At 60.6% G+C, this 114,157-nt stretch carries 109 protein-coding genes and 2 pseudogenes (2 of these 111 running past the window's edge); 49 read left to right on the top strand and 62 right to left on the bottom strand.

Translation table 11 applies throughout. The features are described 5' to 3' along the window. On the top strand, positions 1-290 hold the 3' end of the coding sequence (der, locus tag K9B32_RS14520; protein ID WP_224563211.1) for a ribosome biogenesis GTPase Der. It extends 1,135 nt beyond the left edge of the window; 290 of the gene's 1,425 nt are visible here — the last part of the coding sequence; its start codon lies off the left edge, out of view; the stop codon is at positions 288-290. Between the two features lie 10 nt (positions 291-300). Here der and K9B32_RS14515 read toward each other — a convergent pair whose 3' ends face one another. After that, positions 301-738 carry a MarR family winged helix-turn-helix transcriptional regulator gene (locus tag K9B32_RS14515; protein ID WP_224563210.1) on the bottom strand — a complete coding sequence of 146 codons (438 nt, stop codon included), beginning with the start codon at positions 736-738 and terminating at the stop codon, positions 301-303. A gap of 160 nt (positions 739-898) precedes the next feature. On the opposite strand from K9B32_RS14515, the gene K9B32_RS14510 reads away from it, so the two are divergent. After that, complete coding sequence (locus K9B32_RS14510; protein WP_224563208.1) at positions 899-1,912, top strand: alpha/beta hydrolase; 1,014 nt, start codon at positions 899-901, stop codon at positions 1,910-1,912. A 5-nt stretch (positions 1,913-1,917) separates the two neighbouring features. Here K9B32_RS14510 and K9B32_RS14505 read toward each other — a convergent pair whose 3' ends face one another. Together K9B32_RS14505 and K9B32_RS14500 are read right to left on the bottom strand one after the other, a co-directional pair. Beyond that, complete coding sequence (locus tag K9B32_RS14505) at positions 1,918-3,051, bottom strand: glycosyltransferase family 4 protein (protein ID WP_224563206.1); 1,134 nt, start codon at positions 3,049-3,051, stop codon at positions 1,918-1,920. Positions 3,052-3,258: 207 nt separating this feature from the next. Next, positions 3,259-4,179, bottom strand: coding sequence for a sugar kinase (locus K9B32_RS14500; RefSeq protein ID WP_224563204.1), 921 nt, complete (start codon positions 4,177-4,179; stop codon positions 3,259-3,261). Positions 4,180-4,371: 192 nt separating this feature from the next. Between K9B32_RS14500 and K9B32_RS14495 the strand changes: the two genes are divergently transcribed. Then, a complete protein-coding gene (locus tag K9B32_RS14495) occupies positions 4,372-6,021 on the top strand; it encodes an alpha-glucosidase (protein WP_224563202.1) in 1,650 nt (549 codons plus the stop codon). 4 nt (positions 6,022-6,025) lie between these two features. On the opposite strand, the gene ade is transcribed toward K9B32_RS14495, so the two are convergent. The 9 genes from ade to K9B32_RS14450 all read right to left on the bottom strand — a co-directional run bounded on the left by ade (position 6,026) and on the right by K9B32_RS14450 (position 15,637). Continuing rightward, the gene (gene ade, locus K9B32_RS14490; protein ID WP_224563199.1) at positions 6,026-7,723 is read right to left on the bottom strand and encodes an adenine deaminase; all 1,698 of its coding nucleotides are present in this window, start codon (positions 7,721-7,723) and stop codon (positions 6,026-6,028) included. Positions 7,724-7,860: 137 nt separating this feature from the next. After that, entirely contained in the window at positions 7,861-8,964 is a 1,104-nt protein-coding gene (locus K9B32_RS14485) for a branched-chain amino acid ABC transporter substrate-binding protein (protein WP_007789853.1), read from the bottom strand. Between the two features lie 183 nt (positions 8,965-9,147). Next, a complete protein-coding gene (locus K9B32_RS14480) occupies positions 9,148-9,645 on the bottom strand; it encodes a hypothetical protein (RefSeq protein ID WP_224563198.1) in 498 nt (165 codons plus the stop codon). 274 nt (positions 9,646-9,919) lie between these two features. Next, a complete protein-coding gene (locus K9B32_RS14475) occupies positions 9,920-11,248 on the bottom strand; it encodes an aspartate aminotransferase family protein (RefSeq protein ID WP_007789855.1) in 1,329 nt (442 codons plus the stop codon). A 266-nt stretch (positions 11,249-11,514) separates the two neighbouring features. Next, the gene (locus K9B32_RS14470; RefSeq protein ID WP_007789858.1) at positions 11,515-11,832 is read right to left on the bottom strand and encodes an ArsR/SmtB family transcription factor; all 318 of its coding nucleotides are present in this window, start codon (positions 11,830-11,832) and stop codon (positions 11,515-11,517) included. A 96-nt stretch (positions 11,833-11,928) separates the two neighbouring features. Beyond that, positions 11,929-12,681 carry a HugZ family protein gene (locus K9B32_RS14465; RefSeq protein ID WP_224563195.1) on the bottom strand — a complete coding sequence of 251 codons (753 nt, stop codon included), beginning with the start codon at positions 12,679-12,681 and terminating at the stop codon, positions 11,929-11,931. 31 nt (positions 12,682-12,712) lie between these two features. Next, a complete protein-coding gene (gene choV / locus K9B32_RS14460) occupies positions 12,713-13,765 on the bottom strand; it encodes a choline ABC transporter ATP-binding protein (protein WP_007789862.1) in 1,053 nt (350 codons plus the stop codon). Further along, the gene (gene choW, locus K9B32_RS14455; protein ID WP_224563192.1) at positions 13,762-14,607 is read right to left on the bottom strand and encodes a choline ABC transporter permease subunit; all 846 of its coding nucleotides are present in this window, start codon (positions 14,605-14,607) and stop codon (positions 13,762-13,764) included. Before choW ends, choV begins: the two co-directional genes overlap by 4 nt. A gap of 76 nt (positions 14,608-14,683) precedes the next feature. Beyond that, positions 14,684-15,637, bottom strand: a complete 954-nt coding sequence (locus tag K9B32_RS14450) for a choline ABC transporter substrate-binding protein (RefSeq protein ID WP_224563189.1) — start codon at positions 15,635-15,637, stop codon at positions 14,684-14,686. 236 nt (positions 15,638-15,873) lie between these two features. Between K9B32_RS14450 and K9B32_RS14445 the strand changes: the two genes are divergently transcribed. The 3 genes from K9B32_RS14445 to K9B32_RS14435 all read left to right on the top strand — a co-directional run bounded on the left by K9B32_RS14445 (position 15,874) and on the right by K9B32_RS14435 (position 18,851). Next, a complete protein-coding gene (locus tag K9B32_RS14445; RefSeq protein ID WP_007789867.1) occupies positions 15,874-16,476 on the top strand; it encodes a thymidine kinase in 603 nt (200 codons plus the stop codon). A gap of 74 nt (positions 16,477-16,550) precedes the next feature. Continuing rightward, entirely contained in the window at positions 16,551-17,624 is a 1,074-nt protein-coding gene (locus K9B32_RS14440) for a hypothetical protein (protein WP_224563187.1), read from the top strand. Positions 17,625-17,726: 102 nt separating this feature from the next. Beyond that, complete coding sequence (locus K9B32_RS14435; RefSeq protein ID WP_224563186.1) at positions 17,727-18,851, top strand: DUF2333 family protein; 1,125 nt, start codon at positions 17,727-17,729, stop codon at positions 18,849-18,851. Between the two features lie 9 nt (positions 18,852-18,860). On the opposite strand, the gene K9B32_RS14430 is transcribed toward K9B32_RS14435, so the two are convergent. Next, positions 18,861-19,586, bottom strand: a complete 726-nt coding sequence (locus K9B32_RS14430; RefSeq protein WP_224563183.1) for a helix-turn-helix transcriptional regulator — start codon at positions 19,584-19,586, stop codon at positions 18,861-18,863. Positions 19,587-19,841: 255 nt separating this feature from the next. Next, a complete protein-coding gene (locus K9B32_RS14425; protein ID WP_224563181.1) occupies positions 19,842-20,354 on the bottom strand; it encodes a TIGR00645 family protein in 513 nt (170 codons plus the stop codon). 155 nt (positions 20,355-20,509) lie between these two features. On the opposite strand from K9B32_RS14425, the gene K9B32_RS14420 reads away from it, so the two are divergent. Then, the gene (locus K9B32_RS14420) at positions 20,510-22,189 is read left to right on the top strand and encodes a formate--tetrahydrofolate ligase (protein ID WP_224563180.1); all 1,680 of its coding nucleotides are present in this window, start codon (positions 20,510-20,512) and stop codon (positions 22,187-22,189) included. A gap of 309 nt (positions 22,190-22,498) precedes the next feature. Then, positions 22,499-22,879: a VOC family protein gene (locus tag K9B32_RS14415; RefSeq protein ID WP_224563179.1), complete on the top strand. Its 381-nt coding sequence runs from the start codon at positions 22,499-22,501 to the stop codon at positions 22,877-22,879. 7 nt (positions 22,880-22,886) lie between these two features. Here K9B32_RS14415 and K9B32_RS14410 read toward each other — a convergent pair whose 3' ends face one another. Continuing rightward, positions 22,887-23,738, bottom strand: coding sequence for an extensin family protein (locus tag K9B32_RS14410; protein WP_224563178.1), 852 nt, complete (start codon positions 23,736-23,738; stop codon positions 22,887-22,889). Between the two features lie 266 nt (positions 23,739-24,004). Between K9B32_RS14410 and K9B32_RS14405 the strand changes: the two genes are divergently transcribed. The 10 genes from K9B32_RS14405 (at position 24,005) to queF (ending at position 35,825) form a co-directional block, all read left to right on the top strand. Then, a complete protein-coding gene (locus tag K9B32_RS14405) occupies positions 24,005-26,128 on the top strand; it encodes a TonB-dependent receptor domain-containing protein (protein WP_224563177.1) in 2,124 nt (707 codons plus the stop codon). Positions 26,129-26,389: 261 nt separating this feature from the next. Next, on the top strand, positions 26,390-28,579 hold the full coding sequence (locus tag K9B32_RS14400; RefSeq protein WP_224563176.1) for an anthranilate synthase: 2,190 nt from the start codon (positions 26,390-26,392) through the stop codon (positions 28,577-28,579). A 344-nt stretch (positions 28,580-28,923) separates the two neighbouring features. After that, entirely contained in the window at positions 28,924-29,472 is a 549-nt protein-coding gene (locus tag K9B32_RS14395; RefSeq protein WP_318013343.1) for a TIGR02117 family protein, read from the top strand. A gap of 170 nt (positions 29,473-29,642) precedes the next feature. After that, the gene (locus tag K9B32_RS14390; protein WP_224563270.1) at positions 29,643-29,879 is read left to right on the top strand and encodes a hypothetical protein; all 237 of its coding nucleotides are present in this window, start codon (positions 29,643-29,645) and stop codon (positions 29,877-29,879) included. A gap of 10 nt (positions 29,880-29,889) precedes the next feature. Then, positions 29,890-30,555, top strand: coding sequence for a DUF2161 domain-containing phosphodiesterase (locus tag K9B32_RS14385; protein ID WP_224563175.1), 666 nt, complete (start codon positions 29,890-29,892; stop codon positions 30,553-30,555). A 358-nt stretch (positions 30,556-30,913) separates the two neighbouring features. Beyond that, on the top strand, positions 30,914-31,372 hold the full coding sequence (locus K9B32_RS14380) for a (2Fe-2S)-binding protein (RefSeq protein ID WP_224563174.1): 459 nt from the start codon (positions 30,914-30,916) through the stop codon (positions 31,370-31,372). 3 nt (positions 31,373-31,375) lie between these two features. Further along, positions 31,376-33,535: a xanthine dehydrogenase family protein molybdopterin-binding subunit gene (locus tag K9B32_RS14375; protein ID WP_224563173.1), complete on the top strand. Its 2,160-nt coding sequence runs from the start codon at positions 31,376-31,378 to the stop codon at positions 33,533-33,535. An 11-nt stretch (positions 33,536-33,546) separates the two neighbouring features. Continuing rightward, positions 33,547-34,200 carry an Isoquinoline 1-oxidoreductase subunit gene (locus K9B32_RS14370; protein WP_224563170.1) on the top strand — a complete coding sequence of 218 codons (654 nt, stop codon included), beginning with the start codon at positions 33,547-33,549 and terminating at the stop codon, positions 34,198-34,200. 245 nt (positions 34,201-34,445) lie between these two features. Then, the gene (emfA, locus tag K9B32_RS14365) at positions 34,446-35,360 is read left to right on the top strand and encodes a CDF family cation efflux transporter EmfA (protein WP_224563169.1); all 915 of its coding nucleotides are present in this window, start codon (positions 34,446-34,448) and stop codon (positions 35,358-35,360) included. Then, positions 35,361-35,825, top strand: coding sequence for a preQ(1) synthase (gene queF / locus K9B32_RS14360; protein WP_224563167.1), 465 nt, complete (start codon positions 35,361-35,363; stop codon positions 35,823-35,825). Between the two features lie 31 nt (positions 35,826-35,856). Here the strand turns inward: queF and K9B32_RS14355 are convergent, their stop codons facing one another. Further along, a complete protein-coding gene (locus tag K9B32_RS14355; protein ID WP_224563166.1) occupies positions 35,857-36,651 on the bottom strand; it encodes a glycosyltransferase family 25 protein in 795 nt (264 codons plus the stop codon). Between the two features lie 146 nt (positions 36,652-36,797). Further along, a complete protein-coding gene (locus tag K9B32_RS14350) occupies positions 36,798-37,604 on the bottom strand; it encodes a DUF2076 domain-containing protein (RefSeq protein ID WP_224563165.1) in 807 nt (268 codons plus the stop codon). Between the two features lie 216 nt (positions 37,605-37,820). On the opposite strand from K9B32_RS14350, the gene K9B32_RS14345 reads away from it, so the two are divergent. Both K9B32_RS14345 and K9B32_RS14340 read left to right on the top strand, forming a co-directional pair. After that, entirely contained in the window at positions 37,821-38,408 is a 588-nt protein-coding gene (locus K9B32_RS14345; protein ID WP_224563164.1) for an ATP-dependent Clp protease proteolytic subunit, read from the top strand. 85 nt (positions 38,409-38,493) lie between these two features. Further along, positions 38,494-39,225: a class I SAM-dependent DNA methyltransferase gene (locus K9B32_RS14340; RefSeq protein ID WP_224563163.1), complete on the top strand. Its 732-nt coding sequence runs from the start codon at positions 38,494-38,496 to the stop codon at positions 39,223-39,225. A gap of 152 nt (positions 39,226-39,377) precedes the next feature. On the opposite strand, the gene K9B32_RS14335 is transcribed toward K9B32_RS14340, so the two are convergent. After that, the gene (locus tag K9B32_RS14335; protein WP_224563162.1) at positions 39,378-39,581 is read right to left on the bottom strand and encodes a MerR family transcriptional regulator; all 204 of its coding nucleotides are present in this window, start codon (positions 39,579-39,581) and stop codon (positions 39,378-39,380) included. A gap of 200 nt (positions 39,582-39,781) precedes the next feature. Between K9B32_RS14335 and K9B32_RS14330 the strand changes: the two genes are divergently transcribed. Both K9B32_RS14330 and leuA read left to right on the top strand, forming a co-directional pair. Next, on the top strand, positions 39,782-40,966 hold the full coding sequence (locus K9B32_RS14330; RefSeq protein ID WP_224563161.1) for a benzoate/H(+) symporter BenE family transporter: 1,185 nt from the start codon (positions 39,782-39,784) through the stop codon (positions 40,964-40,966). A gap of 331 nt (positions 40,967-41,297) precedes the next feature. Next, entirely contained in the window at positions 41,298-43,013 is a 1,716-nt protein-coding gene (gene leuA, locus K9B32_RS14325) for a 2-isopropylmalate synthase (RefSeq protein WP_224563160.1), read from the top strand. A 107-nt stretch (positions 43,014-43,120) separates the two neighbouring features. Here leuA and K9B32_RS14320 read toward each other — a convergent pair whose 3' ends face one another. From K9B32_RS14320 to K9B32_RS14305, 4 genes are all read right to left on the bottom strand, one after another. Beyond that, positions 43,121-43,963 (bottom strand): anti-sigma factor family protein, encoded by an 843-nt coding sequence (locus K9B32_RS14320; protein WP_224563158.1) that lies wholly within the window; start codon positions 43,961-43,963, stop codon positions 43,121-43,123. Position 43,964: 1 nt separating this feature from the next. Continuing rightward, positions 43,965-44,471 carry an RNA polymerase sigma factor gene (locus K9B32_RS14315; RefSeq protein ID WP_224563155.1) on the bottom strand — a complete coding sequence of 169 codons (507 nt, stop codon included), beginning with the start codon at positions 44,469-44,471 and terminating at the stop codon, positions 43,965-43,967. A 167-nt stretch (positions 44,472-44,638) separates the two neighbouring features. Further along, on the bottom strand, positions 44,639-45,199 hold the full coding sequence (locus K9B32_RS14310) for a hypothetical protein (RefSeq protein WP_224563152.1): 561 nt from the start codon (positions 45,197-45,199) through the stop codon (positions 44,639-44,641). Positions 45,200-45,347: 148 nt separating this feature from the next. After that, the gene (locus K9B32_RS14305; protein ID WP_411969709.1) at positions 45,348-46,256 is read right to left on the bottom strand and encodes a metallophosphoesterase family protein; all 909 of its coding nucleotides are present in this window, start codon (positions 46,254-46,256) and stop codon (positions 45,348-45,350) included. Between the two features lie 113 nt (positions 46,257-46,369). Here K9B32_RS14305 and K9B32_RS14300 point away from each other — a divergent pair, with 113 nt between their 5' ends. Further along, positions 46,370-46,807 carry an NUDIX domain-containing protein gene (locus tag K9B32_RS14300; RefSeq protein ID WP_007789910.1) on the top strand — a complete coding sequence of 146 codons (438 nt, stop codon included), beginning with the start codon at positions 46,370-46,372 and terminating at the stop codon, positions 46,805-46,807. Between the two features lie 8 nt (positions 46,808-46,815). Here K9B32_RS14300 and K9B32_RS14295 read toward each other — a convergent pair whose 3' ends face one another. Further along, positions 46,816-47,802, bottom strand: a complete 987-nt coding sequence (locus tag K9B32_RS14295; RefSeq protein ID WP_224563146.1) for a glutathione S-transferase family protein — start codon at positions 47,800-47,802, stop codon at positions 46,816-46,818. Positions 47,803-48,069: 267 nt separating this feature from the next. On the opposite strand from K9B32_RS14295, the gene K9B32_RS14290 reads away from it, so the two are divergent. The 3 genes from K9B32_RS14290 to K9B32_RS14280 all read left to right on the top strand — a co-directional run bounded on the left by K9B32_RS14290 (position 48,070) and on the right by K9B32_RS14280 (position 52,080). Next, the gene (locus K9B32_RS14290; protein WP_263490867.1) at positions 48,070-48,570 is read left to right on the top strand and encodes a GNAT family N-acetyltransferase; all 501 of its coding nucleotides are present in this window, start codon (positions 48,070-48,072) and stop codon (positions 48,568-48,570) included. Between the two features lie 73 nt (positions 48,571-48,643). Further along, on the top strand, positions 48,644-49,954 hold the full coding sequence (locus K9B32_RS14285; RefSeq protein ID WP_224563141.1) for an MFS transporter: 1,311 nt from the start codon (positions 48,644-48,646) through the stop codon (positions 49,952-49,954). A gap of 134 nt (positions 49,955-50,088) precedes the next feature. Continuing rightward, positions 50,089-52,080: a PhoX family protein gene (locus K9B32_RS14280; protein ID WP_224563139.1), complete on the top strand. Its 1,992-nt coding sequence runs from the start codon at positions 50,089-50,091 to the stop codon at positions 52,078-52,080. A 48-nt stretch (positions 52,081-52,128) separates the two neighbouring features. On the opposite strand, the gene K9B32_RS14275 is transcribed toward K9B32_RS14280, so the two are convergent. Genes K9B32_RS14275 through K9B32_RS14255 form a run of 5 tightly spaced genes read right to left on the bottom strand, consistent with a single transcriptional unit; the run spans position 52,129 to position 59,374 of the window. Further along, the gene (locus K9B32_RS14275) at positions 52,129-52,545 is read right to left on the bottom strand and encodes a GNAT family N-acetyltransferase (RefSeq protein ID WP_224563137.1); all 417 of its coding nucleotides are present in this window, start codon (positions 52,543-52,545) and stop codon (positions 52,129-52,131) included. Positions 52,546-52,549: 4 nt separating this feature from the next. Next, the gene (locus K9B32_RS14270) at positions 52,550-54,619 is read right to left on the bottom strand and encodes a hypothetical protein (RefSeq protein ID WP_224563136.1); all 2,070 of its coding nucleotides are present in this window, start codon (positions 54,617-54,619) and stop codon (positions 52,550-52,552) included. A gap of 1 nt (position 54,620) precedes the next feature. Further along, positions 54,621-57,434, bottom strand: a complete 2,814-nt coding sequence (locus tag K9B32_RS14265) for a DUF4159 domain-containing protein (protein ID WP_224563134.1) — start codon at positions 57,432-57,434, stop codon at positions 54,621-54,623. Then, a complete protein-coding gene (locus tag K9B32_RS14260) occupies positions 57,431-58,351 on the bottom strand; it encodes a DUF58 domain-containing protein (RefSeq protein WP_224563132.1) in 921 nt (306 codons plus the stop codon). Before K9B32_RS14260 ends, K9B32_RS14265 begins: the two co-directional genes overlap by 4 nt. Positions 58,352-58,363: 12 nt before the next feature. After that, entirely contained in the window at positions 58,364-59,374 is a 1,011-nt protein-coding gene (locus K9B32_RS14255; RefSeq protein WP_224563130.1) for an AAA family ATPase, read from the bottom strand. A gap of 158 nt (positions 59,375-59,532) precedes the next feature. Between K9B32_RS14255 and K9B32_RS14250 the strand changes: the two genes are divergently transcribed. Genes K9B32_RS14250 through K9B32_RS14240 form a run of 3 tightly spaced genes read left to right on the top strand, consistent with a single transcriptional unit; the run spans position 59,533 to position 62,053 of the window. Continuing rightward, positions 59,533-60,156: a DUF1285 domain-containing protein gene (locus K9B32_RS14250; protein WP_224563127.1), complete on the top strand. Its 624-nt coding sequence runs from the start codon at positions 59,533-59,535 to the stop codon at positions 60,154-60,156. Then, positions 60,153-60,803, top strand: a complete 651-nt coding sequence (locus K9B32_RS14245; RefSeq protein WP_224563125.1) for a CoA pyrophosphatase — start codon at positions 60,153-60,155, stop codon at positions 60,801-60,803. Before K9B32_RS14250 ends, K9B32_RS14245 begins: the two co-directional genes overlap by 4 nt. Further along, positions 60,800-62,053, top strand: a complete 1,254-nt coding sequence (locus K9B32_RS14240) for a CCA tRNA nucleotidyltransferase (protein ID WP_224563122.1) — start codon at positions 60,800-60,802, stop codon at positions 62,051-62,053. Before K9B32_RS14245 ends, K9B32_RS14240 begins: the two co-directional genes overlap by 4 nt. 2 nt (positions 62,054-62,055) lie before the next feature. On the opposite strand, the gene K9B32_RS14235 is transcribed toward K9B32_RS14240, so the two are convergent. The 3 genes from K9B32_RS14235 to hemF form a co-directional block, all read right to left on the bottom strand. After that, the gene (locus K9B32_RS14235) at positions 62,056-62,241 is read right to left on the bottom strand and encodes a DUF1059 domain-containing protein (protein ID WP_132588793.1); all 186 of its coding nucleotides are present in this window, start codon (positions 62,239-62,241) and stop codon (positions 62,056-62,058) included. Between the two features lie 117 nt (positions 62,242-62,358). Continuing rightward, on the bottom strand, positions 62,359-62,619 hold the full coding sequence (locus K9B32_RS14230; RefSeq protein ID WP_224563120.1) for a hypothetical protein: 261 nt from the start codon (positions 62,617-62,619) through the stop codon (positions 62,359-62,361). A 91-nt stretch (positions 62,620-62,710) separates the two neighbouring features. Next, the gene (hemF, locus tag K9B32_RS14225; protein ID WP_224563118.1) at positions 62,711-63,625 is read right to left on the bottom strand and encodes an oxygen-dependent coproporphyrinogen oxidase; all 915 of its coding nucleotides are present in this window, start codon (positions 63,623-63,625) and stop codon (positions 62,711-62,713) included. Between the two features lie 168 nt (positions 63,626-63,793). On the opposite strand from hemF, the gene K9B32_RS14220 reads away from it, so the two are divergent. Then, a complete protein-coding gene (locus K9B32_RS14220; protein ID WP_007789934.1) occupies positions 63,794-64,054 on the top strand; it encodes a hypothetical protein in 261 nt (86 codons plus the stop codon). 6 nt (positions 64,055-64,060) lie between these two features. Here K9B32_RS14220 and K9B32_RS14215 read toward each other — a convergent pair whose 3' ends face one another. Further along, positions 64,061-65,707, bottom strand: coding sequence for a Na/Pi cotransporter family protein (locus tag K9B32_RS14215; protein WP_224563117.1), 1,647 nt, complete (start codon positions 65,705-65,707; stop codon positions 64,061-64,063). Positions 65,708-65,906: 199 nt separating this feature from the next. Then, positions 65,907-66,368, bottom strand: a complete 462-nt coding sequence (locus tag K9B32_RS14210) for a tRNA (cytidine(34)-2'-O)-methyltransferase (protein WP_224563116.1) — start codon at positions 66,366-66,368, stop codon at positions 65,907-65,909. A 388-nt stretch (positions 66,369-66,756) separates the two neighbouring features. Here K9B32_RS14210 and K9B32_RS14205 point away from each other — a divergent pair, with 388 nt between their 5' ends. Further along, positions 66,757-68,613, top strand: a complete 1,857-nt coding sequence (locus tag K9B32_RS14205; protein ID WP_224563115.1) for an ABC transporter ATP-binding protein — start codon at positions 66,757-66,759, stop codon at positions 68,611-68,613. 60 nt (positions 68,614-68,673) lie between these two features. Here K9B32_RS14205 and K9B32_RS14200 read toward each other — a convergent pair whose 3' ends face one another. Continuing rightward, on the bottom strand, positions 68,674-68,883 hold the full coding sequence (locus tag K9B32_RS14200) for a ribbon-helix-helix domain-containing protein (RefSeq protein WP_224563268.1): 210 nt from the start codon (positions 68,881-68,883) through the stop codon (positions 68,674-68,676). A gap of 182 nt (positions 68,884-69,065) precedes the next feature. Here K9B32_RS14200 and K9B32_RS14195 point away from each other — a divergent pair, with 182 nt between their 5' ends. Next, positions 69,066-70,985, top strand: coding sequence for an ABC transporter ATP-binding protein (locus tag K9B32_RS14195; protein ID WP_224563114.1), 1,920 nt, complete (start codon positions 69,066-69,068; stop codon positions 70,983-70,985). On the opposite strand, the pseudogene K9B32_RS14190 reads toward K9B32_RS14195, so the two are convergent. After that, a pseudogene (locus K9B32_RS14190) lies at positions 70,941-71,866 on the bottom strand (endonuclease/exonuclease/phosphatase family protein). The gene K9B32_RS14195 and the pseudogene K9B32_RS14190 overlap by 45 nt on opposite strands. Before the next feature lie 285 nt (positions 71,867-72,151). Here K9B32_RS14190 and petA point away from each other — a divergent pair. The 4 genes from petA to K9B32_RS14170 all read left to right on the top strand — a co-directional run bounded on the left by petA (position 72,152) and on the right by K9B32_RS14170 (position 75,601). After that, complete coding sequence (petA, locus tag K9B32_RS14185) at positions 72,152-72,730, top strand: ubiquinol-cytochrome c reductase iron-sulfur subunit (protein ID WP_224563112.1); 579 nt, start codon at positions 72,152-72,154, stop codon at positions 72,728-72,730. A 13-nt stretch (positions 72,731-72,743) separates the two neighbouring features. Continuing rightward, complete coding sequence (locus K9B32_RS14180; protein WP_224563111.1) at positions 72,744-74,021, top strand: cytochrome b; 1,278 nt, start codon at positions 72,744-72,746, stop codon at positions 74,019-74,021. 26 nt (positions 74,022-74,047) lie between these two features. Continuing rightward, positions 74,048-74,941 carry a cytochrome c1 gene (locus tag K9B32_RS14175; protein WP_224563110.1) on the top strand — a complete coding sequence of 298 codons (894 nt, stop codon included), beginning with the start codon at positions 74,048-74,050 and terminating at the stop codon, positions 74,939-74,941. 117 nt (positions 74,942-75,058) lie between these two features. Beyond that, complete coding sequence (locus K9B32_RS14170; protein WP_007789948.1) at positions 75,059-75,601, top strand: adenine phosphoribosyltransferase; 543 nt, start codon at positions 75,059-75,061, stop codon at positions 75,599-75,601. Between the two features lie 8 nt (positions 75,602-75,609). Here K9B32_RS14170 and K9B32_RS14165 read toward each other — a convergent pair whose 3' ends face one another. After that, a complete protein-coding gene (locus K9B32_RS14165) occupies positions 75,610-76,077 on the bottom strand; it encodes a MaoC family dehydratase (protein ID WP_224563109.1) in 468 nt (155 codons plus the stop codon). Then, positions 76,074-76,544, bottom strand: a complete 471-nt coding sequence (locus K9B32_RS14160) for a MaoC family dehydratase (RefSeq protein WP_224563107.1) — start codon at positions 76,542-76,544, stop codon at positions 76,074-76,076. Before K9B32_RS14160 ends, K9B32_RS14165 begins: the two co-directional genes overlap by 4 nt. Before the next feature lie 81 nt (positions 76,545-76,625). On the opposite strand from K9B32_RS14160, the gene K9B32_RS14155 reads away from it, so the two are divergent. After that, positions 76,626-77,702, top strand: coding sequence for a hypothetical protein (locus K9B32_RS14155; RefSeq protein WP_224563105.1), 1,077 nt, complete (start codon positions 76,626-76,628; stop codon positions 77,700-77,702). Positions 77,703-77,725: 23 nt separating this feature from the next. Here the strand turns inward: K9B32_RS14155 and ychF are convergent, their stop codons facing one another. Beyond that, the gene (gene ychF, locus K9B32_RS14150) at positions 77,726-78,829 is read right to left on the bottom strand and encodes a redox-regulated ATPase YchF (protein WP_224563103.1); all 1,104 of its coding nucleotides are present in this window, start codon (positions 78,827-78,829) and stop codon (positions 77,726-77,728) included. Between the two features lie 179 nt (positions 78,830-79,008). On the opposite strand from ychF, the gene clpS reads away from it, so the two are divergent. Then, positions 79,009-79,320, top strand: coding sequence for an ATP-dependent Clp protease adapter ClpS (gene clpS, locus K9B32_RS14145; protein ID WP_132588782.1), 312 nt, complete (start codon positions 79,009-79,011; stop codon positions 79,318-79,320). Between the two features lie 3 nt (positions 79,321-79,323). Here the strand turns inward: clpS and K9B32_RS14140 are convergent. The 5 genes and pseudogenes from K9B32_RS14140 to K9B32_RS14120 all read right to left on the bottom strand — a co-directional run bounded on the left by K9B32_RS14140 (position 79,324) and on the right by K9B32_RS14120 (position 84,479). Next, a pseudogene (locus tag K9B32_RS14140) lies at positions 79,324-79,772 on the bottom strand (N-acetyltransferase family protein). 2 nt (positions 79,773-79,774) lie between these two features. Continuing rightward, positions 79,775-80,491: an aminoacyl-tRNA hydrolase gene (gene pth / locus K9B32_RS14135; RefSeq protein ID WP_224563102.1), complete on the bottom strand. Its 717-nt coding sequence runs from the start codon at positions 80,489-80,491 to the stop codon at positions 79,775-79,777. 90 nt (positions 80,492-80,581) lie between these two features. Continuing rightward, on the bottom strand, positions 80,582-81,301 hold the full coding sequence (locus tag K9B32_RS14130) for a substrate-binding periplasmic protein (RefSeq protein WP_224563101.1): 720 nt from the start codon (positions 81,299-81,301) through the stop codon (positions 80,582-80,584). A gap of 18 nt (positions 81,302-81,319) precedes the next feature. Beyond that, a complete protein-coding gene (locus tag K9B32_RS14125; protein ID WP_224563099.1) occupies positions 81,320-83,680 on the bottom strand; it encodes an EAL domain-containing protein in 2,361 nt (786 codons plus the stop codon). A gap of 184 nt (positions 83,681-83,864) precedes the next feature. Continuing rightward, complete coding sequence (locus tag K9B32_RS14120) at positions 83,865-84,479, bottom strand: 50S ribosomal protein L25/general stress protein Ctc (RefSeq protein WP_224563097.1); 615 nt, start codon at positions 84,477-84,479, stop codon at positions 83,865-83,867. Positions 84,480-84,815: 336 nt separating this feature from the next. On the opposite strand from K9B32_RS14120, the gene K9B32_RS14115 reads away from it, so the two are divergent. The 4 genes from K9B32_RS14115 to K9B32_RS14100 all read left to right on the top strand — a co-directional run bounded on the left by K9B32_RS14115 (position 84,816) and on the right by K9B32_RS14100 (position 92,556). Beyond that, the gene (locus K9B32_RS14115; protein ID WP_224563096.1) at positions 84,816-86,894 is read left to right on the top strand and encodes a putative bifunctional diguanylate cyclase/phosphodiesterase; all 2,079 of its coding nucleotides are present in this window, start codon (positions 84,816-84,818) and stop codon (positions 86,892-86,894) included. A gap of 84 nt (positions 86,895-86,978) precedes the next feature. Beyond that, a complete protein-coding gene (locus tag K9B32_RS14110; RefSeq protein ID WP_224563095.1) occupies positions 86,979-88,433 on the top strand; it encodes a hypothetical protein in 1,455 nt (484 codons plus the stop codon). 103 nt (positions 88,434-88,536) lie between these two features. After that, complete coding sequence (locus tag K9B32_RS14105) at positions 88,537-91,791, top strand: adenylate/guanylate cyclase domain-containing protein (protein ID WP_224563094.1); 3,255 nt, start codon at positions 88,537-88,539, stop codon at positions 91,789-91,791. Between the two features lie 87 nt (positions 91,792-91,878). Next, positions 91,879-92,556, top strand: coding sequence for a peroxiredoxin-like family protein (locus tag K9B32_RS14100; RefSeq protein WP_224563093.1), 678 nt, complete (start codon positions 91,879-91,881; stop codon positions 92,554-92,556). Between the two features lie 102 nt (positions 92,557-92,658). Here K9B32_RS14100 and K9B32_RS14095 read toward each other — a convergent pair whose 3' ends face one another. The 7 genes from K9B32_RS14095 to lgt all read right to left on the bottom strand — a co-directional run bounded on the left by K9B32_RS14095 (position 92,659) and on the right by lgt (position 99,291). After that, positions 92,659-93,102 carry a Kazal-type serine protease inhibitor family protein gene (locus tag K9B32_RS14095; protein ID WP_224563092.1) on the bottom strand — a complete coding sequence of 148 codons (444 nt, stop codon included), beginning with the start codon at positions 93,100-93,102 and terminating at the stop codon, positions 92,659-92,661. Between the two features lie 100 nt (positions 93,103-93,202). Continuing rightward, positions 93,203-94,135, bottom strand: coding sequence for a ribose-phosphate pyrophosphokinase (locus K9B32_RS14090; protein WP_224563091.1), 933 nt, complete (start codon positions 94,133-94,135; stop codon positions 93,203-93,205). A 106-nt stretch (positions 94,136-94,241) separates the two neighbouring features. Then, on the bottom strand, positions 94,242-95,072 hold the full coding sequence (locus K9B32_RS14085) for a hypothetical protein (protein WP_224563090.1): 831 nt from the start codon (positions 95,070-95,072) through the stop codon (positions 94,242-94,244). 165 nt (positions 95,073-95,237) lie between these two features. After that, positions 95,238-96,389, bottom strand: a complete 1,152-nt coding sequence (locus K9B32_RS14080; RefSeq protein ID WP_224563088.1) for a M24 family metallopeptidase — start codon at positions 96,387-96,389, stop codon at positions 95,238-95,240. A gap of 5 nt (positions 96,390-96,394) precedes the next feature. After that, positions 96,395-97,189, bottom strand: coding sequence for a peptidoglycan editing factor PgeF (gene pgeF / locus K9B32_RS14075; protein ID WP_224563086.1), 795 nt, complete (start codon positions 97,187-97,189; stop codon positions 96,395-96,397). A 95-nt stretch (positions 97,190-97,284) separates the two neighbouring features. Next, positions 97,285-98,385, bottom strand: coding sequence for a class I SAM-dependent methyltransferase (locus K9B32_RS14070; protein WP_224563084.1), 1,101 nt, complete (start codon positions 98,383-98,385; stop codon positions 97,285-97,287). Between the two features lie 24 nt (positions 98,386-98,409). Continuing rightward, positions 98,410-99,291, bottom strand: a complete 882-nt coding sequence (gene lgt, locus K9B32_RS14065) for a prolipoprotein diacylglyceryl transferase (RefSeq protein WP_224563082.1) — start codon at positions 99,289-99,291, stop codon at positions 98,410-98,412. Between the two features lie 282 nt (positions 99,292-99,573). On the opposite strand from lgt, the gene K9B32_RS14060 reads away from it, so the two are divergent. The 4 genes from K9B32_RS14060 to K9B32_RS14045 all read left to right on the top strand — a co-directional run bounded on the left by K9B32_RS14060 (position 99,574) and on the right by K9B32_RS14045 (position 101,900). Further along, positions 99,574-99,834: an accessory factor UbiK family protein gene (locus K9B32_RS14060; RefSeq protein ID WP_007534115.1), complete on the top strand. Its 261-nt coding sequence runs from the start codon at positions 99,574-99,576 to the stop codon at positions 99,832-99,834. Between the two features lie 392 nt (positions 99,835-100,226). Beyond that, a complete protein-coding gene (locus K9B32_RS14055) occupies positions 100,227-100,727 on the top strand; it encodes a YbjN domain-containing protein (RefSeq protein WP_132588767.1) in 501 nt (166 codons plus the stop codon). Then, the gene (gene proC / locus K9B32_RS14050) at positions 100,728-101,546 is read left to right on the top strand and encodes a pyrroline-5-carboxylate reductase (protein WP_224563079.1); all 819 of its coding nucleotides are present in this window, start codon (positions 100,728-100,730) and stop codon (positions 101,544-101,546) included. Between the two features lie 12 nt (positions 101,547-101,558). Then, entirely contained in the window at positions 101,559-101,900 is a 342-nt protein-coding gene (locus K9B32_RS14045; RefSeq protein WP_224563076.1) for a tRNA-binding protein, read from the top strand. On the opposite strand, the gene K9B32_RS14040 is transcribed toward K9B32_RS14045, so the two are convergent. The 4 genes from K9B32_RS14040 to K9B32_RS14025 are packed head-to-tail and all read right to left on the bottom strand — an operon-like array spanning position 101,901 to position 105,098. After that, positions 101,901-102,482, bottom strand: a complete 582-nt coding sequence (locus K9B32_RS14040; protein WP_224563073.1) for a DUF1349 domain-containing protein — start codon at positions 102,480-102,482, stop codon at positions 101,901-101,903. Between the two features lie 8 nt (positions 102,483-102,490). Beyond that, the gene (locus tag K9B32_RS14035; protein ID WP_224563070.1) at positions 102,491-103,870 is read right to left on the bottom strand and encodes an ATP-binding protein; all 1,380 of its coding nucleotides are present in this window, start codon (positions 103,868-103,870) and stop codon (positions 102,491-102,493) included. Positions 103,871-103,898: 28 nt separating this feature from the next. Beyond that, positions 103,899-104,600 (bottom strand): response regulator, encoded by a 702-nt coding sequence (locus K9B32_RS14030; protein WP_007790008.1) that lies wholly within the window; start codon positions 104,598-104,600, stop codon positions 103,899-103,901. After that, entirely contained in the window at positions 104,601-105,098 is a 498-nt protein-coding gene (locus K9B32_RS14025) for a MarR family winged helix-turn-helix transcriptional regulator (RefSeq protein WP_224563068.1), read from the bottom strand. A gap of 255 nt (positions 105,099-105,353) precedes the next feature. Here K9B32_RS14025 and K9B32_RS14020 point away from each other — a divergent pair, with 255 nt between their 5' ends. After that, the gene (locus K9B32_RS14020) at positions 105,354-106,244 is read left to right on the top strand and encodes a branched-chain amino acid aminotransferase (RefSeq protein WP_224563064.1); all 891 of its coding nucleotides are present in this window, start codon (positions 105,354-105,356) and stop codon (positions 106,242-106,244) included. 62 nt (positions 106,245-106,306) lie between these two features. Here the strand turns inward: K9B32_RS14020 and K9B32_RS14015 are convergent, their stop codons facing one another. Then, entirely contained in the window at positions 106,307-106,573 is a 267-nt protein-coding gene (locus K9B32_RS14015; RefSeq protein WP_224563062.1) for a hypothetical protein, read from the bottom strand. Between the two features lie 235 nt (positions 106,574-106,808). Beyond that, positions 106,809-107,420 (bottom strand): DUF1236 domain-containing protein, encoded by a 612-nt coding sequence (locus K9B32_RS14010; RefSeq protein ID WP_224563060.1) that lies wholly within the window; start codon positions 107,418-107,420, stop codon positions 106,809-106,811. Positions 107,421-107,655: 235 nt separating this feature from the next. Here K9B32_RS14010 and K9B32_RS14005 point away from each other — a divergent pair, with 235 nt between their 5' ends. Further along, positions 107,656-108,303, top strand: coding sequence for an MBL fold metallo-hydrolase (locus K9B32_RS14005; RefSeq protein WP_224563058.1), 648 nt, complete (start codon positions 107,656-107,658; stop codon positions 108,301-108,303). Between the two features lie 60 nt (positions 108,304-108,363). On the opposite strand, the gene K9B32_RS14000 is transcribed toward K9B32_RS14005, so the two are convergent. The 3 genes from K9B32_RS14000 to K9B32_RS13990 all read right to left on the bottom strand — a co-directional run bounded on the left by K9B32_RS14000 (position 108,364) and on the right by K9B32_RS13990 (position 110,502). Beyond that, entirely contained in the window at positions 108,364-108,765 is a 402-nt protein-coding gene (locus K9B32_RS14000) for a BA14K family protein (RefSeq protein ID WP_224563056.1), read from the bottom strand. Between the two features lie 141 nt (positions 108,766-108,906). After that, entirely contained in the window at positions 108,907-109,122 is a 216-nt protein-coding gene (locus K9B32_RS13995; RefSeq protein WP_007534130.1) for a cold-shock protein, read from the bottom strand. A 465-nt stretch (positions 109,123-109,587) separates the two neighbouring features. Next, positions 109,588-110,502, bottom strand: a complete 915-nt coding sequence (locus K9B32_RS13990) for a DMT family transporter (RefSeq protein WP_224563055.1) — start codon at positions 110,500-110,502, stop codon at positions 109,588-109,590. Positions 110,503-110,612: 110 nt separating this feature from the next. Here K9B32_RS13990 and K9B32_RS13985 point away from each other — a divergent pair, with 110 nt between their 5' ends. Further along, positions 110,613-111,098, top strand: a complete 486-nt coding sequence (locus K9B32_RS13985) for a DUF3052 domain-containing protein (protein ID WP_224563053.1) — start codon at positions 110,613-110,615, stop codon at positions 111,096-111,098. A gap of 8 nt (positions 111,099-111,106) precedes the next feature. On the opposite strand, the gene K9B32_RS13980 is transcribed toward K9B32_RS13985, so the two are convergent. The 3 genes in view from K9B32_RS13980 to K9B32_RS13970 are tightly spaced (at most 56 nt apart) and all read right to left on the bottom strand, a layout consistent with a single transcriptional unit that may run on beyond the window. Next, positions 111,107-112,255, bottom strand: coding sequence for a PQQ-dependent sugar dehydrogenase (locus K9B32_RS13980; protein WP_224563051.1), 1,149 nt, complete (start codon positions 112,253-112,255; stop codon positions 111,107-111,109). Positions 112,256-112,311: 56 nt separating this feature from the next. Then, positions 112,312-113,094, bottom strand: a complete 783-nt coding sequence (locus K9B32_RS13975) for a class GN sortase (protein WP_224563049.1) — start codon at positions 113,092-113,094, stop codon at positions 112,312-112,314. Beyond that, positions 113,091-114,157: the 3' end of a marine proteobacterial sortase target protein gene (locus K9B32_RS13970; RefSeq protein ID WP_224563047.1), read on the bottom strand. The gene runs 1,267 nt beyond the window's last position; the window shows 1,067 of its 2,334 coding nt (coding positions 1,268-2,334); the start codon falls outside the window, past its right edge; its stop codon occupies positions 113,091-113,093. The genes K9B32_RS13975 and K9B32_RS13970 overlap by 4 nt, the downstream gene beginning before the upstream one ends.

The raw sequence follows: 114,157 nt of genomic DNA, 5'->3' as shown, positions 1-114,157 counted from the left end.
ACAAGCGCATTTCGACGGCGCGTCTCAATCGCTGGCTGGAACAGCAGCAGGTCCAGCACCCGCCGCCGGCCGTTTCCGGCCGCCGCATCAAGCTCAAGTATATGACGCAGGTGAAGGCGCGCCCGCCGGCCTTCATGATCTCCTGCACGCGCTCGGATGCGCTGCCGGAATCCTATACGCGTTATCTGATCAATGGCCTGCGTGCTGATTTCGACATGCCGAGCGTGCCGATCCGCATTCACTACCGCTCGCCTGACAATCCGTACGAATCAAAGAAGAAACGGACCTAGTGGAGCGAGTTCAGGTTGCGCTGCGTTCCAACGCATCGCGTAGCGCAACAACCTGCGCCCTCAGCCGCTTCAGTTCAGCGAATTCCTGGCCCGACGCGCTGACGATGCAGCCGGGGATGGAAGCTGCGCGCCTTTTAAGTTCCCGGCCTTCCTCGGTCAGCCGGATAATGACGACACGTTCGTCGTCCGTGCCGCGTTCACGCTTGACGTAGCCGTTCGCTTCCAGACGCTTGAGGAGGGGGGTGAGGGTGCTCGATTCGAGGAGCAGCTTCTCGCCAATGGCACCCACGGTCTGGCTATCTTCCCTCCAGAGCGTAACCATGACGAGGTATTGCGGATAGGTCAGGTTCAGTGCGTCCAGCATCGGCTTGTAGGTGCGGTTCATCGCGTGGTTCGCGGTGTAGAGGGCGAAACAGATGAAATCGTCGAGATTCAGATCGTCGCTCATATCGTGATCTCCAAAATCGCACGATGATATATCGCGCGATAAATAATCGCAAGCATGCTTTTTGCATGGCTGCCATGCTCAGATTTATATCGTGCAATAAATAATTTCGCGATAGTAATAATGCGTGTTCACAACGAACCGCAACCAAAAGGACAAGACGATGTCGACCATCAAGACCGCAGTCTGCGCAGCAACCATCCTGGCAGTCACCGCCTTCGGCGCCGCTGCCGATCCGGTACTGGAGCCTGCGACCCAAAAGTTCATCGACGCGCTGGCCGGCGCCAAGCCGATCTATACGCTGTCTCCGTCCGACGCCCGCGGCGTTCTTGCCGGCGCGCAGAAGGGCGACGTCAAGAAGCTCGCCGCCAAGGAAGAGAACCTAACGATCAAGGCCGGTCCGACCGGCAGCATCAAATTGCGCGTTGTTCGTCCCGAAGGCGCGAAGGGCAAGCTTCCTGTCGTCATGTATTTCCACGGCGGCGGTTGGGTTCTTGGCGACGCCGACACGCATGACCGGCTCGTCCGCGAGATTGCCAATGGCGCCAAGGCCGCCGTCGTCTTCGTCGACTACGAGCGCTCACCGGAAGCGCGTTACCCGATCGCGATCGAACAGGCCTATGCCGCCACGAAATATGTTGCCGAGCATGAGAAGGAATTCAATGTCGATGCGAGCCGCCTGGCGGTGGCCGGCGATAGTGTGGGCGGCAACATGACGGCGGCAGTCACCTTGCTTGCCAAGGAGCGCGGCGGGCCGGCAATCGACCAGCAGGTTCTCTTCTATCCGGTGACCGACGCCGACTTCGAGACCGGCTCCTACAATCAGTTCGCCGATGGCCCGTGGCTGACGAAGGAAGCGATGAAGTGGTTCTGGAACGCCTATCTGCCTGATGAAGCCAAGCGCCAGGAGCCGACGGCTTCGCCGCTGCAGGCGTCGCTCGATCAATTGAACGGTCTGCCGCCGGCACTGATCATCACCGATGAGAACGACGTGCTGCGCGATGAAGGCGAGGCCTATGGCCGGAAGCTGAGCCAGGCCGGCGTGAAGGTGACCTCGATCCGCTACAACGGCACGATCCACGACTTCGTGCTTCTCAACGCCATTGCCGAGACGCCGGCGGTGCGCAGCGCGATTTCCGTCGCCAACCAGACGCTGCGCGACGCGCTCAGGAAATAACGGGATCAGGTTCCCGACGAGATAGGCCCGGCGGTTTCGCCGGGCTTTTTCGTTCTTGGCAGCGACTTGGCGGCAAACTGCCAAGCCTTTTTCCATTTTGGCGTGATGACGCCGTTGGCGGCGCGAATGTTGTTGATGAACTGCGTGGTCGCCGCTTCCCAGGAATATTGCAGGGCAAGTTCACGGGCCTTTTCGCGCGAAGCAGACAGAGCCGCCAAGCAGGCTGTCCTCAGGTCATTGTCGAGTGCGCCGACCTCGTCGTCCTCGCCGATGATGTCGAGCGGCCCAGTCACGGGGTAGGCAGCGACGGGTACGCCGGAGGCGAGCGCCTCCAGAATCGTATTGCCGAACGTATCCGTCAGCGATGGGAAGACGAAGACGTCCGCCTGGGCATAGGTCTTTGCCAGTTCCTCGCCGACTTTCAGACCGGTGAAAAGTACATCCGGGTAGCGCTTCTCGAGTTCGGCGCGGGCCGGTCCGTCACCCACGACGACTTTCGATCCGGGCAGGTCGAGATCCAGAAAGGCCGGGAGGTTCTTCTCCAATGCTACCCGGCCAACCGTCATGAAGATCGGGCGGGGCAGTCCGAACGGTGCATCTTCCAGCGGTGTCGGGTGGAACTGGCCGGCGTCGATGCCGCGGCTCCATGGCATCAGGTTGCGGATACCCTTCTCGGAGAGCTCACGCGCAAGACTTGGCGTTGCGACCATGCAGCCCGCACCCGAATTGTGGAACCAGCGGACGAAAGCGTAGAGCCAGCTTTTCGGTACAGGCAGGCGCGCCGAGACATATTCCGGAAAGCGGGTGTGATAGCTGGTGGAAAACGGCATGCGGTTCCTCAGGCACCAGCGCCGCGCCGTGAGACCCAAAGGCCCTTCGGTCGCGATGTGAACGTAGGACGGCATGTGCTGCTCTATCTCGCGCGCGACGCGGCGATAATTGGCGATCGAAAGGCGAATTTCAGGATAGGTGGGGCAGGGGATGCTGTGAAAGCCCTGCGGCGTCACCATCGCCACCTCGATGCCCATCTTCGCCAGTTCGCGATTGGTATTCTCGATCGAGCGAACGACGCCGTTGACCTGAGGATGCCAGGCATCACTGACAATAACCAGCCGTTCCGCCACGCCCTGCCGAGACATAGCCCGGCTTTCGTCGCTTCCAACATCCGACATATGTTACAGCACGCCCCAATTCCATCCACGCCGCGCCGCGGGGGCGCCGGCTCAATTCCGGGTAGGCCCGGAGACTCGATTCCCGCGCTTCCTATTCTGGCGGCCGTCGATGATGGAAATATTACAGTCGCGTTACGCCGACAGATGAGTGGTCTTTAGCGGGCTCGGTGCTGCTCAGGCCTTCTTCAGGCCGAGCTTTTCCCGTGCGACGAGGGCGCCGTGTTCGCTGACGACGCGGGCAGCGACCTTTGAGGCAAATGCGGCTGCGGCCGGCGCGTTCCTGGTCTCGAGATAGCGTGCGAGAAATGCGCCATTGAAACTGTCACCGGCGCTTGTCGTGTCGACGACCTGCTCGACCTTTTCAGCCGGGACGAAGTTCTCCACGCCATCGAAACTCGTCGTAGCGCCTTCCGCGCCATTCTTGACGACGACATCGGCCGCCCCAAGTGTGCGATACCGCTGGATCGTTGCCGCTATCGAGACGTCGCCGAAGTGAGTTGCCTCGTCATCAAAACTCGGCAGCACCAGGGAAGAGGCGCGCGCGCCTTCGCTGATTGTCGCATGCATCACGTCATAGCCCGACCAGAGCCGCGGGCGAATGTTGGGGTCGAAGGCAACAATCTTGCCAACCGCCTTGGCACGGCGAACCTCGGCCAGCAACGTGTCGGCGTCATTGCGCGACAGGATCGCAAGCGTGATGCCGGAGAAATAGATGACGTCGCAGGCCTCGATCGCCTCACGCAATAGTTCTGCGTCCGTCGCAAGCTGGCGAGCCGCGGAGTTGTCGCGCCAGTAACTGAAGGAGCGTTCACCATCCTTCAGGCTGATCATGTAGAGACCGGGCGCCTTGCCCTTGATGCGCCTGATAAACTCGGTGCCGATGCCGGCTTCCTTGAAGAAGGCGATCATCTCATCGGACATAGGTTCGTCGCCGAGCGCGGTAAAATACTCCACCGACCAATCGGCCGGCAGGCAGGCGCGAGCATACCAGGCGGTGTTCAGCGTATCGCCGGCAAAGCCCTTGCGCAGCAAGCCGGCGCCAGCCTGCGAAAGCTCCACCATACATTCACCGATCGATAGAAAACGCCCGCTCACAGAAAGCCTCCCAAAAATTCCCGTTTCGCTGATACGCGCAGAGCACCCTCCTGACAAGCTACGAACTGGCGGCTTTGGGTCTGATTATCGGTTGGATTGGCGGGGCGCATGGCGACGCTTCCGGCTGAAGGTTGTTTTTTGTCCCACCCGCTTTAGTGTGCAACGTCATTGCATGAATGCAGGAGATGAACGGTGGCGGTTGCGGACAAGACGGCGGACTGGTGGCGGGGTGCAGTCATTTATCAGGTCTATCCACGTTCCTTTCAGGATACGAACGGAGATGGCCTCGGCGATCTCAAGGGCATTACTCGGCGATTGCCCTATATCGCCAGCCTCGGTGTCGATGCCATCTGGCTGTCGCCGTTCTTCAAATCGCCCATGGCCGATATGGGCTACGATGTTTCGGACTATTGCGATGTCGATCCGATTTTCGGCACGCTTGCCGATTTCGACGAGATGATGACCGCCGCTCACGGGCTCGGCATCAAGGTCGTCATCGACCAGGTGATCTCGCATACGTCGGACGTTCATCCCTGGTTCGTCGAGAGCCGCTCGAGCCGGACCAATTCGAAGGCGGACTGGTATGTCTGGGCCGACCCGAAACCGGACGGCACTGCGCCCAACAACTGGCTCTCGATCTTCGGCGGACCCGGATGGGAATGGGACGGCGTGCGCCGGCAGTACTACCAGCACAACTTCCTGACCTCGCAGCCGGATCTCAACTTCCACAGCCCGCAGGTTCAGGATGCCGTGCTTGCCACGGTGAAGTTCTGGCTCGACCGCGGCGTCGACGGTTTCCGCCTCGATACCGTCAACTATTACTTCTGCGACAAGCTGCTTCGCGACAACCCTGCGCACGCGCCTGACGAGAGTGACGCCGGCCTCGATGCGCCGGATACGAACCCCTACGGCATGCAGAATCACCTCTATGACAAGACGCAGCCGGAGAATATCGGCTTCCTGCAGCGGTTCCGGGCTCTGCTCGATCGCTACGAGGCACGCACGACGGTCGGCGAGGTCGGTGACGGCGCCCGCTCGCTGAAGACCGTGGCCGCCTATACGACCGGCGGCGACAAGCTGCACATGTGCTACACCTTCGATCTGCTTGGGCCGGATTTCACCGCCACGCATATCCGCAGTTGCGTCGACGCCTTCCAGAAGTCGGTCGCAGATGGATGGGTCTGCTGGGCCTTCTCGAACCACGACGTCAACCGCCATGTCAGCCGCTTTGCCAAGACGGAAGCGGAGCGACCTGTTATCGCCAAGCTCGCCATGTCGGTGCTGGCGGCGCTGCGGGGCTCGATCTGCCTCTATCAGGGTGAAGAGCTTGGCCTTCCGGAGGCAGAGCTTGCCTTCGAGGACCTGCGCGACCCCTACGGCATTCGCTTCTGGCCGGCCTTCAAGGGGCGTGACGGGTGTCGCACGCCGATGCCCTGGGAGGCGGCCAAAGCGCATGCCGGCTTCACGAGTGCGGAGAAATCCTGGCTGCCGGTGCCTTACGAGCAGGCAGCACTTTCGATCGATACGCAGGAGAGTGATCCGCATTCCGTCCTGCATCACTACCGGCAGACGCTCGAATTCCGCAAACGCCACCCGGCACTGCTCGACGGCGCCATGGAGTTCATTGGGACCAATCAGGATCTTCTGGCCTTCACGCGTTCGAAGGGAAGCGAAAAGCTGCTCTTCGTCTTCAACCTGACGCGCAAGCCCGCACAGTTTATTCCGCCGGCGGGAATGGTGATCGGAGAGCGGCTGGCGATCCCTGGCTTCGAGGCGGTGACCGGAACCGGGCCGATCAAGCTGGCGGCGCTGGATGCGTTCTGCGCGCGGGTGGCGGGCTAGGCGCTCACACGATCAACGCGAACTTGTCGACATCCACCATCCCGCGGTCTGAGATCTTCAGGTGCGGGATGACAGGCAGCGGCAGGAAGGCGACCTGCAGGAAGGGTTCTTCCAACGTCGTGCCAAGCCCATAGGCGGCTTGGCGAAGGTGGTGGAGCGTGTCGCGCACCGTCTCGTAGGGCTCGAGGCTCATCAGCCCTGCAACCGGCAGGGCGATCTCGCCGGTGACCCTGCCATCCTCGACGACCACGAAGCCGCCGTTGATTTCGCTAAGGCGATTGGCGGCGAGCGCCATGTCGTCCTCGCTGACGCCGACGACGCAGATGTTATGGCTGTCATGGCCGACGGTTGAGGCGATCGCACCCTTCTTCAGGCCGAACCCCTGAACGAAGCCGTTGGCATGGTTGCCGTTCTTGCCGTGCCGCTCGATGACGGCGACCTTGATGATGTCGTTGCCGAGGTCGACGTCGGTCTGGTTGCCTTTCACGGGAAGCCGGTAGCGGCGATGTTCGGTGATGATCTTGCCGGGGGTGACGCCGATGACGGGCGTTTCTCCATCGGCGACCGGCACGCCGAAATGAGCGGCGTTGACGGGCCTGGCCTTCACACTGTCGAGGCCGACGGGCTCCACCGATTTGCGGGTGGCAAAGAGTTCGGCGGTTACCTCGCGTCCGGCCACAAAAACGATATCGGCGCGGCAGTTTTCCAGGCTGTCGATCACCACGAGGTCCGCGCGCCAGCCGGGGGCGACGAGGCCGCGATCTCTCAGTCCGAAGGCCCGCGCAGCCGAAATCGATGCAGCGCGGTAGATAGCCAGCGGCTCGACGCCGTTCTTGATCGCGGTGCGGATCATGTAGTCAAGGTGGCCGTGCTCGGCGATGTCGAGTGGATTGCGGTCGTCGGTGCAGAGCGCGAGGTGCGGCGACAGGCGTTCGGTGATAATGGGCATCAGGGCCGCGAGATCTTTCGACACTGAACCCTCGCGCACGAGGATGTGCATCCCCTTGCGGATCTTTTCCAGCGCTTCTGCAGCACTCGTGCATTCGTGCTCGGTGCGGATGCCGGCGGCGAGATAGCCGTTCAGGTCGTTGCCTGAGAGCAGGGGCGCGTGGCCATCGATATGCTCGCCCTGGAAGGCGTCGAGTTTGGCCATGCAGACGGGATCCTTGTGGATCACGCCGGGGAAATTCATGAACTCTGCAAGGCCGATGACTTTCGGATGATGGCGGAAGGGCAACAACCGCTCGATCGGCAGATCTGCGCCCGACGTCTCCAGGTGCGTGGCGGGCACGCAGGAAGAAAGCTGGACGCGGATGTCCATGATCGTCTCGAGGGACGAATCCAGGAAATACTGAATGCCTTCGGTGCCAAGGACATTGGCGATCTCATGCGGATCGCAGATGACAGTTGTGACGCCATAGGGAAGGACGCAGCGGTCGAACTCGTGCGGTGTCACCAGCGAGGATTCGATGTGGAGATGCGTGTCGATGAAGCCAGGCACGACGATCTTGCCTGAAATATCGATCTCGGTTTCGCCATCGTAGTTGCCGCATGTGCCGACGATACGGTCTTGGGCGATAGCGATATCCGATGCCACAAGTTCGCCAGTAACGAGATCGAAGAAGCGCCCGCCTTTCAGCACGATATCGGCAGGCAATCTGCCCGTTCCCTGGTCGATGAAGCGTTCGAGCTTGGCGGTCATGGGCATCCTCGTGCTGGCGTTTGTCCAGTTATAGCCCATATGTCAGACAAAGCGAGATCGGCTTGCCGGCCGGTCCACAAACGAAAACCGGGCGCCCCAAAGGGACGCCCGGCGATCCATCCGCGAGATCGAAAGGCTTACTCGGCCGGAACGATCTTGCCACCTTCCCACTTGTAGAGCGCGAAGCTCTGCGAGGTCAGGTCACCGGTTTCGCCGTAGGTCAGCTTGCCGATGGTGGTCGAGATCGGCTCACCGCCCTTCAGCGCCTTGGCGACTGCTTCGGAATCTTCGGCGCTGCCGGCCTTCTCGATGCCTGCCTTCAGGACTTCGACTGCGGCGTAGGCGTTGAGCGTGAAGGCTTCGGCCGGGATGCCCTTGGCCTTCAGCGCATCGGCTGCCGCCTTGGAATCCGGGCTCTTGGTCGCGTCGACCGCGTTGGTGAAGATCGTGCCCCCGGCGGCATCGGTGCCGATGTTCCAGAACTCGCTGTTGGAGAGGCCATCGCCGCCGATGATGACGGCATTGACGGAGAGATCATGCAGCTGGCGCGCCAGCAGGCCGCCTTCCGGGTGATAGCCGCCGAAATAGACGACGTCGACCTTCTCGGCCTTGAGGCGGGTTGTCAGCGCGCTGAAGTCCTTGTCGCCAGGGGTCAGCGAGTCGTCGAGCACCTCCTTGATGCCGCCGGCGTTGAGCGTTGCCTTGAAGGAATCGGCCAGACCCTTGCCGTAGGCGCCCTTGTCGTTGATGATTGCGACGCGCTTGTCCTTGAAGTTCTTCAGGACGTAGTTGGCAGCGACTTCGGCCTGCTGGTCGTCACGACCGCAGGTGCGCAGGACGTTGGTGAGGCCGCGCTTGGTCAGGTCCGGGGCGGTTGCGGTCGGAGTTACCATCAACACGCCGTTCTCGGCGAGAACGTCGGATGCCGGGATCGCGACGCCCGAGGTGACCGGGCCGACGACGAAGCGGATGCCGTCGCCGACGATCTGGTTGGCAGCGGAAACGCCCTGCTTGGGTTCGCCGGCGTCGTCGGCGTATTTGAGGATGACTTTCTCGCCGAGGATGCCACCCTTCTTGTTGATCTCGTCAACAGCGGCCTGCGCGCCATTCTTCACCTGATCGCCATAGGCGGCGACCGGACCGGTCAGCGGCGCGATGAGGCCGATGGTGATGTCTGCATGGGCAAGCGGCGCAAAGGCGAGCGAGGCGACAAGGGCCGCCGACAAAGTCTTCAGACTCATTTTCTTTCTCCTTGGGTGGGTTTTAAAACCCGCGATTTGAGTACCGCGGCGGCGAGCCCAGATCGTTAAACAGCCCTTGCGGGATGCGCCAAGAGACGATGAGCAGCCGCCCGGCCGAGACACCCGCCTTCCATGTTTGGCTTCGGAGGGTGCACAGCAAGTTTCTTAGGAATTTCACAGCGATTAAGCAAGAAGATAGCAAATCGATCGCCACTTTTGACGAATTCTGTAACGAGCTACGCCGGAATCGCGGTTTTCACAAGAAAATCCGCGATTCCGGCTGTTTCCGCCGCACCATCTATTTTGCGGGAAGTGCCTTGGCCAGAAAGCAAGAGAAATGTCGCTGACCTGCCTGTGGATCGATTGTCGTTTGGCGCCGGCCGCATCCCGGCAGACGACGCTTTCGCCAGGCGTCTCTTCCTCGATCAGTTCGGCTGCGCTCGGCTTGCAGAGTTGCATGAAGCTGAAGTACAGTCGCCAGCAACCAGAACAAATTGCGTCGTCGCCGAAGGTGGATGCCCGGCCAGATGGAACGAGCTCCTTGTTGGTCGCCGCGATGAATGCTCTCTGCGCCGTCTGCGTATCAATGTTTTGGCCGGCGCCGAGGACAAGCACGGGTATCTGCACTGCAGCGAGGCTCTGTGAGGTAAAACCGCGCCCAGGGCCGAGGTCGAGGGTCACGATCGGGCCGATCCTGCTGTCGCTGAGATCCGCGCCGAGTGCTGACGTGGCTGCCCGATCGCGGCCAACGCCGAGTGCGGCGAAGATCTTGCAATGGATGGCGCCGAACTGGCGGAGAAATGCGGTGGCGGAGGCCTGCAACGCGATTCAGGTCTTGGCCTTATACAGATTTGTCATTCGGTGGATGCCGAGCAAGGCGGTGCTCATCGCGCTTGATGCCTCTCCCTCTGGAAGGGGAGAGGCTTGAAAGGCGGGCACTCTGCCGTCGCCGATATCAGATGTTGCTTTGCAGAATTTCGCGCAGTTTTCCGAAGAGTTCGTCGATGTGGTGCTTCTCGATGATCAGCGGCGGCGAGAGCGCGATGATGTCACCGGTGGTGCGGATCAGCAGGCCTTTCTCATAAGCTCTCAGGAAGGCGGTGAAGGCACGCTTGGTCGGCTCGCCGGCGATCGGATCGAGCTCGATGGCGCCGATAAGGCCGGTGTTCCTGATGTCGATGACGTTCGGGCAATCCTTCAGGGAGTGCAGCGCGTCGGCCCAATAGTCGGAGAGTTCCGCAGCGCGGGTCAGGAGGCCCTCTTCCTTGTAGGTGTCGAGCGTGCCGAGCGCGGCGGCGCAGGCGATCGGGTTGCCCGAATAGGTGTAGCCGTGGAAGAACTCGATCATGTGTTCCGGGCCGCTCATGAACGCGTCATGGATCTCCGCGGTCACGAAGACCGCGCCCATCGGGATGACGCCGTTCGTCAGGCCCTTCGCGGTGGTGATCATATCAGGCTTGACGTCGTAGTACTGGGCGGCGAACGGGGCGCCGAGGCGGCCGAAGCCGGTGATGACTTCGTCGAAGATCAACAGGATGCCATGCTTGGTGCAGAGCTCGCGGAGCTTCTGCAGATAACCCTTCGGCGGGATCAGCACGCCGGTTGAACCGGCGATCGGCTCGACGATGACGGCCGCGATCGTCGAGGCGTCGTGTAGCGTGACGATGCGTTCGAGCTCGGTCGCAAGATCGCCGCCATGCTCGGGCTGGCCGCGGGTAAAGGCGTTCTTGCCGGGCTGATGGGTGTGCGGCATGTGATCGACGCCGGTCAGCAGGGTGCCGAACATCTTGCGGTTGGAGACAATGCCGCCGACGGAGATTCCGCCGAAGTTGACGCCGTGATAGCCGCGCTCGCGGCCGATCAGACGGAAGCGCGAGCCATTGCCCTTCACGCGATGATAGGCGAGAGCGACCTTCAGCGCCGTTTCGACCGATTCAGACCCGGAATTGGTGTAGAGAACGTGATCCATGCCTTCGGGCGCGATATCGACGAGGCGGTTCGCCAGTTCGAAGGCCTTGGGATGGCCGAGCTGGAAGGCCGGCGCATAGTCGAGCTCGCCCGCCTGTTCGCGGATCGCCTCGGTGATCTTCGGCCGGCAGTGCCCTGCATTCACGCACCAGAGGCCGGCGGTGCCGTCGAGCACCTGGCGGCCGTCATGGGTCTGGTAGTACATGTCCTTGGCGCTGACGAAGAGACGCGGCTCCTTCTTGAACTGACGGTTCGCAGTGAAGGGCATCCAAAAGGCCCGCAGGTCATTTGGCGTGGTATTGAGGCGGTTGGACATGCTGTTCTCCATGGCCGTTTCGGAGGCCGTTCCCGGTATTGGCTGATGCCGTTTTTTACTGCCCGGTCAAATTATCAGCGCTTCTCCGGGCGTCAAGCCGCGGACGTTGCCGTCTGGACGCCGCAGCGGCGAACAGCATGCAAAAAATAGACCGGCATTCCTGCCGGTCTAAGAGTATGCAGACGTGCTAAAATAAGGTTGCCACACTATTCCGGATGCATCCCTCGGCAGTGCGGCTTATAGGCTGACGTTATGTCAGCGCATCTTCACGCCGCAGACTTGGTGCGGCTTTGAACAGCATAGATGTCAGTGAGGGCTTCGAGGATCTTGAGAACCTGCTCGGAATTGCTCGAGTAGTAGATCGTCTGGGCGTCGCGGCGCGTTTTTACCAGTTTCTGGGCGCGCAGCTTGGACAGGTGCTGCGACAGAGCCGACTGGCTCAATCCGACCTCCTGCGCCAACGCACCGACCGGAATTTCACCCCTCACGAGGTTGCAGAGAATGAGAAGTCTCTTAGGGTTTGCCATAGCCGACAACAGGGCAGCGGCAACGTTTGCATTGGCGGTTAAATCGATTGTATCCATATCTTGTTCCCGATGTGAAACTAATTTCAAAAACGCACGTTCCCGCTCAATGCCGGACGGCGAAAACTATCAATACAGCGTCAAGATTGTATATAGCTAAATTTCAGGTATTGCGTATTTTATGTTAGATATATGTGAATAAACGTCCTCAACACCCTGCGCAACGGCATCGAACTCGTAACGCAGGAGCAAATCACCCGAAATGAGATCGAAACCGGCGCAATCCACTCCACAAATGCGCCAATCACCGTTGCCGGCCTCCCGGCCCGCCGCAGCCGTAGCCGCGAGATCCGGGCGCCTGGCTAGCAATTCTTGCACTATCGCGTCGGCTTGCGCTGCCACGGCTTCGTTGCCGGGGGATCGAATCGTCAGATCTTCGCCCTCCAGCAGATAGGCGCGACCGAAACCGCCATTGAGGCTTGCGGACTGCGCCACAAGCCGGAAGAAACGGAAGTCCGGGAAATCGATGTAGAGCTTTGCCTTGGCATGGCGGTTGAGGAAGCGGCTACGAATCCGGGCGTGGATGTCGCTGTCGCGCTCGACCGGTTCGGCAAGGCATTGGGTCGTTAGGCGCGGATAGGCAAGCGGATCGCCCTTGCCGGGCTCGCCCGTCAAAAGCGAGGCGCGGCGGTCGGCGTCGAGCGCGCGCGTATGCGTCGACAGGCCCGAGACGAGAATGACGGGAACGCCATCAATATCGGTGCCGAGCAGGACGCGGCTCGCAAAGGGAAAGCCGGTCACGGGATCGAGAACGGCAATTGCGGCATAGCGGGCGGAGCGGAGAAGCGTGCGAGCGAGCTTGCGGGCTTCTCCGTCCGTTTCCCTGAGAACGGAAGCTTGATCTTTCATGTCCACTTTTTGACGGAAGCGGACGGCGGGATCAAGCCTGTTCTTTGCGCCGGTGCTGGGTCAGGCCTTCGACGATATCCTGCGCCGAGATAGTCCCGACGATCGCGCCGTTTTCCACGACACCGATACTGCCCGGCTGGCGCGACAGCGCATCGAGAATGTCGATCAGCGGCGTCTCGGCGCGCGCCGTGCCGCTGACGCTCGCGCCAGCGGCCGCGTGTCCGAGACCGCGCTGCATCACGTCCTGCGCCGTCAGCATGCTGATCGGGTTCATGTGCTGGACGAAATCGGCGACGTACTGGTCGGCCGGGTTCTTGACGATTTCCTGCGGCGTGCCGCACTGGATGATGCGCCCACCCTCCATGATGGCGATGCGGTTGCCGATGCGAAACGCCTCGTCGAGGTCGTGGCTGACGAAGAGGATCGTCTTCTTCAGCCGCCGCTGGAACTCGAGAAGCTCATCCTGCAGACGCGTGCGGATCAGCGGATCGAGCGCCGAGAACGGCTCGTCCATCAGCAGGATCGGTGCACCAGTCGCAAAGGCACGCGCTAGGCCGACACGCTGCTGCATGCCGCCGGAGAGTTCGTTGACCTTGCGATCGGCCCATTTCGTCAGGTTGACGAGCTCAAGTTGTTCGCCCACGCGCTTCTTGCGCTCGGCTTCCGGCATGCCCGCGAGCTCGAGGCCGAAGCCGACATTCTCCGCCACCGTGCGCCACGGCAGCAGCGCGAACTGCTGGAAGACCATCGAGACGGTGTGCATGCGCAGGTCGCGCAAGCCCTTGGCAGTGGTCTTGTAGGGATTACACAGGCCGTTTTGCGTTGCCACAGACACCTCGCCACGTACGACAGGTGCCAGCCCGTTCACGGCACGCAGCAAGGTCGATTTGCCGGAGCCCGAAAGGCCCATGAGGACGAGGATCTCGCCTTCCTGTACGGAGAGCGAGGCATCCGCCACGCCGAGAACGAGACCGGTCGCGGCGCCGATCTCGTCGCGATTCTTGCCCTGATCGGCCAAGGCGAGGGCGTTTTCCGGCTTGTCGCCGAAGACGATGCTGACGTTGTCGAAGCGGACCGCGGTCATACGCCTTCTCCTTCACCTGTCGCACGGAACATGCGGTCGAGAATAATCGCGAGGATGACGATACAGAGACCCGCCTGGAAGCCCATGGCGACATTGACCGTATTGAGCGCGCGCACCACCGGTTTTCCGAGACCATCGGCACCGACAAGCGCCGCGATAACCACCATCGAGAGGGAAAGCATGATGGTCTGCGTGAGGCCGGCCATGATCTGAGGCATGGCGAAGGGGAGCTCGACCTTACGCAGCACCTGCATTGGCGTCGCGCCAAAAGATTCGGCTGCTTCCACGAGGGACGGAGGCGTCGAGATGATGCCGAGACGCGTCAGGCGGATCGGGGCGGGGATCGCGAAGATGACGGTCGCGATCAGACCCGGAACCATGCCGAGACCGAAGAGGATGAGCGCGGGGATGAGATAGACGAAGGTCGGGATCGTCTGCATCAGATCGAGAACCGGCCGCATGATGGAAAACACCCAGGCGCGCCGCGCACCGGCGATACCGAGTGGAATGCCGACCGCCATGCTGACAAATGTCGATGCCAGGACGAGCGCCAGCGTTTCCGTCGTTTCCTTCCAATAGCCCTGGTTCATGATCAGCAACAAGCCGAGCAGGGTGAAAACCGCGACGCCGATCGAGCGGCGTAGCCAATAAGCGATCCCAACGATCGCAGCCAGCACGATCAACGGATGCGGAGCCTGCAGAACGAAAAGCAACGCATTGATAACGTGCGACAAAACGAAAGCAAGCTGGTCGAAAAACCACTCACCGCTCGACGTCAGCCAGTCGACGGTCGATTTGGCGAAAGGGCCAATAGGAATTTTGTAGTCGGTGATCCAGTTCAAGGAGCGCGCCTATCCGAAAGAGCAAAGATCGAGATGAAACAAAAAGGGGCGGCGAGGGCCGCCCCGTTCATCAGTTTCAAAGGCCGAGGCCCGACTTCACGGCGGCAGCGGCGTCCTTACCGTCCTTCGTCGTGACGCCTGCGAGCCACGGATCAACTGCGTTCGGATTTGCCTTCAGCCACTCGGTCGCAGCGACCTGCGGATCCTCACCATCGTTGAGGATCTTGCCCATGATCTGGTTTTCCATTTCCAGATTGAACTTCAGGTTCGAGATGAACTTGCCGACGTTGGGGCATTCGGTGGTGTAGCCGGCGCGGGTGTTGGTGTAGACCGTCGCGCCGCCGAAATTCGGACCGAAGCTGCTGTCACCGCCCGTCAGGTAGGTCATCTTGAAGTTCTCGTTCATGGGGTGGGGTGCCCAACCCAGGAACACGACCGGCTTGCCTTCCTTCTCGGCGCGGGCGACCTGTGCCAGCATGCCTTGTTCGGAGGACTCGACGAGCTCAAGGCCGCCCATTCCCATCTCGTTCTTTTCGATCAGGGTCATCACGAGGCGGTTGCCGTCGTTGCCGGGTTCGATCCCGAAGATCTTGCCGTCGAGTTCGTCCTTGTGCTTGCCGATATCGCTGAAATCCTTGATCCCGAGTTCAGCGCCCTTGGCATTGGTCGCGAGCGTGTATTTGGCGCCCTCGAGGTTGACGCCGAGGGAATCGACCGTCTTCTCATCGAGGTAGGGCTGGACATCCTTCGCCTGAGCCGGCATCCAGTTGCCGAGGAACACGTCAATGTCCTTGTTCTTCAGCGACTGATAGGTGACAGGAACCGAAAGAACCTTGATATCAGGCTCGTAGCCGAGGTTCTTCAAAATGACTGCGGCGGTGGCGGTGGTTGCGGTGATATCAGTCCAGCCAACGTCGGAAAGACGGACGGCGGAGCAGCTATCGGGGTCTGCGGCAAATGCTGCTGTTGCGACGGAGAGAGCGGCAACTGCGGTGGCGGTGGTCAGTTTGAATGCGCTTGTCGTTTTCATTTTTAGACTCCCAGTCTTGCGTTCCCAAGCCAATCACCAATAGCCGAGTTTGACAAGCGATCTGAGCGCGTTTGCGCCGCATTGCAGTACCCGATTGCGACGTCGGGCATTTTTCGCGGAGTGCCGGGTTTTCAAGGCTTTTGGCGGTTTTTGGCCGCGATTTTCCTGTGATTATCAAAATGAGGGACTTTTCTTCGCAGTTTCGAGCTTCCAAGAAGCGAAAGACGGAGAAAACGATGGCAAAACTCTATTTCAACTACTCGACCATGAACGCCGGCAAGTCGACGATGCTGCTGCAAGCCTCCTATAATTACGAGGAGCGCGGCATGCGTGTCGTTTTGCTGATCGCGGCCTTCGATGAGCGCGCCGGAAAAGGGATTATCGGCTCCAGGATCGGGCTGCAGGCGAGCGCCGTGGCCTTCGAACCGGAAGCAGACTTGCAGGCCTTGATTGGCGAACTCAGCAAGGAGGGGGAGCCAATCGCTTGCGTCTTCGTCGACGAAGCTCACTTCATGACGCGCGAGCATGTCTGGCAGCTTGCCCGGATCGTCGACCGGATGAACATTCCGGTCATGGTCTATGGCCTCAGGACCGACTTCCAGGGGAAGCTGTTTCCTGCGTCTGAGGAGCTTCTCGCGATCGCAGACGAGATGCGTGAGGTGCGCACCATCTGCCATTGCGGACGCAAGGCGACGATGGTGGTGCGCCTCGACGCAGAAGGAAAGGTGCTGCGCGAAGGCGCGCAGATCGATGTCGGGGGCAACGAAAAGTACGTATCGCTCTGCCGGCGGCATTGGGATGATGCCATGAACGGGCAATGGCTCGCCGAAGCGGTGTGAGTGTTCCTCAAATCGATTCCGGTTTGTCGGCTTATGCGCTAGGTTTGCGCTAACCGATTCATGGAGGCGTTCCGGTGCGCAAGCCTTTCTCCTTCGACACGCAGCTGGAAGCCGCGCGAGCGCTCGTGGAACAGCTGCGTCTTGAAGCCAGGGTCTGCGTCGATTTCGTCAGCGAGTTTGCGCGCCAAGGGGCCGCCGTCGATGATGAGCGCTTCCTTGTCGAGAACGGGCGCTTCCAGGCGTTTGTCACAAACGGCGCGAGCCTGGCCAATCTCCTGGCGGAACTCGTATCCGTCCTCGACACGCTGACGGTCAAGGTTTCAGCGGATCTCGACAGTTTCCGCGGCCTGACGACAGGCGAGAAATTCATCGGTCGCTTTTCGCGTCAGCGGATGTGGCGTCGCCATAGCCAGCGGGTGCGCGCCGCCCCGGTTGTGGAGCGGCTGCGCGACCTGCTGGTGAAGTCGAACGAAACCGCTGCTGTCATTGCGAGCTACCGCGCGATTGCGATCGACTTTCACAAGTTGGGGGAGCATGGGTTGATCGGCATCGTCGAGCAGCGCCGTCGGCTTGTCGACAAGATCGATATCGCGCGCCTCCGCATTCGGGAATTGAATGCCAAGGCGCTGACGACGCAGGGCAGGATCGGTCTTTATGGAAGCAAGGCCGAATGGGAACGTATGGAAGAGGAGCGACGCGCCCTGAAGAGCCAAGCCGACCGCGTTGCCGAGGAAGAACGCGGGATGCGCGAGGATAGCCAGCGCCGCGAACGCTTCATCAATCTCTTCCAGGTTTTCGTCGATGCGCTGAATAGCCAGGTCGGCCAGTGCAACGCCCTCACGCGCAAGATGGTGATCGACACCGAAGAGCGGCTGCTGATCTATCAGGCACAGGTGGACACGGACATTCCCGGATCGAAGGTCCAGATTTCGGCGGAACTCTTTCCCGCCATTGCCGGTCCGATTGAACTGTTTGAGCGCAATATGCTGGTGCCGCAGGAACTGGAACATCGCAAGCGGACCGCCGATGCCGTCTTCGCGAGTAAGTTCGAGACCTTCCAGCGGGAGCCGGAGGAGGGTTCCGGAAGGCCGATCATCGATACGACGAAAATCTCCAAGCGCCTTCGCTTCCGCCTCCTGCGCCCCTAGCTCCCGAAGAAACAATAATATCAGCACGATATTGTCCTTCCCCGAGCGAGCGCATATGTCAGTGCGCAGACACTGTCTGTCCATCACGGCAAGGAGACGAGGATGCTCGACCGGATCGCCGGTTTTTTCAGGCTGATCGGCCGGACCATCGCACGCTGGGCGCGGATCTTCTTCGCCTGGGCTTTCTGGCCATTTATCGCCGCCCGTGGCTGGTACGTTCAGCGGACCTGGATGGTCCGGTTGCCGATCCTTGGCTTTATCGGGCTGCTTACCGTTCTCTATTGCTATTTCATCTGGCAGACGCAGGTCTGGTCCGGCTTCAACCCGTCCTTCGTGAATGAGTACCGGCTTTCCGAACGCAAGGTGCCTGCTGGGCAGGAACTGCCGGCAACCGACGACGCGGCGGCGACGAAGACCTGCCAGCGCTCGGCCATCGTCGATGTCGCGGCCGATCTGACGGACTTCAACGTCAATCAGAATGCGTGGATCTCCTCCATGCTCCTTTATCGTCTCGGCTTCTTCGGCATCGACTGGGATCACACGCCGTTCCTCGACAACAAGGCGTCGTTCCAGCGTGGCGTGAACCAGGCGGTTCGTCGCACCTCGGTCGAACTCGTCGATACGCTTGGCCGCGTGCGGGGCACGTCGGGGATCAACAACGATCTGCAAAAGGCACGCGGCAATCTGCAGTTCGATGAGTATAGCTGGTATTTCGGACTTGATCCGTTCGGGCCGAAGACGCCGACGCCAAGCTATTATCGCTCCGCTCTCGAAAGCCTGCGCAAATTCAATGCCGACTTGGCCGCTTGCAACGCGATCTTCGATGGACGCGCGGATAACCTGATCCAGTTCATCGACCGCATCGCCAACGATCTCGGCAGCACCTCGGATGTGCTCGCGGACCGCTCGCAGAACCATCATCGCGGCTGGTTCGATACGCGCGCCGACGACCGCTTCTGGTTCGCCTATGGGCAGCTCTATGCCTACTACGCGATCCTTGCCGCCGCGCAGTCCGACTTTTCCCAGGTCGTCGCGGAACGCAATCTGGGCGCCATACTCGGCGCAACCATGAGGCAGTTCCAGGCTGCCTTGCAGATCCAGCCCGCAATCATTTCCAATGGTCGGGAAGACGGCTGGATCATGCCGAGCCATCTGGCGACGATGGGCTTCTACATTCTTCGCGTCCGGTCGAATCTCGTCGAGATTCGCTCCGTGCTCGATCGCTGAGCGTCTTGCTCAGTTGATCAGCTTCATCCGGATCGCCTTGGCGACAAGCTGCGTCCGGTTCACGCAGTCGAGCTTTTTGATGGCGCTCGTCATATAGGCGTTCACGGTGTGATCCGACAACGAGAGGATCTGGCCGATCTCGATCGACGTTTTTCCCTGTGCCGTCCAGCGGACGACCTCCCGTTCGCGGGCAGAAAGGGGCGTGTGCTCCCAAACCTTCGATTGCTTCGTGCGGTTATAGGCGTCGAGCAGATGGAGGGCCACCATCGCGAGTTCGTTGAGCTCGGTTTGTCCGAGCACCGGGCGATCGCCGGCCAGCCAGAACAGGATTCGCTCACCGTCGCGTGTATATGCGGGGACAGCAACGCCTGTCGGTATGCCGAAGTCCTGCAGAAGTTTGCTCAACTCATGCGGGAAAACGTCAGCGGAGGAGTTGTCGGAAAGGCTCCACGAGCGCGGCAGGGCCGAGTCGCCCATTCCGGTCGACAGCAAGGGAAAACGCATGATGCGGGCGCGGTCGAATTGGTTGAGGTATGCGGACGGAAGCGACGTTTCAATGAGGAGGGATTTGAGAAGAACGCTTTCAGGAGCGGGAGCAAGCATCAGCGTGACATGCCGGAAGCCATAGGCGCGCGCTACCCTGACGAGAATTTGCGCGAATTCGGCCTTGGTATGGACAGTTGAAATCTCTGTGGCCAGAGACAGCTGCCTTTCCGAGGTAGTCATGTAAGACATTAATGCGTCCCTGCTTACCTTCATTTCAGCACCATAGAATATGCAAACTGATATATTTGCTAGTGCGAAACAGCGGGGTCTGCAGCGATTAATTTCAAATGTATTACTTTAACCACAGGATCATCCTATGGTTGCGCCATCACCTATTCAAAACGCAACCCAAGGAGACGGAAGTGGCTTTCGGCGTAGCGCTCCAGGAAAATATGCAGGTTCATCGGGGAGCGCCTGCGCCTGCGCCTGCGAATCACGTCACGATCAGATCTTGTCCGTCGCCTTTGCCTTTTTCGTTAGCTGCTCGAGGAAGCCGAGCATGACCGCGGAGACGACAAATGCCAGGTGCATCGCCGTCAGCCACATGATCTTGCCGTCGGTGTATTGCTCTGCATTGAGGAAGACCTGCAGCAGATGGATCGATGAAATTGCCACGATCGACGAGGCGACCTTAATCTTGAGGCTGCCGGCATCGAGCTTGCCGATGAACGAGACATCGTCCTCGCTCTCGTCGAAGCGGCTGACAAAGTTCTCGTAACCGGAGATCATCACCATGACGATGAGGCTGGCGACCAGAGCCGCGTCAATCAGGCCAAGCATGGCCAAGATCATTTCACCCTCGTCTAGGACGAAAACGCCGCCCGCGACCTTCAGGAACTTGTAGCCGAAGGAAACAGCATAAACAGCGAGCGCGAGGGAAAGGCCGATATAGAAGGCCACGAGTATCCAACGGCTCGAAAGGATGATGCGCTCGACAATGAGTTCGAGTGATTTCATGTCTTGTCCTGCCACGTCTAGAATCGATGTCCGACTGATAACGGCTTGGATGAGCGTTGGGCAACCAGCGCACTATTCACAGTCGCGGCATATTTCGCTATCCCGTTGAAATAAACGTGGCGCCGATCGAGCGCACAGGCCAGTGGGGAAACGGGATGGCAGCCTACAAATCCGACATCGAGATTGCGCGCGCGGCGGAGAAAAGACCGATCTTCGAGATCGGTGCAAAGCTCGGCATTCCGGCCGAGCAACTGGCGCCTTACGGGCATGACAAGGCCAAGCTCAGCGCGCAATTCATTGCGGCACAGGCAGAGAGGCCTGATGGCAGGTTAATCCTCGTCACGGCAATCAATCCGACACCCGCAGGCGAGGGCAAGACGACGACGACCGTCGGCCTCGGCGATGGGTTGAACCGGATCGGCAAGAAGGCGATCGTCTGCATCCGTGAGGCTTCGCTCGGACCATGCTTCGGGGTCAAGGGCGGCGCTGCCGGTGGCGGCTATGCGCAAGTCATTCCGATGGAAGACATCAACCTGCATTTCACCGGCGATTTCCATGCAATCACCTCGGCCCACAATCTGCTCGCGGCGATGATCGACAATCACATCTATTGGGGCAACGAGCAGGATATCGATCTCAGGCGCGTCACGTGGCGGCGCGTGATGGACATGAACGACAGGGCGCTGCGCGAGATGGTCTCCTCGCTGGGCGGGGTCGCCAACGGCTTTCCCAGGCAGAACGGCTTCGACATCACGGTCGCCTCCGAGGTGATGGCCATTCTTTGCCTCGCCACGGACCTCAAGGATCTGGAGGAGCGCCTCGGCAACATCATCGTCGGCTACCGGCGTGACAAGACGGCCGTCTATGCCCGCGACCTGAAGGCCGATGGGGCTATGGCGGTTCTCCTGAAGGATGCCTTGCAGCCGAACCTTGTCCAGACGCTGGAAAACAATCCGGCCTTCGTCCATGGCGGCCCGTTCGCCAATATCGCGCATGGCTGCAACTCGGTGATCGCCACGAAGACGGCGCTGAAGCTCGGCGACTATGTCGTGACGGAAGCGGGTTTCGGCGCCGATCTCGGGGCCGAAAAATTCTTCGACATCAAATGCCGAAAGGCGGGACTGAAACCGGATGCCGCCGTTATTGTCGCGACGGTGCGCGCACTCAAGATGAATGGCGGCGTGAAGAAGAACGATCTCGGAACGGAGAATGTCGCCGCGCTGAAGAAGGGCTGCTCCAACCTCGGCCGCCATGTCGCCAACGTTCGCAAATTCGGCGTTCCCGTCGTCGTCGCCATCAATCATTTTGTCTCGGATACGGATGCGGAAATCGCAGCCGTGAAAGAGTATGTCTCGCGCCTCGGGGCCGAGGCGATCCTCTGCCGGCACTGGGCCGAGGGGTCTGCCGGCATCGAGGAACTCGCCTATAAGGTGGTCGAGCTTGCGGAATCGGGACAGTCGAGATTCGAGCCGCTCTATGCCGACGATGTCTCCCTGTTCGAGAAGATCGAGATCGTGGCCTCGAAGATTTACCACGCAGGCGAGGTGACCGCTGACAAGGCGGTGAGGGACCAGTTGCTTGCCTGGGAGGAGCAGGGCTACGGGCACCTGCCGGTCTGCATGGCCAAGACGCAATACTCCTTTTCGACCGATCCGAACCTGCGGGGCGCGCCGGAAGGACATATCGTGTCGGTCCGCGAAGTCCGCCTCTCGGCAGGCGCCGGCTTCGTGGTGGCCATCACCGGCGAGATCATGACCATGCCTGGTTTGCCAAGATCGCCCTCTGCGGAGCGGATTTACCTCAATGATCAGGGCTATATCGAGGGCTTGTTCTGATCGGGCGTTGAGAAACCAAATCAAAGGGCTCGGATCTTGATCGAGCGCTGGTGTCTGGGCCCCCGACTTTGTGGCATTTGCCAGGCAGGGGGCTTGCTGTCGCTACCGCTCAGGTGTTAAGTCCAAGGCGTCGAAAAAGGCAGGGCCGGATATGGTAAGCACGGCCCCTTCCGCAAGGAAGCTCTGATCCGCACCACTCTTCCAGTGCATGTGAGAACCCGCGACGAGAAACGGCGCATCCCGCGCCGCTCTCGGCGGATTCAATGCGCGTTATACGTCGTTCCGCCGGGCAACCCGAAGGAATGAACAATGCGAATGAACCATATTGATATCCACGTGCCCGATGTCGCTGCCACTGCCGCATTTCTCGTCCGGCATTTCGGCTTGTATCTGCTCGAGATGCGAGGTGCGAGCGGCCTTGCGATCCTTGGCGACGATGCCGGCCTTGAAATCGTGGTCAGCCACCCGAACGAAAAGTTCGGTAGCGGCCATCAGCAGGCGCTTTACCTCGTCACCTATCACCTCGGCTTCATCCAGACCGAGCAAAGCAACGTTGACCGGCTTTATAGCGCGTTGAAGGAAAGCGACGCCGAACTCGTCGGTGAGCCGCGCGAGATGCGCGGTGGATATTTCTTTTATTGCATGGCGCCGGGGCGCGTGCTGATCGAGGTCGGATGGCGCGCGGAATGACCCGCCGCTAGTGACAGTAGCGATATCCTCCGTTCCGCTCCAACACGTCGAGGTGGAAGTGCGTTTCGTGGGCTGCGTCACTTTCGGGGTCCAGCACCGTCGTGAAGTAGAGGCAGCCGGCGGCGCTGATCGTCCGCTGGAAGGCTCCGATCAGCGTTGAATCCTCCCTGCGCGGCTGAACGGCGATGTCCTTGCCTTTTTCGAAACTGAAGCTTGCAATGTCGATCGCATTGCCGCGCGCGTGCTCGGAAACCTTGCCGGTGTCCGCGCCGTTGCGCAGGCGGCAGATATAGGACGAAGCCTGATTGACGGCGACGATGCGGCCCTGATCCATCGCGGCGGCGCTTGCCGCCGGGATGACGCTCTCCTTGATCCAGCGGGCGAGGGCTAGGGCGACAGGACAGCGAAACACCGCCTCGGGCTTCAATTTTATTCCCGGCAAAGCCTCGGAAACCTTGATCGGTTTGTCGATTCCGCAGCCGTTGCCATCATCGATACGCGGGATGTCCTTGAAGACAACGCCGAGGACCTGAAGCTCCCGCTCACATTCCGAATGCTCGGCGTCGCTCTCTGCGGCAATCGTCAGATGCTGCTCCTCCAGCGTCTGCTGCGACGGAAGTTTCGGTCCCTGCTTTTCCGGTACGCCAGAAGAGTTGGGAGGCCCCTGCTTGACCGGCGGCACCTCGGTCTTGCCGCTTTCGGGTTTCGGTTCAGGTATCGGGGGAAGTTGCGGGATGGGCGCCGCCGTATTGGATTCACCTGGACGGGCCGCCGGGAAAGGGCCCGTGTCCGGCAGGCGTGCGCTGGTCAAAAGCCCAATGCAGCTCAGTGCCGCTAAAATTACGATGATATTCTTCACGCATCCACCCGTTGTATGTTGAACCGGGGAGGAGAACGTACGGATGCGGTTTTCGTTGCAATTTCGCAACGTTGATCTCTATGGTGAAAATATGATTTATTAAATCAAGATAACCGCCTCTCGATATATTGACAATTAAACTCATGTTTTTTATGCGGCAGAAAGAAGGCGAAAACCTTCGCCAGAAAGCCTAGCCAGCCCATCGAAAACGCAGCCGCGTCACGACCAGCCAGCCCGGTGGATATTTTTCTCAAGGGGTTGATTTCATGATCGTCCGGCACTTTCGCTCGGTTCTACTCGCCTGCACGGCACTTGCTTTTGTTTTGCCTTCCGCCATTGCTTTTGCGCAAAGCGCGCCTTCGACTGCCCAGACGGCCGAAGAGCAGCAGGCCAAGAGCGAGGGCGATACCTTCCTCTCGCCAATCATCGTGAAGGGTAGCCGGCAGGCGGCCAATGATCCCTATACCAAGCCGGGTCCTTCAAGCACGGTCACCGCGGACCAGATCAACCTCCAGGCGGGGCAAGGTACGGATGATCTGCTGCGCAGCGTTCCGGGAACGTCGACGGCCAACAATCCCCAGAACCCCGGCGTAGCCGTAAACATTCGCGGCTTCGAGGGCTCCGGCCGCGTCAACATGTCGATCGACGGCGTTCGCCAGAATTTCCGCTTCACCGGTCATGAGGCGCAAGGATTTACCTACGTGGATCCGGCGTTCCTGGCAGGCATCGACGTGACCCGCGGTGCCGTCATCGGTATCGGCGGCGGTGCGCTGGCCGGGACAGTCAATTTCCGAACCTACGAGATCGATGATCTGATCCAGGGCGACAAGAACTACGGTGGCATCGTCTCCGCGACGGTTGGAACCAACGAACTTGGTTGGTCCGAGTCGGCCATTGGCGCCTATCGGTTCAACGATGTCTTTGCCGTCCTCGGCGGTATCAGCAAGAGCGATCCGGGCAACTACGAAAACGGCGACGGCGTTACCGTGCCTTTCACCGAGCAGGATCTGCTTTCCGGCATGCTGAAGGCGGAGATTACGCCGAACGCGGAAAACACGATCAAACTCGGCGGCATCACCTACGACAACGACTTCTTCGCCAATTCCTATTTCCAGAACGTGAAGAACAAGACGTTTGCCGCGAGCTACGCCTATACGCCCGGCGACAACGAGCTGATCGATTTCAAGACGGACTTTTATTACAACCGCCTTGAGATGAAATATGACACGAACGCCACGGGCGGCGGTGCGGCCGCCGGTCGCCGGATTACCGATACCGGGATTGGCTTCGACGTCTCCAACACCTCCAGGTTCGACATCGGCGACGTTGCTGTCGTCACCAACTATGGTGTCGAGTACTTCCACGACGATTACGATGTGGTCAACAGCCGGACGCAGCCCTCGGGTGGCGTCAACGGCGACGGCAAGAGCGGCATCCTTGGTGTCTTCGACACGACGACATTCACCTACGGCATGGCGGACCTGACGCTTGGCCTGCGCTACGATCATTTCAATATTGACGGTTCGGGGTCGGTTGTCGCAGGCAACCCGCTCGGTATGACGGCCGGCGCATATACCGTCGACAAGTCCGATGGACGCCTGAACCCCAGTGTCACCTTTGCGCTCAATCCGACTGATTGGTTCCAGCCGTATGTGACATATGCACAAACCCAGCGGGCGCCGACCATCAACGAAACCTTTGCTGGCGGATCGCATCCAGGCGCTACCGGCCAGAACTTCTTCCCCAACCCCTTCCTCGAGCCGGAAACCTCCAAGGGCTGGGAAATCGGCGCCAACGTCAAGTTTGATGGCATACTGGATGCGGGCGACAGCTTCCGCCTCAAGGCCAACTATTTCAACGACCGTATCGACAACTACATCACGGGTGCGTTTGCAGGGGGCGGCAGGCAGACCTTCTTCATCAACAATCCCGGTACGTCGAAAGTCGACGGCATAGAAATCCAGGCCGCGTATGACGCGGGCTTCGTCTTCGGGGAGCTTGCCTATACCCATACCAATACGGACCTGCCTGCGCAGATCAATGGCTTCGGTGTGCAGAGCTACCTGCCTGAAAACATCTTCAGCGCCACTCTCGGCGGCCGCTTCCTTGAAGATCAGCGGCTGACTGTCGGTACGCGCCTCTTTGCTGCCGGACAGGCCGACATCGGGCAAATCAACGCAACGAATGCCGGACGCCCGCGGTTCATGAGCGGCTATGGCGTCGTCGACCTCTTTGCGAATTACCAGTGGGAGAACGGCCTGGAGCTGACGGCGAGCGTGACAAACGTCTTCGACAAGACCTACACGCCGGCTTCCAGCACGATCCAGACCACGACAATCGACACCGGTCGCGGTCGTACCTTCATGGTGACAGCGAAAGCCAAATTCTGAACGATGGCTTAATGATGCGTAGGGCGGCCATGTGCCGCCCTTCTTCATTCGCCGGATTCGGCTCTTGCGCTTGGTCCGATCTCACGCTAACAATTTCGCCCATGAACATGTCCTTGAACATTGCAGTTTGGTGGTGGGCTCGCTGAGGCGGCCTCGACCAATCGTGTCCAAAGACGACGAGTGAGCCGCCCGGAAAACGCCAGGCGGCTTTTTTGCTTTTTAAGGCTGCCTGTCATCCGGGCCCGATAACGGAGTGGAACAATGATAACGATCCTTCGGGATGACGGAGCGGAAATTTACGAGACGCGGGGCGGCATCACCGTCACCCGGCAGCGGCGGGCGATCCCTTATGCCGATGCAGTCTCTTCCTATGTCGACAAGCTCGACGAGCGACGTGGCGCCGTCTTCTCCTCGAACTACGAATATCCGGGCCGCTATACCCGTTGGGACACTGCTGTCGTCGACCCGCCGCTGGGGATTTCCTGCCATGGCCGTGAGGTCTGGATCGAGGCCTACAATGAGCGCGGCGAGGTGATCCTCTCCTTTATCACGGAGCGCCTCAAGACGATCTCAGATCTCGTGCTCGGCGCCAACACCGCGCGCCGCCTCGACTTGACGGTGAAGACGCCGGAGCGCGCCTTTACTGAGGAGGAGCGCTCGAAGATCCCGACCGTGTTCACCGTGCTGCGCGCCATCACCGATCTCTTCTATTCGCAGGCGGATGCCAACCTCGGCTTTTATGGCGCCTTCGGCTACGACCTTGCTTTCCAGTTCGACGCGATCAATCTGAAGCTGACGCGTCCGAGCGACCAGCGCGACATGGTGCTCTACCTGCCGGACGAAATCCTCGTCGTCGACAACTACTCGGCCAAGGCCTGGATCGACCGCTACGACTTCGAAAAGGGCGGGCTTTCGACCGAGGGCAAGGCTGGCGACATTCCGGCTGAACCGTTCCAGCGCACGGACGCCATTCCGCCGAAGAGTGACCATCGCCCCGGCGAGTATGCCGACCTCGTCGTCAAGGCCAAGGAAAGCTTCCGCAAGGGCGATCTCTTCGAAGTGGTGCCCGGCCAAAAGTTCATGGAGCGCTGCGACAGCAAGCCCTCCGACATTTCCAAGCGGCTGAAGGCGATCAATCCGTCGCCCTACTCCTTCTTCATCAATCTCGGCAACCAGGAATATCTGGTCGGCGCCTCGCCTGAAATGTTCGTGCGTGTGTCCGGCCGCCGCATCGAGACCTGCCCGATATCGGGCACGATCAAGCGCGGCGACGATCCGATCGCCGACAGCGAACAGATCCTGAAGCTGTTGAATTCCAAGAAAGACGAGTCGGAGCTCACCATGTGCTCGGACGTCGACCGCAACGACAAGAGCCGTGTCTGCGAGCCGGGTTCGGTGAAGGTCATCGGCCGCCGTCAGATCGAGATGTATTCGCGTCTGATCCACACTGTCGACCACATCGAGGGCCGGCTGCGCGACGACATGGATGCCTTTGACGGCTTTCTGTCTCACGCCTGGGCCGTGACGGTCACCGGCGCACCGAAGCTGTGGGCGATGCGCTTCATCGAAAGCCATGAGAAGAGCCCGCGCGCCTGGTACGGCGGCGCTATCGGCATGGTCGGCTTCAACGGCGACATGAACACCGGCCTGACGCTGCGCACCGTGCGCATCAAGGACGGGATTGCCGAAGTCAGGGCAGGGGCGACCTTGCTCAACGATTCCGATCCACGCGAAGAAGAAGCCGAAACCGAACTGAAGGCCTCCGCCATGCTTTCCGCCATCCGCGATGCCAAGGCCGGCAACTCCGGCAAGGTCAGCCGCGACGTCGCTGCCGTCGGCAAGGGCGTCAAGATCCTGCTCGTTGATCACGAGGACAGTTTTGTCCACACGCTTGCCAACTACTTCCGCCAGACAGGCGCCACCGTTTCGACGGTGCGCACGCCAGTGCCGGACGAAATCTTCGATAGGCTGGATCCGGATCTGGTCGTCTTGTCGCCAGGTCCAGGCAATCCGAAGGATTTCGACTGCAAGGCGACGATCAAGAAGGCGCGGGCGCGCAACCTGCCGATCTTCGGCGTCTGCCTCGGATTGCAGGCGCTGGCAGAAGCCTATGGCGGCGAACTGCGGCATCTGGCGCTGCCGATGCATGGCAAACCGTCGCGCATCCGCGTGCTGGAGCCGGGCATCGTGTTCTCGGGCCTCGGCAAGGAGGTGACGGTCGGGCGCTATCACTCGATCTTTGCCGATCCATCGACGCTGCCGCGTGATTTCATCATCACGGCGGAAAGCGAAGACGGCACGATCATGGGCATCGAGCACGAGAAGGAACCGATTGCGGCCGTGCAGTTCCACCCGGAATCGATCATGACGCTTGGCGGCGATGCCGGCATGCGGATGATCGAGAACGTCGTCGCGCATCTGTCCCGCAAGGCAAAGACCAAGGCGGCCTGAGATGAGGCGTCAGGCGAGGCCGTCTCGGCCTCCTTCGAGATAATCGAAGGCATGGCCCCTGTTGTGGGCCATGCCTTCGGACCTGCGGAAAATTCCCGTGCGATCTCAAGAGTTTCTACTCCAAATTGCCACAATGGCTGTTAAGCATCCATTGCTCTCTCAGTGATGGATGGCTGCGTGCTCCTGAAGATCCTGAAGTCATTCGCGATCGTCATCGTGCCAATCGCTACGGCAACTGCGGCCGGCATCGTTTTGCCAAGGCCGATCTGGCGTGACGATCCGACGCCGGGAGACGTCCGCCCCGCATCCTCGTTCTCAGCAATCCGATCCACACCGACATCGCCGTGCCGGCTGACGCCGATATTCTTGCGCGGTTCGGCTTCCTTCGTGACGGCGCGCTTGATCTGGACGACCCGAACCTTCGCTACATCATCTTCGGATGGGGAGGCCGGTCATTTTATACGGAAACACCGACCTGGGCAGACCTGAAGGCGATGCCGGTCTTCAAGAGCTTCAGCCTCGACAATTCCGTGATGCATGTTTCGCTGGCCGGCGACATTCCGCTCGACCACCCGAGCGTCATGGCGGTCGATGTCGGCGAGGAAGGGTACAGGCGCCTGCTCGCCTTCGTTCTCGGCAGTTTCACGGAGCAGGTCGACAAGCCGATGCCGCTGGCCGGATTCTCGTATGGCAAGAACGATGCCTTCTTTGAAGCTGAGGGCTATTTCAATGCCTTCTTGGGGTGCAACACCTGGACTGCCGCGGCGTTGCGTCAGGCTGGTCTCGTGTCCGGATGGTGGACAGCGCTGCCGTGGATGCTCAGAGCTTCCCTGTGGCTCCACAATGATCAGGCCGTATTTGCTGACGAAGCCGCCTCCGGCAATCTGGCGTGAACTGCGATCTTGCGTGGCCGCCGCATTGGCAGCTTTCGTCGCCGCCCTCTTGGTCTCGCATCGGTTTGGCAGGGTGCAGTTCGGACACCAGCGACAAGGACCGGCAGAGTCTGATTGACATCCTGCAACAAATCAGAACATTTCCGGAACGATGAATGAGGAATAACGTCGTGGCCAATGCTGAGAAGTTTATCGTGCTCCCGTACCGCAAGAACCGGAGCAATCTGGTGCCGGGCGAGATGCGCCAGGCATCGAACGCTGTCAGCGCCGAGAAGATTGCGACCTCCATGGCCTCGCGTTTCGTCGGTGTTGCGGCCTATGCCGTGATGGTCGACGAGGAGACCGGCGATATGTCGTCGCCGCGGCTGCTTGTCAAGCACGGCGAGATTGCCGACATCAATTCCTGAAACAGTCTCGATGGAAACCTCGCTCTATCTGCCGGTCAAAGGCTTTCTGGAAGCGGCGGGCTATGTCGTTAAAGGTGAGATCGGCGGATGCGATCTCGTCGGCCTGAGCGAGGGAGAGCCGTCCGTCGTCGTGGTGTGTGAGCTGAAACTCAGCTTCAATCTCGAGCTTGTGCTGCAGGCAGTCGATCGAGCGGCAATGAGCGATGAAGTGTGGATCGCCGCCCGCGTTTCCGCCAAGGGGCGAGGGCGCGAGGCCGACAAGCGCTATCGCGATCTGTGCCGCCGGCTGGGGATCGGCATGCTCGGCGTCTCCGATGCCGGCGAGGTCAGCGTTATCGTCAGCTCCGTCTCGCCGATGCCCCGCACCAATCCGAAGCGCCGGTCGCGGCTCGTCAAGGAACATCAGCGCCGGCGCGGCGATCCGGTCGTCGGCGGTGGCTCGCGTGCACCGATCATGACGGCCTATCGCCAGCGTGCCCTGATCTGCGCCGCGGCACTCCAGCAGGGGCTCGTGCGGCCACGCGACATGAAGGCGCTGGCGCCGGATGCTGGCAAGATCCTGCTCGGCAATGTCTACGGCTGGTTCGAGCGTCGGGAGAAGGGCATCTATGCGTTGACGCCAACGGGCGAAGCCGCGCTCCTTCGCTGGCCGCAAGCCATCAGTGTGGTAGCTTAAAGCCGTTGCGCATCGGCGCCTCGATCATTGCGAGCCCTGCAAACTGACGCTTGACCAGCCACGGTCAGCCCAAATTAGGGTCGCCGCTTGGCCGCGGCGACACGCGTTTCGTCGTCGCGCATCTACGCAAGACAAAGAACAAGCGACCTAAAAGGCCGAACAATCGGAGCCGCGGTTGCCCCGCATACGGCGCCCTATTCTTGCCTAAAGAGATAAACGAGATCGGAACCCAGTAACGCAACCTTTATCGGTAGGGGCGTGGTCAAGCGTCCGTGATCGCCCTAGCTTAGCCGTCGTGAAGAATGCTGCGCAGCTCGCTGGGGCCGCAATGGGTCCAGCCAACCCCCGAGGCTCGACGATGGTTACGTTCACGCTCAATGGACAGACGAAGACTTTCGACGGCGATCCGGACACGCCGCTACTTTGGGTTATCCGCGATTTCGAGAGGCTCACAGGCACGAAATACGGCTGCGGCGTTGCCCAGTGCGGTGCCTGTACGGTGCATATGGACGGCTTCACGCGCCGCTCCTGCATCACGCCGATCTCGACGGCGGAAGGCTCCGAGATTTTCACGATCGAAGGGGTCGAGGGCAAGGAAGCGGAGGCTGTGAAAGCGGCCTGGATCGCGATCGACGTGCCGCAATGCGGATACTGTCAATCGGGCCAGATCATGTCGGCCGTCTCGCTCTTGCAGAACACCCCGAAGCCCACCGACGACGATATCGACGGTGCGATGACCGGAAATATCTGTCGATGCGCCACCTACCATCGCATACGGGCGGCAATCCACAGCGCCGCCGCTTCGATGGAGGGTTGAGACATGACCATCCAGGAGATTTCAACCACGCGCCGTGCTTTCCTCGCCGGAAGCGCCGGTCTCGTCATCGGATTTGCGCTGGCGCCGAGGATTGCCGCCTTTGCCGCCGACAAAGGCGAGCAGGCTGGCGGTTCGGACGCGCTCGTGACACTCAACACTTTCGTGAAGGTCGGGACCGACGACACGGTGACGATCCTGTCGAAGCATATCGAGTTCGGGCAGGGGCCGTTCACCGGTCTCGCGACGCTGATCGCGGAGGAACTCGATGCCGATTGGGGGCAGATGCGTGCCGTGCATTCGCCCGCCGATGACAAGATCTACGCCAACCTTGCTTTCGGGCTTCAGGGTACCGGTGGCTCCACGTCGATTGCCAATTCCTACGAGCAATTCCGCAAGGCAGGAGCGACGGTACGCGCCATGCTGGTTGCAGCCGCGGCCGATGAGTGGAAGGTTCCGGCGAGCGAGATCACCGTCGAAAAAGGCCGTGTCAAGCATCCCGGTTCCGGCAAGGAGAGCGGCTTCGGCGCCCTGGCAACGAGGGCCGCCGCCATCAAGCCGCCGGCCGACATCGAGCTGAAGGATCCTGCAAAGTTCACTCTGATTGGGCAGGAACTGCCAAAGCTCGACACCGTCTCCAAGACCAACGGCCAGGCAATATTTACGCTGGACATCGTGCCGGACAATCTGCTGGTCGCGGTGGTCGCCCACCCGAACCACTTCGGAGCAACGGTCAAATCGTTCGACGATCGCGAAACGCGCAAGGTGAAGGGTGTTGTCGACGTCAAGCAATTGCCGCAGGGTGTCGCCGTCTATGCCGACAACACATTTGCTGCGTTGAAGGGCCGTTCGGTCCTGAAGGTCGATTGGGATCTTTCCAATGCGGAGACGCGCTCCAGTGACCAGCTTGCAGCCGACTATGCGAAGGCGCTGACGGACAAGGGCGTCACTGCCGCCGAGAAGGGCGATGTCGAGAAGGCCTTCGGCGACAAGGGGCTGAAGACCCTGGAAGCGCAGATCATCTTCCCGTTCCTTGCTCATGCGCCCATGGAGCCGCTTGACGCCGTTTTCATTAAGGCGGCGGATGGCAGCCTCGACGTCTATAACGGGGCCCAGTTCCCTGGCGCGGACAAGAATACTGCGGCAAAGATCGTCGGGCTCGATCCGTCAAAGGTCCGGCTGAACACACAGATCACCGGTGGCAGCTTCGGACGCAAGGCGCAGTTCGGCTCGCCCTATATGCAGGAGGCGGCCGCCGCCTTTGCTGCGACCGACCAGTCGCGCCCGGTCAAGCACATGTGGACGCGCGAGGACGATATCCGCGGCGGCTATTACCGGCCGATGTATCTTCACAAGATGCGCGGCGCCATTAACGCGGATGGCCGCATCGTCGCCTGGGACCAGGCGATCGTCGGCCAGTCGATCCTGGGCAAGGCGGATCTCGACAGCACATCGGTCGAGGGGGCTTCGGACCTGCCTTACGACGTGCCGAACCTCAGGGTGATCTCGCATAATGTGAAGCTTGCCGTGCCGCCGCTCTGGTGGCGATCTGTCGGACATACACATACCGGCTTTGCGGTCGAGACCTTCCTTGACGAGCTCTTCCAGATGGCCGGCAAGGATCCGGTGGAAGGGCGGCTCGAGCAGATGAAGGAAGACCCGCGTTACGCGGGCGTGTTGAAGAAGGCGGCGGAGCTTGCTGATTGGGGCGGGAAGGTAGAGGAAGGCAGACAGCGCGGCGTGGCCGTCGTCAAAAGCTTCAACACCTATGTCGGCCAGGTGGCGGAGGTGTCGGCCGGGGCCGACGGAGCACCGCGCGTGCACAAAGTCTGGTGCGCGGTCGATTGCGGCGTGGCGATCAATCCGAACGTCATCAAGGCGCAGATGGAGGGCGGCATCGGCTACGGTCTTGGTGCGGTTCTGTTCGACGCCGTGACACTCGGCGAGGGCGGCGCGATCATGCAGTCGAACTTCCATGATTACCGGTCGATCCGGATCAACGAGATGCCGGATGTCGAGGTGGCTGTCATCAAATCCGGCGAGCCGCCCACCGGTGTCGGGGAGCCCGGCGTGCCGCCAGTCGGTCCGGCGACCGCCAATGCCTGGCGGCGGCTGACCGGCACACCCGTTCGTAGCCTGCCAATCGTTGCCGTGACGACAAGCTGAGGGAGGCGGACATGAAAAGCAGACTGGCACTCGCCTGCGCGGCAGGCGGCCTCTCCCTTATTGCGGCCTTGCCCGCCTCGTTCATGGCGCTGGCGCAGACGGCGCCCGTGTCCGACAGGTCGACACTCAAGCCCGTGGCATCCTTCTCGTCGATCGCCGATCAGAAAGCACGCTCGGTCGCGCTCTTCAAAGAAGCGGGCAAAGTGATCGAGCATCCTCGATGTCTGAACTGCCATCCGGCGGGCGACAAGCCGCTTCAGACGATAGCCATGCATCCGCATCAGCCGCCAGTCACCCGCGGCGACGGCGGCATGGGCGTGCCTGGCATGATGTGCAACACCTGTCACGGTGCGGAGAATGCAACCATCGTCGGTCAGTCGCCGACGTTGAAGAGCGTTCCCGGCAATCCGGCGTGGCATCTGGCGCCGATCGAAATGGCATGGGTGGGCAAGTCGCTCGGCGAAATCTGTCAGCAGCTCAAGGACCCGACGCGCAACGGCGGCAGGGACCTGAGCAAGATCGTCGAGCACATGTCCCATGACAACCTCGTCGGCTGGGGCTGGAACCCGGGCGAGGGCCGCGAGCCTGCACCCGGCACCCAGGCGGAGTTCGGTGAACTGATCAAGGCCTGGGTGGATACAGGAGCCGCCTGCCCGGCAGGCTGATGAGAATAGCGCCAAGCGCTGGTCAGTCCTGGCGCTTGGCCACACCGAGGTTCATCTTCGAAGTCAGATTTGCAGAGCGAAATTACGTCGGTATTTCTCGCCGCGCCGTTTGACAAAATATGCATTATCACCATATGAGCTTCATGGGCCGCCTGCGCGATTTTCGCGCGGGCGGTTTTGCGTTTGAATGGTCTGGTTTGTGCAATTCATTCGCATCCGCACCGATGCCTGCGCAGGGGATGAAAATGGACGAAAAGGGCAATCTCACGGTTCGGCGGCTGGCGCTCTGGGGTATCCCGATGTCGCTCGGGGTCATGGGCCTGAAGATGGTCGCATGGCGAGTGACAGGCTCGGTGGCATTGCTGTCGGACGGGCTGGAATCGACGGTGAACGTCGTTGCCGCCTTCATCGCCTTCTTCGTCATCCGCTATGCACAGAAGCCGGCCGATCACGATCATCCGTTCGGACATCACAAGGCGGAATATCTTTCGGCCGTGACCGAAGGCGCGCTGATCGTCGTGGCGGCGCTGTTGATCGTGAATGAAGCGATTGGGCATCTCTCCGATCCGCGGATGTTGGATGCGCCGGCGCTTGGTCTTGCGATCAACTTTGTCGCCGGCGTGATCAATGCCGTCTGGGCGCAGATCCTGATCAGGACCGGACGCAAGTATCGCTCGGCAGCGCTGACAGCGGATGGCCATCACATCATGTCCGATGTCGTCACCTCGGTCGGCGTCCTGGTCGGCCTGCTGCTGGCGCTGGCCACCGGCTATGCCATCTTCGACCCGGTGCTCGCCATCCTGGTTGCCGTCAACATTCTCTATCAGGGCTGGAAGGTGATCTCGCATTCGATCGGCGGCTTGATGGATCAGGCGGTCACGCCCGAGGAGGAGGAGGCGATCAAGCAGGCGATTGCCACCCATGCGGCAGGCTCGATCGGCGTACATGACCTGAAGACACGCCGCGCCGGAACGGTCACCTTTGTCGATTTTCATCTTGTCGTGCCGGCCGCCATGTCTGTAAGGCAGGCGCACGATATCTGCGATCGCCTTGAAGATGCCATCCGTGCAGCGCATCGGGGTTCCAGCATCGCCATACACGTGGAGCCAGAGGGCGAGAAGGCCCACGGCATTCGCGTCAAAGTCATCAAGGAGGCTTGAATGCCCACAACAGATGTATCCAACCTGTCCATGCTGGGCAGCCAGACGGAATCTCCGAAATCACCCGAGGAAGCGGTGCTAGAGCGAGTGCCGTCGAGCCATGCCGGCACCGACTACGTCGTCCGCTTCACGGCACCAGAATTCACGTCGCTTTGCCCGATGACGGGTCAGCCAGACTTCGCCCACATCGTGATCGATTACATCCCCAACGAATGGCTGGTGGAATCGAAATCGCTGAAGCTGTTCCTGCATGCCTTCCGCAATCACGGTGCCTTCCATGAGGATTGCTCGATTTATATTGCCAAGCGGCTGGTCGAACTGCTCGACCCGAAGTGGCTCAGGATCGGCGCCTACTGGTATCCGCGCGGCGGCATTCCGATCGACGTTTTCTGGCAGACCGGCAAGCCGCCCGAGGGCGTTTGGCTGCCCGATCAAGGCGTCGCCACCTATCGCGGTCGCGGCTGAGCCCTGGCGATTTGGTTGAGAGGCCTGGAATTCAAACGTTGTCGCGGTCGAGTGTAAACTTGGCAATATCCATTTGGATCTGGCGCTTCTCGCTGAAAAGGCCGGCTCTCAGAAGATTGCGCGCCTTCACGAGTTCGAGACGCAAGCGCATCAAATGCTTGCCCAGCTTGCTCTTTGGCCTGAACGTATCGTCCTCGGATGCCCGAAGGAAGGGCGCCTTGTTTGCGCTGTCTTCGAGAAAGCGCAATTGGACCACGGGGGCCGGTTCGATCTGAAAGGCCGTAATCCACGATCTATGCCAGAAATATGCATCGACCAATGCATAGTTCTTCGTGTCTTGAAGCATTTTCGCCGCTGCGCGTGGCCCTATGACATAACCCGCCAAGCCGAGCCGGTTTTGAAAGACGCGCGTCGCCCGGTGGCCGCTGTGATCATCGGTCCAAAGCGGTGACTTCGCCATGATATGGGGCAGGGGTACGAATTCCAGATCGTAGACGCAGTTCCAGTCGTCGTCACGGTCGCGGATAGTCCTTATCACTTCGGCAATATCGCTCGAAAGGACGGCATCGTCCTCCAGGATGATGGTCCTTTCATTTCGCTCCACGACGGCGTTCCATGCCATTCGATGCGAGGTGAAACAGGCGATGTCCTGGCGAAGCGTCGGACTTGGCCAGTTGTTGGCCGCTTCCTGGCAGGCCTCGAGAGATAGGTCGCTCGCCTCGAACGCGTCGAGAAAACGATATTCCAATCCGAGTCTCGCCATCTGCCGAGATTGATAATGCCTTCTCTCGTTCTCGGACTTGCGACTGATGATAAGGATATTCAACAGATCTTGCCTAGTAGATGGCCATAGCGTCCAAATCTTATTGAGAACTCTGTCTCTATCGTCAAGGTTGATCGTCGATGCCTCACGACGTCCGTGCGTGGACGCGGCGACGATCAGGCGGTCTCCGGCAAGGCCGCCAGATCGCGTCAGACATTGAAGCTGTCGTCATTGCCGAAGTCGGATTGATCGTCATCGGCGGAATCGTCATCGTTGGTGTCGTAGTCGGCTTGCTGAACACTGGCAGTGTCGTCGTTGTCGTCCTTATCGTTTTTCGTGTTGTCGGCTGCCTGCTGCTTGTCACCATCGTTACTGAAATAGTTGTTGATGACCGTCTCTTCTGTCGGCGCGTTGGCGAAGGGATTGTTACCGGCAAGCGGTGAACCCAAGCCAAGCGACGACATGTGGCTCCCGAAGATACCGCTCAGCGAATTGGCAAGCAGCATGCCGCCTGCGACGCCTGCCGCCGTGCCGAGCGCGCCTTGCAGGAAGCTGCCACCTGCCGAAGGCGCCGCCGCCTGCGGGCTCCATGGCCCGGTTGGCTGCTGTGGCATGGCGCGGGGGGTGTCGAAACCGCGATCCTGCTGGATCTGCTGGCGCGGCGCGCTTCCCCATGGACCGGAGGAGGGCGGCGGCGCCGCCGGCTGCTGGGGCGGTGTCTGGCTGGTGCCGAAGATCGAACTGAGGAAACCGCCGCCTTGTTCGGCCTTGTGATATTCGCTCTGGTCGGCCTCGAGCACACGAATGCGCTCCTCCAGCTGCTTGATATGATTGGCGGCCGCTTCCAGCCCCTTTTCCTGCACGATAACGGCCTGCGCAAGATAATAGGTGGCATAGGGCTGCTCGCTCGTTCCCTGGTCGATCAGCGCTTCGGCGTCATGGTCACGCGGCGTTGCCGATGCGGTGCGGACACGCTCGAAAAGGGCGGTCAACAATTGGCGTTCTTCAGGTGACATGGCCGGTCTCCTTTGTTGCTGGCGATCTCGCGCCTAGGGATGACGTAGGAACGGATTTCGACTTTTCAAAGCCGTGCCAAGTTACATTTCGGTAAGCCGCGCCGTCTGCCTAACCATATCTTCATCCGTTCCGTGGCTTGTCTTTTTCCCGCATTGTTTTACGCATGGAGTCGCACTATGTGCGAGGAACCCGAATTCGACGCAAGAGAGGTTCGAATGTACGAAGAAGAAGAACAGGACGACAAGACGAAGGAACTGCCGCTCGGCAAGGAAACGGAGGCGAACCTTTTCAAGTCGCGTTCGATCTTCATCTACGGGCCGATCACGCAAGAACTCGCGCAGAAGGTCTGCACGCAGCTCGTGGCGCTTGCCGCGGCCAATGACGACGATATCCGCATCTACGTCAACTCACCCGGCGGCCATGTCGAATCCGGCGATTCGATCCATGATATGATCAAGTTCATCAAGCCGAAGGTCTGGATGATTGGAACGGGCTGGGTCGCGTCGGCCGGCGCGCTGATCTATGTCGCAGCGCCGAAGGAGCGGCGCATTTGCCTGCCGAACACGCGCTTCCTGCTTCACCAACCGTCCGGCGGCACGCGCGGCATGGCTTCCGACATTGAAATCCAGGCTCGCGAGATCATCAAGATGAACGAGCGTCTGAACAAGATCATGGCTGAAGCAACCGGTCAGCCCTACGAGAAGATCGCTGCCGATACCGACCGCGACTATTGGCTGTCTGCGGAAGAAGCCAAGGCCTACGGCCTCGTTTCGCGCATTATCACGTCGCAGTCCGAGATCTGATTTCATGCTATGAAAAGCGCCCTTGCTTGCCGGCTGGCAGGCGAGGGCGCTTTTTCGTTTTCGTACCGAGCCGCGGAGTTCCAACATGCCCGATCTGCATTACGAGAATCCGCGTCTGGCAGCCCTTTATGATCTTGCTTGCGGCTGGTCCGAGGACCGGGATTTCTACCTCTCGCTGGTAGACGGCGGGCCGAAGTCAATCCTCGATCTTGGCTGCGGCACCGGGCTGATCTGCGATGCCTATGCGGCACGCGGTCATGACGTGACCGGCGCCGACCCCTCGGCACCGATGCTCGATATCGCCAAGCGCAAGCCGCATGGCGACAGGATCGAATGGGTCGAGTGTTACTCCCAGGATTTTCGATCCGAAAAGCGCTTCGATTTGATCATCATGACCGGTCATGCCTTTCAGGTATTGCTCGACGAGAGCTCCATTCTCGCCACCTTTGCCGCCATGCGCGAGCATCTGGCGGATGGCGGCTGCATCGTCTTTGAGACTCGCAATCCTGAAATAGACTGGAAAGCCTGCTGGGACGGCGGTGCGGTCGAGATCGTTCACGACGGGCTTGTCGTTCGCAAGACGCGCGACGTGGTCTCTTACGGGAAGGGGCGGATTCATTTCGAAACTCGCTATCAGTTCCCCGAAGAGACGCTTGTCTCAGAAAGCGAGCTACTGTTTCTGCCGCGCAGCGATATCGAACGGCACCTCGGGGCTTGCGGGCTGCGCGCCGAAGCCCTCTATGGCGATTGGGACCGTCAGCCTTTCGACCAGCGGACCTCCGAGGAGATGATCTTCGTCGTCCGGCGCACGTCGTGAGTCAGGCAGCAAGGCACACTCTCAAGCAACGTTGGGCCGCCAGGCGATCACGCCTTCGGTGCGTGCACGGACATCCGGCGACGCCAGGCAGGTTGCAACCGCCTCATAGCCGGGCGCGGGCGGCCGCGATCACCCTTCAGGACCTGCGCAATCTATGTGAGGCTGAGGCCGAGCGCGCGAAATGCGACAATCTCGCCAGCGCGGGCCATCTCATCCGGCCCGTATGCGCGCCAGCCGGAAGATGTGCGCAAGGGGGCGAGGAGGCCGCCTTGCTCATAGATCCGCAAGGCCTTGATGGAGATACCGAGCCGCGCTGCCGCCTCGGAAGGGCTCAAAAAGTGTGCGGAATGACTCACGACTCACCTCGTTGGCTGTTTGTCGCCCCGCTTGTCGGGGCAGCCCCAGGGGACAGGTCAACAGGTATTTCGAACATTGGGGGCGCTTCTTTGCAGGACGGTTCGATGGTGCAGGAGAACGAAACTTGGCCGTCGCGGACTTGTGTTCTTTGCGCGTGTAATGCTCCATGCGGCAGTTGCATTCAGTTCGAGTCCCGCCCATGCTCAAAGACTTCTCCGTTCAAAGCCTGTTTATGGGCATCCTCACGACGTTCGTGGGGTTTGCCAGCTCCTTTGCGGTCGTGCTGCACGGCCTGCAGAGTGTCGGCGCGACGGATGCGCAGGCGGCATCGGGCCTCATGGCGCTATCAATCGCGCTGGGGCTCTGCGCGATCGTGCTGAGCTCCGTGACGCGGCTGCCCATCAGCATTGCATGGTCCACGCCCGGCGGGGCGCTGCTTGCAAGTACCGGTGTGGTCGAGGGCGGGTTCAATGCGGCGGTCGGCGCGTTTCTTATCTGCGCGGTGCTGATCGTGATCGCCGGCCTGTTCAAGCCGCTCGGCCGGGCGGTTGCGGCCATTCCCGCGCCGCTCGCCAATGCGATGCTCGCTGGTGTGCTGATCGGGTTGTGCTTTGCGCCGGTCAGGGCGATCGGCTTCAATCCGTTGCTCGGCTTGCCGATCGTGTTGGCGTGGATCGCCGTTGGCGCGGTCAAGCGACTCTGGGCGGTGCCGGCGGCTCTAGCGGCCTTCGTGCTTGTGGTTGCCTTCGGCGTTGACATTCCCGAGGGGGCGTTTGGCTCGATCCAACAGGCGCTGCGGCCGCCGGTCGAGTTCGTTATGCCCGTCTTCAACCTGCCGGCTTTCGTCTCCATCGCCCTGCCGCTTTTCATCGTGACCATGGCGTCGCAGAACATCCCCGGCATCGCCGTCCTGAAGGTGAACGGCTACGAGCCGAAACCCGGGCCGCTCTTCTCGGTGACGGGCCTCTTTTCGATCCTATCAGCGCCGTTCGGGGGGCATGCGGTGAATCTGGCTGCCATCACAGCTGCAATGTGCGCCGGCCAGGACGCGCATCCCGATCCCGCCCGACGGTATTGGGCCGTCCTCGTCTCAGGCATCTCCTATGTCATTCTCGGACTACTGGCAGGCGCGGTGACGACCTTCGTGGCCCTGGCGCCGCCAGTCCTGATCCAGGCGGTGGCTGGACTGGCACTGGTCGGCGCTTTCTCCGGCTCGGCCATGGCAGCGTTCCAGGCACCGGAATCGCGAGAGGCGGCGGCCATAACGTTTCTGGTGACGGCATCCGGCGTGTCCTTTGCGGGAATCTCCGGCGCATTCTGGGGATTGCTCGCCGGAGGGTCGATGCTGGCCCTGTCACGTTTTGTGCAGGCGGCGAAAAACTAGACGGAGGGATTGCCAGTTTTTTGTACCCCGGCTATAAGCGCGACCATGAAGAACACGGGCATCATGATTTTTGAGCAGATTGCACGCGGGCGTATCGCCCTGCGCGACAATACGCGCGCCCTGACTTCGCTTCTTCTCCTCGGCCTTACGCGCGGTTGCCGGGTCCGTTGAGGAGCGCCCGGCGGCCGAAAGCCCGCCCAGGCCATCGCTCCTCGTGACCAATCCCGAAAACTGATCAACCGGATGCTTTCGCGCCGGATTCGTCATCGCCAAGCCAGACCCGATACGCTATGACGCGGCTGGCCAGATGACGGGAAGAGGAAGAGAAGACATGGACACGAACACCCGCTCCCAAACCAAAGGCATGCCCGAGGCGGCGATCAAGTATCGCGCCTATCCGCAGGTGAACATCCCTGACCGTACATGGCCGTCCAAGACGCTGACCAAGGCGCCGATCTGGTGCTCGGTCGATCTGCGCGACGGCAACCAGGCGCTGGTCGACCCGATGGGCCACGACCGCAAGGCCCGGATGTTCCAGTTGCTGCTCGACATGGGTTTTAAGGAAATCGAGATCGGTTTCCCATCGGCATCGCAGACGGATTTCGACTTCGCGCGCTGGTGCGTGGAGCAGGCCAACGTACCTGATGACGTGTCGCTGCAGGTGTTGGTGCAGTGCCGTCCGGAGCTAATTACCCGTACGTTCGAGGCGTTGGAAGGGGCGAACCGCCCGATCGTTCACTTCTACAACTCCACTAGCGAATTGCAGCGTCGTGTCGTGTTCGCCAAGGATGTCCAGGGCATCAAGCAGATCGCAGTCGATGCGGCGAAGATGATCTCCGACATGGCTGCCAAGGCTGGCGGTGGCTACCGCTTCGAATATTCGCCGGAGAGCTTCACCGGGACCGAACTTGAGGTGGCTTTGGATATCTGCAACGCCGTCATCGAGGTGATGAAGCCGACGCCTGACAATAAGCTGATCGTCAACCTGCCGTCCACGGTCGAGATGGCGACGCCGAACGTCTATGCCGACCAGATCGAGTGGATGTGCCGCAATCTCGACAATCGCGAAAACCTGATCATTTCGCTGCATCCACATAACGACCGCGGCACCGGTATCGCTGCTGCCGAGTTGGCCTTGCTGGCGGGTGCAGATCGCGTCGAAGGCACGCTGTTTGGCAATGGTGAGCGCACCGGCAACGTCGACGTCGTCACCATGGCGCTGAACATGTTCACTCAGGGAGTCGATCCGGAGATCGACTGCTCCAATATCGTGCGCATGAAGGAAGTGTTCGAATATTCGAACCAGATGCCGATCGGCGAGCGCCACCCTTATGTCGGCGAACTGGTCTACACGGCTTTCTCCGGCTCGCACCAGGACGCGATCAACAAGGGCATGAGGGCGATCAAGGTTGCCAACCACCCGGTTTGGGAAGTGCCTTACCTGCCGATCGATCCGCAGGATGTCGGCCGTACCTACGAGGCGATCATCCGCATCAACTCGCAGTCCGGCAAGGGCGGCATCGCCTACATCCTGCAGCAGGATTACGGGCTGAACCTGCCGCGCAACCTGCAGGTCGAATTCCGCGAAGACATCCAGCGGATCACCGACGAAGAGGGCAAGGAATTGCCGTCGAAGCGCATCTACGACCGTTTCATCGAGCGCTACGTGACGCAGCCGCAAGGCCGCATCAAGTTCGTCGATCACCACACCTATGCCGATCCGGAGCACAAGGGGCAGCGCATCGTCGCCGCCGAGATCACCGACAACGGCGAGACGAAGCGCATCGAAGGCAAGGGCAATGGCCCGGTCGACGGCTTCGTCAACGCGCTCTCGCACTATCTCGGCATCGACATGTCGGTCGAGGACTATTCGGAGCACTCGCTGCAGCATGGCTCGAACGCCGCGGCCATCTCCTACGTCGAGACCTCTTATCCGGGCGGCAAGCTCTTTGGCGCCGGCATCAGCACGAACATCGTCGGTGCATCCCTGGAGGCGATCGTCTCTGCCGCAAACCGCGTGCTCGAGGTCAAGGCTGGAAAGGCCTGACGCGCTCTGGTGCAGCGGACCATTCCGCTGCACTCCTTCCTGGACAGTGCTGAGAATTTCCAGGCGTCGTCATTCGCGCGGCCGCATCGTTGCGGCCGACCCGAACATCAGATCGATGCCGCAACCTGCATGGCGAGCTGGCCGAGCGACGCTTCCGACGAGGGGCCAACGAGAACATAGGACGTGCCGGCATTGTGCCAGGCAACCACCCCGATCTCGTCCTTGATCGTTTCTTTGAAATCGTCGGTCTCGGAGGGCAAGCTGTCCTTGCGGAAGCAGATGGAAGCCAGATCGCCATCGGAGCTCGTGTAGACCAGCTGGCCGACCGGCCGGCCGTCGCCGATGAAGACGCGTGCACCCTGGAAGGTCCAGCCCTGATCCGACAGGTCAGGCACGCGGAATGCAACGCCAACCGTTGAGGTCAGCCAGGTGGAAATTTCCTCCGCCTGCGTCGACGGCACCTCGAAAATATGACGCGGCTGGCGAGCGATCAGGCGTTGGTTGGCGATGACGTCTGTCAACCATTCGCTGGAATCCGCGGCGGCTTCGATCGTTGTCGGGGGCGCCGATTGCATGGTGCTGGTGCTGCCGGCGGCGAAAAAACCGATGCCGCAGCCGGCGATGAAGAGGATGATTGCTGCCGCAAGAGCCTGTGGCCCGGTCGGCGCAAGCTTAAACGAGGCCCGCGAAACGCGCGAGGCAACCGGAGCCTTCGGTGGCTGTGCGCTCTTGATCGACCGAACAAGGGCGAGGGGAACCGGTTCCTTGAGAACCTCGTCGAGGCGGTGCTTTCCGAAGTCGGCGCCGTGTCGCAGCTTATCATAGAGCCGCTTGGCACCCTCATCGTTGGCCAGGCGCTGCTCCAGCTCCTGCTTCTGTTCGGGCGTCGTCTCGCCATCCAGCAGGGCGGTTAGCTGAGCATCGAGCGGAAGTTTTTTGAAATCGAGCAATTCAGTACCTGTGAGAATAATTGTCCGCGATGCTGGCGAAATGCAGTCTAGCCGCGGCAAGCTGTGATACGACGATATTGATCGTGACACCCATAATATCGGCCGTCTGTTGATAGCTATGCCCCTCGACGATGACCAGCAGAAACGCGCTAGAGGTGCCTTCGGGCATCTCGGAAAACATGCGGTGGATGACATCAGGATCGACGAGGGAGGCACGGTCGCGGCTCGCCTCGCGGATATCGGTGATATTGGTTTTCGAAACGGCTTGCGGCTTGCGCCGGCGATGGTCGTCACTCCATTGCTGGCGGGCGAGGGTGTAGACCCAGCTCTCCAGACGGCCTTCGCCATTCCATTGGTTGCTCTTGGCGATGGCGCGCTCACACGCCGCTTGCGCGAGTTCGTCCGCACTCGCTGCATCACCTGCAAGGGTCATCGCGAAACGCCGCAGCCGGGGCAGAAGGCCCACCAGGTCGCGTCTGATATCGATGGTCGTCACGGGTTGACGCATGGTCTTTCCAAGTAATGCATGGGCGTTCGGGCAGAACGCCCAGCAGGAGATCGATTTATATCGCTTCTGTGTCCTTTATGAAACAAGTACCTGATGCTTCGCAAGCATCCGGCGGCGTATCCCACGGGTTCTCAAAGCTTTTCTTCGCTGGCACCGGTGCTGCAACCTCAATACGTGCGGTAGCCGTTTAATGCTTGCAGTAGCGAGCGGTAGGCCCAAGTCTGCTCGCCGCCCCGATCCCGGATCTCGACGAGCTGGACGCGCGCTCCTTGTACATCACCCTGTTCCATCAAAGCTTGGCCCATATATGACCGTGCCAGAACATAATTCTCGTCGGCCTGCAGTGCCTTGCGATAATACGACATCCCCAGTTCCATTCTGCCCGCCTTGCGGTTGGCATAGCCGAGGTAGTTCAGGATGCGCGGATCGTTCTGGTTGTTGGCAAGCTGAAGCACGGTCAGGGCGTTGTCATATTGACCGGCATAGGCAAATTCACGGGCTGCCTTGTAAAGGTCGTCATCGTTGAACGAATTCTTCTTCGGAACCACGCATTCCTTGCGCTTTGCGTCCCAGACCTTGCCTTCAGTGCATTTTGTCGTCGTTTCGGTCTTTGGCGGCGGCTTGGTTTCGTCGCTCTCATCACCGATCGCAAGGGCGGATGAAGAGACAGCAACGGCAAGCGAGCCGGCCAAAGCCAGACCGCGAAGACTGATGAACGCCATGGGCATGCAATGACTCCGTGAATTGATGCTGCAAAGACAACAAGTTTACGTGGCAATCGCCAATTGCCAAGGCCTCGGATGCTTTCCGAATTCAAGATACCGTCATCTTCAGTTTCTGAATCAACTTGGCGAGACGATGATTCCGAAGGTCGCGCTAACCCTTGAAAATATCAACACTTTCACTGCATACGCCGTCGCCCATGGAGTTGATGCTGAAGCGTTCCCCGGTCAGTTCCCAGGCGCCCGGAGAGCCATCGATCGAGAACAGATTGTAGGCGGCGCGGGGCTTTAGTCCTCCTGGTCCCTGCGATGCCGAGGCGATGCCGACCACCGGGACGGGGCCAGTCTGGCCGCGCAGCCAGTGGAGCGTGTTCAAATGGGTATGGCCGTGGAGCACCAGTTCGGCGCCGCCGGTGGAGATCACGGCGCCGAAGCGGCGAATGCCGATCATCCGCTTGTAGAAGGACGTTGCGCCACGAATAGGTGGATGGTGGATCATCACGACCCGAAACAAGCCGGCTTCGCCAGCCGCGCGCAGCATGTTCACGGTGTCTCGCGCCTGGCGCTCACCAAAGAAGCCGCTGGCCGCGAAAGGGGGCGTTGCGACGGCTGTCGAGCAACCGACGATGGCGACCTTGCCGCGAACGCGGAGATAGGGAAAGACGTGGCGATCTTCCTGCCATTCGGGCGGCGCGAGGTCGCCGCGCACGTTGTCGTACCATGCGCGCACCGATTTTTCGTAGGCGCCGGGCACGTAAGCATCATGGTTTCCGGGCACGACGGAATTGTCCTCGGGGTCACCGAGTTCTTTCAGCCATGCGGCGGCAGCGCGAATCTCCAAGCCGCTTGCGAGGTTCACCAGGTCGCCGGTGACCGCCAGATGATCGGCCTGCTGTGCGCGTATGTCGTCGAGCAGCAGATCCAGCGTGCTGCCGAAAAGGTGCTTGCGCCGGTTGCGATGCCAGTTCACAAAGCCGGTAATGCGTTTGGAGAAGAGCTCGCGGACGGAAAGGCGAGGGAGCGGGCCGAGATGGATATCGGAGATGTGCGCGAGCTTGAACATGCGAGCAGACATAGCCCAGTAAGTCTGCAATTCAAACACATCTGCTTGAACGGATTAATGGAATTGGAAAAAGCGTGACCGGAACCATCCGCCCCTGGCAATCACGAGTCTTGATGCGCATCGTGCATGTCTATTTCGCGATCGCGCGCGGAATGACGATGGGAGTGCGAGCCGCCTGCTTCGATTCGGCGGGGCGCATCTTCCTCGTGCGGCACAGCTACGTGCCAGGCTGGCATATGCCGGGCGGAGGGCTTGAGCGCAATGAGACTGCCGAGGAGGCCCTGATCAAGGAACTTCGCGAGGAAGGGAATCTGCGTATTCTCGGCCGGCCTCAGCTCTTCCACATCTATTTCAACACGGCGGCCAGCCGACGCGACCATGTTCTCTTCTATAAGACCCAGGTGGAGCAGACGGCACCCCGGCCACCGGACCGGGAAATCGTCGAGTGCGGCTTCTTCGAGGTCGATGATCTGCCAGTGGGCACAACTGAAGCGACGCGCCGTCGCCTGGCTGAACTCGCGGGCGAGCAGGAGCCCGCCCACGTCTGGTAGAACAGAGGCTAGGCCGCTGCCAATCGGGCACGGCCATGCGGGTGGTCGAGATCGAGCGCCGGGCCGACGGGCACGATCCCCGTCGGATTGATCGTCTTGTGGCTGCGGTAATAGTGGTCCTTGATATGGCGGAAGTTCACCGTCTCCTTGACGCCCGGCGTCTGGTAGAGATCGCGCAGATAGGCCGAGAGATTGGGGTAGTCGTCTATGCGGCGGATATTGCACTTGAAGTGACCGACATAGACGGCATCGAAACGAACTAATGTCGTGAACAGTCGCCAATCGGCCTCGGTCAGCCGATCGCGGAAGAGATAACGCCCCTTGCCGAGACGCTCGTCCAGCATATCAAGCGTCTCGAAGAGCCTGACGACATTTTCGCCATAGGCCTCCTGCGTGGTCGCGAAGCCGGCCTTGTAGACGCCGTTGTTGACGGTGTCGTAGACGACGGTATTGAGCTCATCGATGTCAGCGCGCAAATCCTGCGGGTAGAAATCAACGGCCGAGCCGGTCAGATGATCAAAGGCGCTGTTGAACATCCTGATGATCTCGGAAGACTCGTTGTTCACGATCGTATTGGTCTTCTTGTCCCACAAGACCGGGACAGTCACGCGGCCGGAATAGTGCGGATCGGCCTTCACGTAGACCTCCGACAGCGTCTTGGCACCGAAGAGATGATCGCCGGTCGCCCCGTCGCCGACCTTGAACTCCCAGCCGTTTGACAGCATGAGCGGATCGACGACCGAAACGCCGATCAGATCCTCGAGCTTCTTGAGCTTGCGCAAGATCAGCGTGCGATGCGCCCAGGGGCACGCCAGCGAAACATAGAGATGGTAGCGGTCAGCCTCGGCCTTGAAGCCACCCGTACCGGACGGCCCGGCTGCGCCATCGGCAGTAATCCAGTTGCGAAACTGGGAAGCGGCGCGCTTGAAGTGCCCCTTGGTTTCTTTCGTATCGTACCAGACGTCATGCCAGACGCCGTCAACCAGCATACCCATGTTGTCATCCTTCAGATTGTGTTGGGTCAGAACATATCGCAGCTTTTGCTTGTTTGCAGGCGGTAAAGATTGAACACTGCGTCACGCCGTGCGGTCTCTTTCCAAATTCCATTGGACGACCGAATTTTTTCCTGCTATCGGCCATTTCACATTTTGGAACCCGATTTGATGTTTGCACCGAGAAACCTGCGACGACGTTGATGCTCCCGAACGCCGAAGGGCGTGCTCGAGATCCATCAATTCTGTCTATCCGGTTTCCGTCTCATCATGCACAAGCACGATCTGGTCTACCTCACTGAGGACGCGTCACACGACGCTGCAATCGAACACATCAACGAAGAAGCATTCGGCCCCGGCCGGCATACGCGCGCGGCAGCCCGCATCCGCGAGCAGGGACCGCACGATCTTTCACTTTCCTTCATTTGCGCCGATGACGGCGAGACAATCGCATCGGTACGAATGACGCCCGTCCAAGCCGGCTCGGTGAATGGGCACCTGCTTGGACCACTTGCGGTGCGGCCGTCTCACAAGGGCCGCGGCATCGGCCGGGAACTCGTGCGGATTGCCATCGACGCCGCACGCCGCAAGGGTTCGGAGGCGGTCATTCTCATCGGCGATCCACCCTACTACTGCCCGCTCGGTTTCGAGAAGGTTGCTCATAACGCGCTGACGTTTCCGGGGCCGGTCGATCCGGCGCGCGTTCTTGTTGTACCGCTTGCGGGGGACGCGCATGCGCGTCTGAAGGGAACTATCGGCTGGCGGAAATAGGGCGCATGCGGTATTGAGCCCTATGTCAAAGACGCGCTTTGCGTGATCTTTCAGTGGCTTGAAGGGCTTGTTCATGAGCGGCATTTCCATAGATGAGGCGCTGGATCGCGCCGGGACGGGTGCCTTCCAGCGCCGTCTGATCGGCATCTTCGGGCTTGTTTGGGCGGCGGATGCAATGCAGGTGCTCGCCGTCGGTTTCACGGCGGCATCGATCGCCGCCACCTTCGGACTGACGGTTCCGCAAGCCCTGCAGACCGGCACGCTCTTCTTTCTCGGCATGCTGATCGGTGCCGTTGCCTTCGGTCGCCTGGCGGACAAGGTGGGGCGCCGGCAGGTGCTGATCGTCACGGTTGCCTGTGACGCACTCTTCGGCACGCTTTCAATTTTCGCTCCGGATTTCACCAGCCTGCTGGTGTTGCGCTTCCTGACCGGCATGGCGGTCGGCGGGACGTTGCCGGTCGACTATGCGATGATGGCCGAGTTCCTGCCCGCCAGAAGCCGTGGTCGGTGGCTGGTGGCACTGGAAGGCTTCTGGGCGATCGGAACGTTGATCGTCGCGCTGGCCGCTTGGGCCGCGAGCCTTGCCGGGGTGGCAGATCCTTGGCGCTATATTTTCGCGGTCACGGCGCTGCCGGCAGTGTTGGGCCTGACGCTGCGCTTCTTCGTTCCTGAATCACCGCTCTACCTGTTGCGGATCGGACGGGCAGGCGAGGCCAAGGCCATTGTCGACAAGATGCTGGCGCTGCACCAAAAAGCGCCCCTGCCGTCCGACGACGAGATCGTCGCGACGCCGCAGGTGGCGGAAGGGATATTCTCCGAAGAGCTTCGTCGCCGAAGTGCATTGATCCTGGTAATCTGGTTCCTGGTTTCCGTTTCCTACTACGGCGTCTTCACCTGGATGCCGGCGAAGCTGGCCGGCGACGGGTTCGGTTTCGTCCGCGGATACGGCTTCCTGGTGTTCGTCGCACTTGCGCAGGTGCCAGGCTATGGGCTTGCCGCCTATGGCGTCGAGGCTTGGGGGCGCAGGCCGACGCTGATCGGTTTCTGCCTGCTCTCCGCGCTTGGGTGCCTGCTCTTCGTGGTTTCTCCTGATGACATGCTGGTCGGCGCGTCACTGCTGATCATGAGCTTCGCGCTGCTCGGGACGTGGGGCGCGCTGTACGCCTATACTCCAGAGCTCTACCCCACCGCATTGCGGGCGACTGGCATGGGATCGGCAGGTGCGATGGCGCGCCTTGGCGGGCTGCTTGCTCCGTCCCTAATGGCATTCGTCGTCTCAGGTGGATTGGGTTTGGCCATCGGCCTCTTTTCGGGCCTGCTGGTCGTGGCGGCCTTTGCCGCGAGGGCGATCGATACCGAAACGCGGCAGGCAGCGCTCAGCTGATTCCTGCACTAGCGGGCGCCCCATCCATCGCTATCCCCACTTCAAATTCAGTTGATCACAGGACTGTCATGCGCCGTCCCTAGACTTTGGAAGCGCTCTAAAGCGGATGACGTCAATATTATGGGGGTAGTTCGATGACCGAACATATTTCGCAGAAGGAAATCTTTCCGACCAGCCAGCTCGAGGATGCGGATGGCGAGGGCCATAACCGCAGCGACAATCCCACGATGGGGGAAATCATTGGGCGGCGCTTTTCACGTCGCGGCTTCCTGCAAGGGTCGCTCGCCGTGTCCGCCATTGCCGCGACCGTCAGCCCAATTGCGCTGTTGAGCGCAGAAGAGGCTCGCGCGGCAAGCGGTTCGGCCTTCTCCTTCACGGAAGTCGAGGCCGGCGTCGACGCCAATCACCATGTCGCCGAAGGATACAACGCCGATATCCTCCTGCGCTGGGGCGATGCGCTGTTTTCCGATTCGCCGGCCTTTGACCCCAAGAAACAGTCGGCGGAGGCGCAGAGCCGGCAGTTCGGCTACAACAACGACTATGTCGGCTATATTCCGATCGAAGGTTCGTCGGAGCACGGCATCCTCGTCGTCAATCACGAATACACAAATCCGCACCTGATGTTCCCCGGCCTGGTGACGATCGCCGAAGGTAAGATCAAGCAGGCGCCACTTGCCAAGGAGCAGGTGGATATCGAGATGGCGGCTCACGGCGGCACGATCGTCGAGATCCAAAAAGTGGACGGCAAGTGGCAGGTCGTGCCTGATGGTAAGTACAATCGCCGCGTAACTTCGACGACCGAGATGGAGCTGACCGGTCCTGTGGCCGGCCATGAGCGTGTCAAGACGTCTGCCGATGCCACCGGCACCAAGGTCATCGGCACGTTCAACAACTGCGCTGGCGGCGTAACGCCCTGGGGCACCTACATTATGGCCGAGGAAAATTTCCATGGCTATTTCTCCGGCGAACTGCCTGCCGATCACAAGGAAACAGCGAACTACAAGCGCTACGGCGTGCCGGAAGGCGCCTATGAGTGGGCAAATTTCTATGACCGCTTCAATGTGGCAAAGGAGCCGAATGAACCTAATCGCTTCGGCTGGATCGTAGAGGTCGATGTCCTCGATCCGACGTCGACCCCGAAGAAGCGCAGCGCGCTTGGACGCACGAAGCACGAAGGCGCAGCCTCGATCGTCGACAAGGATGGCCGTGTCGTCTTCTACCTCGGCGACGACGAACGCTTCGACTATGTCTACAAGTTCGTGACGGCGGGCACCTATAACGCCAACGATCGCACTGCCAACATGAACCTGCTCGACGAGGGGACGCTTTATGTCGCCAAGTTCGCCGAGGACGGCACACTGCAGTGGCTGCCTGTCGTTTACGGCCAGGGCTCGCTGACCGCTGAAAACGGCTTTGCCAGCCAAGCCGACGTGCTGATCGAGACCCGCCGCGCCGCGGACCTGCTCGGCGCGACGAAGATGGACCGGCCGGAAGACATCGAACCCAATGCCGTCAACGGCAAGGTCTATGTGATGCTCACCAACAACACGAAACGCAAGGCCGACCAGGTGGACGCCGCCAATCCGCGCGCCGAGAACGCCTTTGGCCATGTCATCGAGATCAGCGAGGATGGCGGTGCCTTCGGGGCAACCTCGGGCAAGTGGGAAGTGCTGTTGAAGTGTGGCGATCCTGCTGTCGCCGATGTCGGGGCGTCCTTCTCGAGCGAAACGACGAAGAACGGCTGGTTCGGTATGCCGGACAACTGTTCCATCGATGCCGCCGGCCGCCTCTGGGTCGCGACCGACGGCAACAACAACAAGGCGACAGGCCGCACCGACGGCCTCTGGGCCGTCGACACCGAGGGCGAGGCGCGCGCAACGTCCAAGCTCTTCTTCCGTGTTCCTGTGGGTGCCGAGCTCTGTGGCCCGCTCTTCCTGCCCGACGACCAGACGGCATTCGTTGCCGTGCAGCATCCCGGCGACGGCGGCGACGACTGGTCCGGCCATGGCCGCCCGTCCTACTACGAAGATCTCTCCACCCGTTGGCCGGATTTCAAGGACGACATGCCGGTTCGTCCGGCTGTCGTCGCAATCACCAAGATCGGCGGTGGAAAGATTGCCGTCTGAGTGGTGAATGACTTCCGCTTCGCCGTCTTCGGACGGCGAAGCATCTATCTACAGGCGCTTGCGCAGGAATGTGCGTGTGCGGCCTTTAGGGAATTCCGGCACCTCGCCGAATATTTCGTAACCCTGCCGCTGATAGGCTCGAAGTGCCTGCGGATTAAAGGTATCGATCCAGGCGCCGTGGCAGCCACGGGCCGCAGCCTCTTTCTCGGCCAAGGCAAGAATCTTGCCGGCGATGCCCTTGCCGCGTTCGTTCTCGGGAACATACAGCAATTGGGTGAAAAGCCAGCCCCAGGCAGTGTAGCCCGAGAGGCCGCCGGTGACGTTTCCATCGGCATCGCGAATGAGAACGGCGAGCGGCTGGCGTTCGGAAGGGCCGACGTCATGGCGATTGAAGGCCGAGAGCGCGTCGCCGATCGTCGCAAGGTCATCGGCAGAGGGCGAGCCAGTCACCTCAAACCCGGCCATGCGGCTAACGTCCTTCTCGCCACCACATGGCGCCAAAGGCGAGCAGCAGGATGCCGACACCGGCGAAACCGGCAAACAGCGGCAGGGTGTTGATGCCCTTCAGCACCGTTTCGTTGGTGAGGTGGATTTGCATGCGATCGTCGTCTGCAACGCGGATCTGGCCACGAACTGGCAGGATCGGCGGAATGCTGATCGCGCCGCTGGTATCGGACACGCGGACGACGAGGCCCTTTGACTTGTCGGCAACAGGCTTCAGCGCTTCGGTCGTCGATATCATTGCCTTGAATTCAGGAGCATCGACCGCGCCGACATGCGCGAGTGTCGTCATGTCGCCATTTCGGATTTCGAAAAGGCCGATCTCGTCCATCTTCTTCTCGGCCTTGAAGAGGCCAGGCTCGGCTTGCGTCAGGGGAAGAGTTTCGGTCCTTCCCGAGGGATAGCGTACCGTTGCGTTGCCCGGGGCGGCGCCAATGGTTTGGCGCGTGATCTCCAGCGTGCGGCCGGATGCGCGCGCTGTCAGGGCCTCCTCCTCCAGGGCAGGCTCCTTCATCAGCCAATGGGCAACGCGGCGGTAGAGCGACACATGCGGACCGCCGCCCTCGAAGCCACGAGCCCACAGCCAGCCTTGATCGGACAGCAGCATGGCGACGCGGCCCTGTCCGGCGCGATTGAGAACAAGCAGCGGATGATTGTCGGCGCCAACCATTACCGTCTGGCCCTGCGGCGGCTCGACGTCGACGCTGCGGAACCAGCGACCCCAATGCGGCGGCTCGTCGGCGGAACCATCGAGGCCGCGGGTAACCGGGTGCTTGCGACCTTCTTCCGAAAGCCTGGGATAGAAGGCTTTCTCGATCATCTGGCCGGTCGGAGCGGCCGGCAGAACGGACGACAGGGGCGTCAGCGCAATCGAATCCTGGCCGGCATGTTCGGGGCCGGCTGCGATCAGCAGGGCGCCGCCATTTTCCACATACTGGGCGATGTAGTCGTAGTAAAGGATCGGCAGCACGCCACGATGCTGGTAGCGGTCGAAGATGATGAGGTCGAAGTCCTTGATCTTGTCGACGAATAGCTCGCGGGTCGGAAAGGCGATCAGCGACAGCTCATTGATCGGCGTGCCGTCCTGCTTTTCGGGCGGGCGCAGAATGGTAAAATGGACGAGATCTACCGACGCATCCGACTTGAGGAGGTTGCGCCACGCGCGTTCGCCAGCATGCGGTTCGCCGGAGACGAGCAGAACACGCAGGTTCTCGCGGATGCCGTCAATCAAGTGGACTGCGCGGTTGTTCGCGTCCGTGACTTCGCCTGGAAGGTTCGCGACCGAAAACTCCAGAACGTTGCTGCCGCCGCGCTCGACCTTGAACGAAAACGGTGTGTCGCGGCCCGGCGTGGCCTGAAGCGTCGCGATCTCGTTGCCGTTGAGCTTCACCGTGACGTTGGCCGTGCCGCCGGGGCTCGGCCCATCGTCGAAGACGCGCAGCATCAACTGCTGCTCCTCGTTGACGATCCCGAAACGCGGCGCCTTGACGACTTCGATGCGGCGGTCGAATTCGCTGGCTTTGCCCGTGATCAGGCCGTGGATCGGGGCGTCGAAGCCGAGTGCCTGATTGACGCCGGGAACGTCGTGGACTTCGCCGTCCGTCAGCATGATCGCGCCGCCGATGCGGGCCGGCGGCACGTCCGCAACAGCGACGGAAAGCGCATTGAACAGTCGCGTCGAGGGAGCGTCGGAATCGTCCGGTTCCGTCGCATCCACGTAGCGCGGTTCGATATTGGTGAAGCGAGCGAGGCGATCCTTCAGCTGCGCCAGCGCATCGTCGGTCATCTTGATGCGTTCAGGCGTCTGCTGGCTCTGGCTGCGGTCCACGATGACGGGCACGACGGTCGACAGCTGTTCGCGATCTTCCTGCAGCAAGAGTGGGTTGGCAAGGGCGGCCAGCAAAGCAAGGGCTGCGATCGAGCGGATCCAGGCGCCCCGCACGCCGCGCCAGATGGCGAAGGCGGCGGTCAGGAGCACAATGAGCGCCAGCCCCGCCAGGAGCGGCCAAGGGACGAAGGGCGAAAAATCAATCGTCATGTCACTGCCCCAACCGTTCCAGGAGGGCAGGGACGTGGACCTGATCGGTCTTGTAGTTGCCGGTGAGCATATACATCATGATGTTGACGCCGCTGCGGTAGGCATATTCGCGCTGCATTTCATCCGGCGGGACCGTCGGCAACATGGGCACGCCGTTGTCATCGACCGCCCAGGCGCCGGCAAAGTCGTTGCCGGTGATGAGGATTGGGGAAACGCCGTCGGCCGTCGCCGCCGACTTGGCGTTCTCAGCACGATTTTCCTGGCGGGCTTCAATCCAGAGCGGGCTGCCGGTGTAGCGACCGGGGAAGCTCGACAGGAGGTAGAAAGACTTCGTCAGCACGTGGTCGGATGGCACCGGTTCCAGCGGCGGAATGTCGAGATTCGCGAGGATCTGGCGCAGCCGCTCGCCGTTGGCGCTGACCGAGCTGCCATTGTTGTCGAGTGCGCTGAACTGGTCGCGGGTGTCGAACAGCACCGTTCCACCGGCGCGCATATAGGCATCAATCTTGTTGATCGCTGCCGTTGAAGGCATGGGCGCCGTCGCCGAGATCGGCCAATAGATGATCGGGTAGAAGGCGAGTTCGTCCTTGGTGAGATCCAGGCCAACGGGCGGCGAGGGCTCCAGCGTGGTGCGGAAGGTCAGGAATTCCGTCAGACCCTCGAGACCCCGCTCGGAAATCCGGTCGACGTCCTGTTCACCAGTGACGACATAGGCGAGATGCGTATTGTCGAGCCGCTGGAAGATCTGGTCATCACCGGGTTTGGCGTCATCGGCATGCGATTGACCAGGCTGCAGCAAGAAAGCCGCGCTGAACGCAACGGCGACAAGTACCGCCGTGCGCGCCGCAGGGCGCAGCCGCGAGAACGCGCCGCTCATGAACATCACGACCAGGCTGTCGGCAAGCAGGAGCAGGAAGGCGATCAGGAACAGCGCAGGCTTTGCCGACCAGGTCTCGCCGCCGATCAACCCTTCACGCACGACGGTGGTACCCGAAGCATCAAGCGGCTTCAGTTCGGCATTTTTCGGCAGCACGTTCAGCGCGGTAAATCCTTCTTCGGATCCGTAGAGGCCAGGCGGGTTATCGAAGCTGGCAACCGGCGTGACCTTGGCGTTGGGTATTAGCGGGCGTGCCGTACCGGTTTCGGTCGTCAGTGCGCCCTTGGCGGTCAATAATCGGAATGGCGGTAGCGCGTCAGCGGTCGAAGCGCCGTCGGTTTCCGCGGTCACGCCGCCAGAGCGTGACAACTGCACGAGGCGACGCAGCATCTCGACGAAATTTCCCGATATCGGAAGGTCGGACCATGTTGCCTCCGCACTCACATGGAAGAGCACAATTCGGCCAGCATTGATCGGCTTCGTCGTCACCAGCGGCGTTCCATCGGCGAGGCTCGCCCAGGTGCGCTCGGCAAGATCCGGCGTTGGCTCTGCGAGAACCTGACGTTTGACAGTAATATCCGTCGGCTTCGGCATTCCGGCGAACGGGCCGAAAGCGGGAAACTCTGCAAGCGGCTGTGGTTCGGCCCAGGATAGCGCACCACCGAGGGCGCGCTCACCCTGGCGCAACGTGACCGGCACCAGCGGGTCGTCGGCGGGTGCGGCAGCAAGGCGTGGCCCTGCAAAACGGACCAACGTTCCGCCGTTGCCGATCCAGCGCTGCAGCGGCTCGTAGGTTTGCTGGGGAAGGCGGCCGATATCGGCCATGATGATGACGGACGGATTCTGCGACAGGAGATCCGGGATCGAGGTGGCGAGATCGGGCGTGTTCGGCTCGATCAAGTCGGCATAAGGCTGTAGGGCGCGCTGGATGTAATAGAGCGGCGAAAGCAGTGGCTGGAACGTATCGCCGACTTCGCCCGACAGCAGGACGACGCGGCGACGCTTGAAGCCGTCGTCAAGCAGATGCACGGCGCCAGCCGTAGCGTGGTTATCGATGCTGACGCGCGCAAAATCGTTGCGCATTTCAAACGGTGCGGCGATTGATCCGGTCGCGACGCTCTGCCCTGGTTGGAAGTCGATCGAGCCGGCCGCGATCGCGCGTCCCTGAGTGTCCTGCGCAGTGATAGGGCGCGAAGCGGCGCTGGTGCTGTCGAGGCGTGTGGCGGTAACCGTCATCGCATCCGCGGCATTGCTGGCCGACGTGATCGCGATCGTCTCGGCCGCGTCGCCGGAGATCAAGCGCAGTTGGGCAGGCGAGAGATCTAAGAGCTGGCGGACGGTTGCGTCGTTGTCGGTTGCGGCGGCGCCATCGGTCAGGAAGGCGAGAGTGCCAGGATGGACGCCGTTCAACGCGGTGCGCAGAGCCTCGAAAGCGCGCTGCCGGTCGGGCACCAGCGGCTTCGGTTCTGCGGCGCGTAGCTTGTCGCGGGCAACGGACGCCGTTCCCGGAACCGCATCGTTGGTCGGATCGGCGGTGAAGGCGATGGCAACAGGGGTCCCGGCGGCTTGCGCGTCATCGATCAGTGCGTCGGCCGTCTTCACGCGGCGATCCCAATCCGGCGACGTTGCCCAGCCGTTGTCAACAAAGAGCACGAGCGGGCCGCCGGAAGCAATTGAATTCGTGCGCGGATTGAAGACTGGGTCGGCGATAGCCAGGATGACGGCGGTGGCAAGCAGCATGCGCAGCAGCGTCAGCCACCAGGGGCTCTGGGCCGGGGTTTCCTCCCGCTTCAGGACCGTTGCGAGAATCTTCAGTGGCGGGAAGACTTCCGTCTTCGGGCGCGGCGGCGTCAATCGCAGCAGCCACCAGATGATCGGCAGGGCCACGAGGGCGCCGAGGATCGCGGGGTAGGCGAAAGCGAAAGGAAGAGCGTTCACGTGCGTTCTCCCTGCGTCATCCTTGCGGGCATTCCCGAGAGGTACATGTGAACGGCGACCAGCGCTTCAGAGGCGAGATGGTCGGTGCGGTGACTGACAAAGGTCCAGCCCATGTGGCGCAGCGCCTGACCGAGATCATCCCTGCGGTCGAGATAGGCGCGGGTGTAGGCTTCGCGAACATGCTCGGCCCGGCCTGATGTCAGCTTCGAACCCGTCTCGGGATCGGTGAATTCGGTGCGGCCATCATAGGGGAAGAGCTCTTCGGCCGGGTCGGCGATCTCGATCACGTGGCCGCGCAGACCGCGCCGCGCCAAGGGACCGATGCGCGCCATGACCGCACGCGCATCATCGAGAAAATCGCCGATCAGTACGAGTTCGCTCCAGCCGCGGATCATGGCTGTGTCGGGCAGTCCCCCGCTCAGCGGCGCATGCATCAATGCGGTTGCAAGCCGTTCCGCAGCGTTTCGTGCGGCGATCGGCTCCATCACGCCGGGGCATCCGATGCGCTCACCGGAGCGCGCAAGGATTTCGGCAAGCGCCAGCATGATGACGAGTGCCCGGCCTTCCTTGGAAGCGTTTCCGAAGGTCGATTTGTACATCATTGAGGCAGACATGTCGGCCCAGAGCCAGATCGTATGGGCTGCCTCCCACTCGCGGTCGCGGATGTAGGTGTGGTCGTCGCGGGCGGATCGGCGCCAATCGATGCGGGATAGGCTTTCGCCCTCGGTGTAGGGGCGGAATTGCCAGAAGTTCTCGCCGATGCCGCGCTTGCGGCGGCCATGCCAGCCGGCGATGACGGTATTGGCAATCCGCTTGGCCTCGACCAGACAATCCGGGACAAGGCTCGCCCGCTGCCTAGCGCGAGCGAGCGCATCATTGCCCGAGGTCGGATTGACGATCTGTCCGATGGGTGCCACGCAGACGCTTCCTTATCCCTTGGCCTGCTTGACCAGTCCGTCAATGACATCGCGAACCGACATGCCTTCCGCACGCGCCGCGAATGTCAGCGCCATGCGGTGCTGCAGCACGGGTTCAGCCAACGCGTGCACGTCGTCGATGGATGGAGCGAGGCGGCCTTCGTAGAGCGCGCGGGCACGGGCGCAGAGCATCATGGCCTGGCCGGCGCGAGGGCCGGGGCCCCAGGCGACGTTCTTGTCGGTGGACGTATTGCCCTGGCCGGGGCGGGCGGAGCGGACAAGCGCCAGGATGGCATCGACGACCTTGTCGCTCACTGGCATCTGGCGCACGAGCGTCTGGATTTCGACCAGCCGCTCGGCGTTCAAGACTGCTTGTGGCTTCGTCTCGCTAAGGCCCGTCGTCTCGAGCAGGATCTGTCGCTCGGCCGCAAGCTCGGGATAGTGGACATCGACCTGCAGCAGGAAGCGGTCCAGCTGTGCCTCGGGAAGAGGGTAGGTGCCTTCCTGCTCCAGCGGGTTCTGGGTGGCGAGGACGTGGAACGGAACCGGCAGATCGTAGCGATGGCCGGCAACCGTGATATGGTATTCCTGCATGGACTGCAGCAGAGCCGACTGCGTGCGCGGCGATGCGCGGTTGATTTCGTCGGCCATCAGAAGCTGGGCGAACACCGGGCCCTTGACGAAACGGAAGGAGCGGCGGCCGCTCTCGTCCTGGTCCATCACTTCCGAGCCCAGAATGTCCGAGGGCATCAGGTCCGGGGTGAACTGAATGCGGTTGGAGGCGAGCCCAAGCACTTCGCCGAGCGTCGTGACGAGCTTGGTCTTGGCGAGGCCAGGTACGCCGACGAGCAGGGCATGTCCACCGGAGAGAACCGCCAGAAGCGTATTCTCCACGACGCTTTCCTGGCCGAAGATCACCTTAGAGACTTCGCCCCGGACGACGGCGATATCTGCTAGTGCCTTCTCGGCCGCGGCGATGATCGCCTTTTCATCAAGGGGGGCTTCGGTCTTCATCATACCCATAAGGCATCTCCAGCGGCTGATATCATTCGTCGCGAATCGGCAGACTTACACGCAAGCCTCATACCAGATAGAGTTATGGAGATGTTGCGGGCTGACAAGTTCGTTCCAAATGACTATCTCGTGACCTTCTGGAGTTAAAGACAAACCGGGACAGAAGAATGGCAGCCGAAGAGATCAAGGCGACAACGGATGCGGCCGGTCTTGCCGCGCTGATTTCGCGCGCCGCCGGCGACGCAGGCGCCAAACCCCGAGGCCTTCCGCCCGTCGACAAATGGAATCCGCCCTTCTGCGGCGATATCGACATGGAAATCCGGGCTGATGGCACATGGTTCTATATGGGAACACCGATCGGCCGAGCGCCTCTCGTCAGACTGTTTTCAACGGTCCTCCGCAAGGATGAGGATGGCAAGACATATCTCGTAACGCCTGTGGAGAGGGTCGGTATCCGTGTCGTAGACGCGCCGTTCTTGGCCGTTGAAATGAATGCCGGCGAAAGGGATGGCGAGCCGTTGCTGACGTTCCGGACCAATGTCGGCGATGTGGTGGAGGCCGGGGCGGCACATCCCCTTCGCTTTGCAATTCACGGCGAATGCAGCGAGTTGAAGCCCTATCTTCATGTTCGCGGGCGGTTGGAAGCGCTGGTCTCCCGGCCCATCATGTACGAACTCGTCGAGCTCGGCGAACGCCTTGAGGTCGATGGCGAGACGATGTTCTGTCTCCGCTCCGGCGGAGTGACCTTTCCTGTCATGCCGGCGGCCGAACTGGATGCACTTTCCCGATGACGAATGTTTTGACCGACCACCGTTCGCTCTATTCAGCGGCCGAATTCCGTCACCGCGCACTTCACCAGAGCGGCGGCCCGGTCGACCGCTCCTGGCGTGATCACGGCGACCATATTCTGAACCCCGATATCGTTACGCAGGTGGAGACCTTCAAACTTCGTGATGCTGCGGTTCTGGTGCCTGTCGTCGACGACGGTGACGATGCGCATGTGATCTTCACGCAGCGCACCGCGACGCTGCGAAAACATTCCGGACAGATCGCGTTTCCCGGCGGCAAGATCGACGCCGTCGACGGCTCGGCCGAGAGGGCGGCAATCCGGGAAACCGAAGAGGAAATCGGTATCGACGGGTCGTTTGTCGAGACCGTGGCGCGGCTTCCGAACTATCTTGCATCGACCGGTTTCCGTATTACGCCGGTGCTTGCCGTCGTCCGGCGCGGCTTCGAATTGAAGCTCAATCCAACCGAGGTGGACGACGTCTTCGAAGTGCCGCTGTCCTTTCTCATGAATCCGGCAAATCACAGCCGTGACAGGCGTGTCCTCGACGGTCTCGAACGACATTTCTACCGGATGCCCTATGAAAGCCGGATGATCTGGGGCATTACCGCGGGCATCGTCCGCACCCTTTATGAAAGGCTTTATGCATGATCAACCTTGGCCACGAAACATGGTTCAAGGATCCGGCGCTGAGGCGCGTATTCACGCTGCTCAACGCCGATGGAGGAGAGGGGCGTGTCGTCGGCGGAGCGGTCCGCAACAGCCTCATGGAGCTCCCGGTCAGCGATATCGATGTTGCCACCACGCTCGCGCCGGAACAGGTCATCGAGCGGGCGGCTGCCTCTGGCATCAAGGCCGTTCCGACCGGCGTGGCGCACGGCACGGTGACCCTCGTCATTGACGGCAAGCCCTTCGAAGTCACGACGCTGAGGGCCGATGTCGAGACCGACGGACGCCGGGCCAAGGTGGCATTCAGTTCGGATTGGCAGACCGATGCGGAACGCCGCGACCTGACGATCAACGCGCTTTATGTCGACTCCAAGGGCGATGTGATCGACCTGGTCGGTGGTCTTGCCGATATCGAGAAGCGCAACATCCGCTTCATCGGTGATGCGGCGACGCGCGTCGCCGAGGATTATCTGCGTATCCTGCGGTTTTTCCGGTTCTTCGCCTATTATGGTTCCGGCCGTCCGGATGCCGATGGGCTCCGGGCGTGCGCATCGGCTCGCGCCAAGCTAAAGACGCTTTCGGCCGAAAGGCTATGGTCGGAACTGCGCAAATTGCTCAGCGCGGAGGATCCTGGACGGGCGCTCTTGTGGATGCGGCAGGTCGGTGTGCTCAGTGAAATCCTTCCGGAGACAGAAAAGTGGGGCATTGACACCGTTCCGGCGTTGATCAGCACGGAGAAGACGCTCGGCTGGAAGCCGGAGCCGCTTCTGCGTCTCGCCGCCATCATTCCACCCGATGCCGATCGGCTGGCGAAGATGGCCGCACGCCTCAAGCTTGCCAATGCCGAACTCGCCTGGTTCAAAGCATGGGCCAAGGCGCCTGTTATCAATGATGAATTGTCTTCGGTTGCCTTTGCACGATTGCTCTACCGGCACGGCGCGGATGGGATACAGACACGCTTGAAACTTGCGTTGGTAACGGCGCGCGGCAAGGCGGAAGGCGACATGCAGGAGATGGCGCGCTCAGCAAGGCTTGGCAAGCTGCTCGAACTGGCTGAAAACTGGAAGAAACCACAGTTCCCGATCAATGGCACCGACGTCATGGGCGCGGGGGTATCCGCCGGAAAGCAGGTCGGCGAAACGCTGTCGGCACTCGAGAATTTCTGGATCGAGGAAAATTTCTCTCCGGACCGGGCGGCGCTGCTCGCCCGGCTGAACGACCTGACAAAATAACTTCAAGCCGCCGTGGCCTCGTTGCGGATGCGCGCCTTGATGTTGTCGATCATGTTTTCGCGGATCACGGTCTCGCCGTGGACGCTGCGCATGTGCTCAACGACACGGCGCACGATTTCAGCGTCGTCGTTCGCCCTGGTGTGCCATTCACATCCGGGGACAAGCGTTCCACATTCGAAGAGTCTCATTTTTTCCTCCTTCTTTCGGATTTCAATGACATTGCGCGGTCCTGCAATGCCTGAATGTTCGAAGCGGCAAGAAGGTTCCGGCCGGCGCGAAGGACCGGCCGGTTGGTCATTTTCTCGTTATTCGGGCATGGCCCAGGATCTGAAGCAATCGACGGCCGCTTTGTTGTCGTGAGCCTTGGCCGGGTGGTCGAGTTCCTCAGGTGTCTTGCCGCCGGCCAGTTGAAGCTTCACTTGTTCGATGAAGCAGGAAAGTGGGAGGTCGGATCCGCTTTCTGCCCGGAGCCTTTGCGCAACGCGGCTCAAGAAATCGGGTGTATCCATGGGCGGGGGACGCTCTTGGGCACCCGCCGATGCCGCAGAGCTACTTTGTATCGTCATGACAATCCTCCTCCGATTGTTACGCGTACATGCCTAGACTAAGTGATCCGGCCTCCGAATTTAACCCCTCCCGGCATCTTTATTTGTCAGGTCAAGGCCAACGGACAAGAGGAGGCAGGGACGAGAGAATGGATTCGACGTTTCCTCCTGTCTTGAGGCCGAAGATCGTGCCTCTGTCATAGAGAAGATTGAACTCAACGTAGCGTCCACGGCGAATCAATTGTTCGTCACGATCCGCCTCTGTCCACTGTTTATTAAAGTTGGCGCGAACTATCCGTGGATAAACCATGGCAAACGCCCGTCCAACATCGCGGGTGAAGGCGAAATCGGCGTCCCAGCCGCCGGCCTCCTCGCTGGAATGCAGCCAGTCATAGAAGATGCCGCCGATGCCGCGGGCCTCGTTCCTGTGCTTGAGGAAGAAATACTCGTCGCACCATTTCTTGTAGGCAGCGTAGTCGGCGACACCGGAATGGCTGCGACAGGCGATTTCCATGGCCTTATGGAACAACTGGCTGTCCTCATCTTCCTGCGTGCGACGGCGATCAAGCACCGGCGTCAAGTCGGCGCCGCCGCCGAACCAGCGGCTCGAGGTGACCACCATCCGCGTGTTCATGTGTACGGCAGGCACGTTGGGATTGACCGGATGGGCGATCAGCGAAATGCCCGAGGCCCAGAAGCGAGGATCCTCCTTGGCGCCGGGCATCTGGGCGCGGATATCAGGCGCGAACTCTCCGTACACGGTGGAGGTGTGCACCCCGACCTTCTCGAAGACGCGGCCGTGCATGATCGACATGCGGCCACCACCACCTGCACCATTTTCGCGCGACCAGTCCTTCGCCACGAAGCGGCCCGGCTCCCTATCGGAGAGCGGGCCCGAGAGTTCGTCTTCCAGCGTTTCGAAGGAGGCGCAGATCGTGTCGCGAAGACTTTCGAACCATGCCCGGGCAGTCGACTTCTTCTCTTCGATATCGTCAGGCAGGCCGATCGGAAGTTCGGGTCTTTCCATTCTATCTCTCTCCGAGCGGGTCGCCAGTCGACTCGCGCTTTCGTCTTTGCTGCTCTGATAGCAGTTAGGGCAGGGTCCTGCCAGCAGAGGGCGATGACTGAGGCTTCCTCAGATTCGACTCGCAAAAAGCAATTTTCGATATTACCTTTTTCCTACAGAGGTAGGCTCATGACGAAAATTCCTGGACCTCCGTCGTTCGACGGTCTCAAACGACGGATTGCCACCCATCGGGCAGAAGGCACGCCCCGGAAGAACGATCGTTTCGTCCGACAAACCTATTGCCTCAATCTCCTCGATGCCCGCGCCAAGGCACGCGAATGGTTCGACGAATATCCTAAGGCAGCCTATTGGACGGAAGTCGAGAGCTGGCGCCAGCTGGAAGGCGACCAGATCGAATTCACGATGCGGCGGCTGCCGTCTGCCGATTGAACGGCTTTACTCGGCGGCGCCTTTCAGCCTGCTTTCGATGAGCAGCCCGCTTTCGTCGAGGATCGGGTGTGCGACCGAAACAATGTGGGCGTTGATCCGCTTCAGGTCGCGCAGCATGTCCAGATGCAATGAGCTTGTCTGCAGGCTGTCGGCGCGGCCATCGCGCAGGCGCTCCAGATGCCGTTCCGAGGACTGCTTCTCCATCCGGCGAACCTCGACTTTCACCTCCATCAGCTGCTTGGCGAGATTGAAGTCGCGGGTGACGAGGATCGTCTGGGCAATGCGCAGGTTGTCGATCGTCAGGTGGAAAAGCTTCTGCAGTTCCTCGTAGCCTTCCTGGGAGAACTTCAGTCCCAGCGAAACCTTCTTGGTCACCTGCGGCATCAGACCCTTCTCTATAATGTCGCCCATATGTTCGAGGTTGATCGCGTAGTCGATGATAACGATGGAACGGCGAGCGTCCTCTTCGCTCAGGCCACCATGCCCAAGCTTGGAAAGATAGATCTTCACCTCCTGCTGCAGGCTGTCGACCCGCTTTTCCAGCGACGGGATTTCCTTGAGTTTCGCCAGGTCATTGCTCTCGAAAGCGCTTGAGGCGCGCAGCAGCATCCGTTCGATCAGATCGCCGACGCCGAGCACCTCTCGTGTGGCGCTTGCGAGGGCGACAACAGGCGTCGAAAGTTCCTGCGGGTCGAGGTATCTCGGTCCGCTGTCCGGCTGCGTGTCGTCCGGCACCAATCTCAGCATCAGCCGCGAAAGGGGGCGCGAGAAGGGCCAGGCGAGGGCTGCAAGGATCAGGTTGAAGCCGAGATGGGCATCGACCGGCAGTTTTGCCGGCGTCAGCGGCAACGTTCCCAGCAACTCGGCGCCGTAGCCGGCGAGCGGCAATGCAATCAGGCAGCCGATTGCCCGCACAATCAAATTGCCGAGCGTAACACGCCTGGCGGCCGCCGGCCCGGCGAGCGAAGCTATCACAGGCGGAATGGCGCCGCCGAGATTGGCGCCGAGCACCAGCACGATGACCAGTCCGGCCGACAGGATGCCCGTTGAGGCGAGCGAGAGAATGAGGACGACGGCGGCTAGGCTCGACGACGAGATGAAGGCGATGCCGGCGGAAAAGGCCAGTGCGACCGGCCAGGCATTGTCCAGCAGGGCGATGAAGGCGCCAAGGGCCGGCGACTGCCGCATCGGTTCGGTGGCGCTGCTCAGCAGATGCAGCGACAAAAGCATCAGGCCGATGCCGATCAACGCCGTGCCGCCGCCCTGGCGTGACGACGAGCCGCTGCGATGGAGGATCATTCCGGCAAGGATCACCAGGGGAGACAGCCACGCGATGCCGGTGGCGACGATCCAGGCGGTCACCGCGGTTCCGACATTGGCGCCGAGCAGGACGATTTGCGCCATGCGCGGCTTCACCAGTTCGCGCTCGACGAAGGAGGCGACCATCAGAGCCGTCGCGGTGGAGCTTTGCAGCGCGATCGTGGCGACGAAGCCGGACAGGAAAGAGCGCAAGCCACCGCGGGTGCCGGTCGCAAGGCCAGTGCGCAATCGGGCACCAAACGCTCGGGAAACGCCGTCCTTCACCTGTGCCAAGCCAAACAGTAGCAGGGCTACCGCGCCGAACAGGTTGATCATGACGATCGTCGATTCCATTCTGCCGTTTCTTTTGTCTCTTACGCGAACAGGCACCTTCCTGTTCGAATCTCTCTTTGCCAAGTAATTGAAAACATGGCTTTCTGGACATTTTTTTAATTGTCCGGCTAAAAACTATACGCCGCTCAGGAAAATTCACAACGCCGTTGGCGACATATTCCGAGGCTGGAAGGGGCATTTGCGTCACCGGGGCCGGAAATCAACCCCAGACGGTCTGCCGCATGGCTTCTCCGATAATCATCGCGGCCGAGACGGCAACATTGATCGAGCGTTGGCCTTCAACCATCGGAACAAGGATCCGGGCGTCGGCCGCCGCGTGCACATGATCTGGAACGCCGGCGCTCTCGCGGCCGAAAAGCAATATGTCGTCGGCACGGAATGCGAAGTCTGTGTAGCGGCAGGACGACTTGGTGGATGCCAGCACCAGGCGTCGGCCGGTGCTCTTTCGCCAATCGTCGAAGCGATCCCAATTGACATGGCGGGTGAGGGCGGCTGCGGCGATGTAATCCATGCCGGCTCGCTTGAGATTGCGATCCGATATGTCAAAGCCTGCGGGCTCGATGATGTCGATGGCAAAACCGAGGCAGGCAGCAAGACGCAGGATGGTACCGGTATTACCCGGAATGTCAGGCTGATAGAGGGCTAGTCTGAGGTCTGCCATCGTGGAATGTCGTCTTTTCCGCTTTTTCGTCGAAAGACACCTATTGCAACTGTGATTTTGACGCAACAGGACGCATTTTGGCCGACAATTGTTCAATTTCCGGCCGGCCGGGTCTGGAAATTCAGCTTAATTCGCGTTAAGGATGCACATCTTTTAATCGCCAGAAGGGAGCGCCAAGATGGAAATATTGCCGCGTATGCGCTCTCGACGCGTGAACTCACGAGTGGCGATCTGGCACGCCTAGTGCCATTTCTTTCCTGAATTCCCATTTCTAATCCATTGCGCGGCTGTCGTGGCCTCGCCCCGTGAACGTCCGGTTCCCATATGAGCTCAAGCGCCGTTTTGCGCGAGCCGGGAGGCCGGAGCGATCAAGTTTCGGAGCATTTTCATGTTTGGCTGGTTCGAACAGCGACTCAATCCCTTCCCCAGCGAGGAGCCGATGGCTCCTCCGAAGGGCCTTTTTGCATTTTGCTGGCACTATACGAAGCCGGCAGCGCCGTGGCTCGCCATCATGGCGGTCCTGACGGCGCTGATTGCCGTCGGTGAGGTGGCGCTCTTCCAGTTCCTCGGTGACATCGTGGACTGGCTGACCAAGGCGGACAAGGCCACATTCCTTCAGACGGAGTGGCCGAGGCTTGCCTGGATGGGAGCGTTGATCCTCGTCGGCCTGCCCCTGGCGGCGGGGCTGGATTCGCTCATCATGCATCAGGTGCTTCTCGGCAATTACCCGATGATCGCACGCTGGCAGATGCACCGGTTCCTGCTGCGTCACAGCATGACCTTCTTCGCCAACGAGTTCGCCGGACGCGTTGCGACGAAAGTGATGCAGACCTCGCTTGCGGTTCGCGAGACGACGATGAAGATCCTCGATGTCTTCGTCTATGTCGTCACGTACTTCCTGTCGATGATCATCGTCATTGCTGCTGCCGACTGGCGGCTGATGATACCGATCCTCGTCTGGCTCGCGATCTACATCGGCATCGTCTCCTATTTCGTGCCGCGGCTTCGCAAGATCGCGGCGCAACAGGCGGATGCACGCTCGATGATGACCGGGCGGGTAGTCGACAGCTACACGAATATCGCGACGGTCAAGCTGTTTTCGCATGCCGGCCGCGAGGAGACCTATGCACGTAGCGGTATGGAGGAATTCCTCGGAACCGTTCACGCGCAGATGCGCCGCGTCACGTTGTTTCACGTCGCTGTCTACATGAACAACTGCATCGCGCTCTTCGTGGTGTCGGGCCTGTCCATCTGGTTCTGGCTGAACGGACAGATCTCCGTCGGCGCCATCGCCATCGCGATCGGTCTTGCCATGCGTGTCAACGGCATGTCGCAATGGATCATGTGGGAGGTCTCGGCGCTCTTCGAGAACATCGGCACGGTCTATGACGGCATGGAGATGATGACCAAGAAGCACGACATCGTCGACAAGCCGGGCGCGCCGCAGCTGTCTGCGAAGAAGGGTGCAATCCACTACGAGCGCATCCGCTTTCATTATGGCAAGGGCAAAGGCGTCATCGACAATCTCTCGCTTGACATCAAGGCGGGCGAGAAAGTCGGTCTGGTCGGCCGCTCCGGCGCCGGCAAGACTACGTTGATGAACCTGCTGCTGCGTTTCTACGATCTGGAGGCTGGCCGCATCACCATCGATGGCCAGGACATCTCGGCCGTGTCGCAGGAGAGCCTGCGTGAACTGATCGGCGTCGTGACGCAGGATACGTCCCTGCTGCACCGTTCGATCCGCGACAACATCGCCTATGGCCGCCCCGAGGCGACCGATGCTCAGGTGATCGAAGCGGCCAGGCGGGCCAATGCCTGGGAGTTCATCGAAGGGCTTGTCGACATGCAGGGCCGCAAGGGGCTCGACGCGCAGGTCGGCGAGCGTGGCGTGAAGCTCTCCGGCGGCCAGCGCCAGCGCGTCGCGATCGCCCGCGTCTTCTTGAAGGATGCGCCGATCCTGGTGCTCGACGAGGCGACATCGGCGCTCGACTCCGAGGTCGAAGCAGCGATCCAGGAGAACCTGTTTGCGCTGATGGAAGGCAAGACGGTGATTGCCATCGCGCACCGCCTGTCGACCCTGACCGAGATGGACCGCTTGATCGTGCTCGATAAAGGCAGGATTGTCGAAGCCGGTGCCCATGCCGAGCTTGTCGACCAAGGCGGCATCTATGCCGACCTCTGGAACCGGCAATCGGGCGGCTTCCTGGCCGACCATTCCGAAGAAGCGGAAGAGGCGGCCGAATAAGCCAGAAGCCCTCCCTGTGGATGCGGAGAGGGCTTCTCATTTACGTTCTTGGATCTCGGCTCAGAGGCTGTCTGCCCAGTCTTTCACGCGGTTCCCTTCGACAAGCATGCTGTTGGTCGAAACAAGCGTACGCAAGGCGAACAGGCGCCGCTCTTCCTCACGATCGATCCACGCAGAGATCGCCTCTGCGACAGCCTGGTCGTAGGAAATATCCAACTGTTCAACGATTGCATCAAGTCGTTCCGCAAGGGGCAGCGGAATACTCGACATGACTGCCTTTCTTGCTTGCATCGCGGCCATCTCCCGTAAGCATCCATTGTACCCCGAGATTGTGACGAGGTCAGTCTCATTCAACGGCGATGCCGTTGTTGTTACCGATTGTTACGAAAATATAAGGTTGCGCCCTGGGGCCGTTGCTTTCCCGCTCCGGCTATTAAGCCTATATCGCAAATATGCTGATAAAACGACTCTTTCGTGCTTTCGAAAACTGGATTGATCCCTTTGCGCCGCGGGAAAACATTCAACCACCGCGCTCAACGCTTGGATTCATCTGGTTCTATATTGGTCAAGCGAAGGCGCCGTTCGTGGCGATGCTGGCGCTCGGGGGCATGTCGGCGGCGATCGAGGCGGCCTTGTTCTGGTTCGTTGGGCGGCTCGTGGATATTCTCGCGACGATCACGCCGGCGGCAGGCTGGAGCGGTCTCCTCGCCGCGCACGGCGCCGAGTTGTTCAGCATGCTCGTTCTCATCGGCATTGTCCGCTTTGTCGTCGCGCTGTTGATCGCACTCGTCGATCAGCAGGTGATCACACCCGGTTTTTACAACCTGGCGCGCTGGCAATCCTACCTGCATGTTTCGCGGCAATCGCTCTCCTTCTTCCAAAGCGATTTTTCGGGTCGCGTCGTCACCAAGGTCTGGTCGGCCGGCCAGGCCACCGGCGACTTGGTGACGACACTGATGGAGAGTGTCTGGTTCGTCGGCATCTATGCGGCGACGACGCTGGTGCTCGTCGCAGGGCTCGATTTCTCGCTTGCCGTCGTCGTGCTCTGCTGGCTGTGCGCCTTTGGCGTTCTGGCGCGTTATTTCGTGCCACGCATCCGGTTTCATTCCCGCGAAACAGCCGAAGCCGCCTCGATGATCAACGGGCGCATGGTGGACGCCTACAGCAATATCCAGACCCTGAAGCTATTTGCGCGCGATGAGGAAAGCGACCGCTATATGCGGCAAGGCTTCGACTTTTATCAGGAGACGGTGCTGCGGTTCACGCGCTTCATCACCGGCGTGCGCGCCTCGATGGCGCTGCTCTCGGGCATCATGATCGTCAGCATGGCGGCTCTTAGCGTTCACCTGTGGTTGGCCGGCCTCGTCAGTTCCGGCGCGGTGGCCTTCTCGCTGGCGCTCGTGCTGCGCCTGAACTTTCTTCTGGGCCGGTTGATGACCCAGTTCAACGGCATCATGCGCAACCTTGGCACGATCCAGAATGCCGCGGAGTTGATCTCGCAGCCGCTTGGACTGGTCGATCGCCCCGGTGCCGGTGATCTTGTCATCCGACGGCCTGGCATCCGCTTCGAGAACGTCTCTTTTCACTACGGGCGACCAAATGGCGTCATCGACAATTTTTCGCTCACGATCGAGCCAGGCGAGAAGGTCGGCATCGTCGGGCGCTCCGGTGCGGGCAAGTCGACGCTGGTGAACCTGCTGCTACGGCTCTACGACCTCGAAGGGGGGCAGATATTGATCGACGGCCAGAATATTGCGGCGGTCAGGCAGGAGTCACTGCGCACGCAGATCGGGGTCGTCAGCCAGGATACGTCGCTGCTGCATCGCTCGGTCCGGGACAATATCCTGTTCGGCCGCCCGGATGCGGGGGAGGCGCGGCTGGTTGAGGCGGCACGGCGCGCAGAAGCGCTTGGCTTCATCGAACGCCTGCAGGACCAAAATGGCCGCAAGGGTTTCGATGCACATGTCGGGGAACGTGGCGTGAAACTCTCCGGCGGTCAGCGCCAGCGCATTGCGATCGCACGCATCATGCTGAAGGATGCGCCGATCCTGGTTCTCGACGAAGCCACCTCGGCGCTCGATTCCGAGGTGGAAGAGGCAATCCAATCCAATCTGATCGGCCTGATGGAAGGCAAGACCGTGCTCGCCATCGCGCATCGGCTCTCGACCATTGCTGCCCTCGATAGATTGATCGTCGTCGACGAGGGGGGGATCATAGAAGAGGGGACGCACGAGACCCTGCTGAAGCGTGGCGGTCTCTATGCCGAACTCTGGGCGCGCCAGTCAGGCGGGTTCCTCGCCACCGATTTCGACGTGTCGCAGTCTGCGTCAAGAGTCGAGGGCAAACTCGGCCATGAGGCCAAAGTGGTTTGATCCCATATTGTCCTCGATCCGTTCGACCGATTTCAGCCGCAGTGGCACACGGGCGAGCACGTGATCGATACTGATACCGAAGTCGCGCGCCTTGATCGGCCAGGTCGCCGGCTCCGGAAAGACCGTATGAAAGCCGGTCGTGCGCATGAAGCGCTGGATACGCGGGTCGAGGATCGCGGAATTGAAGTCTCCCGTGAGGACAAGCGGCGCATCGATAGCGTCCGTCGCAGACCCGAGATCAACGAGTTCGTCCGCCTGGAAGTCATCGAAGTAAGGCTTGGCGAGATGGGCTACGAGAAAGCTGATCTTCGTTCCGTCGAAGTCGATGGCTGAATAGGTCAGCCGATTTTGCCACAGCTTGCCAAGGCTGCTGACTTTCTTTTCGATGAACGGCCGCTTCGAGAGGACGAGCGTGTCGCACTGCTTGATCTCTTCGCCGCAGCCTATGTGTATGTGCTGGACAGGCGTGCGATGTAAGGGCGAAGCGGAGCAGCCTCCAGGATGTTCACGACATCGGCATTCGAGGCGATGACGAAATCCGCAATTCGCCCAGCATTGGAGACGTTCTCGTGTTCGATGTTGAAGGACATCACCCTGAAAAGCGGTGGCGTATTGGCACGCGCTGGAGTGGCGGCGAATTCCCTCAGCATGATAAAGCCATGCCCCACGAGCATCACTGCGATGGTCAAAAGCAGATAGGCATACCAGTGCCGCTTGAGGAGCAGAAGCACCAGGCACCCTGCGATCGCGGCCAGGGCGAAATGAATCTGAAAGCTGTAGACGAAGGCGAGAAGCCAGACGTGTGTGATATAGCGCAAAGACATCAGCGCCAGTAACAGCGAGAGGAGGACACTCCCTATGCAGTATAAAGTGTCTTTCATCGGCGGGCGCGGGGATAGGGAGAGGTTTGCGGCGCTCGCCTAGCACGAGGTTCGAATTGGTGCAATGCACAACTGTGGCAAGCATGTGATTGTCTTCGAAAATCATCTGAAAATTCCCGCGACATTGTGCCCACATGGCCTTGCCAAGGCTGGACATAATTTGCGATCAAGCTTAGAACGCGCCGGATTGGTGGGGAATCTTTGGTCGAATTGTGTCGCGACAGATTCGCCGCCGCGAGGGGAAGGCGGAGTTCCGCAAAGATTGCGTAGAGGATGGTTTAAGCCGTGAGCGAACACGAAACGACAAGCGAGATCACGGGCGAGCCTACTCGCCGTGATTTCCTTTATCTCACCACTGGTATGGCGGGCGCTGTCGGCGCCGTTTCGGTCGCTTGGCCGTTTATCGATCAGATGCGTCCGGATGCCTCGACGTTGGCTCTGGCATCCATCGAAGTCGACGTTTCCAGCCTCGAGCCTGGAATGTCGCTGACCGCCAAGTGGCGCGGCAAGCCGATCTTCATCCGCAATCGTACGCCCGAGGAAGTGAAGGCTGCCGATGAAGTTCCGCTCTCTGATCTGAAGGATCCGATTGCGCGCAACGCCAACCTGCCTTCGGACGCACAGGCGACCGGCGTTGACCGGTCGGCCGGCAAGGACAAGGAAAACTGGATCGTCATGATCGGCTCGTGCACGCATCTCGGCTGCATTCCGCTCGGCCAGGCCGGCGAATATAATGGTTGGTTCTGTCCCTGCCATGGCTCGGTCTACGATACGGCCGGCCGCATCCGCAAAGGTCCGGCGCCCACGAACCTGGCGATTCCGGCCTATTCGTTTGTTTCCGATAAAGTAATCAAGATCGGTTGAGGGGGACTGATTTATGAGTGGCCATTCCAGCTACGAGCCATCAACCGGCCTCGAGAAGTGGATCGATTCGCGCCTGCCTTTGCCGCGGATGGTCTACGATAGTTTCGTCGCATACCCGGTTCCGCGGAACCTGAACTATGCCTACACCTTCGGCGCCATGCTTGCGGTCATGCTCGTCGTGCAGATCCTCACCGGCGTCGTGCTCGCCATGCACTATGCCGCGGAAACGACGGTTGCCTTCAACTCCGTCGAAAAGATCATGCGTGACGTCAACCACGGCTGGCTGCTGCGCTACATGCACGCAAACGGCGCGTCCTTCTTCTTCGTTGCGGTCTATCTGCACATTGCCCGCGGTCTTTACTACGGCTCCTACAAGGCGCCGCGCGAGATCCTCTGGATCCTCGGCGTCCTCATCTACCTCCTGATGATGGCGACCGGCTTCATGGGCTACGTTCTGCCCTGGGGTCAGATGTCCTTCTGGGGCGCGACCGTTATCACCGGCTTCTTCTCGGCATTCCCACTGGTCGGCGAGTGGATCCAGCAGTTCCTTCTCGGTGGTTTCGCCGTCGAGAACCCGACGCTGAACCGCTTCTTCTCGCTGCACTACCTGCTGCCCTTCGTCATTGCGGGCGTTGTCGTCCTGCATATCTGGGCGCTGCATGTGGTGGGCCAGACGAACCCGACCGGCGTCGAGGTCAAGACCAAGACGGACACCGTTCGCTTCACGCCATATGCAACCCTCAAGGATGCGCTTGGCGTTTCGATTTTCCTGCTGGTCTACGCCTACTTCGTCTTCTACATGCCGAATTTCCTTGGCCACCCGGACAATTACATCCCGGCTGATCCGTTGAAGACGCCCGCCCACATCGTTCCGGAATGGTACTTCTTGCCTTTCTACGCGATGCTGCGCTCGATCACCTTCAACATCGGACCGATCGACTCGAAGCTCGCAGGCGTTCTGGTCATGTTCGGCGCGATCATCGTGCTGTTCTTCGTGCCCTGGCTCGATACCTCGAAGGTTCGCTCCGCTGCCTACCGCCCATGGTACAAGGTGTTCTTCTGGCTGTTCGTTGCCAATTCCATTGTTCTTGGTTGGCTCGGCTCGCGTCCTGCCGAGGGTACCTATGTGATCATGTCGCAGCTCGGCACTCTCTTCTACTTCGCCTTCTTCCTGGTGATCATGCCGGTTCTCGGCCTCGTCGAGACGCCGCGCCGCTTGCCAAATTCGATTACGGAAGCGGTTCTGGAAAAGCGCAACAAGGCGGCGGCTGCTGAGCCGGTCAGAGCCTGAGCGTGCGACGGGAAGGGAAGAGAAACATGAAAAAGCTTGTTACAAGCATCCTGTCGCTTGCTGTCGTCGCGGGTCTGAGCGGTGCGGTATTCGCCCAGGAAGCCACCTCGGGCGGAGCCGAGCCGGCCAAGCACGCCGAAAGCGAAACGCCGCACTTTCCGCTGCTTCATCCGAAGCACGAACACTGGAGCTTTGCCGGGCCGACCGGTCACTATGACAAGGGTCAGCTGCAGCGCGGTCTGAAGGTCTACGCGGAAGTCTGCGCGGCCTGTCATTCGATGAGCCTTGTACCGTTCCGCACGCTTGGGGCTCTTGGCTACTCCGAGGCTCAGGTGAAGGCTTTTGCCGCCAACTACGAGGTTCAGGACGGTCCGAACGCCAGCGGTGACATGTTCACCCGCAAGGCTATTCCATCGGACTACTTCCCGTCGCCGTTCCCGAACCACGAGGCGGCGGCAGCGGCTAACAATGGCGCGGCTCCTCCGGATTTCTCGCTGATCGCCAAGGCGCGCGGCATTGAACGTGGTTTCCCGCAGTTCCTGATCGACATGATCCCGTTCGTCGGTGGTTATCAGGAAGGCGGTCCTGACTACATCTATTCGCTGCTGACCGGCTACGACGAGCAGCCACCGGCAGGCGTCCAGGTTGCCCAAGGCACCCATTATAACCCGTACTTCGCCGGCGCTGCCGCACTTGCAATGCCGAAGCCGCTTTCCGACGGCCAGGTGACCTATGACGACGGCGCGCCGGCGACGGTCGATCAGTATGCCAAGGACGTCTCGGCTTTCCTGATGTGGGCTGCCGAGCCGCATCTCGAAGACCGCAAGCGCACCGGCTTCATGGTCATGATCTTCCTGCTGATCTTCTCGGGACTGATCTACCTGACGAAGCGTTCGGTCTACGCGAACAAGGAACACTGAGAGCTTCGCTCCAGACTCCAGGGAAAGGCGGTCTTCGGGCCGCCTTTTTTGTTGGTTCCGACAGTGGCAATTGATAGGGTGCAGCCGAACTGAAGCCTTGCAGAATATGGATACTCCATGAGTGAAACGATTTCGGAGCTTGCAGCGAGCATCCGCTCCATCCCGGACTACCCAAAGCCCGGCATTATCTTCCGTGACATCACGACGCTTCTCGGCAACCCTCGCGCGTTCCGCCGTGCCGTCGACGAACTGGTGCAGCCCTATGCCGGCCTGAAGATCGACAAGATTGCCGGAACCGAAGCGCGGGGCTTCATTCTGGGCGGTGCGGTCGCGCATCAGCTTTCGGCCGGGTTCGTACCGATCCGCAAGAAGGGCAAGCTGCCTCGCGATACCGTGCGTGTCGCCTATAGCCTGGAGTATGGTGTCGACGAGATGGAGATGCATCGCGATGCCGTCCAGCCCGGCGAGAAGGTTATTCTCGTCGACGATCTGATCGCAACCGGCGGGACGGCAGTGGCCGCCACGCAACTCCTGCGGCAGATGGGGGCGGAGGTGGTTTCCGCCTGCTTCGTCATCGACCTGCCGGACCTCGGCGGTCGCAAGAAGCTGGAAGAGCTTGGCGTCGACGTCCGTACCCTGGTGGAGTTCGCGGGCCACTAGGCCCGAGACTACTCGAATTCGATGACGGTGCTTTCGAACCGGATGACCGGCGTGCCGTCAGCGATCGTTCCCTCGCACAGGATCGTGTTCAGCCGACGTCCCGGACGCGACGCCAGGGGGCGACTTGAAAGAAGCGTGACGAAGTAGGTCACTTCCTCGCCGGCGAAGACCGGCCGCAGCCATTGAAGCTCTTGGAATCCCGGGGAGGGGCCGAGTTTCGGCGGCCTGATGCCTTCGCTCGCCAGTCGCGCGCACTCTGCGCTCCAATAAGCGACGAAGGTCTTCATCCATGCCGCGCAAGTGTGCCATCCCGAAGCGCAGAGACCGCCAAAGAGCGTAGCCTTTGCAGCTTCCGCGTCCAAGTGGAACAGTTGAGGGTCGAAGCGCTCGGCAAAGTGAACGATCCGTTCGGCCGTGAATACGTAGCTGCCGATTTTGGTCTTCTCGCCGCTGGCGTAGTGTTCCGTCATGATCATGCGGTCTTCTCCAGCGCTTCGCGCAGGACGAACATGATCGAATTCTCGGCCAAGCAGACGAGTTCGCCTTTCTGATTCTCAACCTCGTGGCGGAACTTCACCATGCCGATGCCGGGCCTTGAGCGCAGCGCACGGGTCTCCATGACCGTCGAATGACCGGAAAGCGTGTCTCCGGCAAGGACCGGCTTTCGCCATTCCATGAAATCGACGCCGGGCGCACCTTGCGAAAACGAGCTGACGAGGAAGCTTTCCGCCATCATGCGCATGAACAGCGCCGATGTATGCCAGCCGGATGCCGCCAGGCCACCGAGGATGCTTGCGCGACCGGCCGCCTCATTAAGATGCATCGGCTGCGGGTCAAACTCGCGGGCGAACTCGATGATCTCCGCTGCCGTTACCGGCCTCGGGCCGAGCGCAAAACGTCGCCCCGGCTGGAAATCTTCAAAGGCAAGTTTCTGATCGGACAAATTCTTCTTCCCCTCGTAGGAGTTTCAGAACGACTACAATAGCATTCGACGCGACTCAACGATTCCCGCGAGATTTTGAATATGCCAGAATTGAAGTTGATCCTCGATGAGGCCACCCGAAAGGGTATCATTCCTCTCCATGCTGCTGAGCGGCTTTTGCCGTTTCTGATCGAACGCGGCGTGAAGGCGGATGGCCAGCCGGTGGAGCGTCGCGCCGAGGCAACTCCTTTTTCGGACACAGAGACGCCGAGCTTCGTGCGCGGCTTTCATGATGTGCTGATAACGATCGGCATCATCGTGGCGCTGGCAGGGCTGTGGGGCATCGCTTCGGTCTTCGCGGTGTTGCCGGCAATCGTCGTTCTTGCGGAGATCCTTGTTCGACGCCAGAGGCTGGCATTGCCTGCCGTCGTCCTGACGCTCACGCTTGCGCTCTGGACTGCAATCGTGGCTGCGCGCTGGCTGGAAGGCTCTGCCGTCATGGCGATAGGCGGCGACGTGGCACTAAAGTACACGCTCGCCTTTCCGGTTGTGCTCGGGCTCTTCTATCTGCTCTATCGCATACCGCTTGCCCTTGCCCTGACGATCATGGGGGCGGCGGTGGTTGTTCTGCAGCTGGTTTTGCGCGCGCTCGGCTGGCTGACCGGCGATCCCCTCTTCGAAGTCAATCATCCCGTCTTGTTGTCGATCACCGCGATCGCATGCGCGGTCGGCCTTTTCGCACTCGCCATGAAATTCGATCTGCGCGACCCGCTTCGTCGTACAGTCAATTCCGATATTGCCTTCTGGCTTCATCTGGGCGCAGCACCGGCTTTGCTCTACAGCATCATATCGCTTGCCGGTCTGAGCGGCGGCACGCTCGCTGCGCTGCAGACCGTATCGTTTCGTACGCCGGTGGTGGTTGCGACCGTCGTCGCGCTCATGCTGATCGGCCTGATCATCGACCGGCGCGCATTCGTGACGTCAGGATTGCTGTCGCTGGGCTTTGCGCTCTACGGCATCTTCCGCCAGGGGGACGCGCGTGTCGATACCTACATCTACATCACGCTTCTGACCGTCGGCGCGATCGTGCTCGTCATCGGCACCGGATGGATGCCACTTCGGCGCCTCGTCATGCGACAGCTGCCGGTTGCCATGCAGGAGAAACTGCCGCCGGCATAGGCGGCAGTCGCTCCGGTTCCGTCTCAGGTGTTGAAGCGGAAGTGAATGACGTCGCCGTCCTGGACGACATATTCCTTGCCTTCGTCGCGACCCTTGCCTGCTTCCTTGGCGCCGACTTCACCCTTGAAGTTGATGTAGTCGTCATAGGCGATGGTGAAGGCGCGGATGAAGCCGCGTTCGAAGTCGGTGTGGATCACGCCGGCGGCGGCAGGCGCCTTGGTGCCGCGCACGATCGTCCAGGCACGGGTTTCCTTGGGGCCGACGGTGAAATAGGTGATCAGGTCGAGCAGGTGGTAACCGGCGCGGATCAGCCGGTCGAGACCGGCTTCCTCGAGGCCGAGCGCCGCGAGGAACTCCGCCGCTTCCTCTTCGGGAAGTTGGGCCACTTCGGATTCGATCGCGGCCGAGATGATGACGCATTCGGCGCCTTGCTTCTCAGCCATGGCGGCCACTGCCTTGGTGTGCTCGTTGCCGGTCGAAGCGTCGGCTTCCGCGACGTTGCAAACGTAGAGCACCGGATGCGAGGTCAGGAGGTTGAGGCCCTTGAGGATCTCGATCTCCTCAAGCGCCAGCGTCTTGAGAAGCAGGCGTGCAGGCTTGCCCTCGTTCAGCAGCTTGATCACGGCTTCCATGACGGGGAGCTGCGTCAGCGAATCCTTGTCCTTGCTGGCGGCGCGCTTTCGGGTCTGCTCGACGCGGCGCTCAAGGCTCTCGAGGTCGGCGAGCATCAGCTCGGTCTCGATCGTGTCGGCATCGCCGACCGGGTTGATGCGGCCCTCGACGTGGGTGATATCGTCGTCCTCGAAGCAGCGCAGCACATGCACGACGGCATCGACTTCGCGGATGTTGGCGAGGAACTTGTTGCCGAGGCCTTCACCCTTCGACGCGCCGCGCACCAGGCCGGCAATATCGACGAAGGAGATGCGGGTCGGGATGATTTCCTTGGAGCCGGCGATCGTTGCGAGCTTCTGCATGCGCGGATCGGGGACGGCGACTTCGCCGGTGTTCGGTTCGATCGTGCAGAAGGGATAGTTCGCCGCCTGCGCCTGCGCCGTCTTGGTGAGCGCGTTGAAGAGTGTCGATTTGCCGACGTTCGGCAGACCGACGATACCGCATTTAAAGCCCATGGCCTGAAACCTGCTGTTCTTGAATTCGTCGGTGCTGGCTATGGGGTAAAACGCGCCTTGCGGTCAAGCTTTTCGCGCAAGTCTCTTGCATTCTGAGGGTTGAACGCCTGCCTTTGCGGCGCAATATAGATATTGCGAACTGTTCTCGCCTTTCCATGTCATCAACGGGTGGGTTTCCGATGAGTGACAACGATATTGCCCTTAAACCGAAGACAAAGTCGAAACCGAAGCTGGATCGGCCGAAGCTCTATAAGGTCATCCTTTTCAATGACGACTACACGCCGCGCGAATTCGTGGTGATGATCTTGAAGGCTGTCTTCCGTATGAGCGAGGAGACTGGCTACCGCGTCATGATGACCGCGCACAAGCTCGGATCGAGCGTCGTTGTGGTCTGCGCGAAGGACATCGCCGAGACCAAGGTCAAGGAGGCGATGGACTACGCCAAGGACGCCGGCTTTCCTCTGATGTTGACGGCGGAGCCGGAGGAATAGTCGTCAGCGCCGGATCTGGTAGCCGGTCTTGTCCTGCGTGAAGCCGCAATTCTCGTAGAAACGTAGCGTTGCCGGATCCTTCGAGCCGGTCAGGAGCATCACCTTTGTAGCAGCCGGCCTTCCAGGCGGCTTCGATGGCGCACTGGATCAACCTTCGTCCGTAGCCGCGCTGCCTGTGATCGGCAGCCGTGACGACGTTTTCGATCAGCGCATAAGACGCGCCATTCCGGGTCAGATCGGGGACGATGCCAGCGTCACCGACGCCGCGGCAGCCTGACCGCAACGCCGACGAAAATCGTCATGCCGGGCTGTGCGAGGATCGCTTGAAACCGTTCTTCTGCATGCGCGCGGTCCATGACTGGATCAGTTGGGTTGAGCTCATGGTAGAGGGCAAGCAGGCGCGGCAGATCACCAATCTCGGCAGCGCGGATGACGAGGTCGCCGGCAGACATGCTCAATCGTCCTTGTTGCCGAACATCTTCTTCAGCATTTCGGCCATCGGCCCAGTTGCAGGCAGCTTTGGCTGATTGTGATTGCGGGCCTGGTGAATATGGGACTTGGCCGCGGGCTTCTTCTCCTGCTTCGGCTTTTCCTCCTCGGCCTTTGCGCCAAGCGCCAGCGCCAGCTTGTTCATCAGCTGAGAGTCTTCCTTGCGGACCAGCATGTCAGCGTTATCGGCAAGGGCATCAAGAAGTGGCTCAAGCCACGCCTGATCGGCCTTGGCGAAGTCGCCGAGGACGTGATGCTGCACGAGTTCCTTGATGCCGGGGTGTCCGATGCCAAGCCGCAGCCGGCGATAGTCCTTGCCGCAATGCGCGTCCAGCGACTTGATACCGTTATGGCCTCCATGACCACCGCCCGTCTTGAGGCGCGCCTTGCCGGACGGCAGGTCGAGTTCGTCATAGATCGCAACGAGGTCGGCAGGCTGCAGTTTGTAAAAGCGCATGGCCTCGCCGACGGCTTCACCTGAGAGGTTCATGTAGGTCTGCGGCTTGATGAGCAGCACCTTCTCGCCTGATATCTCGCCCTCGGCGATCTCGGCCTTGAACTTCTTCGACCAAGGCGAAAAATTATGGCGGCGATAGATCGCGTCTACGGCCATGAAGCCGATATTGTGGCGGTTTGCGACGTACTTGCCGCCGGGATTGCCGAGGCCCGCGATGATCAGCATGGCTCGTTCGTTCCTTGCAATGTGCTTTATGCGTTCACCACCGCGAAACGGCGTCAAAGTCAAGGCGGAGAGGCCATAACCGCAGAAAAATCAGTCTGCGGAGTTGAGGCCATACCTGGTGAAGATGGTTTTCTGCGTGCCATCGGCAATCAGCTTGTCCAGCGCAGCTTGCATCTTGGCCAGCAGGTCGCTTGGGAAGTTCTTTTCGCAGGCTATCCCCATCGGCTGGGTGGAGAGCACCGTGACCTTCTCCAAAGGCTGCTCCGTCTTGAGTTTGGTGAAGTAGATCTCGGAGATAGGCATCATGTCGATGCGGCCGTTGAGCAGCTTGCGCAGTGTGGCGTTGAAGTCGGTGGCGACGTCGAGCTTGGTGAAACCGTTCTCCTTCAGCGTCACCTCTGTATAATCTTCGCGCTGTGTTCCAACGGTATATTGCCTCGCTTCCTCAAGATTCTTCGCTGTCACGCCTGACCCGGACCTGGTGATGAGAATGTTGCGATCGACAAGCAAGGGCTCGACCCACTTGAACATAGGGTCGCGCGTTTCGCTGTGAGCGGTCGTAAAGACGCAGCTCATAGGCGTGGTCTGGGCGAGATTATAGGCCCTGGCCCAAGGCATCATCGCGATCTGGTAGTCGATACCGGCGTCTTTCATCACCTTTTCGACCTGCTCGACCGAGGCGCCCTTGATTGCCTTTCCATCACGATAGCTGAAGGGAGGGTATTCCTCGGTGGCGAGTATAACGCCGGCTGCAATGGCTTGGGTGGAGGCGGAGATGCTCAAAAGAGTGACAAGCAGCAGCCTTTTCATCGTGTTGCCTTTCTGTGTTCAAGAGGCCCGCGCAGTAAGTTGCTCAGGTGCAGACAGACGCTCGATCAGAGCTGCGGCTTGCTGCGGGCGATGGAACAGGTATCCCTGGCCGAAGTCGAGGCCCATTTCGTGCAAGGTCTGGCATTCGTCCTCGGTCTCGATGCCCTCGGCAATGACGATGCAGCCCATCTTGTGGGAGAGCGTGGTGATGCTTTCCACCAGCGTGCGGCTTTTCTCGCGGACGTCGTCGCTGGCGTCGTTGATCGACTGCGTGAATGACTGGTCGATCTTGATGATGTCGACCGGGAAGCGGTTGAGATAGCTCAGCGACGAGTAGCCCGTGCCGAAGTCGTCGAGGGCGATCCGGCAGCCGAAGCGGCGCATCTCGGCGACAACAGTGCGGATTTGCGGATTGTTGTGCATCAGCACCGCCTCTGTGATTTCCACGACGATGCGCTGAGGGCGGATGCCGTGGCGGCCGAGCAATGCGGCAAGCCGCGCGGGCAGAGCGGCTTCGAATTGCAGTGGCGAGAAGTTGATGGCGAGATAGCTGTCCTGCAAGCCGGGGAGGCGGGAGATGGCCGCAAGATGGGCGATCGCCTTTTCCATGATGACGTTGCCGACGCGCACGATCTTCGCGGTTTCCTCCGCGACATTGATGATTTTTGCCGGTGCCATCAGACCCTTTTGCGGATGGTTGAGGCGCATGAGGGCCTCAAAGCCGGCAACGCCGCGGCCGTTCAGGTTGACGATCGGCTGCAGGTAGGCGTCGAACCAATCATCGGCGAGACCGGCTTCGATGCAGCTTTCGATTTCGGCGCGTGCCCTTGTGTGGTCCACCATGCTGGCGTCGAAGAGTTGCGCGCCGTTCTTGCCATCACGCTTCTTGGCATACATGGCCATGTCGGATTTCTGCAGCAGTTCGGCGGCGTTCGCGGCATGGCGTGGGTAAATGGCAATGCCAACGCTGGCACTCAGATGCAGGTCCGGGCCGAACGGCTCGATGAAGATGGAGGCGATCTGCTCAGCCATCGCGCTCGCCCTCCGGGCCGCATCCTTTGCCGGCAGAAGGATCGCGAATTCGTCACCACCGAGGCGGGCCGCCTGATCCGATGGCGCCAGATGCGTCTTCAACCGGTCAACAAACTCGCGGAGCGCCTTGTCGCCCTCGGCGTGGCCGAGATTGTCGTTGATCCACTTGAAGCGATCGAGATCGACGAACAGGCAGGCCAGTTCCTGGCCGACCGCATCCGCTTCACGGATCTTGGTGTCGAGCACCGACTCGAATCCCTGACGGTTCAGCAGGCCGGTCAGATGATCCCGGATCGCTTGCTGGTGATTGCGCGCCTCGGATGCCTTCAGCTCTGTGACATCGGTCATGACCGATAGCGAAAGTCGGTCATACCCCGTCGTGGCTGCCGTCGATTCCAGGATGAGAACATCCATGAGGCGGCGGTCGGCGCATATGAACTTTACCGTCACGTCGACTGCGGCGCCGCCGTCGAGGTCGTTCTGGCGCTTCAGGAAGGCTTCGCGCGTATCTGATGTCACGAGGTCTGCGAACCTGCAGCCGATCACGCGCGGCCGGTCGTAGCCGGTCGCGACGAGCCAGTAGTCGCTAACAGCCGTTATGCGATCATCCTCATCGAGCGAGAACAGCATGGCCGGCGTCAGGTCGTAGATGTCCACAGCGCGGCGATGCGCGAGCTTCAGTTCGCGTTCCTCGCTTTCGAGCTTCGATTGCATTTCGTTGAAGCCGCGCGCCAGGCGGCCCATCTCGTCGTTTGACTGCCAGTTGACGTGATGGCGCGAGCCGAGCTGGCGGGTGGCCTCGACGGCTGCCGTAAGGCGCATCAGCGGCCGGATAATGAAGATGCGATTGCCGATCAGTGCCGCGCTGAAGACCGCAAGCACCGCGAAGATGAAGATCGACATGAAGACGATCTCTTCGTGCTTGAGGCCGGAGAACAGGCCAAGCGCCGGATAAAAGACGGAGATGCTGCCCAGATTCTTCGGGCCGTCGATGGTGTTGTATATGATCGCGCGCGATACCTGGACGAGATTGCCATTGAACGATTTCGGTATTGTCGACTGCGTCACGTCGAGCTGACCGGATTGATCCCGGACCTGAACCTTGACGATGGCGCCCTGCGAAACGATGGTCGCGCTGATCTGGGTTACGCTGTCATCATCGAGGTCCCAGAGCGGCTTTGCGAGCGCCTGAGAATTGGCGACAAGAAGAACCGAGATGTGGTCGCGTATTTCCTTGTCTGCGCGCTCGGAAGAAAGAAAAAGGAAAAGGACGAACAGTGGAGCAACGAACAGGAGCAAAGCTCCGCAAATGATTGCTAAAAAACGATTTTCAACGGAATTGTTCATTGTTCCGTTTGCCCCCAGCCGCACTTTGCGTTCACGGTTTTCTACGCCCGTCGGTCTTTAAAAACCTACCGGCATGCTTCCATGAAATGTATTAAATGTTGCTGAAACAGGCTCCTCGCGTGCAAATGAAAAGGCCCGCTTTCGCGAGAAAGCGGGCCCTATGCTTTACAAATTATGGAAGCGATCAGGCTTCGGCTTCGCCTTCTTCTTCGACCGTTTCGTCAACGCCGCCAGCCGGGGCGATGATCGTTGCGATCGTGAAGTCGCGGTCGGCGATAACCGGCGCTACACCCTTCGGCAGGGTGAGGTCGGAGATGTGGATGCTGTCGCCGATCTTCTTGCCGCTCAGGTCAACATTGAAGAATTCCGGGATCGCATCGGCCGGGCACTGCACTTCGATTTCGTGACGAACGATGTTCAAAACGCCGCCAGCCTTGAGCCCCTGGGACTTTTCTTCGTTGACGAAGTGAACCGGGATTTCAACGGTAACCTGGGTGTTGCCGGAAACGCGCAGGAAGTCCACGTGCATCGTGAAGTCGCGGACCGGATCGAGCTGATAGTCCTTCGGCAGAACCTTGTACGTCTTGCCGTCGACTTCGATGGTCGCGATGGTGGTCATGAAGCCACCTGCGTGAATGCGCTTCGTCACCTCATTGGTGCTGAGCGCGATAGAAATGGGGGCCTGCTTGTCACCATAGATGACAGCGGGAATCAAACCGTTGCGGCGAAGTTCACGGGCGGACCCCTTACCAACCCGTTCGCGCGCCTCGGCCTTGAGCTCGTAGCTTTCGTGGCTCATGACTTTTCCTTCCGAGGTTATTTGGAGAGCCCCGCGGAGGCCTATGCTTGCCGCGGAACTGGAGGCGGGTTACCCCATCCTCATCCGCGTTGCCTCCAAGGGTGTCTGCGCGGACGCGTGCGCTATAGTATAGATGCGACGGAAAGGCAAGCTGGTGCCTTGCCAGCGGCAGCAGCAACGATTTCCAACAAGCTCTGGCGAATGGTGTCGTTCGAGCGATTCCAGAAGTTGAAGCGGATCGCGAAAGCTTAACCATATAGCCGGATTTCCCGCGAGATTAAGGAATACAGAATGTCACGGCGGCTATGAAGGCCAAAACGTAACCTGGTCCCTCCGATGCCTCGTCTCCTTACCTGCATTGTTGCCGAACACAGCTGGCCACATCTGATCTTCGCAACCGTTATCTGCCTGCTTGGGTCCTTGCTGACGGTGCGGCTTTTTTCGCGGGTTCGGCGCACGCAAGGACTGCAGAGATTCAATTGGCTCTTCCTGTCGGGCTTCGTAGGCGGTGCGACGATTTGGACGACCCATTTCATTGCCATGCTTGGCTTTCGCGCGCCGGCGCTCAGCGGCTACGAGCCCGATTTGACGATGCTGTCGCTTTTCATCGGCATCGCCTCCACGATGATCGGCTTTACCGTGGCCTCGATGCGAAGCCGGGACGCGCTTGTCGAGGCCGGCGGCGCCATCGTTGGACTTGGCGTGGCAGCCATGCACTATGTCGGCATCGCCGGCTACAGGGTGGCCGGGGATATCCAGTGGAGCAGCGTCTATGTCATCTGCTCGCTGATTGCATCAGCCGGGTTCGGCGCCTTCGTGACGAGCCGGGTTGCTCGCCCGACGACACGTTTCAGCCCGGTCGCCGCCGCCCTGCCGCTGATCCTTGCAATCGTTTCGACGCATTTCCTCGGCATGGCAGGCATGACGATCGTCCCCGACGCGACCATGTCCGTTCCCCGCGAGATTCTCTCCGTAGGCGTGATGACCAGCCTCGTTGGCGCAGTCATGATCATCATCCTGCTTCTCGGCGCCTCCACCTACATCATCGACATGCAGTCGACGGAAGCGGCTGTGGCCCGCTACCGCCATCTGTCGCTTCACGATCCGCTCACGAACCTCGCAAACCGCTCCGCGCTGAACGAACATCTGGCGACCGCGACCAAAAACACCCATGAAATCGGCAGGAACGTCGCGGTCCTCTGCTTCGACCTTGATCGGTTCAAGGAAATCAACGACGTCCACGGTCATGCGGCTGGCGACGCCGTGCTCCGGGCGATCGGCGAGCGGCTGGCGAAGGTCATGCAGAAGGGACAGTTTGCAGCCCGCGTCGGCGGTGATGAATTTGTGGTCGTGATGCGCGATCACGCTGGCCGTTCGGAGGCCAGGAGCATAGCACAACGCCTGCTCGACGAGATCGAGCGACCTGTGGAGTGGAACGGCCAATCGCTCAGCGTCGGATCCAGCATCGGCATTTCCAGTTTCCCTGACAGGGCGCGCACCGTCGATGACCTGCTTTCGCAGGCCGATGTCGCCATGTACCGCGCGAAGGCGACGGCGGGAAGCAGCATCTGCTTCTACGACCCCTCGATGGACGAGGCGGCGCGGGAACGAAGTGCGCTGGCGATCGAGATGCGCGAAGGACTGAAGAAGGGTGAATTCGAACTGTTTTATCAACAACAGAACGATACCGTGACGCGCGAGGTGCTGGGTTTCGAAGCGCTGCTGCGCTGGAAGCATCCGACGCGCGGCTATATCTCGCCGGCGGAATTCATCCCGATCGCCGAGAAGACGGGGTTCATCATGGAACTCGGCGAATGGGTGCTGCGCAGTGCTTGCGTCGAAGCGGCCAGCTGGAAGAACCCGTTGACTATAGCGGTCAACGTGGCGGCCCAGCAGCTCGCCGATAGCCGTCTGCCGCAGATCGTGCATCAGATCCTGATGGAAACGGGGCTGGCGGCAGCGCGCCTCGAGCTCGAGATTACGGAATCCGGCATCATTGCCGACCATGGGCATGCGCTGAATGCGATCCGGCGGCTCAAGGCGCTTGGCGTCAAGGTGGCAATGGACGACTACGGCACCGGTTACTCCTCGCTGTCGACGTTGCAGAGTTTCCCGTTCGACAAGATCAAGATCGATCGTGCCTTCGTCGATGGCGTCGTCACCAACAAACAGTCAGCTGCGATTGTCCGCTCGACGCTTATTCTAGCGCAGAGCCTTGATATTCCGGTTCTTGCCGAGGGCGTGGAACGAGAGGAGCATGTCGATTTCCTTCGCCGCGAAGGTTGCCTGCAGGTGCAGGGCTTCCTTTTCGGAAAGCCGATGCCGCGTCCCGACATCGAGGCCTTCGTCAATGCCGACAATACAGTCGCAGCAGGTGGTCCGGCAGTCGCCGCCAAGACCGACGCCGCGGCCTGACCGCGGCGCTGCAACACAGCTTGACATCCGCCGCCCGGAAACCTCACATGCTGGCAAAACGACAAGCGGCGGAGGAATTCAGGTATGCGGCTCAATCTCATTGCGGCAACGAGCACGATCGCGATCGTTCTGGCATCCGGAGCCTACGCCGCCGACATCAACCAGGCAGGGGCGAAACAGGTCGAAGAAAGCCTGACGAAGCTGCTGCCGAGGAGCGTGGCGAAAGACGGTTTCGTGACCGTGAACCCGGCAGGAACCCGCTACGAGATCATCTATGATTTTGCGAAGCTCCTGAAGAAGGTCGATCCGGGCAGCTTTTCGATCACCGGCTTGGCGCCCTGGTCGATGTTCGCGACACCGCAGGATGCCGGCCTTTGGAGCGTCGAAGGGCACAATTCCCTCAATGTTTCCGGCAACTTCAAGGCGCCGGGACAGCCGAAAGCGGATTTCACCTACGCCATCGATGCCTTCGCGTTCAGCGGCATTTTCGACCCGGCGATCAGCTATTTCCGCTCGGGTGACTTCTCCACGAAGGCCGTCAACTTTTCGTCGAAGACCGAAGCCGAGGAGGTCAGTGCCAGCTTTGACGGCATGAAGTACAAGGTGACGTCGTCGGAGGGCGCCACGGCTGGGACGACGAACTTTGCCACAAGCGGCTCCGCCACGGGATTCATCGAGAAGATCAGCAGCCGCGAGGTGCCTCCGGTCGAAATTCGCGCCGACGCATTTGATTTCGCGGCGGCGGTGAACGGCCTGCCGGCGAACAAGGTTCGCGACATCATCATGTTCGCGATCGACCACGCTGATGAAAAGAAGCTTGCCAGCGCGGACAGCGACAAGTTGAAGGCGATGCTTCGCGATGCGTTCCCGTTGCTCACGAGCTTCAACGAAACGATTGGCTTTAATAATCTAACGGTCTCGAGTGCTGCAGGGAACGGTGGTGCCAAGAACGTCGGTTACGAGGTCACGCTCGACGGTCCAGCCGATGCCACGCGTTTCGGGGTCGGTGTGACTGCGGAGCAGATCAGCTTTGCGAGCCCCATCGTTCCTGCAGCCTATTCGGCTTTCGTGCCACAGGAATTGCAGCTGCGATTCGCCATTGCCGACATGGATTTCGCAGCCTTCGGCGACGAGTTTCTCAAAGTTGATTTCACCGGCGGCCCCGCATCGCAAGACAGCGGCAAGAAGGCGGCCGAGCGGCTCTTCAAGGGCGGCGAGCTGGTGATGGATTTTCCGAAGATCAGCGCGGTCTCAAGTGTTTACGATGCCGAGATTTCCGGAAAAATTCGGGGGCGGATCGACTCGTCCAAAGATTATTCCATGGACGCGACGGTTCTGGCCCGTGACCTCGACAAGACGATCGCCGCCGTTCAGGAGCTTGCAAAGACCAATGCCGATCTCAATCAGGTTTCGTTTGGCTTGATGATGGCCAAGGGTTTTGCAAAGACGGATCCCGATGGACGCCAGCGCTGGGATATCAGTGTTGCGCGAAACGGATCCGTCACGATCAACGGCCAAGTCATCAAGGGCGCGGACTGAGCTCTCGGCGCGGATGGCGCTTGCGGGTCACCCCAGGCAGGTTCATGCTGTCTTCTAGCGTCGGCTCCAGGTGAGGGGCGGTACGCGGGCGAGAGGCAGGCCGATGAATTGTGCCGCCTGTGGCTGTGTGATCGAAAGCAGTTTTGCGTTCTGCCCCAAGTGCGGCGCAAGACAGCCTGTCGTGTGCGCCGCCTGCGGCGAGGCCTGCCAGCCCGGTTTCGCCTTTTGCCCGAAGTGCGGAACGGCCGTTGGTCGGCCCGAGAACCCCACTGCTAAAACAGAGGTGCCGCGGCCCCTCGCGCCGGTGTCATCACTCGACGATGTCGCCGACCGGCGTCCGCTGACCGTTCTGTTTGCCGATCTCTGCGGCTTCACTGCTCTTAGCGAGAGAACCGACCCCGAACTGATGCGCTCCCTGCAAAACGAGCTGTTCGAAGAATTGACGCGCGCGGTGGAAGCTTACGGTGGCTTTGTCGACAAGTTCGTCGGCGACGCGCTGCTTGCTTTGTTCGGTGCGCCGACGGCCCACGAGGATGATCCCGATCGTGCGCTTTGCGCAGCGCTCGACATGATTGCGGGGGCCGACCATCTTGGCGCCAAATGGCTGGATCTGGCTGGTGGTGACCCGCTGCAGTTGCATGTCGGCATCAACACCGGACCGGTGGTCAGCGGCGGCTTCGGGGCGGCGGCAGCGCGTTCCTATTCAGTGACCGGCGACACGGTGAACACGGCCCAGCGACTGCAAACCATGGCAGGCCCGGGCGAGATTCTGGTCGGGCCGGTGACCTGGCGCCTGACGCGGCATGCGTTTGCCTTCGAAAATCTCGGCTCTCTGGCGCTTCGCGGGAAGACGGGCGATGTGCAGGTGCATCGTCTCATCGGGCGGATGGAGACGCCCCATGCAGCGCGGGGACTAGAGAGCCTGGGACTACACGCCGAACTTATCGGGCGTGACGCGGAACTGTCGCGGATGTCCGATTGTTTGGGTTCTGCCTGTGGCGGAAATGCGCAGCTTGTCCAGCTCATCGGCGAGGCCGGCATCGGCAAGTCAAGGCTGGTCAAGGAGTTCCTTGCGGCCGTGGCTGAGGAAGAGCGATTTCGTCACGTTGTCGTGCGCCGCGCCGTCTGTTCGCCACTCGGCGAGCAGTCCTACGGCACGCTCGCATCCGTCCTGCGCAGCGCTTACGGGATAGCCGAGCGGGAAACGGCAGCCCGGACTGCGGAACTGCTGGCATCAGGATTGATCGACCTCGGCTTTAGCGAGAGCGAGGTCGCCGGTCTGACACCGCTCTTATCTTACGTCCTTGGCCTAGGAGATCCCGATGGAGCGCTGCGCCATGTCGAGCCGGAGCAGCTACGGCGGCAGATCTTTTACGCAACGCGCACGCTCTTCGAGCGACGCCTGTCGCTCAGCCCGCTGTTGCTGGTCGTGGAGGATCTTCACTGGGCGGATGCTGCTTCCATCGAGGCGCTTCGCTTCGTGCTGGACAAGCTGGAGCGAACGCGCCTGATGATGCTGACGACAGGGCGGTCGGTTGCTGAAGGCGAGGGCCTGGAGTCGAGCCGGATCAACCGTACGCTCATGCGCCTGGCGCCGCTCTCGGTTGCGGACGGCGAGGCACTGCTGGCCCAGCTATTCGGCATAGGCAGTTCGGTGCCTGCAAAAATGCGCTCACGAATTCTCGCGAGAGCGGGCGGCAATCCGCTGTTCATCGAGGAGATCGTCCGGGCCTTGATCGAGACGGGCGTACTGCATTCCGAAGGTGGAGCTTGGCGTGTCGCCGGCGCTGAAATGGGAACCGAGATACCGATGAGCCTGCAGGCGATGCTGCTTGCGCGCGTCGACCGTCTGCCGCCCGAAATCAAGCGCTTGGCGCAGGAAGCCGCTGTCATCGGTCCGCGCTTCGATCTCGCGCTACTTCGCGCCGTCGCATCGGATACAGCGCGCGTCGAGCATGGGTTGGACTATCTCTGCCAGGCTGAGATCGTGGAGGAGACGCCTGGCGCTGTTGCGACCAAGGCAACGTCCTATCGCTTTCCACAACAGCTATTGCACGATGCCATCTATGGCAATCTCTTGCTACAGCGTCGCAAGCAGTTGCACGCGCGCATCGGCGCTGCGATCAAGCGGATGCATCATGGGACACCAGATCGGCTCGAGGACATTGCACAGCTCGGCCGTCACTACTGCCGGGCGGGCGAGACGAGCGAGGGCGTGCAGTATCTCATGGCGGCGGGCGATCTGGCCCGCAAGATTTACGCCAATGACGATGCGATGCGTCTCTACCGCGAAGCGCTCGCGGCGATTTCGCAAGATCCGCAGGCCAGTTCGCAATTGCTTGCCCTTTCTGAGCGGTTCGCCGATCTATGCGGCCCGGCGGGAGAGCGCGACACAGCACGTGAACACTATGGGCGCGTACTGGCGACCTTAAGGAAGGCTGGTGATCGGCCTGGTGCGGCACGGATCCTTCGAAAGCTTGGCCGTCTCAATCTCGCCGCCGGCAGAGGGGATCTTGCCGATGCCGACTATGCCCAGGCAGCCTCGCTGCTAGGCGAGAGCAATGCGCCGATTGAGCTTGCCCATCTTCTCCAGGAGCGGGGGCATCTTGCCTTCCGAATGGGCGATCAAAGCGCGGCAGCACGCTGGGCCGATGATGCGCTATCGTGCCTCGACACAGCGGCGATCGATGAGGCAGGTCCCGCTGCCTCGGAAGCCGCGCAGGTGCGCGCGGAGGCGCTGAATACCAAGGGTGTGGCATTGGCGCGGCTGGGGCGGCACCGCGAGGCCGTGCGCGAGGTCGAGCGAAGCCTGGAGGTCGCCGAGGCGGCCGGCTTGTTCAGCGCTGCGTGCCGCGCCTATTCCAATCTGGGAGTGCTCTACACGATCGTCGATCCGGCGCGCGCCATCGATGTGTGCCGCCAAGGCCTGGAGGTCGCCACGCGGATTTCCGATCTCGGCTTTCAGGCTCGTCTCTTTGCCAATCTCGCTGTCGCTTGCTGCACCTTCACGGACAACTGCGCCAAGGAGGGAGTTCCGGCGGCCGAAAGGGCGATCGAGATCGACCGGGCGCTGGACCAGCGCGATCATCTGGCGGTGCCGCTCATCGTGCTCGGACAGATCCATCAATGTCACGGCAAACCGGATCTTGCCTGGAACTATTATGAGGAAGCGCTTCAGCTCGCGCGCGAAATCGGCGAACCGCAGCTCCTCTTTCCATGCTATGATGGGCTCGCGACGTTGAACCTTGAAAAGGACGACATGGCCGAGGCCGAGCGTTACTTTTCACTCGCCCAGGATGTTTGCGTCAGGCATGGGCTGGATCCCGACGCACTGGTCGTACTGCCCTTCCTGGATTGATTCAATGCCGGCAGGTAAAGTGCTGAGTTTTCGCTATTTTGTTCTTCTGCTCGGCGTTCCGCCGATGCGCAAGCGAGGGAGGGTGTCATGCCCGAAAGTCAAAGCGAAAGACCGCTGCAGCCCGGAGACCGCGCGCCAAACGTCGTTCTCGATGCGATCACGCGTCAGGGAAAAATTTCGATCGATGACTTCCGCGGGCAGAAGCCCGTGCTGGTCGGTCTGTTTCGCGGGCTCCACTGTCCGTTCTGCCGGCGGCAAATCGCCTCGATGGCGAGCCTCGCCGGCGATCTCCAGCAAAAGGGCGTCGAGAGCCTGACGATCGTCAACACCCCCATCGATCGGGCGCGCCTCTATTTCCATTATCACCCCTTGCCCAATCTGGTGGCGGCGTCCGATCCTGACCGAATATCGCATCGCGCCTTCGGGCTTCCGAATCTCGAATTCACACAATCGGAGACAGTATGGCCTTACAAGGTCAGCCTCGACACGCTCACCTCGATGCGCGTCAACATGCCCGATCTGCCCGGGCCGATGGCTCCGATGGCGGCTGTCGAATACCTCGACAATGCCGATGGCTACGAATTCACCGACGACGATAAGCGCATGATCGCAACGGGCGAGGGCCAATTGGTCGGCGAATTCCTGCTCGACCGCGATGGCGTCATCAGATGGTGCTTCACCGAGGTTGCCGACGAGGGGCGTCACATGTTCGGCGTACCGGCGCCCGAAGAAGTCATGTCGGCAGCATCGAACGTTGCCGCCTAACGCGCGCCGCGAGCTTTCAGGTCCGCGTGTCACGCCCTCGTCCATCTCGAGAGATGCGCTTCGGCTCCCGCGCACACAAAAGCCGCCGTCAGGGTTGCTGCTTCACCGCCGGCACGTCCCTTGGCTTATGATGCGGAAACCGCTGTTGCCAGCTTCGCAGGCATTCGGGAAGGTCCGCATCTGCGCTCCACGCTGGCCGCAGACCGGCCGGTATTCGCGGGTGCAGATGCCACCGGGTCGCGGCGGTGCGGGAGGCTGCGGGCGGATTGTTATGCCGGGCTGTCGGCGGCACTGGCCGCGGCTGATGACCGTGAAGTTGGCGGCGCGGGCCTGGCACGCATTGGAGAATGTCTGGACACGCGCCCCACGCTGGCCGCAGACCGGAGCAAATTCCATGGTGCACATCTGCGGCCCGGCCGGGCGAAGAGGAGGCGGCGGAGGCGGACGCGAATAACTCGGCCCGACGTCGACGGTGCAGGCGGAAAGAAGCGGGATGAGTGCAAGCAGAGCGAGCTGTCGCAGCGACAGGAATCCGGCGAGCGTCATTATTCTTCCCCTCACAGCTGGATTTCTTTCTAAATCCTAGCGCAAGTTGCATTTCCGGGGAAGTTCAAACCTCAGCGGTCGTTAAGAATTTTGTGGCGGTTCAGTCGAATAGGCTGGAGACCGACTCTTCCTGGCTGGTTCGGTTGATGGCTTCGCCGATCAGGCTTGCCGTGCTCACAACGCGGATGTTGTGGGCCGATTGAACGGCAGTCGTCGGCTGGATGGAGTCAGTGATGACAAGTTCGCGCAGCTTCGAAGAGGTGATGCGGGTAACCGCGCCGCCGGAGAGAACGCCGTGGGTGATATAGGCGGTGACGCTTGCAGCACCCTTTGCAAGAAGCGCATCGGCGGCATTGCAGAGCGTGCCGCCGGAATCGACGATGTCGTCGATCAGCAGGCAGTCCTTGCCTTCAACTTCGCCGATGATGTTCATGACTTCGGATTCACCCGGGCGGTCGCGGCGCTTGTCCACGATCGCCAGCAGACAGTCGAGGCGTTTGGCGAGCGCGCGGGCACGAACGACGCCGCCGACGTCCGGCGAAACGACCATGACGTTGCTGATGTCGTGGTTCGCCTTGATATCGCGGGTCAGGACCGGGATAGCGTAGAGGTTGTCCGTCGGAATATCGAAGAAGCCCTGAATCTGGCCCGCATGCAAATCGAGGGTCAGCACACGATCGGCGCCGGCTTCCGTAATGAGGTTGGCCACGAGCTTGGCCGAGATCGGCGTACGCCCCGAGGCGCGGCGATCCTGACGGGCATAGCCGAAATAGGGAAGGACGGCGGTGATACGGCGCGCGGACGAGCGGCGCATCGCATCGATCATGATAAGCAGTTCCATGAGATGATCGTTCGTCGGGAAAGACGTCGACTGAACGACGAACACGTCCTCGCCACGGACGTTTTCCTGGATTTCGACGAAGATTTCCTGGTCGGCAAATCTTCTGACGCTGGCTTTGCCCAAGGGCACATTGAGATAGTTGCAGATCGCTTCGGCGAGATGCCGGTTCGAATTGCCTGCGAAAACCTTCATCTTGGTCCGCCTATTACCTGCTGATAGCCGCGCTTTTTAGTCAGCTTGCTCCTGAATGCAAGGGCTAACGCGTCATCTTGGCTCATATTTCTAAAAAGCTTGTGGCTTAACCGCCACGAGCGTCGCGCCACGTTGAAAATTCGGTGATGGTTTTCGAGGCGATTTGCTGCATGACAGAGGCGGGAACGCCGGCCCAGGGATCCTGCGCTTCCGAGGGCACGCTTTCCTGTCCCTGGATACGGTGCAGGCGTGCGCCCCCGCCATCGAGAATGTCCCAGACGTAGACCACGGTCACCTTGCCGCTGTCGGAAAAGGCGGAGAGATATCCTTTCAGAATGTAGGCGCTGGAGCTGTCGTTCGAGCTTTTGATCGAAAACCCGTGCGACCGCGCCTCGGCTCCGAGTTGGCGCGAAAGCGGCGTGACGGCTTGAACCGGTGCGCCGATGATCGGCAGGAAGCGGACGGTCGTGGCGCGTGTCGAAGGCGAACTGGCATTCAGCATGGCAGTCTGGGTCTGCTGCCGTGGCGGCTCACGCGGGGGCGTTTCCACCATGTCTTCTTCTTCGGCCTGGGCGTTGGACACCGGCTCAGGCAGCGCCTCGGCTTTTGTCGGAGCGGAGGCGGCGGGCGAGCGCGTGTCGCTTTCGAGCGCCATAGCCTGGGCTTCCATCGTGGTCGGCGGTGCGCCCGAACCCTGCCGATAGCCCGTCTGGCTGTAGGCAGGGTGATATCCGTTCGATCGCTGTTCGGAGGCAAAAGCCTGCTGGCGCGGCGGCGATCCTGCCATGCGTTCCACGTCGCCCTGTGTTACCGGCGATGAACGCATGCTTGCGGAGGAGGAGCCGATGTCGACCAGGGGGACGAGGGCGTCGGTCGTGTTGCAGGCGGATAGGACAAAGCAGGCAAGGAGCATCGGCGCAGTCGCAACTCGCGTCATCCTTCGTTCCATCCTTCCCAGTGCCGCCCCGTGCACTTTATGAAGGCCGGCGCCGGCATGTGTCAATTCCGGATTCTTGCCCGCAATGGTTTGCGTCCTGATCTGCCTCTAATGGATAGAGCGGGATTTCAGCCGAAAACCGCTGACACTCTTCGGCGTCCCGCTCTAGACGCTGATGAAGTCCAGAGAGTGAAGGGAAAGCGCGCGCGGCGCATCGTCAGTCGTCAGATAGGTCTGTCCGAGGGTCATTGCCGTTCCCGTGTCGGAGTCCATGATGATCATGTGCACGAAGAGCGACATGTTCGGCTCGATCGGCTGCTGATTGCCGACATGGAACATCTGATGCTCCATCCAGGACGGCGAGAAACGGGCACCCAGCGAGTAGCCGCAGGCATTGAGACGGTGGCGGGACAGGCCGCGCTCATCCATGATTTTCGCATGCATGTCGAACACGTCCCCGAAGGTGTGGCCCGGCTTCAACACCGTTTCGATCGCCTGGATCGTCTCGAGGCAGGCATTGTAGAGTTCACGGTGGCGATAGGTCGGTTCACCGATGACGATGGTCCGCATCATTGCCGCATGGTAGTGCGCGTAGGTGCCGGCCCATTCGAGTGTCAACTGATCGTTCGGATCGAGTTTGCGGCGGCCGGCCTTGTAGCGGCAGAGCAGGGCGTCCTCGGCGGAGCCAATGATGAATTCGTTCGCGGGGTAGTCGCCGCCGCCGGCAAAGACGGCGCCCTGCATCGCGGCCAGAATGTCCGCTTCGTCCGCACCGGGCTTGGTCAGCGCGAGTGCCGCATCGAGTGCATCGTCGGCCAAAACAGCCGCACGTTCGACATATGCGACTTCGGCCGGGCTCTTAATCAGCCTCAGGCGGCTGACGAGATAGGAGGCGTCGACAATCTGTCCGAACGATGTCAACTGCGCATCGAGCATCCGGGCAACGCGGCCGGTCATGCCATGCGTATCGTATTCGACGCCGATCCTGGCGCCGAGCAGGTCCATCTCGACCAGCAGGTTCCTGAGATCGACGGTCGGGTCGGCATTCACCCGGTCGACCCAGATTTGGACATTTTCCAGGATAGAGGTGTGCTTGGCCTGGCGCAGGTCGGCCGAGCGCGTGATCAGGGCCATCGTCCCGTCGGCCTTGACGACAAGGGTCTGGAAGAAGCAGTAGCCGAAGGTGTCGTAGCCGGTCAGCCAGTACATGCTTTCTTGCGCGAAGAGCAGCAGGGCATCCAGCTTTTCTTCCCGCATCTTATCGGTCAGACGCGCAAGGCGGACGGCGAATTCGGGTCTGTCGAAGTGCAAGGCCATGCCGCTCAAGTCTCCCTGATTGCGATTGCAGAAATCTGCCGGCCGTAATCCGGCTCCTTGTTATGTGTGGTCCGGCGATAAGAGAAGAAACGCTCGGCGTCGGGATAAGTGCAGAGCCCCAGGCTTTCCGCCCGGACACCCGCGGCGCGAAGCCGATCGACTGTCAGCGCCTGCAGGTCGAACATCGCGTGCCCGGGTTTTTCAGAAATCACGAAATAACGCTCGTAGGATGGATCCTGTGTGACAAAGCGCTCCACGAATTCCGGGCCGACCTCGTAGCTCGCCTGGCTGATCGATGGCCCGAGACAGGTAACGATTGCCTCCCGCTTCGCGCCAAGTCGGACCATGGCGTCGATCGTGTTCTCCAGCACGCCGGTAAGGGCGCCTTTCCAACCGGCATGCGCGGCGCCGATCACACCAATCTCCGGGTCGGCGAACAGGATTGGTCCGCAATCGGCTGCCAGCACGCCAAGCGCTATTCCGGGGGTCGCCGTTACCATCGCATCCGCTGCAGGACGGGAGCCATCATAGTCTTTGTCTACGATCACCACATCAGGGGAGTGGACCTGGTGCACGGTAGCGAGACGCTCGACGGGCAACTCAAACCAGCTTGCCACGCGGCGGCGGTTTTCGTGAACCTTCTCGCGCTCGTCGTTCGAGCCGAGGCCAACGTTCAGGCCGCGATAGATGCCGTTTGAAACGCCGCCTTGCCGGGTGAAATAGCCATGGAGAATCGCCTCACCGGTTGCCTCTTTTAGCAGCGCGCTTTGGATCGGTGCCGGAGATGCTGCTTGTGTCATTAAAACTTCCGAGATTGCTTGAATTGCTTCGCCCGATTTCGCATGGCCAAGCCTTGTCGATTGCCGTGGATGTTGGCCCAGCGGTGCTCGGCCTGTCAATCCACTGAACGGAAGGGCATCAAATCCAGGTCCGGGTGCGAGACCGCCAAGACCTTGAAGAGTTCGCCCATGCGCCCTTCACCTTCGCCGGCCAGCCGATCGACTGCCGTCTGGATAATGTGCCGCGTATGTGGTTCGCGATCCCGGCCAAGAACGGCGGCGCGGTCGAGAATGCCGAGGCCGACAAGAAAATCGCCTTGGTGAAGCATGCCGTTGACGTAGACGCCGGCCGAAGTCGCAGCCTGTGCCAGCGCCTGGAAATCGACGTGGCTCGTCAGGTCCGCTTCGCCCGGATGCGCCAGCGGCGGGTCGTACTCATGCATACGCACCGCCTGTAGCGTATCGCCGTAGCCGCTCACGAGATGCCCGTAGTCGATGGCGACAGCCGTGCCGCCACATTCCTTCAGCCGATCGCAGATCGCGAGCATGACTGACTGGCGTGCCGGCGAGACTTCAAACACCGTTCCCGGGAGCACGTCCTCTTCCGGCCAGGGGAGAAGGCCTGAATCGATCCCTGCCACGCCGGCACCGAAAGTCAGTTCGCCCCCTGCGTCGACGCCGACCATACGTTCACGGAAGCCTGCCGGCGTCTTCACGAACTGACGGATCGGAATGGCATCGAACAACTCATTCGCCGCGACGAGCGAAAATCCTGGCGGCACTTCATCGAAACCGTGATGCCAGCTGACCTTGTCGCCATATGAAGCAAGCGTCTCCTGCTGGATGTCGCGCAAGCGTCCGCTGGTTTCGACGAGGTGCACCGTCATGTCCTCAAAAAGGGGCGGCGCGATACGGGAAATGACACGCAGCATATCCGACATCATGGTGCCGCGGCCGGGGCCGATCTCGACGAGGCGGACGCCTGCGGGTGTTCCGTGCCGCTGCCAGGCGTGCACGACGAAGACGGCGATCATCTCGCCAAAGAGCTGGCTGACCTCGGGCGCCGTCACGAAGTCTCCCGAGCGCCCGAACGGCTCGCGCGTCCTGTAGTAGCCGTGTTCCGGATCGGCCAGGCACAGCGAGAAAAAGTCCGTGACGCTGATCGGGCCGTTCGCCTGAATGATAGCCTTGATCTTCTCACCGAGCGCGGTGCTCATGGATCCCCTCCTGTCCAGCTGCGGTCAGTGCTGCAGAGCAGCCTGACGGCGGGCTCGAAGCATGGCCCAGATTCCCAGCAGAACCATCGGCGTGGAAAGCACCATGCCCATGGTGAGCCAATCGGTACCCAGCAGGTAGCCCAGCTGCGCATCCGGTTCGCGGAAGAATTCAACGAAGATACGAGAGAGCGCATAGCCGCAGGCAAAGACGCCGGTGACGAAACCGGGAACCTTCAACGCGCGGAAGCCGTAGATCAGAAGGGCGAGAACCAGGAGCAGCACGACGCCCTCCAGGCCTGCCTCATAAAGCTGGCTGGGGTGGCGAACAAAGTCGCCGCCGGGGCAATAGCCGTTGGTCTTCTCGATGTATTGGTTGCAGAAAACCATGCCCCAAGGCGCATCCGTCAAGCGGCCCCACAGTTCGCCATTGATGAAGTTCGCGATGCGGCCGCAAAACAGGCCGATCGGGACGACTGCCGAGACGACATCGAACAGGCTCCAGATCGGTATGCCGTTGCGACGTGCGAAGATCATCATCGCGATAACAGTGCCCGTCAGTCCGCCATGAAACGACATCCCGCCGTTCCATATCTGGATGGCCCGGATTGGGTTCTCGATCACCGACGGAAGATCATAAAAGAGGATGTAGCCGATGCGGCCGCCGAGAACGATGCCGAGCGCAACCCAGATGATGAAATCGTCGAGTTGCACCTTGGTGATTGGTGAAACATCGCCCGGCCACAGCTTGTCGTTACCGGCGATCTGACGCGCATAGTACCAGCCGAGCATGATGCCGGCGACATAAGCAAGTCCGTACCAGTGAATTGAGAGTGGACCGAGCGAAAAGGCGATCGGGTCGATCTCGGGGAAGGGCATGATCGCCATGAGATTGGCTACTGTCGGCAAGGTTTTCCCATTCGCTGGCGTGAGCCCTCTGGAGTGACCGGTCGGACGTCAACGCGCTTCAGTTCAAGGCGTCCTTTGCGACTTTCTGAAGGCGCGCCAAGCTCGATGTGGGCGGAAGATGGCGCCGGGATCAAGAGCGGTCAAGTCGATTGTTGGCGATCGGAAGCCTACGAGCAGGCTTATCCAGAGCAAAGCGCTTGCATCCTTGGTGGCGAAGCCCTACCTCATTCTTGAGGGGCTAAAAAAGCCCTAAGTGGTAAGTTGCAAAGGGAGAAAACCGCCATGACGACTGGAGCAAACCGCATCATGGACGAGTTCGCCAAGCTGATGACGGATGCCGCCGGCGCTGCCCAGGGTGTGCGTAAGGAAATCGAGACAGCCTTCAATGCGCAGGCGGAGCGCTGGCTCAATACGCTCGATATCGTCAAGCGCGAGGAATTCGAGGTCGTACGCGAAATGGCGATCAAGGCGCGCGATGAAAACGACGCGCTGCTTGCCCGCATCGCGGCTCTTGAAGAAAAGCTTGCCGCCAAAGGCAAGTAATTCCCGTTGTGACACAGGCCGTGGTGTGACCTTTATGAGACACGCCGCGGCTGCGACCTAAAAACCAGGTGCCGTTGTCCACCTGTGGACACTGCCAAAAAGATCAATGGGCAGAGTCAGTTAAACCCTCCTTCTGAATCTAAAACCGAAAAGCTTTCCACAGTGCCGTTCCCTAAAACGGCTGCGAGGGGCTGGCGTGTCGCCTAGCCCGTTATACACTGATTTTAAATGATGATTCGAAGCGGTTGGTAAGCTCCAGGCAGGTTTGACTGCGTTAAGTCTGGTAGCGGTTCAACGGTCATCAGGGTTGGTGGTTCCGGCTGTTGCGTGTGTTCTCCTTGTGTCTCGTTGACGAAGTTGGTTCGCATTCACTCCGGTCAAGAAGGTGCTGCATGAGCCTCATGGAATTGGAAGTCGAGCGTCAGTCGAACCCGGTCGATATGATCGAGTACGTCGCCGCCAATAACGACTGGTCTTTCGAGCGGTCGGGCGATGACGAGATTGCGATGACGGTTGAAGGGAAGTGGACCGACTACCACGTTTCCTTTTCCTGGATGGAAGAGTTCGAGGCGCTGCACCTGGGCTGCGCCTTCGACGTCAAGGTTCCCGAACAGCGTGTCAACGAAGTCACCAAGCTCCTGGCCGCGATCAACGGTCAGGTGCTGATGGGACACTTCGATCTCTGGCGCCAGGAAGACGTCATTATCTTCCGCCAATCGCTGCTGCTCGCCGGTGGTGCCGAGCCGACCAATCGGCAGGTCGAGGTTCTGCTCGCTAGTGCGCTCGACACCTGCGAGGCGTATTATCAGGCGTTCCAATTCGTGATCTGGTCCGGCATGGAGGCGAACCGCGCGATGGAAGCGGTACTCTTCGAAACGGTCGGCGAGGCGTAAATGTCATCCGCATCTTCAGGTCCTGTTGTTCTCATCGGTGCCGGCAACATGGGGGGCGCAATGCTCTCCGGCTGGCTGAAGAGCGGCGTGGCTGGCTCCTCCATCGTGGTTGTCGATCCCGGTCCGTCTGACCAGATGATGAAGACCATCAACGATGCCGGCGTGGCCCACGTTACCTCCGCTCCAGCCGGATTGACGGCAGGTGTCCTCTTCCTCGCGGTCAAGCCGCAGGTGATGGAAGCCGTGCTGCCGCCGGTGAAGGGCACGGTCGGGCCTGAGACGGTGGTCGTTTCCGTCGCAGCCGGCAAGACGCTGTCGTTCCTTGAGGGGCATCTCGGCGAGGCTGCGATGGTGCGCGCTATGCCCAATACGCCGGCCATGGTCGGTCGTGGCGTCACGGGCGCGTTTGCCAATCCGCGCGTCACGGCCGCGCAGCGCGAGCAAGTCCATTCTCTCTTGCGTGTATCCGGTCCCGTCGAGTGGGTTCCAACCGAAGCCGATATTGATGCCGTTACGGCGCTGTCGGGAAGCGGACCGGCCTATGTGTTCTATCTCGTCGAGTGTATGGCAGAGGCAGGCCGTAAACTTGGCTTGCAGGCGGACCTTGCCATGCGCCTTGCACGGGAAACTGTCGCGGGGGCTGGTGAGCTTTTGCACCAGTCCCCCGACGACGCCTCGCGGCTGCGCCAGAACGTGACCTCGCCGGGCGGCACGACGGCTGCTGCGCTTTCCGTCCTCATGGCCGAGGACGCGATGCAGCCGCTTTTCGACAAGGCCCTTGCCGCAGCACGCAAGCGCGCCGAAGAGCTTGCCGGCTGAGGACATCCGAACATGGCTGACGAAATCACCTATGCCGACTTCGAGCGTGTCGACATCCGCGTCGGTACGATTGTCGAAGCGAGCCCGTTCCCGCAAGCACGCAAGCCGGCCTTCAAGCTGTTGATCGACTTCGGGGCGGAAATCGGCCTCAAGAAATCATCGGCCCAGATCACCGTTCACTATACGCCCGAGAGCCTGATCGGTCGGCAGGTTCTCGGTGTGGTCAACTTTCCGCCGCGACAGATCGGTCCGGTCCGCTCGGAAGTCCTGACGCTCGGCTTCGAGGATGAAGCCGGCGCCATCGTTCTTGCGGCAGCGGACAAGCCAGTGTTGAACGGCAAGAAGCTGATGTGATCAGTGGATCTCGCGCGACAGTGGGTCAGTCAGCGAGAAAGCATGGAATACGGCTTCAAAGCCGGCGCGTTGCGGCGAGCAGAATGCCGGGCCGACGGCAACCTCCACAAATGCCGGATCAAACCAAGCAAGCCGCGCCATGCGCCAGTCCTCCATGCGATCTGTTCTGTATTGAATGAACAGAGCATCGCCAGTTCGCGTTACGCGCACGCCCATGCGGTCGAATGCGTGGTCGAGCCGAAAGGCCGACCAGTCGGAGTTGCCGTTGGTGACGACGACGCTGAAGTGCATTGCTCCATCGGTATATTCGATCCCGCATTTCATCCAATGCTTCGCATCGGCCCGAACCATGATGCCGGCCTGGTCGTAGAGTTCCTCATAGCGCGCGGAGAAGGATACGTCGGCCGTGAAGTCGCCCTGCCGCGGCCGATGCAGGAAATGCGCGTCGTCGCGGTGAAAGCCGTAGTAGGTTCCTTGCCAGAAGTCCGTCTTCGGTCCGGACCAGACATGCAGGTCGCCGTTGCGCTCTTCAAAGCGAGGCGGTGGGTTCAACCATGTCATTCGCGCCGTATCGATCGTCATCTGTTTTTTCACGCGGGTAGGCGGACGGTCGCCCGCAGACCGCCCAGAGGGCCGTCGCCAAGCGTGACGTTGCCGCCGTGGCTTCGGGCGATGTCGCGGGCAATGGCAAGGCCAAGGCCGGTGCCCGAGGCATCGAGATTGCGCGCTTCATCGAGCCGGAAGAATGGCTTGAAGACATCCTCGCGGTTCTTCTCGGGAATACCCGGACCATCGTCGTCAAAGGTGATCGTCAGCCACTTGGCGCTGTGTTTGGCGTTGACGTCGAGGGTGCTGGCGTAGCGGCGAGCATTCGAGGCGAGGTTCGTCACAAGGCGCGTGAAGGCGTTTGGACGCACCGAGATGCCGTCCGCTCCCTCGATAGAGTAAGTCAGCGTCTTACCTTCGTGGAGTTCGAAGTCGGCCTCCAGCCTTGCAAAGATATCGCTGAGCTTCATCTGGCCGACGTCTTCTTCAACTTCGCTTCGTGCGAAAGCCATGTAGGCCTCGAGCATCGACTGCATGTCGTTGACGTCTTCGTTCATGCCCTGCAGGTCGGGATTTTCGCCGGCCAGCGCCAGCTGCAGCTTGAAGCGGGTCAGGATCGTGCGCAGATCGTGGCTTACGCCAGTCAGCATTGCCGTGCGCTGCTCCATCTGCCGCTCGATGCGCTCGCGCATCAAAATGAAGGCGAGGCCTGCGCGGCGAACCTCGTCTGCACCGCGTGGGTGGAAGTTGTCAGCCTTCTGGCCCTTGCCGAAGCTTTCTGCTGCGTTTGCGAGGGCAAGGATGGGCCGGATCTGTCCCCGCAGGAAGAGGATCGAGATACCGATCAGCACCAGCGAAGCGCCGACCATCCAGACGATGAAGATGTGGGTGTTGGAGGCGTAGGTCGAGCTGCGTCTTGCCAGCACGCGAAGGATCTTGTCTTCGAGCTTGATGCGGATCTCGACGAGATTGGAATCGCCCAGTGTGTCGATCCAGAAGGGGCGCTTGACCTGGTCGCTGATCTCGTCACTCAGGATGCCGTCAAGGATCGAGAAAAAGGGCTTGGTTCGTGGCGGCGGCAGATCGCCGTCCGGTTCGATTGATATCTGCAGGTTCATCTGGTCGCGTGCTATGCGCGTGACTTCGCTGTAGTCCGTATCCTGGGGATAGGTCTCGATGATCTGGATGATCGCTGCAATATCGCGCGTGACGGCCGCAGAAAGGCGTTGCGTCACCATCTGCCAGTGGCGTTCCATGAAGACGGCGGCGACGACGGACTGCAGCAGCACCATCGGGATGATGATGATGAGAAGCGACCGGACGTAGAGGCCGGTCGGCAGATAGAGCCGCAATCTGCGCAACATCCACCGCCAGCCGCGGGCGGGCGAGCGGTCGTCGCGCCGAAGGGAGTCGAATGTCACCATCTGGTCGCTGGTCCTGGGGTTGCGACTATCAATCGATGCTCAAGCGGTATCCTATACCACGAACCGTCTGGAGCCAGACCGGATTTGCGGGATCGTCCTCGATCTTGCGTCGCAAGCGATTGATCTGCACATCGATGGTACGCTCGCCGACATCGACGTCGTTGCCGATGAGCTCATGCCGCGGAATGGTATCGCCGGCGCGCTTGGCAAACAGCAGCATGATTTCCTGCTCGCGATCCGTCAACCGGACCACTTCGGAGGCCTTCTTCAGCTCCTTGCGCGTCAGGGAGAAGGTATATGGTCCGAACATCACCTGTTCGATCTTCGGCGCATCGTTCGAGACATTGCGGCGCAGGATGTTGTTGACGCGCAGCACCAGTTCGCGCGGATCAAAGGGCTTGGCCAGATAATCATCGGCGCCCGCCTCCAGTCCGGCGATGCGGCTGCCCGATTCCGCCAGTGCCGTTAGCATGATAATCGGCACGTTCTTGATCGTGCGCAGGCCCCTGGTCACGTCGATCCCGGAATCGCCCGGCATCATGACGTCCATGATGATGAGGTCGAAATCCAGTCCGGCGAGCTTGCGTTGCGCCTCAGCGCCGTCCGCAGCCACCGTCACCCTGAACCCGTTCTCGGTCAAATAGCGGTTGAGCAGAGCGCGGATACGCGTGTCGTCATCCACAACAAGCAAGTGCGCAGCGTCGTCCGAAATCACTGTCTTTGTTGCCATTCAGTCTGCTTTCGCGTTTTGTCTGTTACGCATACCCCTCAGGAAGGCCTTTATGCCCTCCCGTACCTCCGGAGAAGCCCCGTCGAATGCTCTCTCAATACGGCGCGATTGCGGCTCCGCCAGAGCAAGAGCAAGCTCGCGCCCCATCTCGGTAGGATAGAGCTTGCGCTGCCGCCTGTCTTCAGGCCCCGCAATCTGACGAATATACCCCGAATCGATGAGTTGTTTGAGCACTCTTGCAAGACTCTGCTTGGTAATCTTCAATGTATCCAGCAGATCGGCAACCGTCATGCCGGGGTTGCGGTTAACAAAGTGAACGACACGGTGGTGCGCCCGCCCGAAACCGATCTCGGCAAGAATGGCGTCGGGATCGGAAACGAAGTCACGATAGGAAAAGAACAGAAGCTCGATGATCTCGAAATCGATGGTTTCCGTGTTTTCCATCGGCATCTTCAGCGGTTCTGGCTTGCCCGCCTTCGGGCTCGTCTGGCGTGCCAATTTGGCATTTCCTTTCTTGTTGCGCACCTCGGGGCAAGTTCTCGTAAAAATATGTCAGCATTGTTGACGTATCTCTGCGCCGTTGCTAGCTTCCCCAAGCGTTGCGAAGCCGGAAGAGGACGCCATTTCCAATGGAAATTTGGCCCGACTTCGCAAACTTCACTACAATGCGTAATTTTCCCCTGCGTGAGTGGATAAAACGTATTGGGGACAACAATCAACAGCAATGGCGTGCGGGCGCCGGAGGAGTGAGAAATGGCTTCAGTTCCCTTTGATCAATTGGATGGCGAAATCTGGTTCAACGGGGCATTCGTGCCGTGGAAAGACGCAAAGATCCACGTGCTGACCCATGGGCTCCACTACGCAAGCGCAGTATTCGAGGGGGAGCGCGCCTATGGCGGCCGGGTCTTCAAGCTGACGGAACATAACCAGCGCCTACACAAGTCGGCTGAGATTCTCGGCTTCAAGGTACCGTACCCGGTTTCTGAGCTGGATGCGGCGACGATCGAGCTCCTGAAGCGTCAGGGCTTTTCCGATGCCTATGTCCGCCCAATTGCCTGGCGCGGCAGCGAGATGATGGGTGTGTCGGCGCAAGCAAGCCGGATCAATGTCGCGATCGCCATTTGGCAGTGGGGGAGCTACTTCAATCCGGCCGAGAAGCTGAAGGGCATCCGGCTCGACATTGCCGAGTATCGCCGGCCCGATCCGAAGACGGCGCCCTGCGCATCGAAGGCTGCCGGCCTCTACATGATCTGCACGATTTCAAAGCATGCGGCCGAAGCCAAGGGATATGCCGACGCCATGATGCTCGATTATCGCGGCCAGGTGGCGGAAGCGACCGGGGCAAACATCTTTTTCGTCAAGGATGGTGTCATCCACACACCAACGCCGGATTGCTTCTTGAACGGCATTACGCGACAGACGGTGATCGAGCTCGCGAAGCGCCGCGGGATCGAGGTGGTTGAACGTGCCATCATGCCGGAGGAGCTTTCGGGTTTCAGCGAGTGCTTCCTGACGGGCTCGGCAGCCGAGGTGACGCCAGTCGCGGAAATCGGTCCCTATAAGTTCACGCCCGCGACAATCAGCGAGACGCTGCTGAACGACTACATGAAAGAGGTCTATCCGTCTGCTGCAGCAGCAGCGTAACCTTGCTTCCGGGTGCGGCCGGGCTTGCTAAGAGCGCCCGGTCGCCTTCCCATCGAAGCTCGTTACCTCGCGCGAGCGACTACCGCGCCGACGATCGTCGACAGAACGCCGCCGCCGATCAAGCCGCCTATACCGTCAGCAATGAGGCCGGTCATTGCGGCTTCTCCACCGACCATGCTGAGAAGCATGCCGCCGCCGATGCCGCCGATTGCGCCGGCGATCGTCCGGGCAACGGTATTGATTGCAACCTGCTTCAGTGCGCCGCTCGCAACATTGCCGCCGACGGCACCTGCTATCACTTGTGTGATGATAGGCAATAAGGCTTCCACGATTTCCCTCCTTCGCGTTTCCTCAAAACGCCACTGCCGGCTGCGCGGTCCGAAAGGATAGCCAGCCATACAGGCGATCCGACGTCCGACTGGGAGCAGGGATATCGTCTGAATTTCAGTACTTTATCATGATTGAATGTAAAGTGGAATGGAGAGCAACCCATGCGTGAAAGTTTTCCACGCTGCCGTCAAAGAAAGGCGCCCGAAGGCGCCTGTTCCATGTTGTGCATCATGGTCAGTTGTAGACATAAACGATGCGACGAGTACCGGGGTCCACAAGAACCGGCTGGTCGTTGATGCGGACATATCGATACTGATAGTCCGGAATCTCCTGGAACGTCACGTTAGCCGGCACCGCTGCACCAACAACGACGTCTCCGCGGAGGCGCACGGTCTGGGCCGGATTGGTTTGAACATAGGTGGTAACAGTTTCAGGCGGGCTGATCGCTTCGACGGAACCGACCGGGCCCAGCAATTCGTCACCTGGTGCCGGATCGGCAGGCGCGACACTTCCCGTTGTCTCATAGGTCACGACAGGGACGCCGAGATCGGTTTGGTGCTGTTCGACGATGACGCCGTTGCCAGCTTGTTCAACCTCAAGATACTGCGCATAAACCCAGCCACGGACGCCGTTGACCTCAACACGGCACCAACGGCTTCCCTGGATGCAGCCATCCAGCATTGCCTGCGAGCCGCGTGTCGCTATCCCGATGGAAGGATACTGGGGGCCGGGGCCGGCACGAACGTTCAGATCGTTGATGGCCGTGGCAACCATGTCCGCCTGGGCAAGACCGGCGCTTCCCACGACGATCGCGCCAGCCAGGAACAGATTTCGCTTCAAGGTCATCTCGTTTCTCCTTGTTTTGTACAGGCAGGTAACGTTTGGTTGATGGCGATGTTCCCGCGCGCCCAGTCTCGCCGGTAAACGATTGTATCAATGTGTTAAATTCGAACGGAGCCGGTGCCGAAACCTAGCCCAGGCATTGACGCTCTTTGCCTGACGCTGCGTTCGATAAATCGCGGGCTGTGCACGGCGCGGTTTCGGACTATAGACACACAGGACATAGAGAAGCGAGGCACTCATGGGCATGCTCCAGGCCGGCATTATTCCGGTGACACCCTTTCAGCAGAACTGCACGATCCTCTTTGATCCTGAGACGAAGGAGGGCGTCGTGGTCGATCCGGGCGGGGATGTGCCGGCGATCCTTGATGCCATCAAGTCGAACGGTTTCAGTATCAAGGAAATCTGGCTGACCCACGGCCATCTTGACCACGCCGGCGGTGCGAAGGAGCTCAAGGAGGCTCTGAGTATTGATATCGTCGGCCCGCATGAGGATGATCTTCCTCTGCTGCAGCGGATCGAGACGCAGGCGCAGAAATATGGTCTGCCGCCGGGCATGCAGAACGTCGTTCCCGACCGCTGGCTGAAGGACGGTGACAAGGTTTCCTTCGGCACTCACGAATTCGAAGTCTATCACACGCCGGGCCACGCGCCGGGCCATGTCATTTATTTCAATCGCGTGCAGAACTTTGCCCATCTGGGCGACGTGCTGTTCAACGGCTCGATCGGTCGGACGGATCTGCCGGGGGGGAACCACCAGCAACTGCTCGATTCGATCCGCGACAAGGTTTTGCCGCTGGGCGATGACGTCGGCTTCATTTGCGGGCACGGGCCGGGCAGTCGCATTGGTGATGAGCGACGCAGCAATCCGTTCCTTGAGGGGATCTGACCGCCAAAATAAAAGCGCCGCTGAAAGCGGCGCTTCGTGTTTAATCATATAGTGCGACGATCAGCCAGCTGTGCAGAAGTGGCTGCGACCGTCGTAGCCGATATAGGTGCCGCTACGCGGGTCGAAGGACCGGTAGCGATAGGAGCAATAGCGCTCCCACTGCGGGGTCCAGGGCTCGACGTCGGCACGATAATAGCGAGCCGGGGGCGCGCGATAGACTGGAACTGCTTCGTATTCCGGCTCATAGGGGGGATCGATGTAGCGCGGCTCATCATAACGCGGGGCGCTGGCGATGGCAGAACCAACGATAAGACCTGTTGCCAAGCCTACGGCACCGCCGACGAGGGCATCGTCGTTGTGGTGGTGGCGACGCCAATCACCGGCGGACGCAACGCTGATCGATGATACGGTGAGGGCAGCAGCAGTTGCCGTCATGAGGAGCGTTTTCGCAAGCCTGTTCATTTGTCTTTCCCTGTTTCAACCGATTCCGGTTCTGCACCTTGATGATGGCAAGGTAAGGGCCGCGATGTGAATGCACGCTGAATGACAAAACCCGGCATCGCTGCCGGGCTTCAACTCGAATTGACAGCGTTGGCTGGAGGCTCAGCCTGCAATCTGCAGGTTGACAGCCTTGGGGCCCTTGCCGCGGCGATCCGGCTCCGTGTCGAAGCTAACCTTCTGATTCTCCGTCAGCCCGGCCAAGCCAGAAGCCTGAACGGCAGAAATGTGCACAAAGATGTCGGCGCCGCCCTTGTCCGGCTTGATAAAGCCAAAACCTTTGTCGGTATTGAAGAATTTTACAGTGCCAGTCTCGGCCATGCGTCAGGTCCTTTTATCTCTGCCCGCCATCCACACGGGCAGCATCACTGATATTGCCTCCTTGCGGAGACGTTAGCAGGCAATCATTGAAATGTGAGAAAAAGGTCCCCTCTAGCTCAACCAGATTCGCCACGGAACTGACGCCCGCTTTGTTGGAACTGGTTGACCGGAATATTAGCGTCTCCGGCGCGCACATTCCTAAGGACTTCCCATGCTCGCAAAATGCCCGAACACGGTGAGAGTGCTGCGATTATTAAATTTTGGCAAGCAAAAGTTTTTTAACGCCTCTGTGCCGATACGCCTCTTTGAACGGCATTTTCGCGCGCCTAGCGCAAAAATTTGGCCGTCAGCCGCCGCAGATCAACGCTTTATATCGTTGGCAATATAGTTTGGGAGCAGATTTTGCCAAAAATGCAACAATAACGCGACTACGCAAGAGCTAAAGTTTTTTTCTTTTCTGGACATTCAACCCAAATTTGGGCTCGGTTTCAGCCTGTCCGAAGCACGGCGGCGTGCCATTTCGGGCACCACTTCAACCAGAAGCATAGCGGTAAACATCAACGCGCAGCCGGCGTAGCCGAGCGGTGGCATGGTTTCGCCCAGCATCAGGGCGCCGAGCGAGGCGCCGAAGAGCGCTTCAGAGGACAGGAAGATCGCTGCCTGCGACGGGGTCGTGTATCGTTGGCCGATGATCTGCAGCGAAAAGGCGACACCCGAGGAGAAGAGACCGACATACAGGATCTCGGGGGCGGCAGCCCACACCGCCTCCCAGCTGATCGGTTCCGCGACGATGCCAACGGCCAGCGCGCAGGCGCCGGCCACGGCAAACTGGGCGGTCGAGAGTGCAAGCGGACGACCGGTTTCGGATACCGTAGTGCCTGCCAAAGTGATCTGCCCGGCCCAGAAGATTGCGCAAACGACCGTCAACAGATCGCCGGTCGTCAGGGCCGAGAGCTGTCCGCCCGACAACAAGTAGATGCCGGATACGGCCATGATCGCACCCGGCCAGATGACCCAGTGCGGAGAGCGGCGGAGGAAGATAACGGCGATCAAGGGGACGATCACGACATAGAGCCCGGTAATGAAACTCGAATTCGTCACCGTCGTCGTCTGCAGGCCGATCTGCTGCGTTGCGGCGCCGCCGAACAGCGCAAGACCCGTCAGCAGATAGAGCTTGAGATGGTGCGGCGCGGTCTTGACTGGCGCCTTGCGTGCCTCGAGCAGCATGAACGGCAGAACCGCCACTGCAGCAATCATGAAGCGCAGGCCAATGAACCAGAACGGACCGATCGCCTTCATTGCCGTTGACTGCGCGACAAAGCCGCCGCCCCAGATGGCAGCTGCAAGCAATAGAAGGAGGTTCGCCTGAATGCGCGTCATTTCGTCCTCTGGGCGGGAGCGGGAGAGTATGGCCCGAGCGTTAACAGTTGCCTTTCGTTTGAGCAAGGGTGAAGAATGTCGCCACAGCGTGAGCGCCTGAAGGCAAACGGATGACAACGAAAGCGGTTTCATCTCCGGACGAAGAGGCTGCGCCGTCACCGCGCCGACATGATGCGCCGGCGGGGTATTCCGGCAGTTCACTGACGCGAAAGCTGGGCTTGAGGGAAGGGCAGGCGGCACTGTTGATCGGCGTGCCCGAGATCACCGAGATACAAGGCTTTGACCACTTCTCCTCTGTCGAGACTGCTTTGCCACCAATGATCGAGCGTCGCTTCGACTATGGCCACGTTTTTGAAACGCGCCGGCCAGTTCTGGAAGACATGGCACCGGTTCTGTCGGGCGTCCTTAAACCCGACGGGATGCTGTGGATTTCCTGGCCCAAGAAAGCGGCGCGGGTGCCGACGACAATCACCGAAGACGTCCTAAGATCGATTTTCCTGCCTTTGGGACTGGTTGACGTCAAAGTTTGCGCCATAGACGAAACATGGTCCGGCCTGAAGTTCGTGATTCGAAAGGAACTGCGCGCCGGTCCTTAGGCTTTGCATCAACCATTGTTGGCCGGCGCTCGGGACACTCTCAGCAAGGCACCATCATCTTCATCCGTAAGGATCAGCAAGGCGCCGTCCGGTGCGATGACCACATCGCGCATGCGGCCATAGGAGCCGTCGAATATCCGCTCCTCGGCGACGAAGGCTCCGCCATCATTGCGCTGCATACGCGAAAGTAGCTGAAACTTCAGCGCAGCAACGAGAAAGTTGCCATCCCATTCGGGGAACATCTTGCCGCGATAAATGGCCAGTGCTCCCGGCGCTATGGACGGGTCCCAATAATAAAGAGGTTGTTCAAGTCCTTCCTTGGCCGTGCCTTCGCCGATCTCGGCGCCGGAATAATCGCGGCCATAGGTGATGATCGGCCAGCCGTAGTTCTTGCCGGGTTCGATGGAGTTGATCTCATCACCGCCACGGGCACCGTGCTCAGCCGTATAGAGCTTGCCGTCGGCGGCATCGAAGGCGATGCCTTGCGGATTGCGATGGCCTTTCGACCATATTTCCGCAAGCGCCTTGGCGCCGTCCTTGAAAGGGTTGTCATCAGGAATGCTGCCATCAGCGTTGATGTGAATGATGGAGCCGGCGTCGTCCTTCCAGTCCTGGGAGCGATCCCTGTCGCCGCGATCGCCGATGCTAATGAAAAGCGAGCCGTTCTTGGCGAAGGCGATGCGAGAGCCGTACTGGATGTTGCCGCTGGTAAAACGCTTCATCGCAAAGATGGATCTGACGTCCTCGAGGCTTGTTCCGTCTTTTGACAGCGTGGCGCTGAAGACCTCAGTGCCGGAGCCATCCTTGGCCCTTGTCGCAGCGGTGAGGAATATCCTGCGGCTCATTCCAAAATCAGGCGCGAGCGCAACGTCCATCAGGCCTCCTTGGCCGCGGGCATTGACATCAGGGACGCCGGCGATGGGGGTGGAGAGCTTGCCGTTGCGGATGATGCGCAGCCGTCCCGGTCGCTCGGTGACAAGATAGGAGCCGCCAGGAAGAACCTCCACGGCCCAAGGATGCTCGAGCCCTGTTGCAATCGTATCGACTTGCACCTCGACCGTTTTCGTCTTGACGATATCGGCAGAGAAGCCCGGGGAGGCGGCCAAGGCTGCTGTTGCGAGAAGAAATCCGAAGTGAAGCCGTGCAAGTGTCGTCATGGTCCGTCCCGTCGTCTGTCCAGATCAACGTGGAGCGTCGGTCACCTGCTTCAAGCTCATTGGCGCTGGGATAACGGCTTTGTGTTTGCCGCCGGCATGGTGCTGGTTGGCTGCTCATCGACGAGTTCCGCTTCGACGATGTAGCGCAGTGGGCCGCGTTCCGTCGCGCCGAAAGGCCAGCAGGTCGCGAGCACGAGATGGCGGCCTTGCGCTGCCGGATCAATGCCGCTTTGATCCCATGGCACGATGCGGCCTTCGCCCGCCCTGAAGGTCAAAACCTTGCCATCGCGACGTGTGACCTCGATTTCGTCGCCTGGTTTGACGTCCTTCAGCCAACGGAAATGCGTGTCGCGATGGGCGGCGATGACGGAGGTGCCCTCATCGCCGGGTTGGGGCGTATTGGCGAGCCAGGCGGGGCCGAAGGCCAGAGCCTCGCCGGAGGCGCCGGACAGGACGATCGCATGCTTGCCGAGGCGAGGCGCGGTCACTTCCGCCTCGGTCGTGAAATCCGCCCAGGGCCAAGGCTTGGTGTCTTCGCCGCGAAGTTCGGCGGCAAAGGCCCGCTTCAGGAGAATCTGCGACAATTCCGCCTTGGCCTTGATGTAGAGCCCGTCGGCCACCAGTGCCGTTCCGTACAGCGCGAGGGCGGCGATGCACACAGCAATGGCCTTCTCGACGATGGAGAGACGGGGCAGGAGCGTGCGGCTTTCCTGCGCCGTCGTAGTATCGTAAGCGGTCGCCGCCGCCGTCGCCATGGCGAGTTCGAGGTAGGTCGGAAGCGGGCCGAACTCGTCCACTTCCTGGTTTCGAACTCCGGCTCGCGAGCTCACTGGCGTCATTGCCTGGCCTCTGCGAAGACGCCGCGTACGCGCCGGCGCCAAATGGCAAACCCGCTTGCCGCGATCAGTGCGGCTAGAAGCATGACGATGCCGCGGACGATCTGCTCGTCTGCACGCGTTGCGGTTTGCGGCAGCTTTACCGACGCGGACTTCTGGGCAATCAGCCCGGCTGCCTTCGCCGTAGGTGCGGCAGCCATGCGCGATGCCGCCAGCTGCGCAAACTCCTGCCGGGGCGTCGCCATCGCATGATCGGGCGGGCTGGTCGGGGCCGGGGCTTCCTCACCGAAGACCTTCTCGAAATCCCAGCCATCAGGCAGGTTAAGCGGCAGCTTTGCCGAGCCGACGGGCTCGCCTGCAGGACGCGATGGCGTGACGTCGACCGCGACGAGGCTCGTTACACGCGAGACGAGGTGGTGGGCGAGCGCTACCGTCTCGATGTCCTTGTCGAGCGAAGCGCGGTCCTGCCGTTGATAGGCGCGGGCTTCGAGATCGTCGATCTTGCGCCGCGCCCAGAGCTTCGAAATTCCCTGGCCATCGGCGGCATTGGCGATATCCATATCGACACGCCAGGGCTGAACGCCGGTCTTGCCTATGATCTGGAGCTTGCCGGTGGGTTTTTCTTCCGGCAGTTCGGCGGTCAGAACGACCGGCTCGCCCGCATAGAGGTCAGGCATGGGGTTCGGCGTAATGTCCTCGGCTTTTGCGCCTTCGAAGGTTACCGCGATGTCGGTCATTGCCGGGTTTTGAAGCTTCGCAAAAAGCTCGCCCATGCGGCCAGCGACCTGGTCGGCGGAGCCGATCTGGGTAAAGGTGCCGCGGCCCATCTCGGCGGCTTTGGTCATGAAATAGGAGTTTGGCGCCGAGCCGATGCCGACGGTGAAGACGCGCGCGTCGCCACGGTTCTGGCTGATCTCGGCAAACAACTGCTGTTCGTTGCCGATTGCGCCGTCTGTCAGGAACACCACCTGGCGAAGCGCGCCGCTGGCGACAGGGCCCTGGTTGCGCAGCGCATCTTGCAGCGCCGGCAGCATTTCGGTACCGCCATCGGCGGTCAGTCCGCGAA

It is taken from the genome of Rhizobium sp. 3T7 (genome assembly GCF_020166565.1).
In the GTDB taxonomy this organism is placed as follows: domain Bacteria; phylum Pseudomonadota; class Alphaproteobacteria; order Rhizobiales; family Rhizobiaceae; genus Rhizobium.
Note: the sequence above shows the minus strand (reverse complement) of the source record. Positions and strands in the feature narration are given on the sequence as shown.

Coding starts and splice junctions, on each gene's coding strand:
- K9B32_RS14155 (WP_224563105.1), top strand. CDS start 76,626: ATGCCAGAATTGAAGTTGATCCTCGATGAGGCCACCCGAAAGGGTATC.
- K9B32_RS14010 (WP_224563060.1), bottom strand. CDS start 107,420: ATGACCTTGAAGCGAAATCTGTTCCTGGCTGGCGCGATCGTCGTGGGA.
- K9B32_RS14370 (WP_224563170.1), top strand. CDS start 33,547: ATGAAAAGCAGACTGGCACTCGCCTGCGCGGCAGGCGGCCTCTCCCTT.
- pgeF (WP_224563086.1), bottom strand. CDS start 97,189: ATGACACAAGCAGCATCTCCGGCACCGATCCAAAGCGCGCTGCTAAAA.
- hemF (WP_224563118.1), bottom strand. CDS start 63,625: ATGGAAAGACCCGAACTTCCGATCGGCCTGCCTGACGATATCGAAGAG.
- K9B32_RS14485 (WP_007789853.1), bottom strand. CDS start 8,964: ATGAGTCTGAAGACTTTGTCGGCGGCCCTTGTCGCCTCGCTCGCCTTT.
- K9B32_RS14210 (WP_224563116.1), bottom strand. CDS start 66,368: ATGGCAGACCTCAGACTAGCCCTCTATCAGCCTGACATTCCGGGTAAT.
- K9B32_RS14435 (WP_224563186.1), top strand. CDS start 17,727: ATGCTCGACCGGATCGCCGGTTTTTTCAGGCTGATCGGCCGGACCATC.
- K9B32_RS14110 (WP_224563095.1), top strand. CDS start 86,979: ATGCGGCTCAATCTCATTGCGGCAACGAGCACGATCGCGATCGTTCTG.
- K9B32_RS14310 (WP_224563152.1), bottom strand. CDS start 45,199: ATGCCCATGGCGTTCATCAGTCTTCGCGGTCTGGCTTTGGCCGGCTCG.
- K9B32_RS14280 (WP_224563139.1), top strand. CDS start 50,089: ATGACCGAACATATTTCGCAGAAGGAAATCTTTCCGACCAGCCAGCTC.
- K9B32_RS14215 (WP_224563117.1), bottom strand. CDS start 65,707: ATGGAATCGACGATCGTCATGATCAACCTGTTCGGCGCGGTAGCCCTG.
- K9B32_RS14275 (WP_224563137.1), bottom strand. CDS start 52,545: ATGGCCGGGTTTGAGGTGACTGGCTCGCCCTCTGCCGATGACCTTGCG.
- K9B32_RS14245 (WP_224563125.1), top strand. CDS start 60,153: ATGACGAATGTTTTGACCGACCACCGTTCGCTCTATTCAGCGGCCGAA.
- K9B32_RS14165 (WP_224563109.1), bottom strand. CDS start 76,077: ATGATCATGACGGAACACTACGCCAGCGGCGAGAAGACCAAAATCGGC.
- queF (WP_224563167.1), top strand. CDS start 35,361: ATGCCCACAACAGATGTATCCAACCTGTCCATGCTGGGCAGCCAGACG.
- K9B32_RS14425 (WP_224563181.1), bottom strand. CDS start 20,354: ATGAAATCACTCGAACTCATTGTCGAGCGCATCATCCTTTCGAGCCGT.
- K9B32_RS14255 (WP_224563130.1), bottom strand. CDS start 59,374: ATGGGTATGATGAAGACCGAAGCCCCCCTTGATGAAAAGGCGATCATC.
- K9B32_RS14295 (WP_224563146.1), bottom strand. CDS start 47,802: ATGGGTATGCTGGTTGACGGCGTCTGGCATGACGTCTGGTACGATACG.
- K9B32_RS14105 (WP_224563094.1), top strand. CDS start 88,537: ATGAATTGTGCCGCCTGTGGCTGTGTGATCGAAAGCAGTTTTGCGTTC.
- K9B32_RS14120 (WP_224563097.1), bottom strand. CDS start 84,479: ATGAGCCACGAAAGCTACGAGCTCAAGGCCGAGGCGCGCGAACGGGTT.
- K9B32_RS13995 (WP_007534130.1), bottom strand. CDS start 109,122: ATGGCCGAGACTGGCACTGTAAAATTCTTCAATACCGACAAAGGTTTT.
- K9B32_RS14510 (WP_224563208.1), top strand. CDS start 899: ATGTCGACCATCAAGACCGCAGTCTGCGCAGCAACCATCCTGGCAGTC.
- K9B32_RS14235 (WP_132588793.1), bottom strand. CDS start 62,241: ATGAGACTCTTCGAATGTGGAACGCTTGTCCCCGGATGTGAATGGCAC.
- K9B32_RS14195 (WP_224563114.1), top strand. CDS start 69,066: ATGCTGATAAAACGACTCTTTCGTGCTTTCGAAAACTGGATTGATCCC.
- choV (WP_007789862.1), bottom strand. CDS start 13,765: ATGACCGCGGTCCGCTTCGACAACGTCAGCATCGTCTTCGGCGACAAG.
- K9B32_RS14205 (WP_224563115.1), top strand. CDS start 66,757: ATGTTTGGCTGGTTCGAACAGCGACTCAATCCCTTCCCCAGCGAGGAG.
- K9B32_RS14040 (WP_224563073.1), bottom strand. CDS start 102,482: ATGACGATCGATACGGCGCGAATGACATGGTTGAACCCACCGCCTCGC.
- clpS (WP_132588782.1), top strand. CDS start 79,009: ATGAGTGACAACGATATTGCCCTTAAACCGAAGACAAAGTCGAAACCG.
- K9B32_RS14300 (WP_007789910.1), top strand. CDS start 46,370: ATGCGCATCGTGCATGTCTATTTCGCGATCGCGCGCGGAATGACGATG.
- K9B32_RS14350 (WP_224563165.1), bottom strand. CDS start 37,604: ATGTCACCTGAAGAACGCCAATTGTTGACCGCCCTTTTCGAGCGTGTC.
- K9B32_RS14170 (WP_007789948.1), top strand. CDS start 75,059: ATGAGTGAAACGATTTCGGAGCTTGCAGCGAGCATCCGCTCCATCCCG.
- K9B32_RS14420 (WP_224563180.1), top strand. CDS start 20,510: ATGGCAGCCTACAAATCCGACATCGAGATTGCGCGCGCGGCGGAGAAA.
- K9B32_RS14000 (WP_224563056.1), bottom strand. CDS start 108,765: ATGAACAGGCTTGCGAAAACGCTCCTCATGACGGCAACTGCTGCTGCC.
- K9B32_RS14475 (WP_007789855.1), bottom strand. CDS start 11,248: ATGTCCAACCGCCTCAATACCACGCCAAATGACCTGCGGGCCTTTTGG.
- K9B32_RS14095 (WP_224563092.1), bottom strand. CDS start 93,102: ATGACGCTCGCCGGATTCCTGTCGCTGCGACAGCTCGCTCTGCTTGCA.
- K9B32_RS14465 (WP_224563195.1), bottom strand. CDS start 12,681: ATGAAAGATCAAGCTTCCGTTCTCAGGGAAACGGACGGAGAAGCCCGC.
- K9B32_RS14445 (WP_007789867.1), top strand. CDS start 15,874: ATGGCAAAACTCTATTTCAACTACTCGACCATGAACGCCGGCAAGTCG.
- K9B32_RS14055 (WP_132588767.1), top strand. CDS start 100,227: ATGAGCCTCATGGAATTGGAAGTCGAGCGTCAGTCGAACCCGGTCGAT.
- K9B32_RS14250 (WP_224563127.1), top strand. CDS start 59,533: ATGGCAGCCGAAGAGATCAAGGCGACAACGGATGCGGCCGGTCTTGCC.
- K9B32_RS14330 (WP_224563161.1), top strand. CDS start 39,782: ATGCTCAAAGACTTCTCCGTTCAAAGCCTGTTTATGGGCATCCTCACG.
- K9B32_RS14090 (WP_224563091.1), bottom strand. CDS start 94,135: ATGAAGGTTTTCGCAGGCAATTCGAACCGGCATCTCGCCGAAGCGATC.
- K9B32_RS14125 (WP_224563099.1), bottom strand. CDS start 83,680: ATGAACAATTCCGTTGAAAATCGTTTTTTAGCAATCATTTGCGGAGCT.
- K9B32_RS14430 (WP_224563183.1), bottom strand. CDS start 19,586: ATGTCTTACATGACTACCTCGGAAAGGCAGCTGTCTCTGGCCACAGAG.
- K9B32_RS13985 (WP_224563053.1), top strand. CDS start 110,613: ATGACAACGAAAGCGGTTTCATCTCCGGACGAAGAGGCTGCGCCGTCA.
- proC (WP_224563079.1), top strand. CDS start 100,728: ATGTCATCCGCATCTTCAGGTCCTGTTGTTCTCATCGGTGCCGGCAAC.
- K9B32_RS14200 (WP_224563268.1), bottom strand. CDS start 68,883: ATGTCGAGTATTCCGCTGCCCCTTGCGGAACGACTTGATGCAATCGTT.
- K9B32_RS14085 (WP_224563090.1), bottom strand. CDS start 95,072: ATGACGCGAGTTGCGACTGCGCCGATGCTCCTTGCCTGCTTTGTCCTA.
- K9B32_RS14240 (WP_224563122.1), top strand. CDS start 60,800: ATGATCAACCTTGGCCACGAAACATGGTTCAAGGATCCGGCGCTGAGG.
- K9B32_RS14385 (WP_224563175.1), top strand. CDS start 29,890: ATGGAAACCTCGCTCTATCTGCCGGTCAAAGGCTTTCTGGAAGCGGCG.
- K9B32_RS14345 (WP_224563164.1), top strand. CDS start 37,821: ATGTACGAAGAAGAAGAACAGGACGACAAGACGAAGGAACTGCCGCTC.
- K9B32_RS14375 (WP_224563173.1), top strand. CDS start 31,376: ATGACCATCCAGGAGATTTCAACCACGCGCCGTGCTTTCCTCGCCGGA.
- K9B32_RS14045 (WP_224563076.1), top strand. CDS start 101,559: ATGGCTGACGAAATCACCTATGCCGACTTCGAGCGTGTCGACATCCGC.
- K9B32_RS14290 (WP_263490867.1), top strand. CDS start 48,070: ATGCACAAGCACGATCTGGTCTACCTCACTGAGGACGCGTCACACGAC.
- K9B32_RS14020 (WP_224563064.1), top strand. CDS start 105,354: ATGGCTTCAGTTCCCTTTGATCAATTGGATGGCGAAATCTGGTTCAAC.
- ychF (WP_224563103.1), bottom strand. CDS start 78,829: ATGGGCTTTAAATGCGGTATCGTCGGTCTGCCGAACGTCGGCAAATCG.
- K9B32_RS14080 (WP_224563088.1), bottom strand. CDS start 96,389: ATGGCCTTGCACTTCGACAGACCCGAATTCGCCGTCCGCCTTGCGCGT.
- K9B32_RS14380 (WP_224563174.1), top strand. CDS start 30,914: ATGGTTACGTTCACGCTCAATGGACAGACGAAGACTTTCGACGGCGAT.
- K9B32_RS14400 (WP_224563176.1), top strand. CDS start 26,390: ATGATAACGATCCTTCGGGATGACGGAGCGGAAATTTACGAGACGCGG.
- K9B32_RS14405 (WP_224563177.1), top strand. CDS start 24,005: ATGATCGTCCGGCACTTTCGCTCGGTTCTACTCGCCTGCACGGCACTT.
- K9B32_RS14340 (WP_224563163.1), top strand. CDS start 38,494: ATGCCCGATCTGCATTACGAGAATCCGCGTCTGGCAGCCCTTTATGAT.
- K9B32_RS14060 (WP_007534115.1), top strand. CDS start 99,574: ATGACGACTGGAGCAAACCGCATCATGGACGAGTTCGCCAAGCTGATG.
- K9B32_RS14180 (WP_224563111.1), top strand. CDS start 72,744: ATGAGTGGCCATTCCAGCTACGAGCCATCAACCGGCCTCGAGAAGTGG.
- emfA (WP_224563169.1), top strand. CDS start 34,446: ATGGACGAAAAGGGCAATCTCACGGTTCGGCGGCTGGCGCTCTGGGGT.
- K9B32_RS14315 (WP_224563155.1), bottom strand. CDS start 44,471: ATGCGTCAACCCGTGACGACCATCGATATCAGACGCGACCTGGTGGGC.
- K9B32_RS14450 (WP_224563189.1), bottom strand. CDS start 15,637: ATGAAAACGACAAGCGCATTCAAACTGACCACCGCCACCGCAGTTGCC.
- K9B32_RS14220 (WP_007789934.1), top strand. CDS start 63,794: ATGACGAAAATTCCTGGACCTCCGTCGTTCGACGGTCTCAAACGACGG.
- K9B32_RS14130 (WP_224563101.1), bottom strand. CDS start 81,301: ATGAAAAGGCTGCTGCTTGTCACTCTTTTGAGCATCTCCGCCTCCACC.
- K9B32_RS14005 (WP_224563058.1), top strand. CDS start 107,656: ATGGGCATGCTCCAGGCCGGCATTATTCCGGTGACACCCTTTCAGCAG.
- K9B32_RS13980 (WP_224563051.1), bottom strand. CDS start 112,255: ATGACGACACTTGCACGGCTTCACTTCGGATTTCTTCTCGCAACAGCA.
- K9B32_RS14230 (WP_224563120.1), bottom strand. CDS start 62,619: ATGACGATACAAAGTAGCTCTGCGGCATCGGCGGGTGCCCAAGAGCGT.
- K9B32_RS14470 (WP_007789858.1), bottom strand. CDS start 11,832: ATGGATACAATCGATTTAACCGCCAATGCAAACGTTGCCGCTGCCCTG.
- K9B32_RS13990 (WP_224563055.1), bottom strand. CDS start 110,502: ATGACGCGCATTCAGGCGAACCTCCTTCTATTGCTTGCAGCTGCCATC.
- K9B32_RS14415 (WP_224563179.1), top strand. CDS start 22,499: ATGCGAATGAACCATATTGATATCCACGTGCCCGATGTCGCTGCCACT.
- K9B32_RS14505 (WP_224563206.1), bottom strand. CDS start 3,051: ATGTCTCGGCAGGGCGTGGCGGAACGGCTGGTTATTGTCAGTGATGCC.
- K9B32_RS14270 (WP_224563136.1), bottom strand. CDS start 54,619: ATGACGATTGATTTTTCGCCCTTCGTCCCTTGGCCGCTCCTGGCGGGG.
- K9B32_RS13975 (WP_224563049.1), bottom strand. CDS start 113,094: ATGACGCCAGTGAGCTCGCGAGCCGGAGTTCGAAACCAGGAAGTGGAC.
- ade (WP_224563199.1), bottom strand. CDS start 7,723: ATGACCGCCAAGCTCGAACGCTTCATCGACCAGGGAACGGGCAGATTG.
- K9B32_RS14175 (WP_224563110.1), top strand. CDS start 74,048: ATGAAAAAGCTTGTTACAAGCATCCTGTCGCTTGCTGTCGTCGCGGGT.
- K9B32_RS14115 (WP_224563096.1), top strand. CDS start 84,816: ATGCCTCGTCTCCTTACCTGCATTGTTGCCGAACACAGCTGGCCACAT.
- K9B32_RS14100 (WP_224563093.1), top strand. CDS start 91,879: ATGCCCGAAAGTCAAAGCGAAAGACCGCTGCAGCCCGGAGACCGCGCG.
- K9B32_RS14305 (WP_411969709.1), bottom strand. CDS start 46,256: ATGTTCAAGCTCGCGCACATCTCCGATATCCATCTCGGCCCGCTCCCT.
- K9B32_RS14035 (WP_224563070.1), bottom strand. CDS start 103,870: ATGGTGACATTCGACTCCCTTCGGCGCGACGACCGCTCGCCCGCCCGC.
- K9B32_RS14515 (WP_224563210.1), bottom strand. CDS start 738: ATGAGCGACGATCTGAATCTCGACGATTTCATCTGTTTCGCCCTCTAC.
- K9B32_RS14030 (WP_007790008.1), bottom strand. CDS start 104,600: ATGGCAACAAAGACAGTGATTTCGGACGACGCTGCGCACTTGCTTGTT.
- K9B32_RS14285 (WP_224563141.1), top strand. CDS start 48,644: ATGAGCGGCATTTCCATAGATGAGGCGCTGGATCGCGCCGGGACGGGT.
- pth (WP_224563102.1), bottom strand. CDS start 80,491: ATGCTGATCATCGCGGGCCTCGGCAATCCCGGCGGCAAGTACGTCGCA.
- K9B32_RS14070 (WP_224563084.1), bottom strand. CDS start 98,385: ATGAGCACCGCGCTCGGTGAGAAGATCAAGGCTATCATTCAGGCGAAC.
- leuA (WP_224563160.1), top strand. CDS start 41,298: ATGGACACGAACACCCGCTCCCAAACCAAAGGCATGCCCGAGGCGGCG.